Annotated in this window: 92 protein-coding genes, 1 pseudogene and 2 riboswitches (1 of these 95 running past the window's edge); of the genes and pseudogenes, 57 read left to right on the plus strand and 36 right to left on the minus strand. The window is 71.2% G+C overall.

Going from position 1 to position 115,343, the window contains the following annotated elements; translation table 11 throughout:
* Positions 1–712, minus strand: a 712-nt coding sequence (locus F7R91_RS24130) for a maltotransferase domain-containing protein (protein ID WP_150951206.1), incomplete at its 3' end; no start/stop codon positions are given.
* A gap of 209 nt (positions 713–921) precedes the next feature.
* Positions 922–2,127: a S8 family peptidase gene (locus tag F7R91_RS24135; RefSeq protein ID WP_150951207.1), complete on the minus strand. Its 1,206-nt coding sequence runs from the start codon at positions 2,125–2,127 to the stop codon at positions 922–924.
* A 279-nt stretch (positions 2,128–2,406) separates the two neighbouring features.
* Between F7R91_RS24135 and F7R91_RS24140 the strand changes: the two genes are divergently transcribed.
* Positions 2,407–5,025, plus strand: a complete 2,619-nt coding sequence (locus tag F7R91_RS24140) for a glycosyltransferase family 1 protein (protein WP_150951208.1) — start codon at positions 2,407–2,409, stop codon at positions 5,023–5,025.
* Between the two features lie 97 nt (positions 5,026–5,122).
* Here the strand turns inward: F7R91_RS24140 and F7R91_RS24145 are convergent, their stop codons facing one another.
* The 8 genes from F7R91_RS24145 to glgX form a co-directional block, all read right to left on the minus strand.
* Positions 5,123–5,641, minus strand: coding sequence for a DUF1990 domain-containing protein (locus F7R91_RS24145; RefSeq protein WP_150951209.1), 519 nt, complete (start codon positions 5,639–5,641; stop codon positions 5,123–5,125).
* Positions 5,642–5,712: 71 nt separating this feature from the next.
* Positions 5,713–7,380 carry a M4 family metallopeptidase gene (locus F7R91_RS24150; RefSeq protein ID WP_150951210.1) on the minus strand — a complete coding sequence of 556 codons (1,668 nt, stop codon included), beginning with the start codon at positions 7,378–7,380 and terminating at the stop codon, positions 5,713–5,715.
* Between the two features lie 306 nt (positions 7,381–7,686).
* Positions 7,687–9,726 carry a M4 family metallopeptidase gene (locus F7R91_RS24155; RefSeq protein WP_150951211.1) on the minus strand — a complete coding sequence of 680 codons (2,040 nt, stop codon included), beginning with the start codon at positions 9,724–9,726 and terminating at the stop codon, positions 7,687–7,689.
* Between the two features lie 290 nt (positions 9,727–10,016).
* On the minus strand, positions 10,017–11,783 hold the full coding sequence (locus F7R91_RS24160; RefSeq protein WP_150951212.1) for an ABC transporter ATP-binding protein: 1,767 nt from the start codon (positions 11,781–11,783) through the stop codon (positions 10,017–10,019).
* Positions 11,780–13,519, minus strand: a complete 1,740-nt coding sequence (locus F7R91_RS24165) for an ABC transporter ATP-binding protein (protein ID WP_150951213.1) — start codon at positions 13,517–13,519, stop codon at positions 11,780–11,782. Before F7R91_RS24165 ends, F7R91_RS24160 begins: the two co-directional genes overlap by 4 nt.
* A gap of 18 nt (positions 13,520–13,537) precedes the next feature.
* On the minus strand, positions 13,538–15,406 hold the full coding sequence (locus F7R91_RS24170; protein ID WP_150951214.1) for an ABC transporter ATP-binding protein: 1,869 nt from the start codon (positions 15,404–15,406) through the stop codon (positions 13,538–13,540).
* Positions 15,403–17,199: an ABC transporter ATP-binding protein gene (locus F7R91_RS24175; RefSeq protein ID WP_150951215.1), complete on the minus strand. Its 1,797-nt coding sequence runs from the start codon at positions 17,197–17,199 to the stop codon at positions 15,403–15,405. The genes F7R91_RS24170 and F7R91_RS24175 overlap by 4 nt, the downstream gene beginning before the upstream one ends.
* Before the next feature lie 52 nt (positions 17,200–17,251).
* Positions 17,252–19,504: a glycogen debranching protein GlgX gene (gene glgX, locus F7R91_RS24180; protein ID WP_150951216.1), complete on the minus strand. Its 2,253-nt coding sequence runs from the start codon at positions 19,502–19,504 to the stop codon at positions 17,252–17,254.
* A 151-nt stretch (positions 19,505–19,655) separates the two neighbouring features.
* Between glgX and F7R91_RS24185 the strand changes: the two genes are divergently transcribed.
* The 5 genes from F7R91_RS24185 (at position 19,656) to F7R91_RS24205 (ending at position 24,338) form a co-directional block, all read left to right on the plus strand.
* Entirely contained in the window at positions 19,656–20,882 is a 1,227-nt protein-coding gene (locus tag F7R91_RS24185; protein ID WP_150951217.1) for a L,D-transpeptidase, read from the plus strand.
* Positions 20,883–21,043: 161 nt separating this feature from the next.
* Positions 21,044–22,303, plus strand: coding sequence for a L,D-transpeptidase (locus tag F7R91_RS24190; protein WP_191971610.1), 1,260 nt, complete (start codon positions 21,044–21,046; stop codon positions 22,301–22,303).
* 76 nt (positions 22,304–22,379) lie between these two features.
* Positions 22,380–23,147, plus strand: coding sequence for an enoyl-CoA hydratase/isomerase family protein (locus F7R91_RS24195; protein ID WP_150951218.1), 768 nt, complete (start codon positions 22,380–22,382; stop codon positions 23,145–23,147).
* Positions 23,148–23,319: 172 nt separating this feature from the next.
* Positions 23,320–23,928 (plus strand): ATP-binding protein, encoded by a 609-nt coding sequence (locus tag F7R91_RS24200; protein WP_191971611.1) that lies wholly within the window; start codon positions 23,320–23,322, stop codon positions 23,926–23,928.
* 197 nt (positions 23,929–24,125) lie between these two features.
* Positions 24,126–24,338, plus strand: a complete 213-nt coding sequence (locus tag F7R91_RS24205; protein WP_150951220.1) for an EF-hand domain-containing protein — start codon at positions 24,126–24,128, stop codon at positions 24,336–24,338.
* Positions 24,339–24,414: 76 nt separating this feature from the next.
* Here F7R91_RS24205 and F7R91_RS24210 read toward each other — a convergent pair whose 3' ends face one another.
* From F7R91_RS24210 to gcvT, 11 genes are all read right to left on the minus strand, one after another.
* A complete protein-coding gene (locus tag F7R91_RS24210) occupies positions 24,415–24,972 on the minus strand; it encodes a glycoside hydrolase family 25 protein (RefSeq protein ID WP_150951221.1) in 558 nt (185 codons plus the stop codon).
* 141 nt (positions 24,973–25,113) lie between these two features.
* On the minus strand, positions 25,114–25,494 hold the full coding sequence (locus F7R91_RS24215) for an effector-associated constant component EACC1 (protein ID WP_150951222.1): 381 nt from the start codon (positions 25,492–25,494) through the stop codon (positions 25,114–25,116).
* 56 nt (positions 25,495–25,550) lie between these two features.
* On the minus strand, positions 25,551–30,149 hold the full coding sequence (locus F7R91_RS24220) for a WD40 repeat domain-containing protein (RefSeq protein ID WP_150951223.1): 4,599 nt from the start codon (positions 30,147–30,149) through the stop codon (positions 25,551–25,553).
* On the minus strand, positions 30,146–32,638 hold the full coding sequence (locus F7R91_RS24225) for a transglutaminase domain-containing protein (RefSeq protein WP_191971612.1): 2,493 nt from the start codon (positions 32,636–32,638) through the stop codon (positions 30,146–30,148). The genes F7R91_RS24220 and F7R91_RS24225 overlap by 4 nt, the downstream gene beginning before the upstream one ends.
* Positions 32,635–33,852: a DUF58 domain-containing protein gene (locus tag F7R91_RS24230; RefSeq protein WP_150951225.1), complete on the minus strand. Its 1,218-nt coding sequence runs from the start codon at positions 33,850–33,852 to the stop codon at positions 32,635–32,637. The genes F7R91_RS24225 and F7R91_RS24230 overlap by 4 nt, the downstream gene beginning before the upstream one ends.
* Positions 33,849–34,835 carry an AAA family ATPase gene (locus F7R91_RS24235; RefSeq protein ID WP_150951226.1) on the minus strand — a complete coding sequence of 329 codons (987 nt, stop codon included), beginning with the start codon at positions 34,833–34,835 and terminating at the stop codon, positions 33,849–33,851. Before F7R91_RS24235 ends, F7R91_RS24230 begins: the two co-directional genes overlap by 4 nt.
* Positions 34,836–34,854: 19 nt before the next feature.
* Positions 34,855–37,302 (minus strand): hypothetical protein, encoded by a 2,448-nt coding sequence (locus F7R91_RS24240; protein ID WP_150951227.1) that lies wholly within the window; start codon positions 37,300–37,302, stop codon positions 34,855–34,857.
* A gap of 147 nt (positions 37,303–37,449) precedes the next feature.
* On the minus strand, positions 37,450–38,817 hold the full coding sequence (locus tag F7R91_RS24245) for an L-serine ammonia-lyase (RefSeq protein ID WP_150951228.1): 1,368 nt from the start codon (positions 38,815–38,817) through the stop codon (positions 37,450–37,452).
* A gap of 82 nt (positions 38,818–38,899) precedes the next feature.
* Positions 38,900–40,189, minus strand: coding sequence for a serine hydroxymethyltransferase (glyA, locus tag F7R91_RS24250; RefSeq protein WP_150951229.1), 1,290 nt, complete (start codon positions 40,187–40,189; stop codon positions 38,900–38,902).
* Between the two features lie 16 nt (positions 40,190–40,205).
* Entirely contained in the window at positions 40,206–40,583 is a 378-nt protein-coding gene (gene gcvH, locus F7R91_RS24255; RefSeq protein WP_150951230.1) for a glycine cleavage system protein GcvH, read from the minus strand.
* A 125-nt stretch (positions 40,584–40,708) separates the two neighbouring features.
* Positions 40,709–41,842 (minus strand): glycine cleavage system aminomethyltransferase GcvT, encoded by a 1,134-nt coding sequence (gene gcvT / locus F7R91_RS24260; RefSeq protein ID WP_150951231.1) that lies wholly within the window; start codon positions 41,840–41,842, stop codon positions 40,709–40,711.
* 38 nt (positions 41,843–41,880) lie between these two features.
* Positions 41,881–41,997: riboswitch (glycine riboswitch) on the minus strand.
* Positions 41,998–42,110, minus strand: a riboswitch (glycine riboswitch).
* A gap of 178 nt (positions 42,111–42,288) precedes the next feature.
* Here gcvT and F7R91_RS24265 point away from each other — a divergent pair.
* The 9 genes from F7R91_RS24265 (at position 42,289) to F7R91_RS24305 (ending at position 52,164) form a co-directional block, all read left to right on the plus strand.
* Positions 42,289–42,957 carry an AAA family ATPase gene (locus F7R91_RS24265; protein ID WP_150951232.1) on the plus strand — a complete coding sequence of 223 codons (669 nt, stop codon included), beginning with the start codon at positions 42,289–42,291 and terminating at the stop codon, positions 42,955–42,957.
* Between the two features lie 68 nt (positions 42,958–43,025).
* A complete protein-coding gene (locus F7R91_RS24270; protein WP_150951233.1) occupies positions 43,026–43,817 on the plus strand; it encodes an enhanced serine sensitivity protein SseB in 792 nt (263 codons plus the stop codon).
* A 131-nt stretch (positions 43,818–43,948) separates the two neighbouring features.
* Positions 43,949–44,743 carry an enhanced serine sensitivity protein SseB C-terminal domain-containing protein gene (locus tag F7R91_RS24275; protein WP_150951234.1) on the plus strand — a complete coding sequence of 265 codons (795 nt, stop codon included), beginning with the start codon at positions 43,949–43,951 and terminating at the stop codon, positions 44,741–44,743.
* 355 nt (positions 44,744–45,098) lie between these two features.
* On the plus strand, positions 45,099–46,106 hold the full coding sequence (locus F7R91_RS24280) for an ABC transporter permease (RefSeq protein ID WP_150951235.1): 1,008 nt from the start codon (positions 45,099–45,101) through the stop codon (positions 46,104–46,106).
* A 68-nt stretch (positions 46,107–46,174) separates the two neighbouring features.
* Positions 46,175–47,971: an ABC transporter substrate-binding protein gene (locus F7R91_RS24285; protein ID WP_150951236.1), complete on the plus strand. Its 1,797-nt coding sequence runs from the start codon at positions 46,175–46,177 to the stop codon at positions 47,969–47,971.
* 111 nt (positions 47,972–48,082) lie between these two features.
* Positions 48,083–49,081, plus strand: coding sequence for an ABC transporter permease (locus F7R91_RS24290; protein ID WP_150951237.1), 999 nt, complete (start codon positions 48,083–48,085; stop codon positions 49,079–49,081).
* Positions 49,078–50,175 carry an ABC transporter ATP-binding protein gene (locus F7R91_RS24295; RefSeq protein WP_150951238.1) on the plus strand — a complete coding sequence of 366 codons (1,098 nt, stop codon included), beginning with the start codon at positions 49,078–49,080 and terminating at the stop codon, positions 50,173–50,175. Before F7R91_RS24290 ends, F7R91_RS24295 begins: the two co-directional genes overlap by 4 nt.
* On the plus strand, positions 50,172–51,443 hold the full coding sequence (locus F7R91_RS24300) for an ABC transporter ATP-binding protein (RefSeq protein ID WP_150951239.1): 1,272 nt from the start codon (positions 50,172–50,174) through the stop codon (positions 51,441–51,443). The genes F7R91_RS24295 and F7R91_RS24300 overlap by 4 nt, the downstream gene beginning before the upstream one ends.
* Before the next feature lie 64 nt (positions 51,444–51,507).
* Positions 51,508–52,164, plus strand: coding sequence for a trimeric intracellular cation channel family protein (locus F7R91_RS24305; RefSeq protein WP_150951240.1), 657 nt, complete (start codon positions 51,508–51,510; stop codon positions 52,162–52,164).
* Here F7R91_RS24305 and F7R91_RS24310 read toward each other — a convergent pair.
* Entirely contained in the window at positions 52,073–53,302 is a 1,230-nt protein-coding gene (locus F7R91_RS24310; RefSeq protein WP_150951241.1) for an alpha/beta hydrolase, read from the minus strand. The two genes, F7R91_RS24305 and F7R91_RS24310, sit on opposite strands and share 92 nt — an antisense overlap.
* Positions 53,303–53,425: 123 nt before the next feature.
* Between F7R91_RS24310 and F7R91_RS24315 the strand changes: the two genes are divergently transcribed.
* The gene (locus tag F7R91_RS24315) at positions 53,426–54,283 is read left to right on the plus strand and encodes a thioesterase family protein (protein WP_150951242.1); all 858 of its coding nucleotides are present in this window, start codon (positions 53,426–53,428) and stop codon (positions 54,281–54,283) included.
* Here F7R91_RS24315 and F7R91_RS24320 read toward each other — a convergent pair.
* Entirely contained in the window at positions 54,273–54,857 is a 585-nt protein-coding gene (locus F7R91_RS24320; protein ID WP_150951243.1) for a TIGR03086 family metal-binding protein, read from the minus strand. The genes F7R91_RS24315 and F7R91_RS24320 overlap by 11 nt on opposite strands.
* A 101-nt stretch (positions 54,858–54,958) precedes the next feature.
* Between F7R91_RS24320 and F7R91_RS24325 the strand changes: the two genes are divergently transcribed.
* On the plus strand, positions 54,959–55,939 hold the full coding sequence (locus tag F7R91_RS24325; RefSeq protein ID WP_150951244.1) for a helix-turn-helix transcriptional regulator: 981 nt from the start codon (positions 54,959–54,961) through the stop codon (positions 55,937–55,939).
* 220 nt (positions 55,940–56,159) lie between these two features.
* Here the strand turns inward: F7R91_RS24325 and F7R91_RS24330 are convergent, their stop codons facing one another.
* The gene (locus F7R91_RS24330; protein ID WP_150951245.1) at positions 56,160–56,786 is read right to left on the minus strand and encodes a TetR family transcriptional regulator; all 627 of its coding nucleotides are present in this window, start codon (positions 56,784–56,786) and stop codon (positions 56,160–56,162) included.
* A 122-nt stretch (positions 56,787–56,908) separates the two neighbouring features.
* Here F7R91_RS24330 and F7R91_RS24335 point away from each other — a divergent pair, with 122 nt between their 5' ends.
* From F7R91_RS24335 to F7R91_RS24345, 3 genes are all read left to right on the plus strand, one after another.
* On the plus strand, positions 56,909–57,076 hold the full coding sequence (locus F7R91_RS24335) for a hypothetical protein (RefSeq protein WP_150951246.1): 168 nt from the start codon (positions 56,909–56,911) through the stop codon (positions 57,074–57,076).
* Positions 57,077–57,095: 19 nt separating this feature from the next.
* Entirely contained in the window at positions 57,096–57,362 is a 267-nt protein-coding gene (locus F7R91_RS24340) for a DUF4190 domain-containing protein (protein WP_150951247.1), read from the plus strand.
* A 111-nt stretch (positions 57,363–57,473) separates the two neighbouring features.
* Positions 57,474–58,643 (plus strand): cysteine desulfurase family protein, encoded by a 1,170-nt coding sequence (locus F7R91_RS24345; protein WP_150951248.1) that lies wholly within the window; start codon positions 57,474–57,476, stop codon positions 58,641–58,643.
* 62 nt (positions 58,644–58,705) lie between these two features.
* Here F7R91_RS24345 and F7R91_RS24350 read toward each other — a convergent pair whose 3' ends face one another.
* The gene (locus F7R91_RS24350) at positions 58,706–59,365 is read right to left on the minus strand and encodes an N-acetylmuramoyl-L-alanine amidase (RefSeq protein WP_150951249.1); all 660 of its coding nucleotides are present in this window, start codon (positions 59,363–59,365) and stop codon (positions 58,706–58,708) included.
* A 106-nt stretch (positions 59,366–59,471) separates the two neighbouring features.
* Here F7R91_RS24350 and mnmA point away from each other — a divergent pair, with 106 nt between their 5' ends.
* Positions 59,472–60,602: a tRNA 2-thiouridine(34) synthase MnmA gene (gene mnmA / locus F7R91_RS24355; protein ID WP_150951250.1), complete on the plus strand. Its 1,131-nt coding sequence runs from the start codon at positions 59,472–59,474 to the stop codon at positions 60,600–60,602.
* Positions 60,603–60,808: 206 nt separating this feature from the next.
* Here mnmA and F7R91_RS24360 read toward each other — a convergent pair whose 3' ends face one another.
* Both F7R91_RS24360 and F7R91_RS24365 read right to left on the minus strand, forming a co-directional pair.
* Entirely contained in the window at positions 60,809–61,588 is a 780-nt protein-coding gene (locus tag F7R91_RS24360) for an alpha/beta fold hydrolase (RefSeq protein WP_150951251.1), read from the minus strand.
* 32 nt (positions 61,589–61,620) lie between these two features.
* On the minus strand, positions 61,621–61,944 hold the full coding sequence (locus F7R91_RS24365; RefSeq protein WP_150951252.1) for a DUF427 domain-containing protein: 324 nt from the start codon (positions 61,942–61,944) through the stop codon (positions 61,621–61,623).
* A gap of 51 nt (positions 61,945–61,995) precedes the next feature.
* On the opposite strand from F7R91_RS24365, the gene F7R91_RS24370 reads away from it, so the two are divergent.
* The 10 genes from F7R91_RS24370 to gatB all read left to right on the plus strand — a co-directional run bounded on the left by F7R91_RS24370 (position 61,996) and on the right by gatB (position 73,155).
* Entirely contained in the window at positions 61,996–62,535 is a 540-nt protein-coding gene (locus tag F7R91_RS24370; RefSeq protein ID WP_150951253.1) for an LOG family protein, read from the plus strand.
* Positions 62,536–62,557: 22 nt separating this feature from the next.
* Complete coding sequence (locus tag F7R91_RS24375; protein WP_150951254.1) at positions 62,558–63,256, plus strand: SDR family oxidoreductase; 699 nt, start codon at positions 62,558–62,560, stop codon at positions 63,254–63,256.
* Positions 63,257–63,386: 130 nt separating this feature from the next.
* Complete coding sequence (locus tag F7R91_RS24380) at positions 63,387–64,343, plus strand: methionine synthase (RefSeq protein WP_408056060.1); 957 nt, start codon at positions 63,387–63,389, stop codon at positions 64,341–64,343.
* Between the two features lie 15 nt (positions 64,344–64,358).
* Positions 64,359–66,551, plus strand: coding sequence for an NAD-dependent DNA ligase LigA (gene ligA / locus F7R91_RS24385; protein WP_150951256.1), 2,193 nt, complete (start codon positions 64,359–64,361; stop codon positions 66,549–66,551).
* A 257-nt stretch (positions 66,552–66,808) separates the two neighbouring features.
* Complete coding sequence (locus F7R91_RS24390; protein ID WP_150951257.1) at positions 66,809–69,055, plus strand: putative bifunctional diguanylate cyclase/phosphodiesterase; 2,247 nt, start codon at positions 66,809–66,811, stop codon at positions 69,053–69,055.
* A 187-nt stretch (positions 69,056–69,242) separates the two neighbouring features.
* On the plus strand, positions 69,243–69,389 hold the full coding sequence (locus tag F7R91_RS24395) for a hypothetical protein (protein ID WP_408056057.1): 147 nt from the start codon (positions 69,243–69,245) through the stop codon (positions 69,387–69,389).
* A gap of 196 nt (positions 69,390–69,585) precedes the next feature.
* The gene (gatC, locus tag F7R91_RS24400; RefSeq protein WP_018531282.1) at positions 69,586–69,882 is read left to right on the plus strand and encodes an Asp-tRNA(Asn)/Glu-tRNA(Gln) amidotransferase subunit GatC; all 297 of its coding nucleotides are present in this window, start codon (positions 69,586–69,588) and stop codon (positions 69,880–69,882) included.
* Positions 69,883–69,886: 4 nt separating this feature from the next.
* Positions 69,887–71,389, plus strand: a complete 1,503-nt coding sequence (gatA, locus tag F7R91_RS24405) for an Asp-tRNA(Asn)/Glu-tRNA(Gln) amidotransferase subunit GatA (protein WP_150951258.1) — start codon at positions 69,887–69,889, stop codon at positions 71,387–71,389.
* Entirely contained in the window at positions 71,386–71,625 is a 240-nt protein-coding gene (locus F7R91_RS24410; RefSeq protein ID WP_150951259.1) for a hypothetical protein, read from the plus strand. Before gatA ends, F7R91_RS24410 begins: the two co-directional genes overlap by 4 nt.
* Positions 71,626–71,640: 15 nt before the next feature.
* The gene (gene gatB / locus F7R91_RS24415; RefSeq protein WP_150951260.1) at positions 71,641–73,155 is read left to right on the plus strand and encodes an Asp-tRNA(Asn)/Glu-tRNA(Gln) amidotransferase subunit GatB; all 1,515 of its coding nucleotides are present in this window, start codon (positions 71,641–71,643) and stop codon (positions 73,153–73,155) included.
* 48 nt (positions 73,156–73,203) lie between these two features.
* On the opposite strand, the pseudogene F7R91_RS24420 reads toward gatB, so the two are convergent.
* Positions 73,204–73,742 (minus strand): annotated as a pseudogene (locus F7R91_RS24420) (SAM-dependent methyltransferase).
* 186 nt (positions 73,743–73,928) lie between these two features.
* Between F7R91_RS24420 and F7R91_RS24425 the strand changes: the two are divergent.
* The 7 genes from F7R91_RS24425 to F7R91_RS24455 all read left to right on the plus strand — a co-directional run bounded on the left by F7R91_RS24425 (position 73,929) and on the right by F7R91_RS24455 (position 81,712).
* Complete coding sequence (locus F7R91_RS24425; protein WP_150951261.1) at positions 73,929–74,222, plus strand: hypothetical protein; 294 nt, start codon at positions 73,929–73,931, stop codon at positions 74,220–74,222.
* 201 nt (positions 74,223–74,423) lie between these two features.
* A complete protein-coding gene (locus F7R91_RS24430) occupies positions 74,424–76,670 on the plus strand; it encodes an MMPL family transporter (protein WP_150951262.1) in 2,247 nt (748 codons plus the stop codon).
* The gene (locus F7R91_RS24435; RefSeq protein ID WP_150951263.1) at positions 76,648–77,223 is read left to right on the plus strand and encodes a GNAT family N-acetyltransferase; all 576 of its coding nucleotides are present in this window, start codon (positions 76,648–76,650) and stop codon (positions 77,221–77,223) included. Before F7R91_RS24430 ends, F7R91_RS24435 begins: the two co-directional genes overlap by 23 nt.
* A 35-nt stretch (positions 77,224–77,258) precedes the next feature.
* Positions 77,259–77,861 carry a hypothetical protein gene (locus tag F7R91_RS24440; protein WP_150951264.1) on the plus strand — a complete coding sequence of 201 codons (603 nt, stop codon included), beginning with the start codon at positions 77,259–77,261 and terminating at the stop codon, positions 77,859–77,861.
* 145 nt (positions 77,862–78,006) lie between these two features.
* Positions 78,007–78,255, plus strand: coding sequence for a hypothetical protein (locus tag F7R91_RS24445; RefSeq protein ID WP_408056058.1), 249 nt, complete (start codon positions 78,007–78,009; stop codon positions 78,253–78,255).
* Positions 78,256–78,380: 125 nt separating this feature from the next.
* Positions 78,381–81,437: a helix-turn-helix transcriptional regulator gene (locus tag F7R91_RS24450; RefSeq protein WP_191971615.1), complete on the plus strand. Its 3,057-nt coding sequence runs from the start codon at positions 78,381–78,383 to the stop codon at positions 81,435–81,437.
* Positions 81,438–81,472: 35 nt separating this feature from the next.
* The gene (locus tag F7R91_RS24455; protein WP_150951266.1) at positions 81,473–81,712 is read left to right on the plus strand and encodes a DUF6191 domain-containing protein; all 240 of its coding nucleotides are present in this window, start codon (positions 81,473–81,475) and stop codon (positions 81,710–81,712) included.
* 1 nt (position 81,713) lies between these two features.
* Here F7R91_RS24455 and F7R91_RS24460 read toward each other — a convergent pair whose 3' ends face one another.
* Positions 81,714–82,919: a PQQ-dependent sugar dehydrogenase gene (locus tag F7R91_RS24460; RefSeq protein WP_150951267.1), complete on the minus strand. Its 1,206-nt coding sequence runs from the start codon at positions 82,917–82,919 to the stop codon at positions 81,714–81,716.
* A 109-nt stretch (positions 82,920–83,028) separates the two neighbouring features.
* A complete protein-coding gene (locus F7R91_RS24465; protein WP_150951268.1) occupies positions 83,029–84,027 on the minus strand; it encodes an aldo/keto reductase in 999 nt (332 codons plus the stop codon).
* A gap of 99 nt (positions 84,028–84,126) precedes the next feature.
* Between F7R91_RS24465 and F7R91_RS24470 the strand changes: the two genes are divergently transcribed.
* From F7R91_RS24470 to serA, 6 genes are all read left to right on the plus strand, one after another.
* Positions 84,127–85,101 (plus strand): 2-hydroxyacid dehydrogenase, encoded by a 975-nt coding sequence (locus F7R91_RS24470; protein WP_150951269.1) that lies wholly within the window; start codon positions 84,127–84,129, stop codon positions 85,099–85,101.
* Between the two features lie 426 nt (positions 85,102–85,527).
* Positions 85,528–88,509 carry a putative bifunctional diguanylate cyclase/phosphodiesterase gene (locus F7R91_RS24475; protein WP_191971613.1) on the plus strand — a complete coding sequence of 994 codons (2,982 nt, stop codon included), beginning with the start codon at positions 85,528–85,530 and terminating at the stop codon, positions 88,507–88,509.
* A gap of 237 nt (positions 88,510–88,746) precedes the next feature.
* On the plus strand, positions 88,747–90,603 hold the full coding sequence (locus tag F7R91_RS24480) for an acetolactate synthase large subunit (protein WP_150951271.1): 1,857 nt from the start codon (positions 88,747–88,749) through the stop codon (positions 90,601–90,603).
* Between the two features lie 20 nt (positions 90,604–90,623).
* A complete protein-coding gene (gene ilvN, locus F7R91_RS24485; protein ID WP_150951272.1) occupies positions 90,624–91,148 on the plus strand; it encodes an acetolactate synthase small subunit in 525 nt (174 codons plus the stop codon).
* A 110-nt stretch (positions 91,149–91,258) separates the two neighbouring features.
* Entirely contained in the window at positions 91,259–92,260 is a 1,002-nt protein-coding gene (gene ilvC, locus F7R91_RS24490; RefSeq protein WP_150951273.1) for a ketol-acid reductoisomerase, read from the plus strand.
* A gap of 282 nt (positions 92,261–92,542) precedes the next feature.
* Complete coding sequence (gene serA / locus F7R91_RS24495; protein ID WP_150951274.1) at positions 92,543–94,132, plus strand: phosphoglycerate dehydrogenase; 1,590 nt, start codon at positions 92,543–92,545, stop codon at positions 94,130–94,132.
* Between the two features lie 64 nt (positions 94,133–94,196).
* On the opposite strand, the gene F7R91_RS24500 is transcribed toward serA, so the two are convergent.
* Positions 94,197–95,714 (minus strand): MFS transporter, encoded by a 1,518-nt coding sequence (locus tag F7R91_RS24500; RefSeq protein WP_150951275.1) that lies wholly within the window; start codon positions 95,712–95,714, stop codon positions 94,197–94,199.
* A 99-nt stretch (positions 95,715–95,813) separates the two neighbouring features.
* Between F7R91_RS24500 and F7R91_RS24505 the strand changes: the two genes are divergently transcribed.
* A complete protein-coding gene (locus tag F7R91_RS24505; RefSeq protein ID WP_150951276.1) occupies positions 95,814–96,398 on the plus strand; it encodes a TetR/AcrR family transcriptional regulator in 585 nt (194 codons plus the stop codon).
* A 22-nt stretch (positions 96,399–96,420) separates the two neighbouring features.
* On the opposite strand, the gene F7R91_RS24510 is transcribed toward F7R91_RS24505, so the two are convergent.
* The gene (locus F7R91_RS24510; protein ID WP_150951277.1) at positions 96,421–97,689 is read right to left on the minus strand and encodes a PucR family transcriptional regulator; all 1,269 of its coding nucleotides are present in this window, start codon (positions 97,687–97,689) and stop codon (positions 96,421–96,423) included.
* 171 nt (positions 97,690–97,860) lie between these two features.
* Between F7R91_RS24510 and F7R91_RS24515 the strand changes: the two genes are divergently transcribed.
* From F7R91_RS24515 to F7R91_RS24525, 3 genes are all read left to right on the plus strand, one after another.
* Positions 97,861–98,787, plus strand: a complete 927-nt coding sequence (locus F7R91_RS24515; RefSeq protein WP_150951278.1) for a proline dehydrogenase family protein — start codon at positions 97,861–97,863, stop codon at positions 98,785–98,787.
* 32 nt (positions 98,788–98,819) lie between these two features.
* Entirely contained in the window at positions 98,820–100,451 is a 1,632-nt protein-coding gene (pruA, locus tag F7R91_RS24520; RefSeq protein ID WP_150951279.1) for an L-glutamate gamma-semialdehyde dehydrogenase, read from the plus strand.
* Between the two features lie 73 nt (positions 100,452–100,524).
* Complete coding sequence (locus F7R91_RS24525) at positions 100,525–101,388, plus strand: alpha/beta fold hydrolase (protein ID WP_150951280.1); 864 nt, start codon at positions 100,525–100,527, stop codon at positions 101,386–101,388.
* A 21-nt stretch (positions 101,389–101,409) separates the two neighbouring features.
* On the opposite strand, the gene F7R91_RS24530 is transcribed toward F7R91_RS24525, so the two are convergent.
* Positions 101,410–101,616, minus strand: a complete 207-nt coding sequence (locus tag F7R91_RS24530) for a DUF5988 family protein (protein ID WP_150951281.1) — start codon at positions 101,614–101,616, stop codon at positions 101,410–101,412.
* 70 nt (positions 101,617–101,686) lie between these two features.
* Positions 101,687–102,631: an NADP-dependent oxidoreductase gene (locus F7R91_RS24535; protein ID WP_150951282.1), complete on the minus strand. Its 945-nt coding sequence runs from the start codon at positions 102,629–102,631 to the stop codon at positions 101,687–101,689.
* A gap of 337 nt (positions 102,632–102,968) precedes the next feature.
* Between F7R91_RS24535 and F7R91_RS43840 the strand changes: the two genes are divergently transcribed.
* Positions 102,969–103,100 (plus strand): hypothetical protein, encoded by a 132-nt coding sequence (locus tag F7R91_RS43840; RefSeq protein ID WP_150951283.1) that lies wholly within the window; start codon positions 102,969–102,971, stop codon positions 103,098–103,100.
* 60 nt (positions 103,101–103,160) lie between these two features.
* On the opposite strand, the gene F7R91_RS24545 is transcribed toward F7R91_RS43840, so the two are convergent.
* Entirely contained in the window at positions 103,161–104,732 is a 1,572-nt protein-coding gene (locus F7R91_RS24545; protein ID WP_150951284.1) for a purple acid phosphatase family protein, read from the minus strand.
* Between the two features lie 143 nt (positions 104,733–104,875).
* Here F7R91_RS24545 and F7R91_RS24550 point away from each other — a divergent pair, with 143 nt between their 5' ends.
* The 8 genes from F7R91_RS24550 to cimA all read left to right on the plus strand — a co-directional run bounded on the left by F7R91_RS24550 (position 104,876) and on the right by cimA (position 113,887).
* On the plus strand, positions 104,876–105,919 hold the full coding sequence (locus F7R91_RS24550; RefSeq protein ID WP_150951285.1) for a 3-isopropylmalate dehydrogenase: 1,044 nt from the start codon (positions 104,876–104,878) through the stop codon (positions 105,917–105,919).
* Positions 105,920–106,169: 250 nt separating this feature from the next.
* A complete protein-coding gene (locus tag F7R91_RS24555) occupies positions 106,170–107,261 on the plus strand; it encodes a branched-chain amino acid aminotransferase (protein WP_150951286.1) in 1,092 nt (363 codons plus the stop codon).
* A 309-nt stretch (positions 107,262–107,570) separates the two neighbouring features.
* Positions 107,571–108,251 (plus strand): urease subunit gamma, encoded by a 681-nt coding sequence (gene ureA / locus F7R91_RS24560; protein ID WP_150951287.1) that lies wholly within the window; start codon positions 107,571–107,573, stop codon positions 108,249–108,251.
* Positions 108,248–109,918 (plus strand): urease subunit alpha, encoded by a 1,671-nt coding sequence (locus F7R91_RS24565; protein WP_150951288.1) that lies wholly within the window; start codon positions 108,248–108,250, stop codon positions 109,916–109,918. Before ureA ends, F7R91_RS24565 begins: the two co-directional genes overlap by 4 nt.
* An 11-nt stretch (positions 109,919–109,929) precedes the next feature.
* On the plus strand, positions 109,930–110,979 hold the full coding sequence (locus F7R91_RS24570; RefSeq protein WP_150951289.1) for an agmatine deiminase family protein: 1,050 nt from the start codon (positions 109,930–109,932) through the stop codon (positions 110,977–110,979).
* Between the two features lie 9 nt (positions 110,980–110,988).
* Positions 110,989–111,402, plus strand: coding sequence for a hypothetical protein (locus F7R91_RS24575; protein WP_150951290.1), 414 nt, complete (start codon positions 110,989–110,991; stop codon positions 111,400–111,402).
* The gene (locus F7R91_RS24580; RefSeq protein ID WP_150951291.1) at positions 111,399–111,998 is read left to right on the plus strand and encodes a TetR/AcrR family transcriptional regulator; all 600 of its coding nucleotides are present in this window, start codon (positions 111,399–111,401) and stop codon (positions 111,996–111,998) included. The genes F7R91_RS24575 and F7R91_RS24580 overlap by 4 nt, the downstream gene beginning before the upstream one ends.
* 284 nt (positions 111,999–112,282) lie before the next feature.
* Entirely contained in the window at positions 112,283–113,887 is a 1,605-nt protein-coding gene (gene cimA, locus F7R91_RS24585; RefSeq protein WP_150951292.1) for a citramalate synthase, read from the plus strand.
* A 166-nt stretch (positions 113,888–114,053) separates the two neighbouring features.
* On the opposite strand, the gene F7R91_RS24590 is transcribed toward cimA, so the two are convergent.
* Positions 114,054–115,343, minus strand: the 3' portion of a protein-coding gene (locus tag F7R91_RS24590; RefSeq protein ID WP_150951293.1) for a lectin. 588 nt of this gene lie beyond the right edge of the window; 1,290 of the gene's 1,878 nt are visible here — the last part of the coding sequence; the start codon falls outside the window, past its right edge — the gene reads right to left on this strand; its stop codon occupies positions 114,054–114,056.

Below are 115,343 nucleotides of genomic sequence, written 5' to 3' on the forward strand. Positions count from 1 at the left end.
AGGCGCCGTACAGCGCCCGCTCCCGCTCCACCAGCAGCTCCAGCGTCGGCGACGCGGTCACCAGCTCCCGCAGCGGATACCGGGCCAGCACCGCATCCACCTCCGGCGTCAACGCCGCCGCAAGGCGCGCCGCCGCCGGGCGGGTCTCGTCCCGGAGGGCGTCGACCGCTGCCCCGAGCACATCCCGTGCGCCCCCGTCCTTGGGAGCACCGGCGGCCGCCCGCTCGTACAGCCGCGCGCCCTCCTCCAGGACGAGATCCGTGTCCAGTCCCGCCGGGATCTTGATCTCGGCGTGGTGGCGCCAGGTGGTGACCGGGTCGCCCCAGGCCTCCACGGCGTACGTCCAGCGGCCCGGTTCGCCGACGGTGACGTCGGCTCCCCAGCGGTCGGTGCCGGGGGCGAGCTCCCGCATCGGGGTCCAGGGGCCGGTCCGGCCCCGGGGATCCGTCAGCACGACGTTGGCGGCGACGGCGTCGTGCCCCTCACGGAACACGGTGGCCGAGATCTCGAACGTCTCGCCGGTGACCGCCTTGGCCGGCCTGCGCCCGTGATGGACGACCGGCCGGACGTCGAGAACGGGTATGCGCCCGATGCCCGCGGGGCCGCCCGCGGAGGGTGGCTCCGGGGCCGGTGAGCCTGCGGGGACCTGGCGCACGGAGGGCGCCTCGGCGCTGGATGTCGGGGGTGCTGACGAGTGGTGCGTGGCGGGCATGACCGCTCCTGTCCGCGTCAACGTGGGTGGGCGGATGGCTATGGGGAGGTGGGTCCTGCGTGGTGTTGTGAAGTACCTGGGGGGTGATACGGGGGAGCCTTCCCACCCTATTCGGGTGGGCAATCCGGCACTTTGTTAACTACTCGCGCGTATGTCTACACACAAGATGGGCCCCGTTCGGGAGGAACGGGGCCGATCCTCGCACTCCATCATGACGAGCTCGTGACCTGCAGAAGTTTGTTCGGTGATCCGAGCCCCCGTCCGGACACCCTGCCGGTTGCCGCCCCGGCGACCAGCGCCCGGGAAACCTGGGCGGGTGTCGCCCTCGGGTGGCCGGCCAGGTAGAGCGCGGCCGCGCCCGCCGCGTGCGGCGTCGCCATCGACGTACCGGAGTAGGTCGCCCGGCCGGTGTCGCTCGCGTGGGACGCCGAGGTGATCGAGACGCCCGGGGCGAACAGATCGAGGGCCGAGCCGAAATTGGAGAAGCCCGCCCTGGCGTCCTTGCGGTCGGTGGCGCCGACGGTGATCGCCTCCCTCACGTCCGCGGGGGAGGAGAGGCCTGCCGGCAGCCCGTCATTGCCCGCGGCGACCGTGTAGGTGACACCGGACGCGATCGAGCTGCGTACGGCGGCGTCCAGCTGCGCGTTGTAGGAGCCGCCCAGACTGAGGTTGGCGACCGCCGGCTTCCTCGCATGCCGGGTGACCCAGTCGATGCCCGCGATGACCTGCGCGACCGTGCCCGCGCCCGCGGTGTCGAGGACGCGTACGGAGACCACCCTCGCCTTCTTGGCGACGCCGTACTTCGTGCCGGCGACGGTGCCGGCGACATGTGTGCCGTGGCCGTTGCCGTCCCCCGCCGATCTGTCGTTTCCGACGAAGTCCCAGCCGTGGCTCGCCCGGCCGCCGAAGTCCTTGTGGCTGATCCGGATGCCGGTGTCGATCACATACACCGTGACCCCGGCGCCCCCGGAGTCCGGCCAGGTGTACCTGCCGTTCAGCGGCAGCCTCGGCTGGTCGACACGGTCCAGGCCCCAGGACGGCGGGTTCTTCTGCGTGTGGTCCAGGCTCACGCGGGTGTCCTGGACGACCGAGGCGACCCGGGAGTCCGCCGCGAGCAGCCTCGCCTGTCTCGCGCCGGCCCTGACCGCGTAGCCGTTGAGCACCGTGCCGTAGGTGTGGCTGATGCGTGCCCCGTACTTCTCGGCGAGGCTCTTCCCGGCCGCCGAGGGAGCCTGCGTAGCCCCCTTCAGGGTCACCAGGTAACTTCCGCCGACGGAACCGGGCCGTCCGGCGCCGAACACCCGCCCCTCCGGTGCGGCCTGCGCGGGCAGGGCGATGGCCGACAGCGCCGCGGCACAGACCACCGCGGTCAGGCCCCCCGCCCGGCGCAGACGCCGTGTTCGCGTCCGTGCCATGGTGTGAGATCCCCTCCTCAGCTCGGCACACGCCGGCCGCGGTCCCCGTGCACTCGGCACGGCCGGATGCCTCTGTGCAGCCTCTCGTGTGCTGTGAGTCACCACAAGAACGCGTACGGGGTGGAATCGGCCGTATCGGATCAGTAGGCGTGGGTCGACACCGCCGGGCACCCGCCGCAACGCGCCGTGGTTCCCGGGCTCCCGCACCGATACCGTCGAAGGAGACGACGAGACGCACAGTGCGGTGCGTCCTCTTCCGCACGCCTGGAGAGGTGGCAAGTGAAGGCGATCCGTCGATTCACCGTCCGTCCTGTTCTCCCCGAACCGCTCAGGCCGCTCAGTGAGCTGGCCCGCAATCTGCGCTGGTCCTGGCACGCGGAGACCCGTGACCTCTTCCAGTCCGTCGACCCCGAGCTCTGGTCCGCCTGTGACGGCGATCCCGTGCGTCTCCTGGGCGGCGTACCGCCCCAGCGGCTCGCGGAGCTGGCCGAGGACCACCGCTTCCTGCGCCGCCTCACCGCGGTCGTCGACGACCTGAACGACTATGTGACGGGCGACCGCTGGTACCAGGACCAGACCTCCGAGCTGCCCGCGGCCGTCGCCTACTTCTCGCCCGAGTTCGGCATCGCGGCCGCCCTGCCCCAGTACTCCGGCGGCCTCGGCATCCTCGCCGGCGACCATCTCAAGGCGGCCAGCGATCTCGGTGTGCCGCTGATCGGCGTGGGGCTCCTGTACCGGCACGGCTACTTCCGCCAGACCCTGTCCCGGGACGGCTGGCAGCAGGAGCACTATCCGGTCCTCGACCCCAATGAACTGCCCGTCGCCCTGCTGAAGGAGCCCGACGGCACCCCGGCCCAGGTCTCCCTCGCCCTGCCCGGCGGCACAGGGCTGCACGCCCGGATCTGGCTGGCCCAGGTCGGCCGGGTTCCGCTGCTGATGCTGGACTCGGACGTCGAGGAGAACGACCTCGGCGAACGCGGGGTCACCGACCGGCTCTACGGCGGCGGCAGCGAGCACCGGCTGCTGCAGGAGATGCTGCTCGGCATAGGAGGAGTCCGTGCCGTGCGCACGTACTGCCGGCTCACCGGCCATGCCGAACCCGAGGTCTTCCACACCAACGAAGGACACGCCGGCTTCCTCGGTCTGGAACGCATCGCCGAACTGTGCGACCAGGGGCTGGACTTCGACTCCGCCCTGGAGGCGGTGCGCGCAGGCACCGTCTTCACCACGCACACCCCCGTCCCCGCCGGGATCGACCGCTTCGACCGCGAGCTCGTCGCCCGCCACTTCGGCCCCGACGCCGAACTCCCGCGCATCGACCTCGGACGCATCCTGAACCTGGGCATGGAGACCTACCCGGGCGGCGAACCCAACCTGTTCAACATGGCCGTGATGGGTCTGCGCCTCGGCCAGCGCGCCAACGGAGTCTCCCTGCTGCACGGCCACGTCAGCCGGGAGATGTTCTCGGGCCTGTGGCCGGGATTCGACCCCGACGAGGTGCCCATCACCTCCGTGACCAACGGGGTGCACGCCCCGACCTGGGTCGCGCCGGAGGTCTTCCGGCTCGGTGCCCGGCAGATCGGGGCCCAGCGCACCGAGGACGCCATGAGCGTGGGCGGCTCGGACCGCTGGGACGCGGTCGCGGAGATCCCCGACCCGGACATCTGGGAGCTGCGCCGCAACCTGCGCGAGCAACTGGTGACGGAGGTGCGCGAGCGGCTGCGCGCCTCCTGGCGGCAGCGCGGCGCCGGCACCGCCGAGCTGGGCTGGATCGACTCGGTGCTCGACCCCGACGTCCTCACCATCGGATTCGCGCGGCGTGTGCCGTCGTACAAGCGACTGACGCTGATGCTGCGCGACCGCGACCGGCTGATGGAGCTGCTGCTGCACCCGGAGCGGCCGGTCCAGATCGTCGTGGCGGGCAAGGCGCACCCCGCGGACGACGGCGGCAAGCGGCTCGTGCAGGAGCTGGTGCGCTTCGCCGACGACCCACGGGTCCGCCACCGGATCGTGTTCCTGCCCGACTACGGCATGGCGATGGCGCAGAAGCTCTACCCGGGCTGTGACATCTGGCTGAACAACCCGCTGCGGCCGCTGGAGGCCTGCGGCACGTCCGGCATGAAGGCGGCCCTCAACGGCTGCCTCAACCTCTCCGTACTGGACGGCTGGTGGGACGAGTGGTTCCAGCCGGACTTCGGCTGGGCGATCCCCACGGCCGACGGCTCCGGCACGGACGCCGACCACCGCGACGACCTGGAGGCCGCCGCCCTCTACGACCTCCTGGAACAGCGGGTGACCCCCCGCTTCTACGAGCACGGCCAGGGCGGTCTGCCCGACCGCTGGATCGAGATGGTCCGCCAGACCCTCACCCTGCTCGGTCCCAAGCTGCTGGCCGGCCGTATGGTCCGGGAGTACGTCGAGCGCCTCTACACGCCGGCCGCTCTCGCCCATCGCTCGATGGACATCGACTCGGCGCGCGAAGTCGCCGCCTGGAAGGCCAAGGTGCGCTCGGCCTGGCCCGGGGTGAGCGTCGACCACGTCGAGACGTCCGCGGCGACGGCCACCGCGGAACTCGGCACGACGCTGTCGCTGCGGGTGCTCGTGGCCCTCGGCGCGCTCCACCCCGACGACGTCGAGGTCCAGGTGGTCTCGGGCCGCGTCGATCCGGAGGACCGCATCGCCGACGCGTCGACCGTCCCGCTGAAACCGGCGGGCGGCCCCGACCACGAGGGGCGGTGGCTGTACGAGGGCCCGCTCTCCCTGGAACGCACCGGCCCGTACGGCTACACGGTCCGCATCCTCCCCGCCCACCGCCTGCTGGCATCGGGCGCGGAGATGGGCCTGGTGGCGGTGCCGTCGGAGGAGCTGGTGGAGGGGGCGGGAGTGCTGATGCGGTGAGCTGATGCGGAGCTGATGCCGCGGGGCCCGGCCGCATTCCGGACGGCCGGGCTCAGAGCGTGTGTCATGTCCCCGGCCCGGGACGCGACACACGCTCTCAGATCTTCTCGACGGGTGCGATCAGCTTGCGCAGTACGGTCCCGCACCGCCGTGCGTAGGCATGTTGCAGCCCCCGTGTCGCCGGGCCGCCCGCCCTGGCGTACCACTTCGCTGCTCGGCTGAACGCGTTCACGGTCAGCCAGACCGTGCCGTCGCCCGTGCGGTCCACGACGAACGACTCCTCGCCGCACTCCGGGTGTCCGGTCAGCGTGCCGTACGCCCATCCGGCGCGACGGGATTCCTCGACCGTCCACACCACCCGGCAGGGCGCCCTGATCACGCCGGCCAGGGTGACGGTGACATCCACGTCCACGGCCGCGCGGTCCGCGCTCGCGTCGATCCCGACGCCCATCGCGCGATGCATCTCCCAGGTGAGAACGGCCTCGGCGGCACGCCGGAAGACATCCCGGCCCTCGCCGATACGGGTGCGCACATGCAGGGGGTGGAAGCCCGGCGGGCAGAAGGCGCTGTCGCGGGTCGCGCCGACGTCGTCGTATGTGAAGGACGGCAAAGACATGGCACCCAAGGGTAGGGCGGCCCCCGGGAATGCCGTCGTCCCGGGGGCCGCCGTGTCAACGATGGTGACCGTCAGCCGACGTTGACCGCCGACCAGGCCGCCGCCACCGCCTTGTACTCCGTGCTGCCGGAGCCGTACAGGGCGGCCGCCGCGCTCAGCGTGCCGGTGCGGGCCGCCTTGTAGTTGGTCGTCGACGTGAAGTAGGTCGTCAGCGCCTTGTACCAGATCTGCAGCGCCTTGGCGCGGCCGATGCCGGTGACCGTGGAGCCGTTGGACGTCGGGGAGTTGTAGCTGACCCCGTTGATCGTCTTGGCGCCGCTGCCCTCCGCGAGGAGGTAGAAGAAGTGGTTCGCGACGCCGGACGAGTAGTGGACGTCCAGGTTGCCGACGGAGGAGGACCAGTTGTCCGCCGAGCCGCCGTCCTTGCTGGGCTTGTCCATGTAGCGCAGCGGGGTGCCGTCGCCGTTGATGTCGATCTCCTCGCCGATGAGGTAGTCACCGACGTCGTTGGAGTTGTTCGCGTAGAACTCCACGCCCGTACCGAAGATGTCGGAGGTCGCCTCGTTGAGACCGCCGGACTCGCCCGAGTACTCCAGGCCCGCGGTGTTGGAGGTGACACCGTGGCTCATCTCGTGGCCGGCCACGTCCAGCGAGGTCAGCGGGTTGACGTTGCCCTCGCCGTCGCCGTACGTCATGCAGAAGCAGTCGTCGTCCCAGAACGCGTTGACGTACGCGTTGCCGTAGTGGACGCGGGAGTAGGCCGCCACGCCGTTGTTCTTGATGCCGCTGCGCCCGAAGGCGGACTTGTAGAAGTCCCAGGTGGTCGCCGCGCCGTAGGCGGCGTCGACGGCCGCGGTCTGGTCGGCGGTCGAGCTGGAGGCCGCGCCGGTGCCCCAGACGTCGTCCGCGTCGGTGAACAGGGTGCCCGCGGAGGAACTGCTGCTGTGCTTCTTGTTGTACGTCTTGTGGCCGCCGCGCGTGGTGTCGTACAGCTGGTACGTCGAGCCCGACTTGGTGGTGTTGAGGCCGACCGTGCCCGAGTAGAGGCTCTTGCCGGTGCCGGTCTCGATGCCCTGGTACTCGTAGAGCTTCTTGCCGGTGGCGGCATCCGTGATGACGTGGAGCTCGTTCGGGGTGCCGTCGTCCTGGAGCCCGCCGACGACCGTCTCGTAGGCCAGGGTCGGCTTGCCGTCGCCCGCCCAGATCACCTTGCGCGGGGCCCGGTCGGCGGCGGGCTGCTCGGAGCCGGCGCTCTTCGCGGCGGTGAGCGCCTGCTTCTCGGCCTTGGCGGCGGCGATCTGCGGTGTCACGGAGGCGACCTTGATGGTGGCCTTGACCGCCTTCGTCACGCTTCTGGTCGCGCCGGACGCGGACTGGTGGACGATCAGGTCGCCGCCGAGGACGGGGAGACCGGCGTAGGTGCGCTCGTAGCGGGTGTGGACGGCGCCGTCGGCGTCCTTGACGACATCCTTGACGACCAGCTTCTCCTTGACGCCGAGGCCTATCTCCTGGGCCGTGCCTGCCGCGCCGGCCTGCTGCTGCTCGATGAGCGAGGTGCGGGCTGCCGCGGAGAGCTGCACCGGTGCGCCGGCGAGGGCGGCCGCCTTGCCGGCCGAGTCCGCCGGGACCTGGGCGGTGGCCGCGGTGGCGGTCAGTCCGGTGGTGAGCAGGGCTCCGGCGGCGACGACGGTCGCGATGGCCGTCGTGGTGCGCTTGTGACGCGCGTAGAGGTGGCTCACGCAAGCTCCTTATGTGGGGGAGTCCGCAGGGCGTGGGGTTGCCCGCGGAGATGGTGAAGTTGCTCAAGCGGCGTGAGGGAAGACTGACACTGGGGACGCGTACATGTCAGGACCCCGAAGTGATGTTGGCTCAAAGTCGACTACCGGGTGAAGATTGCCGGAATGTAAACGGGGCGGACCTCCGCAAAGCGCAGGTCAAGCGGCAACCAGACCCAGGCATGACCATGGCAAAAAGGCGCCGCCCCGGAGAGCCGTGTCTCCGGAGCGGCGCCCTGTCGGAGGTCTGGAACCCTCGGGCCGTACGGCCTACGGGAAGGTGAGCTTCCAGCTGTTGATGTAGCCGGTGTCCAGGGCCGCCTGGTCCTGGACCCTCAACTTCCAGGTGCCGTTGGCGACTTCGGAGGACGCGTTGACGGTGTACGTCTCGGTGACGTTGTCCGCGGAGTCCGAGCCGCTGAAGTTCTTCAGGCGGTACGCGGTCCCGTCCGGGGCCAGCAGATCGATGACGAGGTCACCGCGCCAGGTGTGCACGATGTCGACCCCGACCTGAAGGTTCGAGGGCGCGTTGCCGGTCCGTCCGGAGACGGTGACCGACGAGGTGACCGCCGCACCATTGTCCGGAATCGATACGTCGGCGGTGTTCTCGAAGGAGGTGCCGCCGCCACCGCCGCCGGGACGGGATCCGACCGCCACGCCGGCCCACGCGTGCTGCACCGCCGTGTACTCGGCGGACGTGGTGCCGTACAGCTCACCGGCCGCCGCCAGGGTGCCGGTGCGGGCGCCCGCGTAGTTGGTGTTCGAGGTGAACTTCGTGCTCAGCGCGCGGAACCAGATCTTCTCCGCCTTGGCCCGGCCGATGCCGGTCACCGGAAGCCCGTCCGAGGTGGGCGAGTTGTAGGTGACACCGTTGATCACCTTGGTGCCGCTGCCCTCGCTGAGCAGGTAGAAGAAGTGGTTCGCCGGACCCGAGGAGTAGTGCACGTCGATCGACCCGATGCCGGAGTACCAGCTGTCCTTGGACGCGCCGTCCTTGCTGGGCTTGTCCATGTAGCGCAGCGGCGTGCCGTCGCCGTTGATGTCGATCTCCTCGCCGATGAGGTAGTCACCGATGTCGGAGGAGTTGTTGGCGTAGAACTCGACGGTCGAGCCGAAGATGTCGGAGGTGGCTTCGTTCAGACCGCCGGACTCGCCGCTGTAGACGAGGCGCGCGGTGTTGGCCGTGACACCGTGGGTCATCTCGTGACCGGCCACGTCGATGGACGTGAGCGGATGGGTGTTGCCCGAGCCGTCGCCGTACGTCATGCAGAAGCAGCTGTCGGACCAGAAGGCGTTGACGTAGTTGTTGCCGTAGTGCACGCGGGAGTAGGCGCCGACGCCGTCACCCCGGATGCCCGAACGCCCGTGCACGTTCTTGTAGTAGTCCCAGGTGAGCGCGGCACCGTAGTGCGCGTCCGCGCCCGCGGTCTCCGCGTTGGACGGGTTGCCGTTGCCCCACACGTCGTCGGAGCCGGAGAAGAGCGTGCCGGTGCCGGAGGTGCCGCGGTTGAGGTTGTACGTCTTGTGGGCGCCGCGCGCGCCGTCGGTCAGGTTGTACGTCGACCCGGACTGCGTGGTGCCCAGCGTCACCGTGCCGCTGTACATGGTGTTGCCGGTGCCGGTCTCGATGCCCTGGTACTCGTAGAGCTTCTTGCCGGTGGCGGCGTCGGTGACGACGTGGAGCTCGTTCGGTGTGCCGTCCTTCTGGAGGCCGCCGACGACCGTCTCGTACGCGAGGGTCGGCTTGCCGTTCGCCGCCCAGATCACCTTGCGCGGCGCGCGGTCGGCGTCGGGCGACTTGGCGCCCGCGGCCTTCGCGGCGGACAGGGCCTGCTTCTCGGCCTTGGCGGCGGGCAGCGCGGCCGAGGTGGTGGCGGGCTTGATGGCGGCGCGGGTGGCCTTGCGGACGGCCTCGGTCCGGCCCGACTTGGCGGTGTCGACGATCAGGTCGCCACCCAGGACGGGCAGACCGGCATAGGTGCGCTCGTAGCGCGTGTGGAGGGTGCCGTTCGCGTCCTTGACGACGTCACGGACGACGAGCTTCTCCTTGGCGCCCAGGCCCAGGTCCTTGGCGGTGTCCGCCTTGGCGGCGTCGGCCTCGCGGATCAGCGCGGCGCGCTGGGCGGGGGAGAGCCTGACCGACTCCGACCCGGACACCGCCTTGCCCGACGGTGCCTGAGCCGGTGCGGCGGTGGCGGCTCCGGACTGGACGGCCGCGGCGATCAGGGCGGAGACGCCGACGAGGGCGACGGCCGCTGAGGTGCGGTACGGGGCGTGGGAGGTGCGTCTGCGAGAGGAACTGCTTCTCAACACTGACTCCTTCTGCGTGGCCGCGGGTCGCGCGGCCAGGGGAGACCGGTCGGCGGGTTCGGGCCGTCCGGGCAGAACGGGGTGTTGCGCGGAACCAGGTGCGACGGTGCAACCGCGGCACGGCAGTGGGAAGAGCTGTGGGGTTGCCGTGGGGCGGCCGTGGGAAGCGTGGCAGTAGACGGCGCTACCTGTCAGGAGCGCGTCAGAAAATTGGCCAGAAATGGTTCGTTGACCGGATGTTCATGTTCGATAAACGGACCATTCGGGGTGTCGTGACCTGCGGAAGCGGCTCAGCCGGAGGCCGGCCGCTCCCCGTGCCAGGAGTGCCACAGCGCCGCATACGCGCCGCCCGCCGCCACCAGCTCCTCGTGCGTGCCGAGTTCGGACAGCACCCCGTTCTCCATCACGGCCACACGGTCCGCGTCATGCGCGGTGTGCAGCCGGTGGGCGATGGCGATGACGGTACGGCCCTCGAGCACGGCGGCCAGCGCCCGCTCGGTGTGACGCGCCGTCGCCGGGTCCAGCAGGGCGGTGGCCTCGTCGAGGATCAGGGTGTGCGGGTCTGCCAGCACCACGCGGGCGAGGGCGAGTTGCTGGGCCTGCGGGCCGTCGGTACGCCGGCCTCCGTCCCCCAGCCCGGTGTCGAGACCCTCGGGCAGCTCCCGCACCCAGTCGGCGGCGCCGACCGCGTCCAGGGCGGCCCACAACGCCTCGTCCGTGGCGGCGGGTTCGGCGATCAGCAGATTGTCGCGCAGTGTGCCGACGAAGACGTGATGTTCCTGGGTGACCAGAACCACCTGACGGCGCAGCTGCTCGGGACCGAGACCGACGACGGGTACCCCGCCCACCGTCACCGTGCCCGCGGTCGGCGCGTCGACGCCCGCCAGCAGCCGGCTCAGCGTGGTCTTCCCGGCGCCGGACGGGCCGACGACCGCCAGCCGCTCCCCGGGCCGCACGGTCAGGTCGACCCCGTGCAGCACCTCGCCCCCACGGCCGTAGGTGTAGCGCACGCCGGTCACGTCGATCAGGTCGTCCGCCGGAGCGGGGGAGCCGCCGGTCCCGGCCCGCGGTGCCCTGGCCAGCCCCTCCACGCGGGCGAAGGAGGCGCCGCTGCTCTGCAGTTGCTCCACCCGGATCAGGATCTGGTCGAGGGGTTCGCTCAGCTGCCGCAGATACAGGGCCGCCGCCACGACCGCGCCCAGGCTCATCGCGTCCCGCGCGTGCAGCACCCCGCCGACCACCAGCACCGCCGCCACCGGGACGATGTACGACACCTCCACCACCGGGAAGAACACCGAGCGCAGGAACAGGGTGTGCAACCGGGTGCGCCGGGATGTCTCCAGGGCGTCCCGGCTCGCGGCGACGCGGCGGTCCGCGAGCCGCAGCGCCTCGACCGTGCGGGCGCCGGACGCGGTGGCCGCGACGATCTCGGCGACGTCCGAAGTGGCCGCGCCCTCGGCGAGATAGCCGTCCCGCGCGCGGCGAAGGTACCAGCGCAGCACGCACCAGATCGGCGTCAGACCCAGCACCCCGACGACGCCGAGCAGCGGGTCCAGCACGAAGACCGCGACGAGTGCGAACAGCAACTGCACGGTGTTGATGAGCAGTTCGGGCCCGGCGTCGCGCAGGGTGGTCCCGACCGTTGCCACATCGGCGGTGCCGCGCGCCGTCAGATCGCCGGTGCCCGCCCGCTCCACCACCGACGCGGGCAGCGCCAGCGTCCGGTCGACGAACTCCTCGCGCACCCGCGCCAGCGTCCGCTCCCCGAACCGGTGACCCACGTACCGGGCCCAGCGCGCCAGCAGCAGTTGCGCCAGCGAGCACAGCAGGATCCACAGCGCCAGCCGGTCCACGGCCCGTACCCCGCCCCCGCCGCGGACGTCGTCGATGATGCTCCCCAGCAGCCAGGGCCCGGCCAGCCCGGCAGCGGCGGCCAGCGCGTTGAGCGCGAGCACGACGCCGAACGCCCGCCGGTCGGCACGCACCAGCCGGAAGGCCGCCTTCCGTACGTCGGCCGGTCCGGCGACGGGCAGTTGGCCGGAAGTGTGTGTGCTCACCGTACGGTCTCCTCCGTCGCCTCGGCGGCCTCCGCCGCCTCCTCCTCGACGTCGCGCGCCACCAGCGCCCGGTATCCGGGCTCCCCAGCCAGCAGCTCGCGGTGGGTGCCGGTGGCGGCCACCTTGCCGTCGACGAGGTACTGGACGGTGTCCGCGCGGTCCAGCACGAGGGGGGACGTGGTGGTGACGACGGTCGTACGGCCGCTGCGCGCGGCCCGCAGCCGTTCGGCGACCAGCGCCTCGGTGTGGGCGTCGAGCGCCGAGGCCGGCTCCACCGCCAGCAGCACCTCCGGGTCCGCCAGCAGCGCCCGGACCAGCCGTACGCGCTGACGCTGCCCGCCGGAGAGATTGCGGCCCTGCGCGTCCACCTGGGAGTCGAGGCCGTCCGGCAGGCCCCGCACGATGTCCTCGGCGACAGCCGTGTGCACGGCCCGTGCCAGTTCCGCCGCCTCGCGCTCCCGCCGCCCGCCCGCCAGCTCGCGCAGAGTGCCCGCGAACAGGTCGGCCTCGTGGTCGGCGACCAGGACGCGCTCCCGGATCTGCGGCAGCGCGATCTCGTCCAGCGGCACCCCGCCCCAGGTCGCCGCCGACGGGACGTACCGGCCGAGCCGGTCGACGACGGCCGCGGAGTCGGCGGGGCGGGCCGCGGCCAGCGCGGTCAGCCGCCCCGGCAGCACCCTTACGCCGGACTCCGGGTCGTGCAGCACGGCCGGCTCCGCGGGCGCGTCCCGGCTCCCGCGGTCCTCCATCGGCTCCAGGCGCAGAAACCGTACGACGCGCCGCGCGGAGACCAGACCGCGGCTGATCTGGTAGCCGCACTCGACCCAGAACGCCACCGGCATCACCAGGACCGCGACATAGCCGTACACCGACACCAACTCGCCCACGGAGATGTCCCCCTGGGCGGCCAGCCGGGCCGCGAGCCAGGTCACCACCGCGAGGAACAGCGTCGGCAGCCCCACCCCGAGGGCCTGGACCCAGCTGGTCACCGCCCCGACCCGGTACCCCTGCGCCCGGAGCCGCTGCGAGTCCCGCCGGAAGGCCTCGCCGAACAGCGCCTTGCCGCCCAGGCCGTTGAGGACCCGCAGCCCGCCCGCGAGGTCGGCGATGCGCGCCGTCAGCACGCCCTGCCGCTCCCGGTACTCCGTCTCGGCGCCCTGAAGGCGTGCGAGCAGCGGCCCGACGAGCACCACGATCAGCGGTATCCCGAGCAGGACGACGGCGGCGATCAGAGGCGAGACCGACACCAGCAGCCCGGCGACCACCAGATAGGCGATGACCGCGCCGACCCCGGGGCCGACGACGGTCAGCGACTGGGCGATCGTCTGCACATCGCCCACCCCGATCGTGACGACCTCCCCGGCCCCCACCCGGCGCGGCAGCGCGGCACCCAGCCGGACCGCCTGCCCGACGACCACCTTGACCGTGCGGAAGTTGGCGTCCATCCGCACCCGGGTCATGGTGCGGTGCCGCATGATGCTCAGCCAGGCGTTGAACGACCCCACCGCCAGCAGCGCGAGGCACCAGCCCGCGAGCGCCCCGAGGTCACCGGGCTCCAGCCCCTCGTCGATGGCCCGGGCCATCAGATACGGCGTCGCCGCCAGCAGCACCATCCAGCTGCTGCCCAGCAGCGCTCCCGCGGCACAGCGGCCGGGCTGGCGCTTGACGAGCCACCACAGATACCGCGCGCCGCCGCGACAGTCGGGTGTCCCCGGATCCTCGTAGGCGTCGATCATTCGTCCCCCCGTGCGGTCTCACGCCAGGCTGTCCCGCCAGGCCCGGTGCAGATCCGCGAACCGGCCGGTGCCCGCGATCAGTTCGGCCGGGCTGCCGTCCTCCACGATCCGTCCGTGCTCCATCACCAGGACCCGGTCCGCGATCTCGACGGTGGACAGCCGGTGCGCGATCACGACCGCCGTGCGCCCGCGCAGCACCGTCGTCATCGCCCGCTGCACGGCCCGCTCGCCCGGGATGTCGAGCGAGCTGGTCGCCTCGTCGAGGATCAGCACGGCAGGATCGGCGAGCAACGCCCGCGCGAACGCCACCAGCTGGCGCTGACCGGCCGAGATACGGCCGCCCCGCTTGCGTACGTCCGTGTCGTAGCCGTCGGGCAGCGCGCTGATGAAGTCGTGCGCGCCGATCGCCTTCGCGGCCCGCTCGATCTCCTCCCGGGTCGCGTCCGGGCGGCCGATCGCGATGTTCTCGGCGACCGTGCCGGAGAACAGGAACGCCTCCTGCGTCACCATGACCACCCCGCGCCGCAGTTCGGGCACGGCGAGCTCGCGCAGATCGACTCCGTCGAGCAGGACCCGGCCGTCGGAGGCGTCGTAGAACCGGGCGAGCAGCTTGGCCAGCGTCGACTTGCCGGCGCCGGTCGAGCCGACGACCGCGACGGTCTGCCCGGCCGGGATCGTCAGGTCGAAGCGGGGCAGGACCTCGCCGCCGGTGCGGTAGGCGAACCGCACCCCGTCGAAGACGACCTCGCGGCCGGGGTGCTCCGACGCCGGCGGCGGAAGCTCCCGGGGAGCGGACGGCTCGGGCACGGACGGCGTCTGGGCCAGCAGCCCGGCGATCTTCTCCAGCGAGGCCGCCGCCGACTGGTACGAGTTGAGGAACATGCCGAGCCGGTCGATGGGGTCGTACAGCCGGCGCAGATACAGCACCGCGGCCGCCAGCACGCCCAGCTCCAGCGTGCCGCCCGCCACCCGCTGGGCGCCCCACAGCACGATCACCGCGACGGCCGTGTTGGCGACCAGCCGGGAGCCGGTGACATAGCGGGCCATCTCCAGGAGCGCATCGCCGTTGGTCCGCTCGTGCCGCCGGTTCAGGACCCGGAAGCCGGCGTCGTTGACGGCCTCGCGGCGGAACGTGCGCACCGGGCGGATGCCGTTCATCGTCTCCACGAACTTGACGATGACGGCCGCGATGGCGGTCGACCGCACCCGGTACACCCGCCCCGCCCGCCGCTGGTAGACCCGGACCAGGAGGTGCAGCGGAACGAACGACGCCACCGCGACCGCGCCGAGCCCGAGGTCCAGCCAGAGCAGCATCGCCGAGATGTAGACGAAGGACACGACGACCGAGACGAGCTCCTGGAGCCCTTCCTCGAGCAGCTCGCGCAGTGACTCCACGTCCGTCGTGGAACGGGAGATGAGCCGGCCCGAGGTGTAGCGCTCGTGGAAGTCGACGCTGAGCGCCTGGGCATGCCGGAAGATCCGGCCGCGCAGATCCAGCAGCACGTCCTGGTTGACGCGGGCGGAGGCGAGGATGAACGCGTACTGCAGCGCCCCGGAGGCCACCGCGCACAGCAGATAGCCCACGGCCACCGCGATCAGCGGCCCGTGGTCGGCTCGGCGGAACGCCGGTACGGCGGTGTCGATGGCGTACGCCACCAGCAGCGGGCCCGCCTGCACGGCCGCCTGCTGGAGCAGCAGCAGGAGCGTGGTGACGGCCACCCGGGCCTTCATCGGGGCGAGCAGGGACCGCAGCAGAGCACCGGTGGCGCCCGGTGCCGTGGGCAGGGCGTCCCGGTCGAAGGGATCGCCTGCGGCAGGCTCCTCGGGGCGCGGGAGGTCCTGCTCGTCGTCGGGGGCGGTGGCGGAGGTTGTGGTGGGCGCGGTCATCGCTCGTCCTCCTGCTTCCCGGACTCCTCGCCGGACATGAGATGGGCGTACTCGGCGTTGGTGCGCAGCAGTTCGTGATGGGTGCCGACGGCGGTGACGCGGCCTCCGGAGAGCAGGGCGACGCGGTCGGCCAGCAGCACGGTCGACGGGCGGTGCGCCACGATCAGGGCCGTGGTGTCCGCGAGGACGTCCCGCAGCGCGGCCTCGACGGCCGCCTCCGTGTGCACGTCCAGCGCGGACAGCGGGTCGTCGAGCACGAGGAACCTCGGTCTGCCGACGACGGCTCTGGCCAGCGCGAGACGCTGCCGCTGCCCGCCGGACAGGCTCAGGCCCTGCTCGCCGACCTGGGTGTCGGTGCCCTGCGGAAGGGCGTACGCGAAGTCCGCCTGGGCCACCGCCAGCGCGCGGTGCAGCTCCGCCTCGCCCGCGCCCTCCCCGGCGCCCATGAGCACGTTGTCGCCGACTCCGGCCGAGAAGAGGGTGGGTTCCTCGAAGGCGACGGCCACCTGGGAGCGCAGCTCCTCGCGGGACATGGCGGTGATGTCCCGCCCGTCCAGCGTGATCCGGCCCGACGTCACCTCGTGCAGCCGGGGGATCAGGGCGGTGAGCGTGGTCTTGCCGCTGCCGGTCGCGCCGACGAGGGCCATCGACTCGCCCGGCCGGATGTGCAGGTCGATGCGGTCGAGGACGGGCCGGGAACCGGCGGGGGCGTCCGGGTAGCGGAAGGTGACCCCGCACAGGCGCAGCCCGCTGTCCCGCTCGGCCTCGGACGCCGCGGAACGCGCCGGCGTCTCCGGCTCGGCGTCCATCACCTCGAAGTACCGTTCCGTGGCCGTCGCCGCCTCCTGGCTCATCGCCAGCAGGAAGCCGATCGAGTCCACCGGCCAGCGCAGCGCGAGCGCCGTGGACAGGAACGCCACCAGCGTCCCCGTCGACAGCTCGCCGTCGGCCACTTGAACGGCTCCCAGGACCAGCGCGGCCCCGATCGCCACCTCCGGAAACGCGACGATGACGCCCCAGATGGCCGCCAGCAGTCGCGCCTTGCGCAGCTCCGTCCCGCGCAGCGTCCGGGACAGCTCCCAAAACGCCCGCGCCTGGCTGCGGTGCCGCCCGAAGCCCTTGATGATCCGGACCCCCAGCACGCTCTCCTCGACGACCGTGGTCAGATCGCCCACCTGGTCCTGAGCGAGCCGCGCCACCTCGGCGTACCGCCGCTCGAAGATCACACAGGTGACGATCACGGGGAGGGCCGGACCTAGGATCACCAGCCCGAGCGTCCAGTCCTGCAGCAGCATGATGATCACGCCTGCGAGGATGGTCACCCCGTTGACCAGCAGGAACGTCAGCGGAAAGGCAAGGAACATCCGCACCAGCATCAGGTCCGTGGTCGCCCGGGACAGCAACTGCCCCGAGGCCCACCGGTCGTGGAAGGCGACCGGCAGCCGCTGGAGATGCCCGTACAGGTCCGCCCGCATCTCCGCCTCGACATGCGACAGCGGCCGTGCCACCAGCCAGCGCCGCAGCCCGAACAGCAGCGCCTCCGCGAACCCGAGCAGCAGCAGATACAGGGCGCCCAGCCACACCCCGGCCGGATCACGGTCGGCGACCGGCCCGTCCACCATCCACTTCAGGACGAGCGGGATCACCAGCCCGAGACACGACGCGACGATCGCGACGAAGGCCGCGGTGAACAGCCGCACCCGCACGGGCCGGACGTACGGCCACAGGCGCAGCAGCGTGCGTACGGCGGAACGGCGGGCCTGGTCCTTGGTGGTTGCACGTGTCGAGGGCATCACGAGCGAGCCTACGGATTGCCACTGACAACGCCCACTGAGTTTTGGCCTCTCAGCCCACCCGGAGCAGCAGCACCGCCCGCGCCGGAACCGTGATCGCCGCCCCCGCCCGGTGGACGACATCCGGTGCCTCCGCCTGCTCCTCGCGCGAGGTGTCGACGACCACCTCGTACCGTTCCGCCCAGGGCGGCCCCGGCAGCACGAAGCTCGCCGGACGGTCCCCGGCGTGCAGGACGGCGAGGAAGCTGTCGTCCACGATCGGCGCGCCCCGCTCGTCGCGGCCCGGGATGTCCCGCCCGGACAGATACATCCCGAGCGTGGCCGCGGGCGCGTACCAGTCCCGTTCCGTCATCTCGGTGCCCCGCGCGGTGAACCAGGCCAGGTCCCGCAGCCCGTCCGCCGAGTGCGCCCGCCCGGAGAAGAAGGCCCGGCGGCGCAGGACCGGGTGCCGGTGGCGCAGCGCGATCAGCCGGGAGGTCAGGTCGAACAGCGCCTTCCAGCCCGGCTCCTCCAGCAGTCCCCAGTCCAGCCAGCTGATCTCGTTGTCCTGGCAGTACGCGTTGTTGTTGCCGCGCTGCGTGCGCCCCAGCTCGTCGCCGGCCACCAGCATCGGCACGCCCGTCGACAGCAGCAGCGTGGTCAGCAGGTTCCTCAGCTGGCGGCGCCTGAGCGCCCGTACCCGCTCGTCGTCCGTCTCGCCCTCGGCCCCGCAGTTCCACGCGCGGTTGTCGTCCGAGCCGTCCCGGTTGCCCTCGCCGTTGGCCTCGTTGTGCTTGCGTTCGTACGACACCAGGTCGCGGAGGGTGAAACCGTCGTGCGCGGTGACGAAGTTGACCGAGGCATAGGGCCGGCGGCCGCCCCAGGCGTACAGGTCGCTCGACCCCGACAGGCGGTAGCCGAGATCCCGTACGTCCGGCAGGGCGCCCCGCCAGAAGTCCCGGACGGCGTTGCGGTAGCGGTCGTTCCACTCCGTCCACAGCGGTGGAAACGCGCCGACCTGGTAGCCCCCGGAGCCCACGTCCCACGGCTCGGCGATCAGCTTCACCCGGCGCAGCACCGGGTCCTGCGCGATCACCGCGAGGAACGGGGACAGCATGTCGACGTCGTGCATGGAGCGGGCCAGCGCGGCGGCCAGGTCGAAGCGGAAGCCGTCCACGCCCATCTCCGTCACCCAGTACCGCAGCGAGTCCGTGATGAGCCGCAGCACATGCGGCTGCACGACGTGCAGGGTGTTCCCGCAGCCCGTGTAGTCCGCGTACCGCCGCGCGTCCGACTGGAGCCGGTAGTACCCCCGGTTGTCGATGCCCTTCAGGGACAGCGTGGGGCCCAGTTCGCCCGCCTCCGCCGTGTGGTTGTAGACCACGTCGAGGATGACCTCGATCCCGGCCGCGTGCAGCGCGCCGACCATGCGCTTGAACTCGCCGACCTGCTGGCCGGTGGTCCCGGAGGCCGCGTAGGCGGCGTGCGGGGCGAAATAGCCGATCGAGTTGTAGCCCCAGTAGTTCTTCAGCCCCTTGCGCAACAGATGGTCCTCGTGGGCGAACTGGTGCACCGGCAGCAGTTCCACGGCCGTCGCGCCCAGCTTCACCAGGTGCTCGATCGCCGCCGGGTGGGCCAGGCCCGCGTAGGTGCCCCGGAGCTCCTCGGGAATTCCCGGGTGGAGCCTGGTGAAGCCCCGGACGTGCAGCTCGTAGATCACCGAGTCCGCCCACGGCGTCTTCGGCCGGCGGTCGTCCGTCCACTCGTCCTCGGGCGCGTCGTCATGGACGACGACGCCCTTCGGGACGTACGGCGCCGAGTCCCGGTCGTCGCGCACGGTGTCCGCCACCTGCTGCTGGGGCCAGTCGCGCACATGCCCGTACACCTCCGGCGGCAGGCTGAAGTCGCCGTCCACCGCGCGTGCGTACGGGTCGAGGAGCAGCTTCGCCGGGTTCCAGCGGCCGCCCGTCCACGGGTCCCAGCGGCCCTGCACCCGGTAGCCGTACCGCTGTCCCGGCATCACGCCCGGCACGAAGCCGTGCCAGATCTCGTGCGTCAGCTCGGTCAGCCTCGCCCGGGTCTCCCGGCCGCTCTCGTCGAACAGGCACAGCTCCACCGACTCCGCCCCGCCCGCCCACAGCGCGAAGTTGGTGCCCGCCACCCCGTCCGGACCGACCCGGAAACGGGCGCCCAGCGGCATCGGCGCACCCGGCCACACCGGTACGCCCGGCGCCCTGTGCCGCACGCCGTTCACGACGGCGGCAGGGCGCCCCTCCCCGGCGGCGCGCCCCTCGGCCACCGCCTCCTGCTCGGCTGCGCTGGACACCGATCAGCCTCCCACGGCTCGTGGGGCGACCCGAAAAGGCGTGCACGGCATCCCGGCCGCGGCTCCCCGTCGCGTCGTCCTCCCCAGTGTTCTGCCCAGACCTTGGGTCGCACTCACGTTTCCCCAGGGGAGCCCGGTCGTTGGGCACCTCGTGAGGCATGCACAAGGGCGCGCACGGCGCGCGAGGGCCGCACTGGCCGTCGTACTGACATGGGCAGGACTGCTGGCCGGAGCCGCCGGCTGTACCTCGGACGGCACCGGCGGCTTTGACCGGCTGTTCGGTAAACCCCCGGCATCCGAGGACGCGATCCGCATCTCACCGCACGACGGCAGCAAGGGCGTCCCGTCCCGCCGGACCCTCCGGGTGGAGGTGCCCAGCGGGCGCCTGGAGTCGGTGAAGGTCGTCAAGTACCAGGACGCGCAGGAGTCCCCGGTGCCGGGGCACCTCTCCGAGGACGGCCTGAGCTGGGAGCCCGACCGGGCCGGGCTCGCGCCGGCCGCCGAGTACACGGTCGACGCGGTGGCCCTCGACGGCCACGGGCGGCGCTCCGCACGGCACACCACCTTCACGACACAGGTCCCCGACAAACGCTTCATCGCCTACGTCACCCCCGAGAACCGCTCCACGGTCGGCACCGGAATGATCGTGTCCCTGGTGTTCAACCGGGGGATCCGGAACCGTGCCGCGGTCGAGCGCGCCGTCCGTGTGACCGCGCAGCCGCCCGTCGAGATCCGCCCCCACTGGTTCGACCGGGCCCGCCTCGACTTCCGCCCCGAGCGGTACTGGAAGCCCGGCACCAAGGTCACCGTCTCCCTGCGGCTGAGGGACGTCGAGGGATCGCCCGGCGTCTACGGGCTCCAGTACCGGACGTACTCCTTCACCATCGGCCGCAGCCAGGTCTCGCTGGTCGACGCGGCCCGGCACACCATGCAGGTCCGGCGGGACGGCGCCCTGCTCGCCACCGTGCCGATCACCGCCGGCGCCCCCAAGACCACCACGTACAACGGCAGGATGGTCGTCACCGAGATGCTCGAGGTGACCCGGATGAACAGCCGCACGGTCGGCTTCGGCGGCGAGTACGACATCCCCGACGTCCCGCACGCCATGCGCCTGACCGATTCCGGCACCTTCCTGCACGGCAACTACTGGGCGCCGGACGCCCCCGGCAACGCCAATGTCAGCCACGGCTGTGTGGGGCTCAGGGACGAGAAGGGCGGCGGCTCGGACACGCCCGCGGGCTGGTTCTTCGACCGCAGCCTCATCGGCGATGTCGTCGAGGTCGTCCACAGCAAGGACAAAAGGGTCGCTCCCGACAACGGGCTCGGAGGGTGGAATATGAGCTGGAAGGAGTGGAAGGCGGGCAGTGCGGTGAAGTAACCCGACACAGGGGCGGGTTGTCCCCACTTTCCGTTGAAGTTGGGACTGAACGGTGACAATCATGAGGCTCCGACGCCCCTGGCCTTGTGGTTACTATGCGCCGAGCGCGCGGGAGACGCGCCGGGGTGCGGGCCTGACCAGGCCCGGCGAGGGGAGAAGAGTTGAACGTGCGGCCGATATCGGGGGCGTCGGTTGACGCGCGCGGGACCCAGAAGAAGGCGCGTAAGGGCAAGGCGTTGCTGGCGCCGGTGGTCGGTGTGCTGCTCCTTGCGGTCACCGCGTGCGGCGGGGGCGGTGGCTCGGACTCGGGGTCCGGTGGCCAGGGCAAGGGCAAGGATTCCGGTTCCGCGCAGAGCAAGCAGTCGGAGGCCGTCGTCTCCATCTCGCCCAAGGACGGCGCCAAGTCCGTCGAAACCAGCGGTGCGCTCAAGGTCGGTGCCGCCAAGGGCAAGCTGACCGAGGTCGTGGTCAAGGACGCCAAGGGCACGAAGATAGCCGGGCAGATCGCCGCAGACGGCGCGAGCTGGAAGCCGTCCACGCATCTGGCCGCCTCCACCAAGTACACGGTGCACGCGGTCGCCAAGGACTCCGAGGGCCGCACGGCGGCCGAGGACTCCAGCTTCACCACGCTGACCCCGCAGAACACCTTCATCGGCAACTTCACCCCCGAGGACGGCTCCAAGGTCGGCGTCGGCATGCCGTTCTCGGTCCGCTTCACCCGGGGCATCACCAGCCCCGACGCCGTCGAGAAGGCCATCACCGTCAAGACCGAGCCGGCCGTCGAGGTCGAGGGCCACTGGTTCGGCAACGACCGCCTCGACTTCCGTCCGGAGAAGTACTGGAAGGAAGGCACCAAGGTCACCGTCGAGCTCAACCTCGACGGCGTCGAGGGCCGCGACGGCGTCTACGGCGAGCAGACCAAGACCGTGTCCTTCACCATCGGCCGCAACCAGGTCTCGGTCGTCGACGCCGCCAAGCGCACGATGAAGGTCATGCAGGACGGCAAGGTCGTCAAGACCATCCCCGTCACCACCGGCAAGCCCGGCTACGACACCTGGAACGGCCAGATGGTCATGAGCGAGAAGCTCACGGTCACCCGGATGAACGGCGAGACGGTCGGTTACGGCGGCGAGTACGACATCAAGGACGTCCCGCACGCCATCCGCCTGACCACCTCCGGCACCTTCATCCACGGCAACTACTGGGGCGGCGACGCGTTCGGCAACTACAACGCCAGCCACGGCTGCGTCGGCCTGCGCGATGTGCGCGGCGGCTACGACAGCGGGGTGCCCGCCGCGTGGTTCTTCAACCACTCGATGATCGGTGACGTCGTCGTCGTGAAGAACTCCAACGACCGGACGGTCGACCCGGACAACGGCTTCAACGGCTGGAACATGTCCTGGGAGAAGTGGAAGGCGTAGCCCTTCGCAGGCGTACGGGCCCGGTGTGACGGAGCGCACCGGGCCCGTTGTCGTTAGTGCCCGTTAACCTGCCTGCATGACCGTGAATCTGGAAGTCGCCGAAGGCGTCGGCGTCCTGCGCCTCGACCGCCCGCCCATGAACGCGCTGGACGTCGCCACGCAGGACAGGCTCAAGGAGCTCGCCGAGGAGGCGGGCCGGCGTGACGACGTACGCGCCGTGGTGATCTACGGCGGGGAGAAGGTGTTCGCGGCGGGCGCGGACATCAAGGAGATGCAGGCCATGGACCACACGGCGATGGTCCTGCGCGCCCGCGCCCTGCAGGACTCGTTCACGGCGGTGGCCCGTATCCCCAAGCCGGTGGTGGCCGCCGTCACGGGGTACGCGCTGGGCGGCGGCTGCGAGCTGGCGCTGTGCGCGGACTTCCGGATCGCCGCGGAGGGCGCGAAGCTGGGCCAGCCGGAGATCCTGCTGGGCCTGATCCCGGGGGCGGGCGGCACGCAGCGCCTGTCCCGGCTGATCGGTCCCTCGAAGGCGAAGGACCTGATCTTCACGGGCCGGATGGTGAAGGCCGACGAGGCGCTCGCGCTGGGTCTGGTGGACCGGGTCGTCCCGGCCGAGGAGGTGTACGCGCAGGCGCACGCGTGGGCGGCGAAGCTGGCGCAGGGCCCGGCGCTCGCGCTGCGCGCGGCGAAGGAGTCGATCGACACCGGGCTGGAGACGGACATCGACACCGGGCTCGCGGTGGAACGGAACTGGTTCGCGGGCCTGTTCGCGACGGAGGACCGGGAGCGCGGGATGCGGAGCTTCGTGGAGGAGGGTCCGGGCAAGGCGAAGTTCCTCTGAGCGCATGGCACTTGACGCGGTGTCCGTCTGCTCCGTGTCTGATCGGGGTCCCTCGATAGGGCGGTTTATGGGAGCCTTAAGCCAGTCTTAAGCCTGCCTTGTCGAGGGAGCCGGTCGATTGCCTCCAAGTGACTCTTCCTTGCAGGTCAGATGGGCTGTCGAGGGCTCCGATGTGCCGTTGGCATATGCCGGTCGAATCGTGCGGAATTATGTATTCCGGGGGGCGTATTCCGGAGGAACGCCCCCGGAGGTCCCGGTGGGCGGCCATCATGGGGGCATGGCGGGGCTGGAGGGTATCGAACAGCCGCGGGGGCAGGGCCGTCCGACCGGGGCGCGCTGGTCGCCTGCGGTCGAGGACGAACACGGTCTGAAGGCACTCGAGTTGTTCGGCAATCCCACGGAGGCGGAGGTGCCGCTGCCGTCCCGCCCCGAATCGGCCGCCACGGCCCGCCGGCTGACCCAGGTGGTGGTCCTGCGCCAGTGGGGCCTCACCCCGAAGATGACGGAAGACGCCGTCCTCCTGGTCTCGGAACTCGTCGGCAACGCCGTACGCCACACCGGCGCCCGAGTCTTCGGCCTCCGCATGCGCCGCCGCCGCGGCTGGATCCGCATCGAGGTCCGCGACCCCTCCCGCGGCCTGCCCTGCCTGATGCCGGTCCAGGACATGGACATCAGCGGCCGCGGCCTGTTCCTGGTCGACAAACTCTCCGACCGCTGGGGCGTCGACCTCCTCCCCCGAGGCAAGACGACCTGGTTCGAAATGAGGGTGGCAGACCGCTGAGCCCGCCTCCGGCGGTGGGGCGAGTTCGGTGGGGCGCGGCATCCGGGGGTGTTGCGGTTGCGGTGGGTCGGGGTCCTGCTCCCGTCGCCCGAGTCCGGCTGGGTGGTCGCCGCACTGGGCGTTTTGACGGGCGGTTAATCTGACCTGCGTCAGTGCGACAGCACAGTATGGGAAACACGAGTAAAAGGGGCGGATCGGTGGCGGACATCGACGAGGCACGCAAGCAGTTCCAGCGGATCGATACGGACGGTGACGGCTTCATCACCGCGGCCGAGTTCAAGACCGCCCTGGCCCAGTCGGGCGACTGGAACGTCACCGAGTCGGTGGCCGAGGCGATCATCAAGACCCGTGACCTCAACGGCGACAAGGTCCTGTCGTTCGACGAGTTCTGGACGTACCTGAACAGCTGACGCGCACGCCAGGGGCGCCGGTCCGGCAGCGGACGGGCGCCCCTTCGTCGTACGCCTCCCGGCACGCGCCGGTCGGTCACGCGCCCTCGGCCCAGGTCCGCAGCGCGGCTCTGCTCGGGAAGTCGGCGACGTTCTTGTCGTGCGGGTCGTCGGTGTGCTGGTGGAAGCGCCACCTCGCCTGGATGCGGGGCTCGCCGGCCGTGACGTAGTCGGCGATCCAGAGACCGTCGCCGGCGTAGGACGTGGTGTCGACGTTCAGCCAGTAATGGCGGTTGCAGTACAGGACCACCCGGTGGTTCGGCCGGAGTTCCTTCACCTTCCTGATGAAGCGGTCCTTCTCCGCATTGCTCGCATGGGTTCCCTCACCGGTCGTCTCCCAGTCGACGGCGAGGACGTCGCCCGCCTTCTCGGGCGCGTGCTTGACGAAGTACTCCGCCTGGGCCGTGAGGTTGCCCGGCCAGAGGAAGTGGTAGAAGCCGACGGCGAGTCCGGCCTCGCGCGCCGTCTTCGTCTGGGCGGCGAGTTTCGGGTTGACGTACGAACGGCCCTCCGTCGCCTTGATGAAGACGAAGGAGATGCCGCCCGTGTCGTAGTCGGAAGGCTGGTACGCGCTCACATCGATGCCGCGCAGCATGGAATCTCTCCCTGAAGTGCTCGTGGGGGGACGGGATTTGGGCGTTGTTGAAGGTGTTGCCCACCCTGGCACGGGGCGATCCGCCCTTGACGCGCACTGTGACGCGGAAGAGTGCCGACTGCCGGACCCGGGGCGCCTGGTTCACCGCTGACCGGCCCGCTCCATGGCCTCGACGAGCGTCCGCCCGAACGTCTCCGCGTCGAAGCCGACGACCTGGGCCTCCACGACGACCTCGGATTCCTGGTCGCCGTGCGGCCGTCGCACCGACACCTTCACGGGAACCGCCCGAACCCGGATCCAGGCGCGCAACACCGAAGCGAGGGCGGTCACCGCGCTGCTGGTCATGATGATCTCCAGGGCCGTCAGGGCCCCGCCCAGGGTGCCGGGCGCCGCCGGGTCCTCACACAGCCGTACACCGTCGATCTCCGGTTCCTCGCCGAGCCTTCGGAAGAGGTCCCGCAGGTCGTCGTCCGCTGCCGGATGTCCATCGGGGGCGGTGACGGTGAGGGTCAACTGGTCCATGTTCTCTCCTGTGCCGGTCGGGTTCGGGGTTCGGGGCGGTGGTCGGTCGTCGGACGTCAGTCGTCGGCCGTGGGGCACACGTCTGCCAGCGGTACGTCCTTCGCGTACCGGGTCCACGTCGTGGTGATCGAGTCGGGCGGTGCCGTCGCGCAGACCCGGGACATCAGAAACGCGGGGGCGAGGCGGGAGACGGTGACCGTGGTGTCCGCGTAGCCCACGGCCAGGGTGTCCTGCGGGCCGAACGCCAGTGAGGTGACCGCGCTCGCGCGTGCGTAGTCGGTCAGTGGACGGAGCTCGGCGTCCCCGCCGGTGCTCCACAGACGGACGCGTCCGGTGTCGTCGCCGGTGGCCAGGAGGGTCCCGTTCCGGCTGAAGGCCAGGTGGGTGAGGTGCGCGGCCACGGAGGTCTGCGTGGCGGGCTCGCCCGTGCCGTCCAGGCGATAGGTCGACAGGGTGCCGCCACGGGCCGTCGCGAGCACGCTCCCGTCCGGGGACAGCGCGATCCGGGGCCAGGGGTCGAACCGCTCGTACGACGACACGGCACCCCACTCCGGGTTCGGAAGCTCACGGGCACGGGCTCCCTCGGGTTTGCCGATGCCGTACAGCGACGGCGCGGACACGTCCTGCAGGAGCAGCCGGTTGCCCCGGGAACTGAGGGCCGGGTCCGCGGTGCTCGCCCGGCCCTGCGCCCGGAGGCCGGGCAGCTGTCGCGGGCCGGAACCGGCCGAGAGATCCCACAGGCGGTGCCCCCCGCCCGGGTCGGAGGTCAGCAGAACGTCGGACGAGGGCGCGTACTCCACCGCCGTCCCGGCCGCAGGGCCCGGCAGGTTCTCGCGGTGGAGTCCGCCGGTGCCGACTGCCCACAGTTCGGTGGTCCGCGGTCGTCCGACGAGGAGGGTGCGGCCGTGGGGCCGGAACGCCAGGAGACCAACGGGCCCCGATACGGAGCCTGTTGACGGTACGGGGGCCAGTGCCCGGGCAGGCCGCCCCGGTCCGCCCAGCGCGTACCGGCGCACGGTCCCGTCGCGCAGCCCGACCGCGACCTCGCGCGCGTCGGGGGACAGCGCGACGGCGGACGGACTTCCGGGCAGGCGCAGGGTCGTCAGATGCCCGGGGCTCAACAGGGAGCCCACGTCCCACAGCCGGGTCTGCTCGCCCGTCACGGCGAGCAGGGATGTCCGCCCGCCGAAGACGACCTTCCCGACCGGTTCCGGGAGCCGGACCTTGGGCGAGTCCACCCCCCGGTCCACCGTTCCGGCGAAGCGCGGCGGCCCGTCGTCGCTCACGTCCCAGAGGTTCACGGCGTCGGCGGCGACGGCAAGGCTGCGGCTGTCGGGGGAGAATCCGAGGCTGTGCACCGTTCCCGTACCCAGCTGGAACCCGTCGGACGGGGACGTCAGCCGGGCGGAACTCCCGTCGGCGCGCACGCTCCACAGGGCGACCCGGCCGCCGCCGCGGCCCTCGGCCAGCAGGCGGCCGTCGGGACTGAAGGACAGCGGCAGCGCACGGACGTCGGCCTGCCGGTCGGCCGGAAGACGCTCCCGCAACGTCCTGCCGTCGCCCTGGCCACGGCCGAGCAGCAGACGCCCGTCGTCGTGGCGTTCCGCGAGCGTTTCGCCGTACGGGCCGAAGACCGCGTAGGTGTGCCGCAGGGTGCCCGCGTCGGTCAGCTCGCCGCCGCCGGTCACCCGCCACAGCCTGGTGTCGCTGCGGTCCCGGGCGCCGGACAGTCCGAAGACCTGGGCCGCCGCCAGCATCCCGCCGTCGGCGCGGAAGGTGATCTCGACGGAGTCGGCCACCTCGCCCGGTTCCCCGGACAGCACCACCGGTGCCCGGTGCGGCGGTCCGGGGCCGGTCCGCCAGCCCAGCAGGCGGCCGCTGGAGTCCATGCCGACCAGCAGATCGATACGGGGGCTGTACCCGAGCGCCAGCAGGGGCCGGCCGTCGGGCAGGTCGAGGGTGTCGGTGGTCCGGTGCCGGCCGGTGTCCCACAGCAACACCTCGGCGCCCGCCTGGACGGCGAGGTGACTGCCGCCGGGCGCGAAGGCCACGGCCTCGGCCGATGGCAGCAGGGTGGACGAGCCCTGTGATTCGCGTGCGGGCATCGCGGCGGCGGCACTGGCGTACAGGCTCGCACGGGCCTGTGCGGTCGGCGCGCTGCGGAACGCGGCCACCGCAAGTCGGCCCGCCAGCACCGGATCCACGGCCCGCAGCACGTCCGACCGAGCCGCCAGGGAGCGTGACAGATGCTCCTTCTGACGTACCGTCAAAGTCTCTTCCCGGTCCGCCCAGCGCACCCCGCCGGCGGCCATGAGGAGGACGAGGCACGCCACCGCCGCGGAGAGCAGACGGACGGTACGGTGCATGATCCTCAGGGATCGGGCGGACCGCCGCTCACGCTGCGCCGAAGCCCGCAGGAAGCGCCAGCCCAGACCGCCCAGATCGTCCTTCGGCCGGGTCTCTGCCGCGGCCCAGGCCTCGTCCAGCATTCTGCCGGTGTACAGCACCGACTCGTCGTCCTCCGCCTCGTGCCAGGCGTGGGCGGCCTGAAGGATCTGCTGCCGACGGGCGAGCCAGTCGCGGTCCTGCTCCAGCCAGTTGCGCATCGTGGGCCAGGCGGGCAGCAGCGCCTCGTGGACGAGCTGGACCGTTTCACGGCCCGGCACCGCATCGGAGTCGAGGGCCACCAGACGGGCCGCACGCAGACGCTCCAGAACCCGCTGTGTGCGTTCGGGGTCGCCGAGCTCGCGCAGCAGCCGGTCGCGCGTCGCCCTCCTGCGGGTCGGGGGCCGGCCCTCGACGGACTGGACCAGCCTCGTCAGCAACAGCCGTGCGGTACGCCGGTCTTCGGCGTCGAGGCTCTGATAGGCCTTGTCGGCCTCGCTCGCGACGACCGAGGCGATGCCTCCGGAGGCACGGTAGGCGGCCCGGGTGAGAAGACCGTTCCGCCGGCTCTGCCAGGTGACCAGCAGAGCCTGGGCGAGATGGGGCAGCATGCTCGCGTCGTATCCGGCCTGCTCGGCCGGGCTCCCGGCGGCGTCGAAGTCGCCGGGCGGGACACCGAGATCGCCGACGATGACTTCGACGAGCCCCTCCTCCACCTCCAGACCCTCCGCGTGGGCCGGACCGAGCACGGCCTCGCGCACCTCGTCGTGGGTGAGCGGGCTGACGACGACCTGATGGCCGTGCAGGGCCTCCAGCAGCGGAGGGTGGGACGCGAGAACGCCCAGGAAGTCGGCCCGGGTCGCCAGCAGGACATGGGCCGCGAGCGGAGCCCCGCCCGCACCCGGGACCGGGGCCGGGGCCGTGGCCCGCGCCGCCGCGCACAGTGCCTCGACGAAGACCGTCGTCCCGGCCGGGTCCTCGCAGAGCGTGAAGGCTTCCTCGAACTGGTCGACGACGATCACGGGTCCGGCGACGAGTTCGCCGGGTGCGGCACCGTCCTCGGGCGGGGCGGCCGGTCCTGGGAACGGCCCGGTGTCCTGCCGGGCGGCCACCTCGCGCACCCAGGCCGTCATCGTCCCGGCGCCCTGGTCCAGTTCGGCGCGCAGCACCTCGCGCGGCCTGCCCAGCGGGGCGGAGAAGGCCTCCGCGAGGGCGTCCAGAGGCCGGTCCGTGGGGGTCAGGACGATACGGGGACGTCGTTCGCTGCCCGCCACGGTCCGTGCCCGGGCCAGATCGCCGAGCAGCCCCGCGTGGATGAGGGAGGACTTTCCGCTGCCCGAGGCGCCGAGGAGCATCACCGGCAGCGGCGGCCCGAACGGCGCGGTGAGCGCCACCGCCAGCCGGCTGGTGAGCCGGTCACGGCCGCGGAACCAGCGGGCGGTGCCGGCGTCGAAGGGGCGCAGACCGGGATACGGGCACACCCCGCTGTCCCGGCGCAGCCCCGCACTCCGCTGGGCCCGGTCGGCCAGCGCCTCGGGATGAACATTGCGGCCGAGGCAGAGCACTTCGGCGCTGCCCCGTGACTGCACCATCGGCGTCGGCGTCAGGTTCTCCCTCAGATGGGACGCCACGTCGTGGAGGGTGAGGTCCGCGGGCAGTCCGGGGGCGCCCCGCTCCAGCAGCCCGATCAGCCGGCCGGTCATCGCGGTGTGCCGTTCCCCGAGCGGGGCCAGCGCCTGCTCGTGCGGGGAGGAGGCGGTGAGCAGGTAACTCCTCCGCAGCGGGCCGAGGTTCACCGACAGGGCCCGGCCCGCGTAGCAGCAGTCCAGTACGACGATCACGCTCTGCGGCCGCGGGCTCGCCGAGGAGACGGTCTGGACGAGGTGGGCGAAGTCGAGCGAGGAGTAGTGCATGGCCGCGCCGCGCGCCCCGGTACGGCCCGTGCTCAGCCGGAGTTCGTTGTGCTCGCCGATCTCCGAGTGGCCCACGAAGTACAGCAGAAGCACGTCAGGGGCGCGCGCGAGCACGTCGGTCACGGCACCGATGACATCCTCGGGCCCCGCGGGGTCGACGACGCGCGTGAGCCGGCCGGGGGCCAGTCCGCAGCGTTCGACCAGCAGCCGGGCCAGGTCGTCGAGGGAGTGGGCGGCGGCCGGGACGGGCGGGAACCGTGCGTCGTCGGCGGTGCGCACGGTGGCCACGAGCACCGCCGCCGCGCCCGCGGTGGCGAGAAGCGGGGCGGCGGCGCGAGGCTGGACGGTCTCGGTCATGCCGGGTCCGCCGTGCGGGGCGTGTCGTGGTCGCTGGGGCCGTGTGTGCCGTGGGGCGTGTCGTAGTCGGTGGGGCCGTGCGTGCCGTGGGACGTGTCGTGGTCGCTGGGGCCGTGCGTGCCGCGGGACATGCCCGGGTCGCCGGAGCCGCGCGCTTCGCGGAGGGTGTCCCGCTCGACCACCCCCTGCGACGTCGGCCGTACCGCACGGTTCTCACGTGACGCGGCCCGTGCGCGGCGCCAGGCCAGGAGCAGCGGACCGGGAACGAGGAGGAGCCAGCACGACGGACCGGCGATGCCCGACCGTCGGCGCAGTGCTCGGGCCAGCCGGTCGCAGCGGTCCCAGGCGCGGTCCGCCTCCTCCGCCGTGACGCACGAAGCCCTCCCGGCCTCCGGGCCGGGATCGCCGTACAGCGCCCGTTGGGCGGCGTGCGCCAACCCCGTGGCGGCGGGCCCGGCATCCGGTCCGGCCGCGCCGGCCAGGAGACGGCCCACGTCGGTGACGCTCGCCGACGGCGGCACCGGCACCCCGGCGTCGGCGAGCCGGCGCACGGCCGCGTGCCAGGCACCGCGCACACGGTCCGCGGGCGTGGCCGCCCGTCGGGAACCCCGTTCACGGAGCACGGGCAGGACGACGAGCCGCAGTGCCCGCGCCGCGAACAGCAGTCCCGCCAGCGACAGGCACAGGGGCAGGAGCCAGTCGTCCGGGTCGACTGGTGCCGTGCGCGGAGTCGCCCGCGCGGTGGCGGGGGCGGCCTCGGGCGTGCGGGACGGGCGGGGTGCGGTGCTCGACGACGTGGGTGACGGGGTCGGCTTCTGGGCGGTGGCGGACGGCCGTGCGTCGACCGAGTGGGCCCGTCCCGGTCGCGGCACGGGGTCGAACGGCAGCCAGCCGACGCCGTCGAAGTACACCTCGCCCCAGACCTTGGCGTCGCGCCCCGCAACGGTCACCGTGCGGCCGTCGTGCGCGGCATCCTCGGCGGCTCGCGGCACGAAGCCGACCACAAGCCGTGCGGGCAGCCCGCTGAGCCGGGCCGCCAGGGTGAAGGCGGCACCGAACACCACGGCCGGTCCCTGCCGCTCCTCCAGAAACCGGGCGACACCGCCGTACGTCGCGACTCCCGGCGCGTCCGGCACATGGGTGTACTCCTCGCGCAGCCGCTTCGCGATCCCGGCCGCACGGGCATACGGGGTGTCGGCCCGCGCGGTCGACGTGCCCGCGAGTTCCGTCAGGGCGCCGGGTACTCCGGGAGGCAGGTCACGGGCGGCGGAGCCGGCGCCTGCGGACCGCAGTCCCGGCATGTCCACCGGCGCGGGCCTGATCACCGGGACCGAATCCACGGTGTAGGCGGTGCCGCGGCCGGGCCGTTGGACGGCCAGCACCGTTGCGTCGCGCGGGCTGACCGCCACCGCGGGCCCGGCGATGCGCACCGGTTCGGCGGGGACGGGAAGGAAGGCGCCGTCGAGGCCCGAGAGCACAACTCGGTGATGTACAGACCTTCTTGCCGCCACGGTCTTCGCCGAGCGTGTCCGCCCGGCCGGGCCGGCCGCCGGCACGACGCCACCGGTCGGCACGAACGTCCCCTCCGGCGCCCAGCGCCGCCCGTCGAACGCGGTCAGCGCACACAGCCGCCAGCGGTCCCCGGCAGGTCCCGTCACCGTGAACAGGGGTGTGCCGGAGGCCCGGTGCCATCGCGCGAGCTGCGCCAGCGGATCGACGGCGGTGTCCGTCCGTACCGGTGCCGTCACCCGGTCGCGCAGGTCGTACCCCGTGTTCTGGGCGGGCCAGGGCAGCGTCCAGGTGATCGTGGCGGCTGTCGCGACCAGGGCAGTCGTCCAGACGTATCCGGTCACCCTGCCCCGTGACCGTCGCGGCCCCTGCCCGGGCCCACCACGTGGCCGCCGGCCACCGGAGCGCACGCGGAGCAGCGCGCCCGCGCACAGGGTGACGGCGGTCGCCTCCGGCACCGCCGAACCGTCCCCCGGCACGCACCACATCACGCCCACGACGAGCAGGATCACCGCCGGCAGAGAGGCGAGGCCGCGGGCCCGCAGGCGCAGGGCCGCTTCCGCACCGAGCAGGGAGGCCAGCCAGGTCAAGAGGAAGGGAAAACACAGGAGTTCGGGTGTGGGGGCCGCCGGCAGTCCGGTGCCGAGCAGCCGGATCCAGCCCCGAGGTGCCGCTTCGGCGGCGGCCCGCACGGCGGACCAGGGGTATGAGCCGGTTCCGCTGTCGGAGAACAGGAGCAGGGCACAGACGACCGGCCCGAGGACCAGGAGGGCCGGCAGGGTGCACTCCACCGGCGGCAGTCTGCGGCGCAGCGCGAGCGCCGGCAGGGTCAGCGCCGGTGCGAGCGCCGCCACCGTGAGTGGCAGCAGCAGGGGCCCGTATCCGAAGGCCCGGTGGAAGACGAGTCCTGCGCTCCAGGCGGCCCCGCCCGCCCACAGCGGTGCGAGGAGCCCGCCCCGCACGGACGGCCGCCCGGTCATCGGTACCCCCGCGGGCCTGTCCGGCGGATCGCCGCCGACCACAGGGCCAGGCCATGGACGGCGTCGGCGGCCGTCCGCACGGTCGCCCGCCCGGAGCCCGCGCCGACGGCCGCAGGCCGCTCGTACGACGGACCGGAGTCCGCCGGGGCCAGGCGCAGTACGACGACCCGTGACCGTCTGCCGCGCAACTGCCGTGGGAGGGACGGCCATTCGGGCCGGGCACCCCCGGTGACAACGGTCAGCGGGGCCTGGTCCGACGGCACACGGTGCGGTGCCCGCCGCCCCCGTCCCGCCGTATCCCGCTCGCCCGGACCCCCGTCCGCGCCGGACCGCGCCTGCACACGGGTCAGTTCGGTGAGGACCTGGGCGACGCCCGTGAACTCCGTGCAGCCCGGACCCGTGTCGCCCGGCGGGAGGATCCACAGCCGTGCGGCCGCCCCGTTGCGTACGGCGGCCACGAGCAGCGAGGCCGTCAGGTCGACGGCCTCCTCGAACAGCGCGGGGCCGGCATAGGCCGAGGCGTCCAGGTCCAGCGCCACCGGGAAGCGCGTCACGACGGGTTCGGCGGACCGGCGTACCAGCAACTGCCCGCTGCGGGCGCTGCTGAGCCAGTGGATGTGACGCGGGTCGTCCCCGGGGTCGTAGGCCCGCAGGGTGAAGAAGTCCGCGTCGAGCGAGGGCGCGGCCCGGTGCCCGCCGCCCGAGTCCGCCGGGCCCCGGGCGAGGTCACGCAGGGACAGGGCCGTCACGGCGGGGTGCACCTCCACCCGGTGCGCGGGGGTCAGTTCCGTGTCGCGCCGGAAGAGGCCCAGCGGGTCTTCCTGCCGCAGCACGACGGGCCCGATCCGGAGCAGTCCCCGTCGCGGGGCGGGCACGGACAGCCTCAGCGGCGAGGCGTCGGACGGGCCGGGAAGGGGGAGGGAGACCGGTGCTTCGTGCGGGCCCCGGTGGCACAGGCGCAGGTGTGCGCAGCGGGGCAGCCGTCCGCCGGGCCGGATCTCCACCCGGACGTTCCGGCCGCGGGGGAGCGAGGGCGTCGCCACCTGCAGTGCGGCGCGTGTCCCGGTCGCCGGACGGGTCACCGCGCAGGCGGCGCCCAGCGCCAGCAGACCGGCGACGGCCGGCAGGGCGAGGGCGGGGGAGGCGAACACCACGGACAGGACGGTCAGCAGGGCGCAGACGGCGAGCGCGCACAGGCCCGTACGTGTGATCAACGGGGAACCTTCAGCCGGCCGAGCAGCTCGGTGATCAGGTTCTCCGCGTCCGACCGCGCGAAGTCGGCCTCGGACGTGAGCAGCAGACGGTGTGCCAGCACCGGTCCCGCCAGCTCCCTGATGTCCTCGGGCACGACGAAGTGGCGGTGGTCGGCCGCCGCCCACACCCGCGCGGCACGCAGCAGCGCGAGCGACGCACGGGGACTGGCCCCCAGCCGGATCCGGGGGTCGGCAGTGCGGGTGGCGGTGACCAGGGACACGATGTACCGGTGCACGGGGTCGCTGACCACGATCCGGGTCGCGGCGTGGGCGAGCCGCCCGATCTCGTCGACGTTCATCACCGGGCTCAGGGCCTCCGGGGTGAGGCCGCGGCCCTCCGATCTGAGCAGGCCGAACTCGGCCTCCTCACTGGGGTAGCCGAGACGCACCCGCATGAGGAACCGGTCGAGCTGGGCCTCGGGGAGCGGGTAGGTGCCGTCGAAGTCCACCGGGTTCTGGGTGGCCACCACCAGGAACGGAGGGGGCACCGGGTGGGAGGTGCCCGCGACGGTGACCTGGCGTTCCTCCATGACCTCCAGAAGGGCGGACTGGGTCTTCGGAGAGGCCCGGTTGACCTCGTCGCACAGGACGACGTTGGCGAAGACCGGACCGGGCAGGAAGCGGAAGTCTCCCCGACGTGCCGCGTCCAGGCCCGGTGGGAAGGACACCCCGGTGATGTCGGAGGGGAGGAGGTCCGGGGTGAACTGGATACGGCGGCACTCACCGCCGATGGACGCGGCGATGGCCCGGGCCAGTGACGTCTTGCCGACTCCGGGTACGTCCTCCAGCAGCAGATGCCCCTCGGCGAGCAGGGTCGTGAGGGCCAGCCGCACCGCGTGAGTCTTCCCGCTGATGACCTGCTCGACGTTCTTGAGGAGGCTGTGGAAGCCCTCCGCGATACGGCCCCCGTCGCCCGGCGACGGCTGCGGCGGGAACTGGGTCATGGTGTGGATCCTTCTGTCGTCATGGAATGCGCCACAGCTCGGTGCCGGTGCCACCGGAGACGGCGAGGAGTGTTCCGGTCGGGTCGAGGGCGAGAGAGGCTCCGTCGGGTGCGGGCATCTGATGGAGCAGCCGGGGACGTTCCGGACGGGACACGTCCCAGATCTGTGCGGTCGCCGTCCCGGGGGTTCCGGCGCCGCCCAGCAGCGTGAGCCGTCTGCCGTCCCGGCTGAAGTGGAACTCCGTGACGCCCTCGAGGCCGGTCTCCCGGGCGATGGTGCGAGGGTTCGTCGGATCGGTGAGGCTGAGGATCACCCAGCCGCCGCCCTCGTCCTGAGCGACGAGCAGCCGCCCTCGGGGCGCGAAGGTCGCCTCCCCGAGGGCCGGCGTCAGGCTCAGCTGGGTCGCGGGGCCGGGCGGGTTCTCCTCGTCGCCCGGTTCGGGGTGGGAGACGTCGAGCACGGCCACGTCATGGTTCAGGGAGGCGGCGACGAGTGTTCCGTCGGCGCTGATCGAGGTGTGCCACACGGGGCTCTCCACCTGGATGCCGCCGCCCGTGATCACGCGGGGGGATCCGGGATCCGAGACGTCCATCAGGTCGTAGGAGCCGCTCCTGCCGAGCAGGTCGGAGGTGCCGGAGGCGAGTTTCCGGCCGTCGACCGAGAGCGCGAGACCGCTGCTGGGGTGCGCGGATCCCCACCCGGCCAAGTGCTGGGGGGCCGTGGGGTCCTGGACGTCGTAGGCGTAGGTCTCGTAACGTCCGCGGGCGAAGACCGTCGTTCCGTCCGGGGTGAAGACCGGGCTGGTCAGGTAGAGGGCGGCCTGCAGGTGGTTGTAGGGCAGGGCGCCGATGCGGCGCACCCGGGCGGGATCGCTCACGTCCCAGAGTTCGTCGCTGAGGGCGAGGACGGCGCCGTCCGGCCGGAATCCGGCGGACCCTGTGGCGGGGAGCGTGGCAAGGCGTTCGGGCCGGCCGCCGATCCCCGGACTGTCGGACGGTTCGCCGGACGGTCCCGTGGGGCCGCCCGTCGGGGTGGGCCGACCGCCGCCGGGGCCGTCCGTGGGGGTGGGCCGAGTGCCGTCACCGGGGCCGGGCGCAGGGTCCCCGGCGCCGGTACCGGGGTCGTTGCCCGGTGGCCGGCCGGAAGCGCCGGGATGCGGGCTGGGCCGCGCGGACGGGGAAGCCGCCGGAAATGTGGCGGAGGCGGTCGGCGTGGGCGTGCTCGTGGGGGGCCGGTCCGAGGCGGCGGTGGGCGAGGCGGACGGTGAGGGCTCGGCGTCGGCACCGCCGTGCCTGCCGGTGGGCGGCTGGTCCGTGTCGTACTTCCGGAAGGCACGTGCCCGCCCTTCGCGCACCATGACCCCTTCCGGACCACGGGGGTTGTGGATCCACACCGCGCCCGCGTCTTCCACGAGTTGCAGCGAAGCGGCGGCGGAGGTGACCCGGACGGGCGCCTGGACATGGCCCGTGCGCATGTCGACGACCAGCACACGGCCCTTGTTCTCCTGCGGCAGGTGCACCAGGTCGCCCGCTTCCACGAAGTCCCGGCCGGCCTTGCGGTTCCCGGGCACCCCGGTCCTGACGGTGGCCACTTCAGCACCGGTGCGTGGATCGACGGACACGAGCGTTCCCGACCTGAGGAGCAGGACGAGATGACGGGCGGACGACGAGGGGGCCCCGACGCCCACCACCGGGTCGCGGGGGGACACGGAGTCGGGGAGCGGCACCTGCGCGTGCGGTCCGTCGCCCGTCAGCGCGACGAAGAACGCTCCGTCGGTGTCGACGGCGAACACGTCTTTGCCCGCCGTGGCGAGCCACACCTGGTCCCCGGGTGCGCCGACGGTCGTACGGTGGACGCGCCCCTTCCCGGAGCCGCCGCGCAGCGCGGCCACGGCCCCGCTCGACGGCAGCCCCACCCATAAGGTGCCGTGGCGGTCCCGGGCCAACTGGCCGAGCCGGCCGCCGAGTCGGACCCGCTGCTCCCATGCGGGCTCCGCCCCCGGGCGTACGTCGACGAGATCGCCGTGTGCGGAGTCGACGCAGTACACCCGGGTCCCGACCGCGGTGTACGCACAGGTGCCGGACCCGGTGAACGGCCCGTCCACCCGCAGACCGACCGGGTCCACCAGGGAGTACGAGGACTCGTCGCCGGTGTGGCCGGGGGAGCCCGTGACCACGAGGGAACCCGCGACGGTCACCCGTTCCTGTCCCCGCAGCTCCGGCATGGGCAGCTGGAACTGGGGCGACAGCGCGACCCCGTTCATCTGGGTCAGCAGTCCGGGGCCGGTGCTCGGGAGCCAGACCGAGCCATCCCGCAGGTCCGGGCGGACCCGTTCGTCCGGCGAGCCGAAGACCGTCAGCGAGGCGAACGCGGTGAGTCCGGCAAGGGCCAGCACAAGGGCGGGGCGGCGCCGGCGCGACGCCCCCGTGACCCCCCTGTGCGGATAGTCGAGCCGCTCCGCCGTCATCCGTTCCCGCGCTCCGGTTCTCCGAGACCCCCTGAGCGTTCAGTCAACAGAGCCGCGCCGGGAATGGACGGCTTTTCCTCCCGGGTTCACTCCAACGGGTGGCTTGTCGCACTTGTGACCGTATTGCGGGATCGGCTGTGGGCCGGGTCAGCACTCGATGATGTTGACCGCCAGCCCGCCCCGAGCCGTCTCCTTGTACTTCACCGACATGTCCGCGCCGGTGTCCTTCATCGTCTTGATGACCTTGTCCAGGGACACCTTGTGCGAGCCGTCGCCGCGCATCGCCATCCGCGCGGCCGTGACGGCCTTGACCGCGGCCATGCCGTTGCGTTCGATGCACGGGATCTGGACGAGGCCGCCGACCGGGTCGCAGGTCAGGCCGAGGTTGTGCTCCATGCCGATCTCGGCGGCGTTCTCGACCTGTTCGGGGCTGCCGCCCAGCACCTCCGCGAGGGCTCCGGCGGCCATGGAGCAGGCCGAGCCGACCTCGCCCTGGCAGCCGACCTCGGCACCGGAGATGGAGGCGTTCTCCTTGAAGAGCATGCCGATGGCGCCGGCGGCGAGGAGGAAGCGGACCACCCCGTCCTCGTCCGCGCCCGGCACGAAGTCGATGTAGTAGTGGAGTACGGCGGGGATGATGCCCGCGGCTCCGTTCGTCGGTGCCGTCACCACGCGTCCGCCGGCCGCGTTCTCCTCGTTGACCGCCATCGCGTAGAGCGTGATCCACTCCATGGCGTGCGCCAACGGGTCGCCCTCGGCGCGCAGTTGGCGGGCCGACACGGCGGCCCTGCGCCGTACCTTCAGACCGCCCGGCAGGATGCCCTCACGGGCCATGCCACGCGATACGCACCCCTGCATCACCCGCCAGATCTCCAGCAGACCGGTGCGGATCTCCTCCTCCGTGCGCCAGGCCCGTTCGTTCTCCAGCATCAGCGAGGAGATGGACAGGCCCGTCTCCCGCGTCAGCCGCAGCAACTCGTCGCCCGTGCGGAAGGGGTACTTGAGGACGGTGTCGTCCAGCTTGATGCGGTCCGCGCCGACCGCCTCCTCGTCGACGACGAAGCCGCCGCCCACCGAGTAGTACGTCTTCGACAGCAGTTCGGCCCCGGAGGCGTCGTGCGCCCACAGGGTCATGCCGTTGGCGTGGTAGGGGAGGGCCTTGCGGCGGTGCAGGACCAGGTCGTCGTCGAAGGAGAAGGGGATCTCGTGCTTGTCGAGGAGGCGGATACGGCCCTGTGCCCTGATGTCCTCCACCCGCTGGTCGGCCGTCTCCACGTCCACCGTCCGCGGTGAGGCGCCCTCCAGGCCGAGCAGCACCGCCTTGGGCGTGCCATGGCCGTGTCCGGTCGCGCCGAGCGAGCCGTACAGTTCGGCCCGGACCGAGGCGGTCGAGTCCAGCAGGCCCTCGTTGCGCAGCCGGCGGGCGAACATGCGCGCCGCGCGCATCGGGCCGACCGTGTGGGAGCTGGACGGGCCGATGCCGATCGAGAACAGGTCGAAGACCGAGATGGCCACGGTGACTCCTCAGGACGGGGGCGGTGCGGGGGTCGGGTGCCCCGCCCACTGTCGAGTGTGCGGGGCACCCCACAAAAAGGAACTACTTGTTCAGACCGGGGTACAGCGGGTGCTTGTCGGCCAGGGCCTCGACCCTGGCCTTCAGGGCCTTGGCGTCGGCCTCCCCGAAGGGAGAAGGCGCCTTCAGGGTCTCCGCGATGACATCCGCGACCTCGGCGAAGTCCTCGGTCGTGAAACCGCGGGTGGCAAGCGCGGGCGTGCCGATCCGCAGACCGGACGTCACCATCGGCGGACGCGGGTCGTTCGGGACCGCGTTGCGGTTGACGGTGATGCCGACCTCGTGCAGCCGGTCCTCGGCCTGCCGGCCGTCCAGCTCGGACTCGCGCAGGTCGACGAGGATCAGGTGCACGTCCGTACCGCCGGACAGGACGTTGATCCCGGCCTCGCGGGCGTCGGCGGCCGTCAGGCGCTCGGCGAGGATCCTCGCGCCGTCGACCGTACGGCGCTGGCGCTCCTTGAACTCCTCGCTCGCCGCGACCTTGAAGGAGACCGCCTTCGCCGCGATCACATGCTCCAGCGGACCGCCCTGGAAGCCCGGGAAGACCGACGAGTTGAGCTTCTTCGCGAAGTCCTGCTTGGCGAGGATGATGCCGCCGCGCGGGCCGCCCAGCGTCTTGTGGGTGGTGGAGGTGACCACGTCCGCGTGCTCCACCGGGTTGGGGTGGAGGCCGGCCGCGACCAGACCCGCGAAGTGCGCCATGTCGACCCACAGATACGCCTCGACCTCGTCGGCGATCCGGCGGAACTCGGCGAAGTCCAGCTGCCGCGGGTAAGCGGACCAGCCGGCGATGATCACCTTCGGCCGGTGCTCCTTGGCGAGCCGCTCGACCTCGGCCATGTCGACGAGACCGGAGTCGTCCACGTGGTAGGGGACCACGGTGAACTGCTTGCCGGAGAAGTTGAGCCGCATGCCATGGGTCAGATGACCGCCGTGGGCCAGGTCGAGCCCGAGGATGGTGTCGCCGGGCTGGGCCAGCGCGAACAGGGCCGCCTGGTTGGCGGAGGCGCCCGAGTGGGGCTGCACATTGGCGTACTCGGCGCCGAACAGCTCCTTGACCCGGTCGATGGCGATCTGCTCGGCGACGTCGACGTGCTCGCAGCCGCCGTAGTAGCGACGGCCGGGGTAGCCCTCGGCGTACTTGTTGGTGAGGACCGAGCCCTGGGCCTCCATGACCGCGGCCGGGGCGAAGTTCTCCGAGGCGATCATCTCGAGCGTGGACTGCTGGCGCAGCAGCTCGGCGTCGACCGCGGCGGCGACGTCCGGGTCGAGCTCGTGCAGGGGCGTGTTGAGAAGCGACGTGTGGTCGGACATAGGGGGCTACGACTCCTCAGCCTGCGGAAAAGGCGGTGTACTCGTCGGCGGAGAGCAGGTCGGCCGGCTCCTCGGCGACACGTACCCTGAACAGCCACCCGCCCTCGAAGGGGGCGGAGTTCACCAGCGACGGGTCGTTGACGACGTCCTCATTGACCTCGGTGACCTCACCCGTCACAGGGGAGTACAGGTCGCTGACCGACTTGGTGGACTCCAGCTCGCCGCAGGTCTCGCCCGCGGACACCGAGTCACCGACCTCCGGGAGCTGGACGAAGACCACGTCGCCGAGCGCGTTGGCCGCGTGCTCCGTGATGCCGACCGCCGAGACGCCGTCCTCGGCGGGCGACAGCCACTCGTGCTCCTTGCTGTACCGCAGCTCTTTGGGGTTGCTCATGGCCTGAATTCTCCTCTACGAGGGAAACCGCTGATGAATGGGGGAGTGCTGGGAGCGGGCGTGAGCAGGCACGATGTGCCCGACGTCACGCAGATGTGCCAAAGACCGTGACGACTACGAGGGTGTCACTTCTGTCGCTTGTAGAACGGCAGAGCCACGACCTCGTACGGTTCATGGGTGCCCCGGATGTTCACACCGACCCCGGGAGTGCCCGGCGCCGCGTGCGCCGCGTCGACGTACGCCATCGCGATCGGCTTGCCCAGCGTGGGGGACGGGGCGCCGGAGGTGACCTCGCCGATCACCTCGCCGCCGGCGACCACGGGGTACCCGGCGCGCGGGACGCGGCGGCCCTCGGCGATCAGGCCGACGAGGACGCGCGGAGGGTTCGCCTCGGAGCGGGCGGCGGCCTCCTGGAGCGCCTCGCGCCCCACGAAGTCGCCCTCCTTCTCGAACTTGACCACCCGGCCGAGCCCGGCGTCGAACGGGGTGAGCGAGGTCGACAGCTCGTGCCCGTACAGCGGCATGCCCGCCTCCAGGCGCAGCGTGTCCCGGCAGGACAGGCCGCAGGGGACCAGTCCGACGCCCTCGCCGGCCTTGGTCAGCGCCTGCCACAGCTCCACGGCGTGCTCCGGCTTCACGAACAGCTCGAAGCCGTCCTCGCCGGTGTAGCCGGTGCGGGCGATCAGCGCCGGGACGCCGGCGACCGTGCCGGGCAGGCCCGCGTAGTACTTGAGGCCGTCCAGGTCGGCGTCGGTGAGGGACTTCAGGATGCCCGGGGACTCGGGGCCCTGCACGGCGATGAGCGCGTAGGCGTCCCGGTCGTCGCGGACCTCGGCGTCGAAGCCGGCCGAACGCTCCACCAGCGCGTCCAGCACCACCTGGGCGTTGGAGGCGTTGGCGACGACCATGAAGTGAGAAGACCCGGCCTCGGTCTCGGCGAGCCGGTAGACGATCAGGTCGTCGAGGATGCCGCCGTCGGCCCGGCAGATCATGGTGTAGCGGGCGCGGCCGACACCGACGGAGGCGATGTTGCCGACCAGGGCGTGGTTCAGGAGCTGGGCGGCCTGCGGGCCGGTCACCGTGATCTCGCCCATGTGCGAGAGGTCGAAGAGACCGGCCTTGGTGCGCACGGCGTTGTGCTCGTCGCGTTCGGAGCCGTAGCGCAGGGGCATGTCCCAGCCGGCGAAGTCGGTCATCGTCGCGCCGAGCGAACGATGCAGGGCATCGAGCGCGGTGCGACGGGGTGCGGTGCTGCTCATCGGTCGGTCGTCTCCCAGGGCAGGACGGGCGAGGTCTTTCCTCCCCATCTGTCATCGGAACCTGAGAGGTTCGCCATGACCATCCCGGGTACGGATGACCATGGCTTGCACCTTGGGTGGAGCCACTGTGACAGCGGCCCGCTTTTCAGATGTGCCTCGCCCGCGCGGTAACGGGGCCTGAGAGATTCAAGGGAGGGACTTGCTCCTTCGGCGCCCCGGGCAGGACGCTTCGGCGAAGCGCTGCCGGGGACTCTCCCGCGCGGATTCAAACGGCCGGTATGCAGTTGGCGCGGACATCATTGCACGCATCGCGCGAACACGGCAGTCCACCTCTGTAACCGGCTTGTGGCAGTACGAACACGAAAACGCGAGACACCCGGAATTACCTTCTCTTTACACTCGGAGGGGAGGGAACTCGTGACCCACCCCAGGGGAGGACGATCACGGTGAACAGGACCACGGCGTACGCCACGACCTCGGCCGTCGCGGTGCCCGAGCAGCAGGCGGCTCCGGCCCGCGGGGCGTGCGGCGCCCGCCCGGCACCACTCCTCCGCGACCTGCGCGAGCGCGGCGGCCACACCCCGCACGCCCTGCTCTTCGGACCCCGCGACCTCGTCGTGATCACCGGTCTGCCCGGCAGCGGCAAGTCCACGCTCATGCGGCGCACCGTGCGCGGCACCCGCATCGACTCCCAGGACACCCGCGACCGCTGGGCGGCGCGGATGCCTCGCTTCCTGCCGTACGCGGTCTACCGCCCGCTCGTCCGCCTCGCCCACTACGCGGGACTGCGCCGCGCCCTCGCCGCCGGCAAGGGAGTCGTCGTGCACGACTGCGGCACCCAGTCCTGGGTGCGCGGCTGGCTGGCCCGGGCGGCCCGCCGCCGGGGCGGCACCCTGCATGTGCTGCTGCTCGACGTCGCTCCGGACACCGCGCTCGAGGGCCAGCGCGAGCGCGGCAGGGGCGTCTCGCGCTACGCCTTTCTGCGCCATCGCACGGCGGCCGCCCGCCTGCTGCGCTCCGTGGAGGGCGGCGACCTGCCCGAGGGCAGCGGCTCCGCGGTGCTGCTGGACCGGGACGCGGCGAACGTCCTGCGCCGCATCGGCTTCACGGGCTGATCCCGCCGACGCCGTGACCCGCTAGCCTTTCCAGCCACAGCAGTGGTTCTCAGCAGGCGGTCATTCAGATGGACTTCCCAGCGGATCTCCCCGCGGACTTCCCGGCACAGGCGCACCCCCATTCCCACGGCGGGTGGCCCGGCAACGAGTTGGAGGAGGTGCTCTCCGCCTCCCTCGGCATCCCCTCGGCCGGGGGACGGATCCTCGAGGTCCTCGGCCGCAGCTTCCTCTGGGTGCCGCTGCCCAGCGGCGGCGGCCCCCACAGCGGCCCGCTGGACCTGCCGACGACGGAGATCGAGGGCCAGTCGTACGTGCCGGTCTTCAGCTCCGAGGAGCAGCTGCGCCATGTCGCCGGCCCGCACATGTCGTACACCGTCGCGCCCGCGGTGGAGTTCGCCCGCGGTCTGCCGCCGCAGGTCGGGATCGCCGTCAACCCCGAGGGCGTGGTCGGCGTTCCGCTGCCGCCGGCGGCCGTGGCCGAACTGTGCCGGGCCGGACGGACCCCGCTGCACGGGCCGGCGAGCGGCGGCCGGGTCCGGCTCTTCGAGCCCGACTGGCAGGACGACCCGATGGACTTCCTGGCCGCGGCCTCGGCGGAGTTCGCCGGGACCGGAGTCGTCCGCACGGCCCGCCGCTGCCTCGCCGCCATCGAGACGGCGGACCCGGTGATGTTCATCGGCGTCGAACTCGCCCACCTGGAGGGCGACCTGCGCGCCGGCCCCCTGGACGCCCTCGGCCGAGCCCTGGGCCGGGCCCCCGTCCCGTGGCCGGTCAACCTGCTCCTCCTGGACACGGCGGACGACCCGATATGCCACTGGATGCGGGAAAAGGTCCGCCCCTTCTACACGGGGGAGTACTAGGGGCGCCGGAAACTCCGCCACCCGCTGCCGCCAACGCACCACAAGACCGGGGCTCGTGGGCGTCGGCTGTTGCCCGTGGAGCAACTTAAGCTGGTTCCATATCCGGGGCACTTTTCGAAGGGGCGGTACAGGTGAGCGCCAGCGGCACCGCGACCGGGCAGGTCGAGCACATGCTGCGCCAAGTCACGCCGGGGCGTTACGACGCCTACGAGGCGCTGCTTCGCGCGCTCGCGACCCCTTCCTCCGGCCAGATCTGGATGCTGCTGTGGCACGGCCAGGCCGGTTCCCCCGACGCCCAGTACGGAAACATGGAGGTCGACGGCCACGGCTACGCCCCGTGCGTCACCTCCGCCCAGGAACTCTCGGCCAGCGGCTGGAACCGTTCGTACGAGGTCGTCGACGGAGTCGATGTGGCCCGCACCCTCTACCCGGACCACTACGGCCTCTGGCTGAACCCGCACGCCCCCGGCGGCGGTGTCGGCATCCCCTGGCTCGACCTGCGCCGCATCGCGACCGGTCTGGAGCGTCAGCCCGCCGGCCCGCTCAGATTGTCCGAACCGGGTATCGAGATCCCTCAGTTCTATGCCCTGCTCTCGCAGAACGCCCATCGCACCCCGGCCGTCCGCTCGCTGCGCCGCGCCTGGGTGCAGCCCGCGCTCGGTGCGCCGTATCTCGCCATCGGTCTGGATGTGTACGACACCAGCCCGCCCGCGGTGGACTCGGTACGCGCGATGATGCAGCAGTCCATCGGCGCCGTCCCGGACGGTCTGCCGGTGTCGACGGTGGCGATGTCCGACGAGTTCGACCCGGTTGCGATGTGGATGCGGGCGAACGCCCGCCCCTTCTACGACCGGGAGGCGCACGCGGCCCCGGCCCAGGCTCCCGCAGCCGGTTACGGCTACCCGCCGGTCCACGGCGGGTACTGACCCACCGGCCCCGTCGTCCCTCGGGGGACCAAGATCTGAACGGGGGTCAAGATCTGCGCGCGTAGAGACGAGTGGAATATTACTATCTGCACCATGTGTCCATTTTCTCCCCGTCCGACCGCCGTTACCAACTGTCCGGATAACGGAACCCCCAGGACAGCATCACGTTTACGCATCCTTTCCTCGCCAAGTCTGGCAACAGATCGCCAAAGCGTTGAAGACTCCCGCACCAGGGGTGTTTCGCCCCTGTGTACGACTGTGTACGAGCACGTACGGCTGCGTACTACGGACTGATCACGCCGCCACAGCGGCTAGCGCGGGCCGGCTACCGCCGGTTGAGAGGGGTCCCTGCCAGATGACGGCACCATTGCACGAGCCGACCGCGGAAGCGGCCCCGAGCGCGGCCGAGGAAGCGGCGGTAATCAGCGCCGGCGCGAAGGCCGTACAGGGACGTTCCCTGGGCCGGATCGCCTGGGAGCGCCTGAAGAGGGACAAGCTCGCTCTCTCGGGCGGCATCGTCGTGCTGTTCCTCATCGTCGTCGCGGTGCTCGCGCCCTTCATCGCCGACCTGGTGGGCCAGGACCCCTACGCCCACAACGAGGAGCTGATCGACCCTCTGTTCGGCACCCCCAAGGGCGCCTTCGGCGGGATCAGCAGCGACCACCTGCTGGGCGTCGAGCCGGTCAACGGACGCGACATCTTCGCCCGCATCCTCTACGGCGCCCGGATCTCGCTCCTCGTCGGCTTCCTGTCCGCCATCGTCGCCGTCATCCTGGGCACCGTCCTGGGCATCCTGGCCGGCTTCTTCGGCGGCTGGGTCGACTCGGTCATCAGCCGCATCATGGACGGCCTGCTGGCCTTCCCGCAGCTGCTCTTCATCATCGCTCTGGTCTCCGTCATGCCGAACCAGATGCTGGGACTGACCGGCACGGGTGTACGCCTGTTCGTGATGATCCTGGTCATCGGCTTCTTCGGCTGGCCCTACATCGGACGCGTGGTACGCGGCCAGACGCTCTCGCTGCGCGAGCGCGAATACGTCGAGGCGGCCAGATCGCTCGGCGCCGGGCGGCTCTACATCCTCTTCAAGGAGCTGCTGCCCAACCTGGTCGCACCGATCATCGTCTACACGACGATGATGATCCCCACCAACATCCTCACCGAGGCGGCGCTCAGCTTCCTGGGCGTGGGCGTCAAACCGCCCACGGCCTCCTGGGGGCAGATGCTCTCGAACGCGATCGACTACTACAAGTCGGACCCCACGTACATGGTGATCCCGGGTGTAGCGATCTTCATCACCGTTCTTGCCTTCAACCTCTTCGGCGACGGCGTGCGAGACGCGCTGGACCCGAAGGGCTCTCGCTGAACTGCCGTAACCAAGCGTCCCGTGGCACCCACACGGGGTCTCTCATCACAACCGGAGGATCCGAGATCGTGACTACCCAACGCACCTCAGGGCGGCGGAAGCAGGCCGCAGCCGCTGTCGCCGCGGTCGCCGCGCTGCTGACCACGGCGGCGTGCGGCGGCGGTGGCGGCGACGAGAACGGTGGTTCGAAGACCGGTGCCGCCGGCTTCGACGCCGCGAACAACAAGGTCGCCCAGGCCGACCTGGCCACCAAGGGCGGCGAGCTGAAGTTCGCCGGTGCCCAGGACGCCGACTCGTGGGACACCACGCGTGGCTACTACGGCTTCATGTGGAACTTCGCCCGCTACTACAGCCGTCAGCTCGTCACGAGCGCCACGCAGCCGGGCGCGAAGGGCGCGGAGCTCACCCCGGACCTCGCCACCGACATGGCCAAGGTCTCCGACGACGGCAAGACCTACACGTACACCCTGCGTGACGGCATCACGTGGGAGGACGGCAAGCCGATCACGTCCAAGGACATCAAGTACGGCATCGAGCGCGTCTGGGCGCAGGACGTGCTGTCCGGCGGTCCGGTCTACCTGAAGGACGTCCTCGACCCGAAGGGCGAGTACAAGGGCCCGTACAAGGACAAGGCCGCGGACAAGCTCGGTCTGAAGGCGATCGACACGCCCGACGACAAGACCATCGTCTTCCACCTGCCCGAGGCCAACGCCGACTTCGAGGAGATCCTCGCCCTGGTCTCGGCGTCCCCGGTCCGCCAGGACATGGACACCAAGTCCAAGTACGGTCTGCACCCGTTCTCCTCGGGTCCGTACAAGTTCGCGTCGTACAACCCGGGCAAGGACCTGACCCTGGTCCGCAACACCGAGTGGAAGCAGGCCTCGGACCCGGTCCGCAAGGCGTACCCGGACAAGATCTCGATCAAGTTCTTCTCCAACGCCAACGACCTGGACGCCCGTCTGATCGCCGGTGACTACGACCTGGACATCAACCAGACCGGTCTGTCCCCGCAGGGCCGCACCACCGCCCTCCAGGAGCACAAGGCCAACCTGGACAACCCGGTCTCCGGCTACATCCGTTACGCGGTCTTCCCGCAGAGCGTGAAGCCGTTCGACAACATCCACTGCCGCAAGGCCGTGATCTACGGCGCCGACCACGTCTCGCTGCAGACCGCGCGCGGTGGCCCGGTCGCCGGTGGTGACATCGGCACCAACATGCTTCCGCCGACCGTCCCGGGCTCCGAGGGACAGAAGTACGACCCGTACGAGCTCAACGGCGCCAACAAGAGCGGCAACGCCGCCAAGGCCAAGGAAGAGCTGAAGGCCTGCGGTCAGCCGAACGGCTTCAAGACCACCATCGCCGTCCGTAACAACAAGCCGGTCGAGGTGGCCACCGCCGAGTCCCTCCAGGCCTCGCTGAAGAAGGTCGGCATCACCGTCGACATCGACCAGTACGACGGTTCGCAGACCAGCGGCATCATCGGCAGCCCCTCGAACGTGAAGAAGAAGGGCTACGGCATCATCATCATGGGCTGGGGCGCGGACTTCGGTTCCGTCCAGGGCTTCGGTCTGCCGCTGTGGGACGGCAAGTACATCCTCGAGAGCGGCAACAACAATTTCGCCCTGATCGACGACAAGAAGATCAACGGCATGTTCGACACCTACGTCAAGACGCAGGACGACGCGGGCAAGCTCCAGATCGCCAAGGACATCAACCACGCGGTGATGGACGGCGGGTACTACCTGCCCTTCGTCTTCGAGAAGTTCGTGAACTGGCGCGGCAACCGCCTGGCGAACGTCTACACGTCCGACGCCTTCAGCGGTATGTACGACTTCGTCAACCTCGGTCTGAAGTCCTCGAAGTAAACCCGGCACACCCGCCGTACGGCACGAAAGGCAGGTGAAGGCCGGCGCAGCGTGATCGCGGGCCACCGGAAGACCTCCGGTGGCCCGCGGTCCCGCGGCGGGCCGAGAGCTGTGCTCGCTTACCTCATCAGGCGGCTGTTCGCCGCCGCAGTGATGCTCGTGGTCATCATCATGGTGGTCTTCGGCATCTTCTTCCTCGTCCCCAAGTGGGCGGGCGTCGACGTGGCCACGAGCTTCGTGGGCAAGCAGGCCGACCCCGCGGCCGTCGAGGCCGTGCGGGTGAAGCTCGGCCTGGGCGATCCGATCTACGTCCAGGTCTGGGAATTCTTCAAGGGCATCTTCGCGGGCCGCACCTACGCGGCCGGCGGTGACGTCACGAACTGCGCAGCGCCGTGCTTCGGCTACTCCTTCCGCAGCGAGCAGGCCGTCTGGCCGGTGCTCACCGACCGCTTCCCGGTGACCCTGGGACTGGCGCTCGGTGCCGCCGTGCTGTGGCTGCTGTTCGGTGTCTCGGCGGGTGTGCTCTCCGCGCTCAAGCGGGGCACGCTGTGGGACCGCGGTGCGATGGTCATCGCCCTCGCGGGTGTCTCCCTCCCCATCTACTTCACCGGTCTGCTCAGCCTGGCGATCTTCTCCTACGGCCTGGGCTGGATCGACGGTGAGTACGTGCCGCTCGAGGAGAGCTTCACCGGCTGGCTCAGCGGCATGATCCTCCCCTGGATCACCCTCGCGTTCCTCTACGCGGCCATGTACGCCCGGATCACCCGCGCCACCATGATGGAGATCCTCGGCGAGGACTACATCCGCACGGCCCGTGCCAAGGGCCTCAAGGAACAGGTCGTCATCCGCAAGCACGCCATGCGCTCCACGATGACGCCCATCCTGACCATGCTCGGCATGGACCTCGGCGCCCTCATCGGCGGCGCGATCCTGACCGAGACGACGTTCAGCCTGCCCGGCCTCGGCCAGGCCGTGCTCAACGGCATCAAGAACCAGGATCTCCCCATCATCCTGGGCGTCACGCTGATCACTTCGGTCGCGGTGCTCATCGCCAACCTCGTGGTGGACGTGATGTACGCCGTGATCGACCCCCGAGTGAGGCTCGCATGACCGAACTCAGCAAGAGCGGAGCTGCCGTGGGCGAGCCCACCGGCACCTCGCCCGCCCCGAGCTCCTTCCTCGAAGTGCGCGACCTCAAGGTGCACTTCCCGACCGACGACGGCCTGGTCAAGTCCGTCGACGGGCTCAGCTTCAAGCTGGAGAAGGGCAAGACCCTCGGGATCGTGGGCGAGTCGGGCTCCGGCAAGTCGGTGACCTCGCTCGGCATCATGGGCCTGCACACCGCCGGCCAGTACGGCAAGCGCAAGGCGCAGATCTCCGGCGAGATCTGGCTGGACGGCACCGAGCTGCTGTCCGCGGACCCGGACCATGTGCGCAAGCTGCGCGGCCGGGAAGTCTCGATGATCTTCCAGGACCCGCTGTCCGCGCTGCACCCGTACTACACGATCGGCCAGCAGATCGTGGAGGCGTACCGGATCCACAACAACGTGGACAAGAAGACCGCCCGGCGCCGTGCCATCGAGATGCTCGACCGCGTCGGCATCCCGCAGCCGGACAAGCGGGTGGACAACTATCCGCACGAGTTCTCCGGCGGTATGCGCCAGCGTGCGATGATCGCGATGTCGCTGGTCAACAACCCCGAACTGCTCATCGCGGACGAGCCGACGACCGCCCTGGACGTGACCGTCCAGGCGCAGATCCTCGACCTGATCCGCGATCTGCAGAAGGAGTTCGGCTCCGCGGTCATCATCATCACCCACGACCTGGGCGTCGTCGCCGAGCTGGCCGACGACATCCTGGTGATGTACGGCGGCCGCTGTGTCGAGCGGGGGCCGGCCGAGAAGGTCTTCTACGAGCCCCGCCACCCCTACACCTGGGGTCTGCTCGGCTCGATGCCGCGCCTGGACCGCGAGCAGCAGGAGCGCCTCATCCCGGTCAAGGGCTCCCCGCCCTCCCTGATCAACGTCCCGTCCGGCTGCGCCTTCAACCCGCGCTGCCCGTACGCCGACGTCCCCAAGGACAACCTCACCCGCACGGTCCGCCCCGAGCTGACCGAGGTCGGCAGCCAGCACTGGGCCGCCTGCCATATGACGCAGGAACAGCGGGAGCGTATCTGGACCGAAGAGATTGCGCCGAGGCTGTGAGCGAGAACGCAGAGGACAAAGCAGTGGACATCCCTGCACAGACCGAGGACGCCACCACCCTCACCAAGGGCGTCGCCCCCGGCGAGACGCTCCTGAAGGTGACAGGGCTCCAGAAGCACTTCCCGATCAAGAAGGGCCTGCTCCAGCGGCAGGTCGGCGCGGTGCGCGCGGTCGACGGCATAGACTTCGAGGTCAGGTCCGGCGAAACCCTGGGCGTCGTGGGCGAGTCGGGCTGCGGCAAGTCGACGATGGGCCGGCTGATCACCCGGCTGCTCGAACCGACGGCCGGCAAGGTCGAGTTCGAGGGCAAGGACATCACACACCTCGGTGTGGGCGGGATGCGTCCGCTGCGCCGCGATGTGCAGATGATCTTCCAGGACCCGTACTCGTCGCTGAACCCGCGCCACACGATCGGCACGATCGTCGGCGCCCCCTTCAAGCTGCAGGGCGTCCAGCCCGAGGGCGGCATCAAGAAGGAGGTGCAGCGGCTGCTGTCGGTGGTCGGCCTCAACCCCGAGCACTACAACCGCTATCCGCACGAGTTCTCCGGCGGTCAGCGTCAGCGCATCGGCATCGCCCGCGCGCTCGCGCTGAACCCGAAGCTGGTCGTGGCCGACGAGCCGGTGTCCGCGCTGGACGTCTCCATCCAGGCGCAGGTCGTCAACCTTCTCGACGACCTCCAGCAGGAGCTGGGCCTGACGTATGTGATCATCGCGCACGACCTCTCGGTCGTCCGGCATGTCTCGGACCGGATCGCGGTGATGTACCTCGGCAAGATCGTCGAGCTCGCCGACCGCGATGCGCTGTACCGGGCCCCGATGCACCCGTACACCAAGGCGCTGATGTCGGCGGTGCCGATACCGGATCCGCGGCGCAAGTCGGCCAAGAGCGAGCGCATCCTGCTCCAGGGCGACGTGCCCTCGCCGATCTCGCCGCCGAGCGGCTGCCGCTTCCACACCCGGTGCTGGAAGGCGACGGAGATCTGCCGGACGACGGAGCCGAAGCTCGTGGAGCTCAAGCCCGGTCAGCAGGTCGCCTGCCACCACCCGGAGAACTTCGAGGACCAGGCTCCGCAGGACACCGTCCTGCTGACCGCCGCGAAGGAAGCGGCGGAGCTGGTGGCCGACGAGGTTCTCGCGGAGTCGGCGCAGACGTCGGCGGCCGTGGCGCAGGAGGTCGCGGCCGAGGCGCCCGCCGAGGACGACGGAGAGGCACCGTCCGAGGAAACCTCCGAGGAGACCTCTCAGGAGATCTCCAAGGACAAGTAGCCTCACCCGGAGCCCCCGCCTTGCTTTGTAAGGCGGGGGCTTTGTGATGGGTAAGAATGGAAGGGTGCTCCAGCAGATATTCAGCCCCTCCGTCCAGCACACGCTCGATCTCGTCGGGATCTTCGTGTTCGCCATCTCCGGCGCGCTGCTGGCCGTGCGCAAGAACTTCGACGTCTTCGGCATCGCCGTGCTCGCCGAGGTCACCGCACTGGGCGGAGGGGTCTTCCGCGACCTGGTCATCGGGGCCGTGCCGCCCGCCGCCTTCACGGACCTCGGGTACTTCCTCACGCCGCTGCTCGCGGCCCTTCTGGTCTTCTTCCTACACCCGCAGGTGGAGCGCATCCAGGTCGCGGTCAATGTCTTCGACGCGGCGGGCCTCGGCCTGTTCTGTGTCGCCGGGACGGTGAAGGCGTACGACTACGGGCTCGGCCTGACCGCATCGGCGGCCCTCGGACTCGGCACCGCGGTCGGCGGCGGAGTGCTGCGCGACATACTCGCCAACGAGGTGCCCTCGCTGCTGCGCTGGGACCGCGACCTGTACGCCGTCCCCGCGATCGTCGGCGCCACCCTGGTCGTCCTCTGCATCCGCTACGACACCCTCACGCCGTTCAGCAGCGGACTCGCGGTCGTCACCGCTTTCGTGCTGCGGCTGCTCGCGATGAGGTTCCACTGGCGAGCGCCGCGCGCGTGGAATCGCCGGTCGACGGTGCGGGAGGAGTAGCGTCCGGCGCGATGCGGCCCCGGCCCAGCTGAGCGGTCAACCACTGGAAGGCCGGGACCACTTGCGGCCGCCACAGCGCCATCGTGTGGCCGCCCGCGTTCCGCGGGATGTACACGACGTGCACGGTCGTCGGCGCCTTCGCCGCCTGTTCGAGGGCCACGGCGGCCTCGTAGCCGTCGTGCGGCTGGCCCGAGAGGTACAGGGCCACCCGGGGCGGGACGGGCGCCTTCCTGAGCAGCAGGCAGGGGTTGTTCCCGGTCCTCAGCGCCGGGTTCTGCGCGGTCAGCGACGTGCGTTCGCCGCTGGGGTCGTTGTAGCCGGACATGCTGACAGCGGCCCGGTAGCGGTCGGGATGGGCGACGGCCAGCTTCGCCGCGCAGTGCGCACCGGCCGAGTACCCGGCGACCGCCCAGCCCTCGGGCGCCGGCCGGGCCCGGAAGTTGTCCATGACCATCCTGGGCACATCGATGCTGAGCCAGCTGTCGGCGTTCACCGTTCCCGGGATGTTGGCGCAGCCGGTGTCCGCGCCGGCCAGCAGATGGGTGCGCGGCGCGACCAGGATGAACGGCGCGATCCGGCCCTCACGCATCAGCGGCAGCACCTGCTCGTGCGCCCTGAGCGACCCGAACCACGCCTTCGCCGAGCCGGGGTAGCCCGGCAGCAGCTCCACCACCGGGAACTTGTGGTGCCGGTAGGCGGGTTCGTCGTACTGGGGCGGCAGCCAGACGTAGACCTCGGCGTCGACGCCCGAGACCCGGCCCCTGAGCCGGGTGACCCGCACACCGCCGGCCTCGTGCATACCCGGGCCGCCGACCGGCTCGAACTGCTGCGTGACTCTGGGCAGCCGTTCCAGCGCTGTGCCGCCGGTGCCGTCCGGTCCCAGGTCGGGGGCGTGCCGGACATGGTCGCCCGTGCCGAGGACGTCGGCCCAGCTGTCGTACAGATTGTTCTCGTTGTTGACCAGCACCAGGACCAGGGCGACCGCTGTGACCTGGGCGAACAGCAGCATCAGCGCCCGCGCCGCGCCGCGCAGCAGCCGGGGTCCGCGCAGCCGCGACCAGAGGACGAACGGCAGCACGAGGGCGACGACGGTCAGCACGACGAGCGTGTAGAGGAACGTGGTCCCGGTGAGGCTCATGTCCCTAGAGAGGGAAAGCCGGGCGCTCGGGTTTACGGACGAGTGCGGACACTTACCGAGAAATTCCCCTCCCCCACCCGGAAAAAGCTACCGCTTAGTAGTTACCTGTTGTACCGTTCAGGCATGCCAGAAGCAGCCACCGCAGCGGCCGTACGGGCCACGATCGGCGACAGCGAGTTCGACCGCGACACCGCGCTCACCCGGCGCGAGCCCGGGGTCTACGACATCGACCTCTCCGCCGGCTGGACGATCATCAGCGCCGTCAACGGCGGTTATCTGCTGGCCGTCCTGGGCCGCGCCCTCGCGGACGCCCTGCCGCACGCCGACCCGTTCACGATCTCGGCGCACTACCTGACCGCGTCCCAGCCCGGCCCGGCCGTCGTCCGCACGGACGTCGTGCGCTCGGGTCGGTCCCTGTCGACCGGCCAGGCCTCCCTCTTCCAGTACGACGACGAGGGTCGCGAGGTCGAACGCATCCGCGTCCTCGCCTCCTACGGCGACCTGGACTCCCTTCCCGACGACGTCCGTACGACGGCCGAAGCGCCCGTGATCCCGCCCATGGACCAGTGCTTCGGCCCCGAGGACGGACCCGCCCCGGTCGACGGCAGCTCGGCCATCACCGACCGGCTGATGCTCAAGCTGGACCCGTCGACCCTGGGGTGGGCGCTCGGCGCACCGTCCGGCAAGGGGGAGATGCGCGCCTGGTTCGGGCTCGCCGACGGCCGCGACCACGACCCCCTCTCCCTGCTCCTCGCGGTGGACGCGCTGCCGCCGACCGCCTTCGAGATCGGCCTGTCCGGCTGGGTCCCCACGGTCGAGCTGACGGTCCACGTCCGCTCCCGCCCGGCCCCCGGCCCGCTGCGGGTCTCGATCACCACCCGCAACCTCGCCGGCGGCTTCCTGGAGGAGGACGCCGAGGTATGGGACGGCGCGGGCCGACTGGTCGCGCAGTCGCGGCAGCTCGCTCGGGTCAGGCTGTGAGCGGCTCACGCCCCAGCCAGGCCGCCAACTCCGCGTAGGCGCCGGCCCCTTCGGAGGCCGGCCGGGCGGAGTCGAAGGGGGTGTACTCGTCGCGTTCCGCGTCGGGCAGGGCGTGCCGGGCGGCGGCGAGCGAGAACTCGGCCAGTTCCGGGTCCAGTTCGAGCGGGCGGCCGAGGGCCTCGGAGAGGTCCCAGGTGTGCGCCACGATCTCCATGACGTACGCGGACAGGGCGTTGCGTCCGGACACCTCGCCCCAGGGCACATGCACCGTCGTCGCCATCCGGTCGTCGCCCTCCCAGGCCGCCAGAGCCCTCGCCCTGACCTCGTCGTAGGCCGCCGTCCAGCTGTCGTCCCCGACCTCGCCGGCGAACGGCCGTACCGCGAGCCCGTCTCCGCCCTCGCCGATCACCGCGATACGACGGGTGCCGCCGACGATGTGCGAGAGCAGGGTGCGCACGTCGAACTCCGTGCAGGGCGTGGGTCCGGCGAGCTGCTCGGGACGCACCGTCTTGATGACCGTGGCCGCCTGCTCGGTGGCACGGGCGTAGAGGGGGCGGGGGTCGATGGGGTTCATGGATCTGCCTCTCCGTGGTCCGGTACGCAGAGGCTCGCCGCATAACCTGACAGATTCCGTCAGCATTTGCTCCGGACTCCGGCGGGCGGGATTCTGAGGGCGTGAAGTCCGACCGCCTCCTGTCGATCCTGCTGCTCCTGCAGACCCGCGGCCGCGTCCCCGCACGCGAACTCGCCGACCGGCTGGAGGTGTCGGTCCGCACCATCTACCGCGACATCGAGGCCCTGTCGGCCTCCGGCGTCCCGGTCTACGCCGAACGCGGGCGGCACGGCGGCATCGAACTGCTCGCCGGATTCCGTACGGACGTCACGGGACTGACCGCCGACGAGTCCCGCGCGCTGTTCATCCTGGCCGCACAGGGCGCCCACGCCGCGCTCGGCCTGGACGCCGCACTCGGCTCGGCACTGCGCAAGGTGATGGCGGCGCTGCCCGCCCCGCACCGGCCCGCCGCCGAGCTGACCTCCCGCCGCGTCCTCGTCGACGCCACCCGCTGGAAGGGCGGACCGCGCAGGGTCGTCGACCTGGACGTGCTCCAGGACGCGGTCTTCGCCGACCGCCGGCTCCGGCTGCGCTACCGCCACAGCGGGGCGCCCGAGGCGCGGACGTACACCGTCGACCCGTACGGCCTCGTCTCCAAGGCGGGCATCTGGTACCTGGTCGCCGACCGGCGGGAGAAGCCGCAGCTCTTCCGCGCCGACCGGGTGAAGTCGGCGACCGTCCTGGACGAACCGGTCGAGCGGCGGCCGAGCGTGGAACTCACCGACGTCTGGGAGGTGTTGCGCCGCCAGGTGGAGGAGCGCCCCGGCGGCCTCGATGTCACCGTCCGCGTCCGCCGCGACCGCCTCGACATGTTCCTGCGCGTGCTCGCCTCCGCGCTGAGCGATCTTCCCGACGACGACGGCGAGAGCGAGTGGGTGAGCGCCCGGCTGTCGTACGGCGTCGTCCGCGAGACCCGCCAACTGCTGCCGTTCGCCGACGCGGTGGAGGTGCTCTCCCCGCCGCAGGTGCGCGAGGAACTGCGTGCGGCGGCGGCCTCCGTCACGGCCTTGTACCAGGGAGCAGACTCTGGGCCGGAGGAATAACACCTGGTCAGACCGTTGTCTTGGGTCGCGTTTGGCCCTGGTGGCCTGCGGCTCGGGCGACTCGTCGTCCTCGGACCGCGGAAACTCCGGGCAGCCCGGCGACGCCCCGAGCCGGCAGGCGACGGCATCGGCCGGGAAGAGCTGATTTCGGACAACGTACGACAGGGGCGGCAGCCCCGCTGAACGGGGGCCGTCCCTGTGCGTCGCCGGGTGTCCGGGCTCAGTCCAGCCAGTGCCGGCGGCCGACGCTGATCAGCCGCAACTGGCGGGCGGCGACCTGGGTGACGCGCTCCCGCTGCTCCTGTGGAGCCTCCAGCGCCTCCAGGAACAGCGAGGCCGTGATCAGCATCTGGTCGACATACAGATGGGCGAGCATGAGGAGGTCGTCGTCGTTCCAGCCCACGGACTCGGGGTCCTTGGCCAGCTCCGTCTTCACCTCCTCGGCGAACCGGGCGAGCTGGGCCTGGATGGCCTCGCGCACCGGCTGGACCCCGCCGTGCCGTTCGCGGGCGATGAAACGGACGTGAGCGGGGTACGCGTCCACATGGCGGGCGATCAACTCGATGGCGCGCGCGATGCGTTCACCGCTGTCGCCCGCCGTGGACACCGTCGTCCGGATCATGGGGTGCAGGCTGCCCAGCGCCTCCTCGACCAGGGCCACGCCGAGGTCGGCGGTGGAGCGGAAGTGCCGGTAGAAGGCCGTCGGGGCGACGCCGACGGCGCGCGTGACCTCGCGCAGGCCCAGGCTGCTCAGGCTCTGCTCCTCCAGCAGCGTCAACGCGGCGTCCAGGAGCGCCTGCCGGGTCTTCTGCTTCTGGGCCTGCCGGATGCCGAGGGTGTGACTCATACCATGCAGTTAACAACTGTTCTCTGGAATTTGAAAGCCATCGGACGCGCTAGTCTGGGTAGTCAGTGAACAAGTGTTACTACAACCGTTCACTGAAATGTAACCGGAGGGGGATTCCACTCATGCTGTTCCTGGTCGCCGCACTCCTGCTGCTCGGCGTGGTGCTGGGCACCGTGGCCCATGCACCGCTCACCTTCACCGTCGTCGCGGCCGCCGTCATCGCCGCCTGGCTCGGCATCTTCGCGCTCCGCGAGCGCCACGGCCGCCGTCACCACACGTCCATCCACTGACCGTCGGGAGCTGACCGTCATGCAACTCACCGCACCGGCCACGAGCCGCACCGGTACCCGCGACGCCGACGGCATGGCCGTCGCGTCCTTCATCCTCGGCCTTCTCGGCCTCCTCGTGCTCAATCTCTTCCTCGGCCCGATCGCCATCGTCCTTGCGAGCGTGGCGCTGTGGCGCGGCACGGCCCGCCGTGGACGCGCCTACCTCGGTCTCGGACTCGGCGTCGCGGACCTGGTGGTCCTGCTGGCCTTCATGCAGGCGGACAGCACGGTCTCGTGGAGTTTCTGAAGTCGCGGCCGACTCTCTGAGCCGCGCTCGGGGCCCCGAGGACGACGGGGCGCTCTCCCGGCCGACCTGTCACTGAGGCCGCCAACCCGGTCCCCGTAGAATCGGGTCACCATGGCATACCTCGACCACGCCGCGACCACCCCGATGCTGCCCGAGGCAGTCGAGGCGCTCACGGCGCACCTGAGCACCACCGGCAACGCGTCCTCGCTCCACGCATCCGGCCGGCTGGCCCGCCGTACGGTCGAGGAGGCTCGCGAAACCCTCGCGGAGGCGCTCGGCGCCCGTCCCAGCGAGGTCGTCTTCACCTCCGGCGGCACCGAGGCCGACAACCTGGCCGTCAAGGGCCTTTACTGGTCCCGCCGCGACGCCGATCCCGCCCGCACCCGGGTGCTGGCCAGCCCCGTCGAGCACCATGCCGTGCTGGATGCCGTGCACTGGCTCGGCGAACACGAGGGCGCCACCATCGAGTACCTCCCGGTCGACGCGTACGGCCGTGTCCACCCCGAGGCGTTGCGCGAGGCCATCGCCCGCAACCCCGACGATGTGGCCCTGGCGACCGTCATGTGGGCGAACAACGAGATCGGCACGGTCATGCCGGTCCGTGAACTCGCCGAAGTGACAGGGGAGTTCGACATCCCGCTGCATGCCGACGCCGTACAGGCCTTCGGCCAGGTCCCCGTCGACTTCGCCGGCTCCGGCCTCGCCGCGATCACGGTGTCGGGTCACAAGATCGGCGGCCCGTACGGCATCGGTGCGCTGATCCTCGGCCGGGAGCACACCCCCGTACCCGTTCTGCACGGCGGCGGCCAGGAGCGTCATGTCCGCTCCGGCACCCTCGACGTCCCCGCGGTCGCCTCGTTCGCGGTCGCGGGCCGGCTGGCCGCGGAGCAGCGCGAGTGGTTCGCGCGGGAGATCGGCGCCCTGCGCGACAGCCTCGTCGAGGCGGTCCGTACGGCGGTCCCCGACGCGATCCTCGGCGGCGACCCGTCGCCCGAAGGCCGCCTCCCGGCCAACGCCCACTTCACGTTCCCCGGCTGCGAGGGTGACTCCCTCCTGCTGCTGCTCGACGCGCAGGGCATCGAGTGCTCCACCGGCTCCGCCTGCACGGCGGGCGTTGCCCAGCCGAGCCACGTCCTGCTCGCCACCGGCACCGACCCCGACCTGGCCCGCGGCACGCTCCGCTTCTCCTTCGGCCACACCTCCACGGAGGCGGACGTCGAGGCGGTGGCCAAGTCGATCGGCCCGGCGGTGGAACGAGCGAGGGCTGCGGGCCTGACGTAGGGCGAGGGCCGCTCCCGGTACCAACATGCAGCGCTCGTGATGCGCGTCATGCCTGCCGCCCGCTATGCGGCCGCAGTCCGGGTCGCCCGCACCAGCTTCAGATACCGGTTCCAGTCCCAGTGCTCCCCGGGGTCGGTGTGGTCCGTCCCCGGGACCTCGACATGGCCGATGAGGTGCTCCCGGTCGACGGGTATGCCGTACCGCCGGCAGATCTCGGCCGTCAGACGGGCCGAGGCGGTGTACATCGCGTCCGTGAAGTCCTCCGGGCGGTCGACGAAGCCCTCGTGCTCGATGCCGATGCTGCGTTCGTTGTAGTCCCGGTTGCCCGCGTGGAACGCCACGTCCAGCTCGCGGATCATCTGGGTGACGCGCCCGTCCTTGCGGACGATGTAGTGGGCCGCGGCCCGGTGGTCCGGATCCTGGAAGACCTTGACCGCGCTCGCGTAACTGCCCTGGGTGACATGGATGACCACCCGGTCTATCGAGTAGTCGTCCGGCCGGTCCGCCCACCGGAAGTTCGCCGAGGAGGCCGCCAGCCAGCGCGCGCCCCGGAAGTCCACCGCGCCCTCGACCCGTGACTTCTCCACGCCCGGCAGCCGCCACCACAGGTGTGCCAGCTCCTCGCGCGCGAGCACGGCCGTGCCCACCGCGGCCGCGGCCCCGCCGACGAGCAGGGCGCGCCGCCCGATCCGCCGGTCGGAGTCGTTCTTCCTCGCCCCCATGTCCGCACCCCTCCTCGCCCCGTGTGCGCGCTCTTCTCCGCCCCTCGAGATCGACAACGGATAGTCGTGGGATGCGGTTCCCGCGCCCCCGTACTCTTGAAGGGTTATGACTGACACCTCGCAGCGCTCCCGTCCTCTCCGTGTCCTCGCCGCCATGTCCGGCGGGGTGGACTCCGCCGTCGCCGCAGCCCGCGCGGCGGAGGCCGGCCACGACGTCACCGGCGTCCACCTCGCGCTCTCCGCGAACCCGCAGTCGTTCCGCACGGGCGCGCGTGGCTGCTGCACCATCGAGGACTCGCGCGACGCCCGCCGGGCGGCGGACGTGATCGGCATCCCGTTCTATGTGTGGGACCTCGCCGACCGCTTCCGCGAGGACGTCGTCGAGGACTTCGTCGCCGAGTACGAGGCCGGGCGCACCCCGAACCCGTGCCTGCGCTGCAACGAGAAGATCAAGTTCGCCGCGCTGCTGGACAAGGCGCTCGCCCTCGGCTTCGACGCGGTGTGCACGGGCCACTACGCCAAGGTGATCGTGAACGAGGACGGCAGCCGTGAGCTGCATCGCGCCTCCGACATGGCGAAGGACCAGTCGTACGTCCTCGGCGTGCTGGACGAGCAGCAGCTCGCGCACGCCCTGTTCCCGCTGGGCGACACGGTGACGACCAAGGACGAGATCCGCGCGGAGGCCGAGCGGCGCGGCCTCGCGGTCGCCAAGAAGCCCGACTCGCACGACATCTGCTTCATCGCCGACGGCGACACCCAGGGCTTCCTCGCCTCCCGCCTCGGCAAGGCGGAGGGCGACATCGTCGACGAGTCCGGCACCAGGATCGGCACCCATGAGGGCGCGTACGGCTTCACCATCGGCCAGCGCAAAGGGCTGCGCATCGGGACCCCGGCCGCCGACGGCAAGCCGCGCTACGTCCTCGACATCTCACCGGTGAACAACACCGTGACGGTCGGCCCGGCCGCCGCCCTCGACGTGAGCGCGCTGACGGCGATCAAGCCGCGCTGGTGCGGTGCCGCGCCGACCGGCCCCGCCACCTACACGGCCCAGCTGCGCGCCCACGGCGGCGAGACCGAGGTCACCGCCGAACCGGTCGACGGCACGTTGGAGGTGTCGTTCACCGAGCCGGTCCGCGGCGTGGCCCCCGGCCAGGCGATCGTCCTGTACGACGGCACACGGGTGGTCGGCTCGGCAACGATCGCGTCGACCACGCGCGCGACGGCGGGCGTGGCCTGAGCCTCGCACGCCGGGCAAGCACTCGGCCGGGCACGGGTGTTGAGCGGGGTCCGGGGTGTGGTTGCCGGCCCGGCTGATGGTGGTGTGCGACGGCACGTGCGTGGTCGGGGGTGGATGCCGGCGAGGCGATTGCACGGGCGTGGCCGGTTCGGCGGCCTTTGTGTCGACTCACCCGCGCGACGGTGGGGTTGCCTGAGCCTCGCGCGTCAGGTGGTGAAGAACTCCGCCAGTACGGGTGCGAGGGCGCTCGGGTCCACCATGTGGGTCTGGCCGTCCAAGGCGCGGTACGTGCCCGTCGGTGCTGCCTGGGCAACTGCCTTCGTCGCCTCCCGCAGCCAGCGCGGGCTCAGGCCGCCCGCGACCGCCAGGACGGGCACCGTGATCGAGCCCAGCCGGTCGCGGGGCACCAGACCGTCGCCCATCACCGCGTTGTCGTAGGCCAGGCTCGGTGCGATCGCCTCCATGCCGGCCCACAGGGGCGACTGGCGGGCGCCCGCGATCATGTTCTCGGCGAGTCCGGTGAGCCTGAGGAACAGCTCGACCGCGTCCCCGCGCCGGCCCTGCGCCAGCGCCTCGGTCAGGTTCGCGGTGTACTCGGCGCGCTCCTCGGCCCCGCCCCCGAAGTCGGCGAACGGCGTCTCGTACACGGCGACCTGACGGACCGGCAGCCCGCTCGCCGCCGCCTCGAGCGCCAGCGCGCCGCCCGACGAGATGCCGTAGAGCGCCGCGTCACCGCCCGCCGCCTCGATGAGCGCCCCGATGTCCTCGACCTCACGGGCCACCGCGTACGGCGCCGTGTCGCCGCTTTCGCCGCGCCCCCGGCGGTCGTACGCGATGACGCTGAAGCGGTCCACGAGATGCGGGGCCAGGGGGGCCACCGTGGCGCCCGTGGACATCGCGCCGCTCACGAGGACGACCGTCGGGCCCTGTCCGGTGCGTCGGTACGCGATGGGCGTGCCGTCGCGCGAAATGGTCTGCTTGTCCATGTCTGGGGAGACTATCCCGCGCGATTCATCGGTCACGACACTTCCACGTCGTAGAAGCAGAGGCGGTCCTTGATCTCGGCGACGTCCGGCTTCGGGTCGAGGTACGCCCACACGAGATCCGGTGCGTCCGGCAGGGACCAGTAGGACGCGGTGCCCTTGAACGGGCAGTACGTGTGGGTGTCGGACGGGGTCAGCAGATCGAGGCGTACGTCCTCGGCGGGCAGGTAGTACCGCACGGGGCAGCCCGTCTCCCTGAGGACCAGGGGCCGGTCGCTCTCCGCCAGTACCCGGTCGTTGTGGACGACCCGTACGCGCTGCGCGCCCCGCTCGATGGTGATCGTGTGTCCTGTGGCCATACCCGCACAAGCGCTCGCGGGCCCCCAGTTCTTCCCGCGTACCGTGACTCCATGCGCATCTGTGTCTTCCTCTCCGCCGCCGACCTCGACGACCGCTACACACGCCCCGCCCAGCAGTTCGCGGAGCTGCTGGGCAAGGGCGGTCACACCCTTGTCTGGGGCGGCTCCGACGTCGGGCTCATGAAGGTGGTCGCCGACGGCGTGCAGGAGGCAGGCGGCCGGCTGCTGGGCGTGTCCGTGGACTTCCTCGCCGCCAAGGCCCGCACGGGCGCCCACGAGATGGTCGTCGCACGGGACCTGGCCGAGCGCAAGAAGCTGCTGCTGGAGAAGGCCGACGCGGTCGTGATCATGGTCGGCGGCACCGGGACGCTCGACGAGGCCACGGAGATCCTGGAACTGAAGAAGCACGGCCACACGGACAAGCCCGTGGTCCTGCTCAACACCGCCGGCTTCTACGACGGTCTGAAGGAACAGTTCCGGCGCATGGAGGACGAGGGGTTCCTGCCCCGCCCGCTCACCGACCTGGTGTTCTTCGCCGAGGAGCCGGTGGGGGCGCTGGCCTACCTGGAGGAGAGCATGGGCGTGGAGTGAGGGCCGCCCGCGCGATGCGAGCATGGCAGGCATGGCAACTCATGTGATCACCGGAGCGGGTTCCGGCATCGGCGCGGCCGTCACCCGCCGTCTGCACGCGCGCGGGGACGACCTCGTGCTGCACGCGCGCGACGCGGGCCGCGCGAAGGAACTGGCCGCCCGCTTCCCGGGCGCGCGGACCCTCGTCGGCGACCTCGCGGACCCCGACAAGCTGAGCTGGGCCTTCTCGCACCAGATGCTCCCGGACCGGGTGGACTCGCTGCTGCACATCGCGGGCGTCGTCGACCTGGGCCCGGTCGGCGAGCTGACCCCGAAGTCCTGGCGCCATCAGCTCAACGTCAACCTGATCGCCCCCGCCGAGCTGACCCGGCACTTCCTGCCCCAGCTCCGCGCCGCCCGCGGCCACGTGGTCTTCGTGAACTCGGGCGCGGGCCTGACCGCCCATGCCGACTGGTCCGCGTACGCCGCCTCGAAGCACGGTCTCAAGGCTCTCGCGGACTCGCTGCGGCACGAGGAGCACGGCAACGGCGTCCGCGTCACCTCCGTCTACCCCGGCCGCACCGCCAGCCCCATGCAGGCCAAGGTCCACCAGCAGGAGGGCAAGGACTACGACGCGTCGCAGTGGATCGACCCGGAGTCGGTCGCGACGACGATCCTGCTGGCGCTCGACCTGCCGAGGGACGCGGAGATCAACGACATGACGGTACGCCCCGGCCGCTGAGACGTGGGCAGAGCGGGGGTCCGGGGCGGAGCCCCCAGGGACGGGCTGCACCCCCCGGAGGGTTACGTACGCTTCGGGGGTGAGCAACAACACCCAGTTCCGCTACGGCGCAGCCACCGGCGTCGGTTCCATGCCCGGCGGCGACGCCCGCGAGGCCGCCAAGACCGTCACCGGCTCCTTCGAGGACTTCCCTTTCCTGCCCGAGCTGCCCGCCCGCGGCCCCGGCGCGGACATGATCGGACGCACCGCGGGGATGCTGGTCGAGCTGTACGCGCGCGTCGAGCCCAGCGGCTGGCGGATCGGGGACAGGCCGGGACGCGACACCAAGCGCGCCCGGTCCTGGCTCGGTGAGGACCTCGACGCGCTGGAGGAATTCACCCAGGACTACGAGGGCCCGCTCAAGGTGCAGGCGGTCGGCCCCTGGACGCTCGCCTCCGCGCTGGAGCTGAGGAACGGTGAGGTCGCCCTGTCCGACCCCGGCGCCTGCCGCGACCTCGCCGCCTCGCTCGCCGAGGGTCTGCGACTGCATCTCGAAGAGGTCCGGCGGCGCGTGCCCGGGGCGCAGCTCGTGCTCCAGCTGGACGAGCCCTCCCTGACCGCCGTACTGCGCGGGCAGGTGAAGACCGCCAGCGGCTACCGCACCCACCGCGCCGTCGACCGGCAGGCCGTCGAGGCCATGCTCCGGGACGTCGTCGGGGTTCACGGCCGCGGACCGGTCGTGGTCCACTCGTGCGCACCGGACGTCCCGTTCGCGCTGCTGCGCCGGACGGGCGTGACGGCGATCTCCTTCGACTTCTCGCTTCTCACCGAGCGTGACGACGACGCGATCGGCGAGGCGGTGGAAGGGGGCACCCGGCTCTTCGCAGGTGTCGTCCCCGGCACGGACGGCCCATTGTCGGACCCTGCCGGTAGCGTCATGGGTGTCAGGACGCTGTGGCGCAGGCTGGGGCTGCATCCGGGGCTTCTCACGGAGGCGGTCACGGTTACTCCGTCGTGCGGACTCGCGGGGGCCTCCCCGGAGTACGCGCGCAGGGCTCTCGCCCACTGTGTCCGGGCGGCGAGATCCCTCGCGGACAACCCAGAGTAACGGGAGGACAACACGGTGGCCGGCGACAGGCAAGCGGAGACGACGGTGCCTACCGAGGCACGGGAGCAGCACGCGCAGCTCGCTGAGCAGATCGAGGAGCACCGCTTCCGGTACTACGTGAAGGACGCTCCCGTCATCAGCGACGCGGAGTTCGACACCCTCCTGCGTTCCCTGGAGGCGCTGGAGGACGAGTATCCCGAGCTGCGGACGCCGGACTCGCCGACCCAGAAGGTCGCCGTGGAGTTCGAGACCGATCTCGCGGAGGTCGAGCACCGTCAGCGCATGCTCTCCCTCGACAACGTCTTCGACGACGCGGGGCTCGCCGCCTGGGCCGAGCGCGTGGCGAAGGACGTCGGCACGTCCGGCCACCACCTCCTGTGCGAGCTCAAGGTCGACGGTCTCGCGGTGAACCTGACGTACGAGAACGGCAGGCTGACCCGCGCGGCCACCCGGGGCACCGGCCGGATCGGTGAGGACATCACGCCCAACGTGATGACGATCGCGGAGATCCCGCACCGGCTGAAAGGTGATCGCGTCCCGCAGCTCGTCGAGATCCGCGGCGAGGTGTACTTCCCGATGGAGGCGTTCGAGGACCTCAACGCACGTCGTGTGGCGGCGGGGGAGAAGCCGTACGCCAACCCCCGCAACTCCGCCTCGGGTTCACTGCGCCAGAAGGACCCCAGGGTCACGGCGACGCTGCCGCTCCACATGGTCGTCCACGGCATCGGCGCCCTGGAGGGCTTCGAGGGCCTCACCCGCCTCTCCCAGGCGTACGACCTGCTGAAGAGCTGGGGCCTGCCGACCTCCCGGCACAACAAGGTGGTCGACGGTCTCGACGGCGTACGGGAGTTCATCGCGTACTACGGCGAGAACCGGCACTCCGTGGAGCACGAGATCGACGGAGTCGTCGTCAAGCTCGACGAGATCCCGTTGCAGGGCCGCCTCGGTTCCACCTCCCGCGCCCCGCGCTGGGCCATCGCCTACAAGTACGCGCCGGAGGAGGTCAACACCAAGCTGGTCAACATCCGCGTGGGCGTGGGCCGTACGGGCCGGGTCACGCCGTACGCCCAGGTCGAGCCGGTGACCGTGGCCGGCTCGGAGGTCGAGTTCGCCACGCTGCACAACCAGGACGTCGTCAAGGCCAAGGGTGTGCTGATCGGCGACACCGTGGTGCTGCGCAAGGCCGGCGACGTCATCCCGGAGATCCTCGGTCCCGTGGTCGACCTGCGCGACGGCAGCGAGCGCGAGTTCGTGATGCCGTCCGAGTGCCCCGAGTGCGGCACGCCGCTCGCGCCCGCCAAGGAGGGCGACGTCGATCTGCGCTGCCCCAACGCCCGCAGCTGCCCCGCCCAGTTGCGCGAACGTCTGTTCTATCTCGCCGGCCGCAAGTCGCTGGACATCGAGCACTTCGGCTATGTCGCCGCGGCCGCCCTCACCAAGCCGCTGGAGCCCACCGAGCCGCCCCTCGGGGACGAGGGCGATCTGTTCGACCTCACGATCGAGCAGCTGCTGCCCATCAAGGCGTACGTCCTCGACCAGGACAGCGGTCTGCCCAAGCGTGATCCGAAGACCGGCGAGGAGAAGGTCGCCACGGTCTTCGCGAACCAGCAGGGCGAGCCGAGGAAGAACGCGCTTGCCATGCTGGAGAACATCGCGGCGGCCAAGGAGCGCCCGCTCGCCCGCATCCTCACCGGCCTGTCGATCCGTCATGTCGGCCCGGTCGCCGCCGAGGCCCTGGCCCGTGCCTTCCGCTCGATCGACCGCATCGACCGGGCGAGCGAGGAGGAGCTGAAGGACACCGACGGCGTGGGCCCGATCGTCGCCGCGGCCGTCAAGCAGTGGTTCGCCGAGGACTGGCACCGCGAGATCATCCGCAAATGGAAAGCGGCCGGCGTCCGCATGGAGGACGAGGGCGCGGGCGAGGAAGAGGGTTCCCGTCCCCTCGAAGGCCTCACCGTCGTCGTCACCGGCACCCTCGAACATTTCACCCGTGACGGAGCAAAGGACGCCCTGCAGAGTCAGGGAGCGAAAGTCACCGGGTCGGTTTCGAAGAAGACCTCATTCGTCGTTGTGGGTGACAATCCTGGTTCGAAATATGACAAGGCGATGCAGCTCAAGGTGCCTGTTCTGAACGAGGACGGTTTCGGCGTCCTTCTGGAAGAAGGGCCGGAAGCCGCCGCCGAAGTCGCCCTTCCGGCCGGAGAGTAGCGGTTGAAGGCCACCCGATCGGCGCATATCAGATGCATACGGGTGGCAGGGGTGCATTCGGGCAACCGTCGACGACCGCTGCCCGTGGAAGCCTTCTGCGGCCTACTGTTGAGATGTGCGCCTGCCGTGCCCAGCTGCGGTTGGGGCATCTCCTTGCTCTTGCAGAGCAGGGGGAAGGGTTTTCCAACGCGGCCGTTGACGGTAGTCGGGCATCGGGCCGCATGGCGTGGGCACCGCCGGCTGTGAGAGGGACGGGAATGGAACCGACCGAGAGCGCCGCCCCGGACTCACGGCTGCGCCTGCGCCGGATGGCCGTGGCGTGGCGGGGCATCCGGTGGACCGGGCGGCCTTCGGGACCTGCGGACGCGGAGGGGCGCACCGCCGGACCGCAGCCCGTGGCGGACGTCCGAGGTGCCGCCCAGCTCACCGCCGAGCCCGCTCCCGCACTGCCGGGCGCCGACCACGACCGACATCTGTCCTGGCCCGCGCTGCCCGCGGCCGTCGTCGCGGCCGCCGGGTTCCTCCTCGGCGCCGGCTTCTACCGGGGCTTCAGCGGCGACCACGCGCTCTTCCCGTCCGGCACCGTCGGCTGGTCCCTGGCCGTGCTGACCGGCCTCATCGTCGGCCACCTGGTCGCGCTCGGCCGGGCCCGCTGGTGGGGCGGCACCGGGTCGGGCGCCGCCCTCACCCTCGCCGTCCTGCTGCTGTACGGCTGGATGCCCGCCGGGATGGTCAGCCTCACCGTCGTCGTCCTGGTCGGCATAGCCCGGCGCCACCGCTGGCGGCAGGGCGTGCTGCACGGGGCGGTGGACATCCTCGGCATCGGCGCCGGGGCCCTCGTGATGGCCGCCTTCGGCCGTGTCCCGTCCGTCGAGAACCCGTGGAACCCCGACACCTGGACGCCGTACACCGCACCGGAGGTGGTGCTGGTCGCGGTCGCCTACCTCGCGGTCACCCGCACCGTGCTCTGGTATCTGCACGCCCCGCGCGGCGGCCTGCCCACCGTCGCCCGCACCGCCCTGGTCCGACAGGGCCTCGTCGCGGTCGCGCTGCTCGGCATCGCGCCGCTGGTCTGCGTGGTCGCCATGGCCAAGCCCCTGCTGCTGCCGCTGTTCGCCATCCCCCTCATCGCCCTCGACTCGACCCTGTGGATCGCCCGGGCCCGGGCCGAGGAGCAGCTGCGCGATCCGCTGACCGGACTGCCGAACCGGCAGTGGCTGCTGGAACGCATCTGGACGGCGCTGGACGACGCCGAGCGCATCGGCGCCCGCGCCGCTCTGATGCTGATCGACCTGGACCGTTTCCGATCCGTCAATGACACGTTGGGGCATCTTGCCGGGGACCGGCTGCTTCTCCAGATAGCCGACCGGCTGCGCCTGGCGCTGCCGCGCGGGGCGGAGGCCGCGCGGCTCGGCGGCGACGAGTTCGCCGTGTTACTGCCGGTCGCCGATTCCACGACATCGGCGACCCGGCTCGCCCGGGGGCTGGTCGCCGCGCTCAGCTCCCCGCTCGACCTCGACGGTCTCACCCTCGTCCTGGAGGCCAGCGCGGGGGTCGCCGTCTTTCCCGACCACGCCCTCGACGCCGAAGGGCTGCTCAGGCGGGCGGACGTGGCGATGTACCAGGCGAAGAGGGACCGCACGGGCGTCGAGGTCTACGAGTCGAAGCGCGACTCGAACACCCCGGACCGGCTCGGACTGCTCGGCGATCTGCGACGGGCCCTCGACGCGCACGAGGTGCAGCTGCACTACCAGCCGAAGGTCCGCTTCGACGGACAGGTCGCGGGGCTGGAGGCACTGGTCCGGTGGGTGCACCCGGAGCGCGGGAAGGTGCCGCCGGACGAGTTCATAGCGATCGCCGAGTCCTCGGGGCTGATGCCCCATCTCACGGAGTACGTACTGGACACGGCGCTCGGCCAGGTCGCCGCCTGGCGGGCCCAGGGGCTGTATGTGCCGGTCGCGGTCAACGTCTCCCCGCGCGACGTCCACACACCGGGATTCGCCGGCTCCGTCGCGGCGCGGCTGGCCCGCCATGGAGTTCCGGCGGGGGCGCTGCAGCTGGAGATCACGGAGCATGTGCTGCTGGAGGATCCGCAGCGGGCCGCCGACACTCTCGCCGGGCTGACCGGGCACGGCGTGAAGATGTCCCTGGACGACTTCGGTACGGGGTACTCCTCGCTGGTGCACCTGCGGCGGCTGCCGGTCAGCGAGCTCAAGATCGACCGCTCGTTCGTGGCGCGGCTGGCTGTCGACACGGAGGATGCGGAGATCGTGCGCTGCACGGTCGACCTGGCTCATTCGCTGGGGCTCCTCGTGGTCGCCGAGGGCGTGGAGGACGACGAGACATGGGAGCGGCTGCGGGACCTGGGCTGTGATGCCGTACAGGGGTGGCTGGTCGCTGCGGCGATGCCTCCGGAGGAGACGACGGCGTGGCTGCGGGCGCGGGGGTCGCGGGGCTGGCAGCGGCCTCGGGCGGCGCTGCCCGCGGCGGCATCCGACGAGTGAATTCCCCACCCGCCCACCCATTCAGCCCGGACGACGGGGTGGCCGTCTCCCGCGGAGCGGCATCACCGTCGGCGGCAGCCCGCCCCTGAGGCTCCGCCCCCAGTCCCGGCGAACCCCCGGCGGGGACTGCGTCCCCCGTACGCCTGCCGCGGCCGGCCCGGGGCTCTGCCCCAACCCCTCAGGGACTGTGTTCTCTGCACGCCTGCGAGGGGCGAACCTCCGGCATCTGCAGCGCCTCCGCCTCGGCGAGGCCACCGTGGAGAGCGTGCTGGAAGTGCAGGAGCTGTACGACAACCACTTCCTGCAGAGCGAGGCCTGGGACGGCCGCCGGTGACCTCAGGGCGACCTCACCGGAGCAGGGCCCGGCAAACCGTTTCACGGGCACCGGGCCCCGCCCCATAGGATTAGGGCCTGTCGGCACGTTCCGTCTGCCGTGCGACGCCTGGCACGTCCGCCCACGGGCGGACGACGGGAACGTGCCGACAGGCCCTAGGCCCAAACCGCAAACACTCACCCCAGAGGATCGCTGCATGCCTGGCATCACGCGCGAGGAGGTCGCCCACCTCGCCCGGCTGGCGCGTCTGGAGCTGAAGCCCGAAGAGCTCGACCACTTCGCAGGCCAGCTGGACGACATCATCGGCGCGGTCGCCCGCGTCAGCGAGGTCGCCGACCAAGACGTACCGCCGACCTCGCACCCGCTGCCGCTGACGAACGTCATGCGCGCGGACGAGGTCCGTCCCTCGCTCACCCCCGAGCAGGCGCTTTCCGGCGCCCCGGCCCAGGAGCAGCAGCGTTTCAAGGTGCCGCAGATCCTGGGGGAGGACTGATCCCATGACGGACAACGTCAACATCATCAAGCTCACCGCCGCCGAGACGGCCGAGAAGATCGCCTCCGGTGAGCTGACGGCCGTCCAGGTCGCCGAGGCCCACCTCGCCCGTATCGAGGCCGTCGACGAGAAGGTGCACGCCTTCCTGCACGTCGACCGCGAGGGGGCGCTGGCCCAGGCTCGCGCCGTCGACGAGAAGCGGGAGCGCGGCGAGAAGCTCGGGCCGCTGGCCGGTGTTCCCCTCGCACTCAAGGACATCTTCACCACCGAGGGCGTCCCGACGACCGTCGGTTCGAAGATCCTCGAAGGCTGGATCCCACCGTACGACGCGACCCTCACCAAGCGGCTGAAGGCCGCCGACGTCGTCATCCTCGGCAAGACCAACATGGACGAGTTCGCCATGGGGTCCAGCACCGAGAACAGTGCCTTCGGGCCGACCGGCAACCCCTGGGACCTCACCAGGATCCCCGGCGGCTCCGGCGGTGGGTCGAGCGCCGCGCTCGCCTCCTTCCAGGCGCCCCTCGCCATCGGCACCGACACCGGCGGATCCATCCGCCAGCCGGCCGCCGTCACGGGCACGGTCGGTGTGAAGCCGACCTACGGCGCGGTCTCCCGCTTCGGCATGGTGGCCTTCTCCTCCTCGCTCGACCAGGGCGGTCCCTGCGCCCGTACGGTCCTGGACGCGGCCCTGCTGCACGAAGTCATCGCGGGCCACGACCCGCTCGACTCGACCTCGATCGACGAGCCGGTCCCGCAGGTGGTGGAGGCCGCCCGCAACGGCAGCGTCGCCGGGATGCGCATCGGTGTCGTCAAGCAGTTCCGCGGCGAGGGCTACCAGGCCGGTGTCATCCAGCGCTTCGACGAGTCCGTCGCGCTCCTGAAGGAGCTGGGCGCCGAGATCGTCGAGCTGGACTGCCCGTCCTTCGACCTGGCCCTGTCGGCGTACTACCTGATCGCGCCGTCCGAGTGCTCGTCCAACCTCGCCCGCTTCGACGGCCTGCGCTACGGCCTGCGGACCGGCGACGACGGCGGCCACTCGGCCGAGGAGGTCACCTCCCTCACCCGGGAGGCGGGCTTCGGCCCCGAGGTCAAGCGCCGCATCATGCTCGGCACGTACGCGCTCAGCTCCGGCTACTACGACGCGTACTACGGCAGCGCCCAGAAGGTCCGTACGCTCATCAAGCGGGAGTTCGACCGGTCGTTCGAGCAGGTCGACGTGATTGTCTCCCCGACGACCCCGACCACCGCCTTCGCGATCGGCGAGCGCGCCGACGACCCGATGGCGATGTACCTCGCCGACCTGTGCACCATCCCCACCAACCTGGCGGGCAACGCGGCCATGTCACTGCCCTGCGGCCTGGCGCCGGAGGACAACCTTCCGGTCGGCCTGCAGATCATCGCCCCGGTGATGAAGGACGACCGGCTTTACAAGGTCGGCGCCGCCGTCGAGGCCGCCTTCGTGGAAAAGTGGGGGCACCCGCTTCTCGAGGAGGCTCCGTCGCTGTGAGTGCACTGACCAAGGCCAAGGGCTTCAAGAAGTCCAAGTCCGGTACGTATCTGTCCATGGCCGGGACCGCGTTCGGCGCGATCGGTGTCGCCAAGCGGCTCAAGAAGGCCCGCGCCGAGAACGACACGCTGGTCCTCGTCGACGCCGCCGTGTCCGCCGTCGCCATCGTCACCGGCCTCGCCATTCTGTGCCGCGAGCTGAAGCGGCTGGGCGACGACGACGTCCTGCTGGGCTGAGAGGGAAGTTTCACCGTGACCACCACGACCGACCTGGTGTCGTACGAGGACGCGCTGGCGTCGTACGACCCCGTCATGGGCCTTGAGGTCCATGTCGAACTCGGCACCAAGACCAAGATGTTCTGCGGGTGTTCGACCGAGCTGGGCGCCGAGCCCAACTCGCAGACCTGCCCGACCTGCCTCGGCCTGCCCGGCTCGCTCCCGGTCGTCAACGCGACCGGAGTCGAGTCCGCCGTCAGGATCGGTCTCGCGCTGAACTGCGAGATCGCCGAATGGTGCCGCTTCGCCCGGAAGAACTACTTCTATCCGGACATGCCGAAGAACTTCCAGACCTCCCAGTACGACGAGCCGATCGCCTTCAACGGCTACCTCGATGTGCAGCTGGAGGACGGCGAGACCTTCCGCGTGGAGATCGAGCGCGCCCACATGGAGGAGGACACCGGCAAGTCGACGCACATCGGCGGCGCCACCGGCCGTATCCACGGCGCGCAGCACTCGCTGCTGGACTACAACCGTGCCGGCATCCCGCTCATCGAGATCGTCACCAAGCCGATCGTCGGCGCGGGCGAGCGCGCTCCCGAGGTGGCGAAGGCGTACGTCCGTGAGCTGCGCGAGCTCATCAAGGCGCTCGGCGTCTCCGAGGCCCGGATGGAGATGGGCCAGATGCGCTGCGACGTCAACCTGTCGCTGATGCCCAAGGGCGGCGACAGGTTCGGCACGCGCTCCGAGACGAAGAACGTCAACTCACTGCGCTCCGTCGAGCGTGCGGCCCGTTTCGAGATCCAGCGCCACGCCGCCGTGCTCGGCAGCGGCGGAACGATCGTCCAGGAGACCCGCCACTTCCATGAGGACACGGGGTCGACGACCTCGGGCCGGGTGAAGGAAGAGGCCGAGGACTACCGCTACTTCCCCGAGCCGGACCTGGTGCCGGTGGCCCCCTCGCGCGAGTGGGTCGAGGAACTGCGTGCCCGGCTGCCGGAGCTCCCTCTGGTCCGCCGCACCCGTCTGCTCGAGGAGTGGGGCATCAGCACCACCGACATGCAGGCGATCCTCAACGCCGGTGCCCTGGACCCGATCGTCACCACGATCGAAGCCGGCGCCGACGCGGCCTCCGCCCGCAAGTGGTGGATGGGCGAACTGGCCCGCAGCGCCAACGAGTCGGGCAAGGCCCTGGACGAGCTGGCCATCACGCCCGAGCAGGTCGCCCGGGTCACCGAGCTGGTCTCCTCCGGTGACCTGAACGACAAGCTGGCCCGGCAGGTCATCGAGGGCGTCCTCGCGGGCGAGGGCACCCCGGACGAGGTCGTCGACAAGCGCGGTCTGAAGGTCGTCTCCGACGAGGGCGCGCTGACCGCCGCCGTCGACGAGGCCATCGCCGGCAACCCGGGCATCGCGGACAAGATCCGCGGTGGCAAGGTGGCCGCGGCCGGCGCCCTGGTCGGCGCGGTCATGAAGGCCACCCGGGGTCAGGCGGACGCGGCACGCGTCAAGGAGCTGATCCTGGAGAAGCTGGGCGTCAGCGAGGGCTGAGCGCATGCGCCATGCGGCCCCGGAGGCGACGCCTCCGGGGCCGTACGCCTACCTACGGCGCCCCACGACACGTACGAAGCCCAGCGCGCGGCCCTCGTCCACGCGGAGCATCTCCGCGCACCGGCCCGCCATCCCGGGGGAGTGGAAGCACCAGAAGTCCGGCTCCCACCACGGCCGGAGATGCTCCGGCGGCTCCGTGCCCTCCGGCTCCTCCCGAAGTGCCGGTACGACGACCCCGATCCGCCCGCCGGGCTTCAGCAGCCGGGTCAGCGTGGGCAATACAGGTCGTTCGTGCCGAAGTACTGGTAGGCGTCGATGCTCACGATCGCGTCGAAGCCGCCGTACTCCCTGGCGAGGAACACGGATGTCATGGCGCGCCCGCAGCCGAGGTCGAGCACGCGCGCGCCGGGGCGCAGCCGGTCGAGGCCCAGGGCGGGGGCCAGCCACTCCAGCAGCCACAGTGCGTGCGGGCCCATCTGGTTCTCGACGGTCCAGCGGGCGTCGTAGCGGCCGCTGCGGGGGTAGCGGGGGTGGGGCAGGCGGTCAGTCGCGTCGCCGGTCGAGGTCCTGGAGGTGATGTCGGACATCGGTGAACGGGCTCCTTGAATCCTTCGTAGTGGAAAGAGATGCGTAGGAGCTCGGTCGGACCTTCACACAATGCACCTGCTTCGGTCGGCGGCGAGGCGCCGGAGACGGCGGACGCCGGGACGCCAGCAGCGCTCGGGCCTGCCCCGCACCAGGATTCGCGGACGGAGCCGCTACGCTCCCCGGCCATGAACGGACGCGGTGATTCCGAAATACCCGACGCCGGAGATCCGGCGGAGGACGCCCGGCGGGCCCGCTGGACCGCGGCCGGGACCGGGGCGCTGCTCGCCCTCGTCGGCCTGGCCGCCTCGGCGCTCCGCTTCGCCGGTTCCGCGCCGACCCTCGTCCCCGCCGCCTACGCCCTCGGAGCCGTGGTGTGCGCGCTCGCCTCCGTGCTGGGCTCCCGGGGGCGCACCCGGCGCGCCCTGTGGCTGCTGATCGCGGGAGCGATGGTGATGGCGATGGGAGACCAGATCGACTGAGACGGCGCAGACGACAGAGCGATCGGAACTGTCCTGTGAGTTGCCTCCCACTCCTGTGAAAAGGCCCACGAACGCGGCAAACGATCTTTTCCGCCTGTAAGAGTGTCTTCGCATTGCTCATGCGTTCTTTGCGGGCTGTTCAGTTCATGAACGACGGTTCCCGGCCAAAGATCCACAAATCCACCACCGGGAGCACGTCTCGTGGCAGCACTCGCACGCTGGTGTGTCCAGCGCCGCCTCGTCGCCGTACTGCTGTGGCTCCTCGCCTTCGGCGGGGTGACCGCCGCGGCGGCCGTCGCCGGCTCCGCGTACTCGAACGACTACGAGGTTCCCGGCACCGAGTCGGGCCGCGCCGCCCAGCTGCTCCAGGACGGCTTCCCGGACCTCGGCGGGGACAGCGACACCGTCGTCTGGCACACCACGTCCGGCAGCGTCCGGGCCGCCGACGTCGAGCAGACGATGACCCGCACCCTCCGGACGATCTCCGACCTACCCGGTGTGGCCGCCGTGACCAGCCCGTACGACAGCCAGGGCGCGGCGCAGATCAGCGGCAACGGCCGTACGGCCTACGCCACCGTCGTCTTCGACGACCGGGCCGAGAACCTAGGCCAGTCCGAGGCACAGGCCGTCGTCGACGCGGCCAAGGACGCCGAGAGCGACGGGCTCCAGGTGGAGCTGGGCGGCAGCGCCATCGCGCTCACCGAATCGTCCGGCGGCCATGTCGCCGAGGTCGTCGGGGTGATCGTCGCGGCGGTGGTCCTGTTCCTCGCCTTCGGCTCGCTCGCCGCCTCGCTGCTGCCCATCGCCACCGCGCTGGTCAGCGTCGGCACCGCATACGCGGCGACCGTGCTGCTCGGCCACGCGATGACCGTCGCCGACTTCGCGCCCATGCTCGGCATGCTGATCGGACTCGGCGTCGGCATCGACTACGCGCTGTTCATCGTCACCCGGCACCGGCGCGGGCTGAAACGCGGGCTCTCCGTCACCGAGGCGGTCACCAACGCCGTCGCCACCACCGGACGCGCGGTCGTCTTCGCAGGTGCCACCGTTTGCATCGCCCTGCTGGGGATGCTGATCCTGCGGCTGAACTTCCTCAACGGCGTCGCGATAGCCGCCTCCCTGACCGTGGTGCTGACCGTCGCGGCCTCCGTGACCCTGCTGCCCGCCCTGCTGTCGTTCATCGGCCACCGCGCGCTGAGCCGGCGCGAGCGGCGCAGGCTCGCCGAGCACGGGCCCCAGCCGGAGCTCCCGACGGGGCTCGCCGCCCGCTGGTCGGCGTTCGTGGAGCGTCACCCCAAGCTGCTCGGTGTGGTCGCCCTGGTCGTCATGACCGTCCTCGCCCTGCCCACCCTCTCCCTCCGCCTGGGCACCTCCGACCAGGGCAACGGGCCGACGTCCGCCACCACCCGCCAGTCCTACGACCTCCTGGCCGACGGCTTCGGGGCCGGCGTGAACGGCCCCCTCACCCTCGTCACCACCGTCGACGGCGCCGAGGACAAGCTCGCCCTCGGCAACCTGGACGCCACCATCCGCACCACCGATGGCGTCGCCTCGGTGACGCCGGTCACCTACAACACCGGCGGCGACACGGCGTACTTCACGATCGTCCCCGAGTCGGCCCCCCAGTCGCAGAAGACCACCGACCTCGTGGAGCGGCTGCGCACCGAGGTGCTGCCGCGCGCGGAGACCGGCACCTCGCTCGACATCCACGTCGGCGGCATGACGGCCGGCTACGACGACTTCGCCGACGTCATCGTCGGCAAGCTGCCCCTGTTCGTCGGCGTCGTCATCGGCCTGGGCTGTCTGCTGCTCCTGCTCGCCTTCCGGTCCGTCGGCATCCCGCTCAAGGCCGCCGCGATGAACGTCGCCGCCGTCGCCGCCGCCTTCGGTGTCGTCGTCGCGATCTTCCAATGGGGCTGGGGGAGCGAACTGCTGGGCCTGGGCCGCGCCGGGCCGATCGAGCCCTTCCTGCCCGTGATCATGGTGTCGGTGCTGTTCGGGCTCTCCATGGACTACCAGGTCTTCCTGGTCAGCCGGATGTACGAGGAGTGGCTGGAGACCGGCGACAACAGGCGTGCCGTCCGCGTCGGCCTCGCCGAGACCAGCCGGGTGATCAACTCCGCCGCGGTCATCATGATCTCGGTCTTCCTGGCCTTCGTGCTCAGCGGCGACCGTGTGATCGCCATGTTCGGCATCGCGCTCGCCTCCGCCGTCGCCCTGGACGCCTTCGTGCTCCGTACGCTGCTGGTGCCGGCCCTCATGCACATGCTCGGCGGCGCCAACTGGTGGCTGCCGCGCTGGCTCGACCGGCGCCTGCCGCGCATCAGCATCGAACCGCCCGAGTGCCGCGCCGCCCATGAGAGGCTGGCCGCCGCGACGGACGCCGAGGTGGCGGACGTCCTGGCGGAGGAGGAGCGGCAGCGGGATGTACGCGATATCTCTGGGTGACGACGGAGCCGAACTGCGCCCCCTGGAGCCATGGCACGCCGAGGAGTTCCTGGCGCATCTGGAACGGGGCAGGGAGTTCATCAACCGGTTCGTGCCGTTCGGGGAGAAGGCCACGGACGTGGCGTCCGCGCGCGACACCCTCCAGAGGTACGCCGACCTGCGCGCCGCCGACACCGCCTCCCTGCACGGCCTGTGGCTGGAGGGGAAACTCGTGGGCGGGGTGCTGTTCCTGAACTTCGACGCGGAGAACGCCAATTGCGAGGTCGGCTGCTGGCTGGAACCCGCGGGCACCGGGCGCGGGCTGGTCACCCGGGCGATGCGGGTGCTCATCGACTTCGCCGTCGAGCAGCGCGGCATCCACCGGGTCGAGTGGATCGCCTCCGCGGGCAACCGGCCGAGCCTGAACGTGGCCCGGCGGCTGGGGATGACCAAGGAAGGCGTACGACGGTCGAGCTACCCCCACCACGGCGTACGGCACGATCTCGAGGTGTGGTCGGTCCTGGCCCCCGATTGGCGTGCGGCCCGCGCGCGTGCCGTGCACAGCGATCATTAAGGAACCTCTCAGACTCCGTCCGTACGGTGCGCAGCATGGGAACCAAGACAGTGGACGAGACCGGGGCCGAGACCGGCGCCCGGGCGAAGACCGACGAGGAGAAGGCGGAGGTCACCAAGGCCGACGCGGCCGCGGAGACCGATGCCGCGACGGATGCCGGTACGGGATCCGTCGACGAGGGAGGCGACGCCGTCGATGCGGAGGACATCACCGAGGACGGGAGCCCGGCCGGCGTCGGCGGCGTCGGAGGCGTCGGCCAGGGCGCCGGAGCCGTGGTCTCCGCCGCGCTCGGCGTCGTCTCGCTCAGCGGCGGCTGGATCGCCTCCGTCGCCGCCGCGCGCGAGACCCTGGTGGGACAGCTCCAGACCTCGTCGGGCGCGAGCGTCGCCCAGCAGGTCAAGGAGGTGTACGGCGACGCCTGGCACACCACCGCGCTGTGGGGCGGCCTGTTCGCGCTGGCCGCGCTGATCATCGGCGTCGTCGTCCTGGCCCGTCCCGCGTTCGGGGCCCCGGGCCGGCCGCAGGCCGCCTGGATCAAGTCGGTCGCGTGGGGCGGTGTCTCGCTCGGCGTCATCGGCCTGCTTCTGGCCGTTCTCAAGTACACCGACGTCCTGCTCGGACTGCCGTCCACCGGCTGAAGCACCGCAGGTCCTGAGGGGCCTCAGGGCGGCCGTAAGTACCTCTTACGGAGCTCCTGAGGCCCCTCGCGCACACCTAAGGCCCCGCACGCCGCCGAAGATGCGGAACTCTCCCGATGTGGCGGACCCCCCTGGGAGACGAAGGTTGAGGCATCGCAGCGAACCGTCGCAGCGCAAGCCCGAACCGGACTCTCCCGAGGGACACACCATGTACGAGTACGAGATCCAGCAGTTGCGTGCCGCCGAACTGATCCGCCAGGCCGAGAACGAGCGGATGGCCCGCGAGATCGTCCGCGGCCGTCGCGCCGCCCGCCGTGAGGCAGCCCGCCGCGAGGCCGAGGGCGAGGTGCATACCGGCCGCCCCCGCCGGCACAGGTTCCCGCGCACCGCGTGAGCGCCGGGGCACGGCAGGACGGCCGCACGGCGCAGGTCCTTGCTCGGGCCACGCCGCTCCTCCCCGCGGCGGTCACCGCGGCCGTCCTCCCGAAAACGGGTGCGTCCCTGACCCGGCCGCATGCGATGCTCGGGCGGGTGGAGACCAGATCCGTCAGCCCGGTGTTCGTCGGCCGCACCGAGGAACTGCACACGCTGAAGGACGCGCTCGCCCGCGCTGCCGCGGGCGAGCCGCAGGCGTTGCTGCTCGGCGGCGAGGCCGGGGTCGGCAAGACCCGTCTCGTCGAGGAGTTCGCCACCGCGGCGTGCCGGGCGGGTGCCGTCGTCGCGCTCGGCGGCTGCGTCGAGATCGGCGCCGACGGACTGCCCTTCGCGCCCTTCTCCACCGCCCTTCGAGCCCTGCGCCGCGAACTCCCCGGTGAACTGGTCGCCGCAGCCGCCGGCCAGGAGGAGGAACTGGCCAGGCTGCTGCCCGAACTCGGCGAAGCGGCCACCGCCCGGGACGCACGCCGGCCCGACGAGGAGGGCATGGCCCGCCTCTTCGAACTCACCGCCCGGCTGCTGGAGCGTGTCGCGGCCGACCGCACGGTCGTCGTCGCCCTGGAGGACCTGCACTGGGCCGACGCCTCCACCCGCCACCTCCTCGCCTACCTGTTGCGCACCCTGCGCACCGGCCGCCTCGTCGTCCTCGCCACCTATCGCGCCGACGACATCCACCGCCGCCATCCGCTGCGCCCGCTGCTCGCCGAACTCGACCGGCTGCGCACGGTCCGCCGCATCGAACTCGGCCGCTTCAACCGCGCCGAGGTCGGCCGCCAGATCGCCGGAATCCTCGCCCGGGAACCCGAGCCCGATCAGGTCGACGACATCTTCGAACGCTCCGACGGCAACGCCTTCTTCGTCGAGGAACTCGCCGTCGCCGCCCACGAGGGCTGCTGCACCGGCCTCACCGACTCCCTGCGCGACCTGCTGCTGGTGCGCGTCGAGGGTCTGCCCGAAAGCGCCCAGCGGGTCTCCCGGATCGTCGCCGAGGGCGGCTCCACCGTCGAGTACCGGCTGCTCGCCGGCGTCGCCCGGCTCGCCGAGGACGACCTCATCGAGGCGCTGCGGGCCGCCGTGAACGCCAACATCCTGCTGGCCGCGCCCGGCGGCGACGGCTACCGGTTCCGGCACTCCCTGGTCCGCGAGGCCGTCAGCGACGACCTGCTGCCCGGCGAGCGCTCCCGCCTCAACCGCCGCTACGCCGAAGCCCTGGAAGCCGATCCCACCCTCGTCCCCGCCGACGAGCGTGTCATGCGCCTGGCCAGCTACTGGTACCACGCCCACGACGCCGCCAAGGCCCTGCCCGCCGTGCTGCACGCCTCGGTCGCCGCCCGCCGCCGCAACGCCTACAGCGAGCAACTGCGGCTCCTGGAACGGGCGATGGAGCTGTGGGACTCCACCCCGGAGGGACTGCGCGCGCGGCTGCGCCCCGTCGACTACACCGAGGTCTACGCGCCCTGCGGCTGCGACCCCACCACGACGCCCCTGCACTACCTCGACCTGATGGCCGAGGCGGCCGTCGCCGGCCGGCTGTGCGGAGAACGCGAACGCGCCTTGAAGATCACCAAGCGAGCGCTGCACCTCCTGGAGGACGAGGCGGACCCGCTGCGCTCCGCCTGGTTCTGGACCCAGCGCTCCCTGCTGGTCCAGGCACAGGCCCGCGGCGACGGCCGGCGCGAACTGGCCACCGCCCAGGACCTGGTGCGCGGCCTGCCTCCCTCCGAGGTCCACGCCGAGGTGCTCAGCAGCGTCGCCAGCTGGTCCATGCTCCATGAACCGGGCCCCGAGGCCCTGGCCGCGGCCGAGCGTGCCGTGGAGTACGCGCGCATGGTGAACGCCCGTGAGATCGAGCTGAACGCGCGGCTCACCCTCGCCGGCCTCAGGGTCAACTCGGGCGACATCGAGGCCGGGCTCGCTTCGATGTACGAGGTCAAGGAGCAGGCGCTCCACGAAGGTATCTCGTCCGTCGCGGGCCGCTCCTATGTGAACCTGCCCTCCGGACTCGAAGCGGTGGGCCGTTCTCAGGAGGCCGCCGCGATCCTGCGGGAAGGGACCGTCTACTCCCGCAAGCACGGCCTGCTGCACACCGAGGCCTGGGCGTGGGGCAACCTCTCCGACTCGATGTACTCGCTCGGCCGCTGGGACGAGGCCGTCGAGGCGGCCACCCGGGCGCAGCGCCGCGCGAACAGTGCGCGGCCCCAGGGCACGGGCGCCCTGCGGCTGGCTCTGGTGGCGCTCGGCCGGGGCGACGTGGCCGAAGCGGCCCGCCAACTGGCAGCCGCCCGCCACCACTTCGGCACACATGACCCCATGCCCCAGCAGTGGCTGTCCGTGGCCGCCATCGCCGTCGGCGTCGCAGCGGGCGAGGGCCGCATCCTCGACGTCCGCGCGGAGCTCGACCGCGCCCTGGACGCCGGTGTCCCGACCGGCACCCACCGCTACGGCTGGCCCCTGCTGCTGGCCGCCGTGACCGCCGAGGCCGACGCCCGCGCCCGGCCCGCCGCCCAACACGGCCGCGACAGGGCACTTGAACGCGTCGTCAACGCCGCGAAGTCCCTCACCACGGATGTCCCCCTCTGGGTCGCCCACGAAATATGGGTCCGCGCCGAACTCCAGCGCGCCGAGGACCGCGCGACCCCGGACACCTGGTCGGAGGTGGTCACCGCCTTCGAACGCCTGGAGCGGCCCTACGACCTCGCCCGCGTCCGCCACCGGCTGGCCGAGGCCCTGCTGACCTCCGGCGGCGAGGACGAACGCGACCGCGCCGCCGAACTGCTGCGCCTCGCCCATGCCGCCGCCCAGCACCTCGGCGCGCGCCCGCTCGCGGACGCGGTCACTCTGCTGGCCCAGCGCGCCCGGCTCGCCCTGACCTGCGCCCCCGCGGAGCGTGCGGCGCCCGCGGACCCGGTGGAGGCGCTCGGCCTGACCAGCCGGGAACGCGACGTCCTGCGTCTGGTGGCCGCGGGCCGCACCAACCGCCAGATCGCCGAGGAGCTGTTCATCTCTCCGAAGACGGCGAGCGTGCATGTGTCGAACATCCTGGGCAAGCTCGGAGTCTCGGGCAGAGGAGAGGCCGCGGCGACGGCACACCGGCTGGGGCTGTTCCCGCCCGACGCTCTCCAGACCTCGTCGGCGGGCTGAGGCGTACGCTGTTACGGACCGGTAGGGGAGGCGCCGTGTTCAACATGTTCGAAGAACTGTTCGCACCCGGCCGCAAGCACACCCGCGACGAGCGGAACCGGCTGGAGCTCACCCGGGTGGACGTCGGAGACGGCGATCCGGGGCGCGGCCCGATAGATCTCACATCCGGCAAGGTCGTGGTGCGGGCGCCGAGCCGGAACGAGGGGGCGGACGACGAGCCCGGGACCGAGCCGGACGACGAGCCGGGCCCGGCCGGAGAAAGCGAAAGGGCCTGAGCTAACTCACCTGCACCTCCAGGATCCGGTCGTCCCCGTCCTTCGGGCTGCCTCGGCCGTCCGTGTTGCTGGTCGTGATCCACAGCTTGTCGCCGCCCGCCGAGACCACCGTGCGCAGGCGGCCGTAGTCGTCGTTGAGGAAGGCCTGTGGGTCCGCCGAGGCCTCGGTGCCCTTCAGGGGGATGCGCCACAGGCGCTGGCCTCTGAGGCCGGCCATCCAGATGGAGCCCTCCGCGTAGGCGATGCCGCTGGGGGAGGCGTCGTCCGGGCGCCACTGGTCGATCGGGTTGTGGTACTCGGCATCGTCGGATCTTCCCTCGGCCTCCGGCCAGCCGTAGTTGTCGCCCGGCTTGATCGCGTTCAGCTCGTCCCAGGTGTCCTGGCCGAACTCCGAGGCGAACAGGCGCTGTTTGCGGTCCCAGGCGAGGCCCTGCACATTGCGGTGGCCGTACGAGTACACCGGGGAGTCGGGGAAGGGGTTGCCCGGGGCAGGCTCGCCCTCCGGGGTCATGCGGAGGATCTTGCCGCCCAGGGAATCCCTCTCCTGGGAAAGCCCTCGGTCACCGCTCTCGCCCGTCCCGGCGTACAGCATCTTGTCGGGGCCGAAGGCGATGCGGCCGCCGTTGTGGACGAAGCCCTTGGGGATGCCCCTGAGGATCGTGTCGGGTGCGCCGAGGCGCTCGCCGGGCGGCTTCTCCGCGTCGTACAGCATGCGGACGATGCGGTTGTCCGAGGCCGAGGTGAAGTAGGCGTAGATCATGTGGTCCGAGGCGTAGTCGGGGGAGAGCGCGATGCCCAGGAGGCCTCCCTCACCCTCCGGCGACACCCCCGGCACCTCGCCCACCTCGGTCTTCTTGCCTGTCTTCGGGTCGATCCGGGTGATCGTGCCGTCGTCCCTGGAGGAGACGAGGAGGTCTCCGTCGGGGAGCGGGGCGAGACCCCAGGGGGTGTTCAGGTCGTCGGCGACCGTGCGGAGCACCTTCACCGAGCCCTTCGCCGGAGGTGTCTCCTCGGCGGCCTGCGTCGAAGGCACGGACTGCCGGCTCGCGCCACCCGGCGACGCTCTCTCGGCGCCGCCCGGCGCTCCACTCCCTCCGTCGGCGGAGCAGCCGGCCGTGAGCAGAAGCGCGGCTGCGGCCAGGACGGCCGGCACAGCTCGACGATGCACGATCGTGGTCCCTTCCACGCGGCGGGTTCTCTTTGTCATACACCGCCCGACCCTCCCAGGTTCCCGATCACCGCTCCCCGAACCGACAAGGCGCCCGTTCGCACAGGCTCCAGCCCGTCCAGCCCGTCCAGCCCGTCCACCCCGGACCTCAGTCCCAGGACCCCCGTGCCCCCGGCAACCCCGCCAGTTCCGTCAGGTCCTCCGGCGTCAGGCGCAGTGACGCCGCAGCCGCGTTCTCCGTTGCCCAGCGCTCCTGTTTCGTGCCGGGGACCGGGATCACGCGGTGGCCCTGGGCCAGGGTCCAGGCCAGGGCGACCTGGGCCGGGGTGACGGTCTCGCCGTGGCGGGACGCCACCCGGCGCAGACCGGCGACGATCGGCTGGTTCGCGGCCATCATCTCCGCGGTGAAGCGGGGGTGGCGGGCGCGCACGTCGTCCGGCTCGAAGCCCTCGCCGGGTGTCAGCGTGCCGGTGAGGAAGCCGTTGCCGAGCGGCATCGCCGCCAGGAGGCCGACACCGCGCGCCTCGCACCAGGGCAGCAGTCCCTCCAGCGCCTCCGGTGACCACACCGACAGCTCCGCCTGCACCGCGCTCACCGGGAAGACCTGCTGCACCCGCTGCAACTGCCGGATCGTCGCGTCGTGCAGCCGTGTCCCGGCGCGGCGGCCGCCCCGCGCGCCCACCGCGCACAGCCCCAACGCCCGTACCTTTCCGGCCCGGACGAGCTCCGCCATCGCGCCCCAGGTCTCCTCGACCGGAACCTCCGGGTCCGCCCGGTGCAGCTGGTAGAGGTCGATCACGTCCGTCTGCAGGCGTCGCAGCGAGGCGTCGCACGCCCGCTTCACGTAGCCGGGGCGGCCGTTGGCCACCACATGCTGCTCACCCACCAGCAGGCCGACCTTGGTCGACACGAAGGCGTCCGCACGCCGCTCCTTCAACACCCGGCCCACCAGCAGCTCGTTGGTGAACGGGCCGTACATGTCGGCCGTGTCGAGGAGCGTGGAGCCCGCGTCCAGCGCCTTGTGCACAGCTCTGAGCGATTCCTCGCCTCGCTGCCGCGATCCGCTGTACGCCCAGCTCATCGGCATGCATCCGAGTCCGACGGCTCCCACCGCGAGCGCCGCCGCGCCGATCGTCCTGCGCTCCACCTGCCCGTGACCCTCCCTTGACTGGCCCCCCAACCTAACCTCTGCTCCGACGTGTGCATGACCTAGGGTGATCCGCCGGGCAGGGCCTAGCCTCCAACCATGACTGCTGATGTGTGGCTGCCCATCCCGCCGGACGAGATCGAAGGCCTTCCCGCGGGGCTGGGCTACCAATTCTGGGACGGGGAAGGGGACTTCCCGGCGGACCCGGCCGACTGCGTCTTCTATGTGGTGCCGTACATGAAGCCCTCCGAGGTCTCACAGCGGCCCCTGCCCGCGATGCGCTCCGTTCAGGTCGTGCAGACGCTGTCGGCCGGGACCGACCATGTGGAGGCGGGCCTGCGGCATCTGCGTCCGGGCGTGCGGTTGTGCAACGCGCGCGGGGTGCACGAGGCGTCCACCGCCGAACTCACCCTCACCCTGATCCTCGCCTCGCTGCGGGGCGTACCCGATTTCGTGCGGGCGCAGGACCGGGAGGAGTGGCTGGGCGGGTTCCGGCCCGCGCTGGCCGACAAGAACGTGCTCATCGTGGGGTACGGCGCGATCGGCTCGGCCATCGAGGACCGGCTCACTCCGTTTGAGCTCGCGCGGGTGTCCCGCGTCGCGCGCTCCCCCCGCACCACCGTGCGCGGCTCGGTGCACCCGCTCACCGAACTGCCTGCCCTGCTCCCGGAGGCGGACGTCGTCATCCTCTCCACACCGCTCAGCGAGACCACCCGTCACCTGGCCGACGCCGACTTCCTGGCCCGGATGAAGGACGGTGCGCTGCTGGTCAACGTGGCCCGCGGCCCGGTCGTCGACACCAAGGCACTGCTCGCCGAACTGGAGACCGGCCGTATCACCGCCGCCCTCGATGTCACCGACCCCGAACCGCTGCCCCCGGGCCACCCCCTGTGGCACGCTCCGGGCGTGCTCGTCAGCCCGCATGTCGGAGGCCCGACCTCCGCTTTTCTGCCGCGCGCCAAGCGGCTGCTGGTGGACCAGTTGAGCCGATTCGTGAACCGGGAGCCCCTGCGCAACGTGGTCCTTACGACGGGCGCCCCGAGCGCGCAGCCGGTGGACACAGCAGGCGCGTAATCCGTTTCCGGCACCCTCCGCAATCCTCCGGATGCGGTCCGTGCCCGCATTGCCGCTGGTCGTCACGGAGCGTAGAGGAACTATGTCCCTGAGTGACGAGACTGGTGTATCGTCCGGACAGGGGCTGCGCCGCGCATCGTTCGGCGCCGGGGACGGACACTTCAGACTGTGAGGGGGGCGACGGGCGATGCACGGCCTATGGACGAGCGATCCGACGCGGCGGGGCCGTCGGCGGCGACCGTGGCGCACGACCACGCGCAGACGCGGCCATCACAGCAGCCACGCCGGCCGCCACGGCGGCCGGCAGGACGGCCACGGCAGCCGGCACAGCCATCATCACCGGCGGCCCAGCGGCCGCAGGCGGCATGGGCACCCAGCGCACCGGAACCCCCGGGGCGGGGGGCCCACGCAAACCGGGAGGGTCCGGTGAGCTCGCCCCCGCCCCCCGTGAGCACCCTCGACGGAGCGCTGCGGGTGCGGCCCGCGTCGAGGACGCTGCTGCCCCGCCCGCCGGCCTCCGGCGGCGGTTCGGGCGTGGTCCGCCAACTGGTCCTGGTCATGGTGTGCGCGGGGTACGCCGTCGGCTCCGCGCTCGGCTGGGGATCCAGTGAACTGGCACTGGTCATGGGCGACTTCGGGCTGAGCGCCGCGGCCGGCACCGCCGCCGTGTCCTGCTGTGTCTACGCCCGGAACCGACGTATCCGCTTTCGACCCGCCTGGCTGCTGTTCGCCCTCTCCTCGGCGATGGCGGCCCTGGGCAACCTGGTCTGGGGGTGGTACGAGGTGGTGCTCGGGCAGCCCGTGCCCAGCCCCAGCTATGCCGACCTGTTCTTCCTGTGCTTCGCGCCGCCCGCCATCGTGGGCCTGCTGGTGCTCGCCAAGCGGCCCGTGACGAAGGCGGGCTGGGTCTGCCTCGCCCTGGACGCCTGGCTGATCGGCGGCTCGCTGCTCACGCTCGCGTGGAGCCTGGCGCTCGCGCAGGCGGCGCAGTCCGAGGAGGGGTCGAGCGTGGCGCACACCGCGCTGTCGCTGGCGTATCCGCTGCTGGACATCGCCCTGGTCAGCATGGTCCTAGCGCTGCACTTCCGGCGCTCGGCGGGCAACCGTACGGCGGTCAACACCGCCATCGGCGCCCTCGCGCTCACCGTGATGTGCGACGCCCTGTTCACTTCGCCGCTGCTGCACAACAACTACAGCTCCGGCCAACTGCTCGACGCGGGCTGGTTCGCCGGTTCGCTGCTTCTCGCGTACGCCCCCTGGGCCACCCCGCGGCACGGCGGGGCGCCCGACGACGGGCACACACGTGTGGTGCACGAGCACCTGCCGGGACAGCGTCCCGCCCCGCACCACCTCGCGCCCGCGCAGGGAGGTGATCACAGCCGTTACGCGGCGTCCCGGCCCATGACCGGCTCGCTGGCCGCCCTCACTCCGTACCTCGCGGCGGCGGTCTGCACGCTGAGCATCCTCTACAACGTGCTCAGCGGCCGCAGCCCGGACCGCGTGGTGCTCCTCACCGGCGGCACCGTCGTGCTCGCCCTCGTGGTGCGCCAGGGCATCATGCTGCTCGACAACATCACCCTCACCCAGGAACTGGCGCAGAAGGAGAACCACTTCCGCTCCCTGGTGCAGGGCTCCAGCGACGTCATCATGATCGCCGCGCCCAACGGCATCCTCCGCTATGTCTCCCCGGCCGCCGCCGGTGTCTACGGCCGCACCGCGGAGGACCTCGTCGGCACGGAACTGGCCGGCCTGATCCACCCGGAGGACCTGGGGTGCGTGGTGCACGAGGTGCGCCGCTTCCTCGCTGCCAGCCCGCTCGACGAACCGACTACGCGCATCGAGTGCCGCTTCCGCTCCGGAGACGGCGGCTGGCTCAATGTGGAGTCGACCGTCAACCGCCACCACGGCGGCCTCATCTTCAACAGCCGGGACGTCACCGAGAGAGTGCGGCTCCAGGCGCAGCTCCAGCACAACGCCGAGCACGACCCGCTGACCGACCTGCCCAACCGCGCCCTGTTCACCAAGCGCGTCCAGCAGGCCCTGTCCGGCCGCCGCTCCTCCGACCGCGGCACGGCCGTTCTGTTCATCGACCTGGACGGCTTCAAGGCCGTCAACGACACGATCGGGCACCAGGCCGGGGACGAGCTGCTCGTCCAGGCCGCCCGCAGACTGCAGGACGCGGTGCGGCATTCGGACACCGCCTCCCGGCTCGGCGGCGACGAGTTCGCGGCCCTGATCGTCGGGGACGGCACCCGCGACCGCACCGCCCGCGAAGGGCACATCCTGGAGCTCGCCGACCGCCTCAGGATCACGCTCTCGCTGCCGTACCTCATCGACGGCAACGATGTCCGGGTGGCCGCGTCCATCGGCGTCGCCTTCGCCGAACCGGGCCTCGGCGCGGGCGAGCTGCTGCGCAACGCCGACCTCGCCATGTACCGCGCCAAGGCGGCCGGCAAGGGCCGGGTCGAGCTGTACGCCCCGCAGATGCAGCAGGACGTCGTACGCAAGGCGGAGCTGGCCTCGCGTCTGCGGGCCGCCCTGCACGACGGCGAGTTCGCCCTGCTGCACCAGCCGGTGGTGTGTCTGGAGGACGGCCGGATCACATCGGTCGCGGCTCAGGCGCGCTGGCGTTCCTCGCAGGGAGTGCTCTTCACGCCCGCCGAGTTCCTGCGGGTGGCCGAGGACAGCGACAAGACCGCCGAGCTGGACCGCTGGATGCTGGAGGAGGCCGTCGAACAGGCCGCCGAGCGCGCCGGCACCGGCCTCGCCGTGCCCGTGGCCGTCCGGATGAGCGCCCGCCGGCTGCTCGACCGGTCCCTGCCGTTGGGCTCCGTGGAGGCCCTGCTGACCCGGCACGGGCTGCCGTCCGGGTCCCTGGTGATCGAGCTGTCCGACGCCGATCCACGGGTGTCCCTGGAGGAACTGGAACGCCGTCTGGGCGCCCTGCGCAGGCTCGGCGTCCGGATCGCCCTGGACGGCTTCGGCAGCGGATACGCGGCGATCACGGCCCTGCGCAGGCTCCCCGTCGACGTACTGAAACTGGACCGCGGTCTGGTGGAGGGCGTCGTGGAGTCGGCGCGGCTGCACAAGATCACCAGTGGGCTGCTGCGGATCGCGACCGATCTCGGACTGCAGTCCGTGGCCGACGGCGTGGATCTGCCCGAGCAGGTCGTGGCGCTGCGCGCGATGGGCTGCACCCATGGGCAGGGCATGGCGTTCTCGGGGCCGCTGGACGAGTACCGGCTGCGCCGGGCGCTCAATTCCGGCCATTATCCGGTGCCTCACGGACCGGCCGAGCCCGCCTTCGCAGGAGGGGGTTCGGGGGTGTACACCAGTGGTGTAGCCGCCGTTCTGGGAGGCGGAAGTGCCCTTCGTTCACATAATGAGACTCCCGTCCCACCCACTTGACACGTGGTGTGTGCCGGGGGGAGGGTCTGTGCCATGCGCACCCGAATTCTCGTACTTGGAAAGCGCGTCGGCTGAAGCTGGTGACGTCCGGGCGGACCCGGAACTCCCAGCGACCACTCCCGGCGCGCTCCCCTCGCTTGCCTCACGGCACGAGGGGTTTTTTGTTGCACAGGCACCTGCCGTGCAACAGCCGTACACCGCACAAACCTCGCAAAAACCCTCAGCATCGAGAAGAGAATGCCGATGACCGAGCAGGCCACCGGGGCCCATCATCCGCAGCCGCGGCCCCGATCCGGAGGACAGCAGTCCGCGCCCGAGCAAGTCACGGGAGCGCAGTCCCTCATCCGCTCTCTCGAGGAGGTCGGCGCCGACACGGTATTCGGCATTCCCGGCGGTGCGATCCTTCCGGCGTACGACCCGCTGATGGACTCCACCAAGGTGCGCCACGTCCTGGTCCGCCACGAGCAGGGTGCCGGCCACGCGGCCACCGGTTACGCGCAGGCCACCGGCAAGGTCGGCGTCTGCATGGCGACGTCGGGGCCGGGCGCCACCAACCTGGTCACCCCGATCGCCGACGCGCACATGGACTCCGTGCCGATGGTTGCGATCACCGGCCAGGTGGCGTCGAAGGCGATCGGCACGGACGCCTTCCAGGAGGCGGACATCGTCGGCATCACGATGCCGATCACCAAGCACAACTTCCTGGTGACCCACGCCGAGGACATCCCGCGGGTGATCGCGCAGGCGTTCCACATCGCCGCCACCGGCCGCCCCGGCCCGGTCCTGGTCGACATCGCCAAGGACGCCCTCCAAGCGCAGACGACCTTCTCCTGGCCGCCCACCATGGACCTGCCCGGCTACCGCCCGGTGACCAAGCCGCACGCCAAACAGATCCGTGAGGCCGCCAAGCTGATCACCTCCGCCAAGCGGCCCGTCCTCTACGTCGGCGGCGGTGTCATCAAGGCCAAGGCCACCGCCGAGCTGAAGGTCCTCGCCGAACTCACCGGAGCGCCCGTCACCACCACCCTGATGGCGCTCGGCGCGTTCCCCGACAGCCACCCGCTGCACGTGGGAATGCCGGGCATGCACGGTGCGGTCACCGCCGTCACCGCGCTGCAGAAGGCCGACCTGATCGTCGCCCTCGGAGCCCGCTTCGACGACCGTGTCACAGGCAAGCTGGACAGCTTCGCCCCGTACGCCAAGATCGTGCACGCCGACATCGACCCGGCGGAGATCGGCAAGAACCGCGCCGCCGACGTGCCGATCGTCGGTGACGCCCGCGAGGTCCTCGCCGATCTGGTCCAGGCGGTGCAGAAGGAGCACAGCGAGGGCCACCGGGGCGACTACAGCGCCTGGTGGAAGGACCTGTCGCGCTGGCGCGAGACCTACCCGCTGGGCTACGAGCAGCCCGACGACGGCTCGCTGTCGCCGCAGCAGGTCATCCAGCGCATCGGACAGCTCGCTCCCGAGGGCACGATCTTCGCCGCGGGCGTGGGCCAGCACCAGATGTGGGCCGCGCACTACATCGAGTACGAGAAGCCCGCGACGTGGCTGAACTCGGGCGGCGCCGGAACGATGGGCTACGCGGTCCCGGCCGCGATGGGCGCCAAGGCCGGAGTCCCGGAGCGGGCCGTCTGGGCGATCGACGGCGACGGCTGCTTCCAGATGACCAACCAGGAGCTCACCACCTGCGCCCTGAACAACATCCCGATCAAGGTCGCCATCATCAACAACGGTGCCCTCGGGATGGTCCGCCAGTGGCAGACCCTCTTCTACAACCAGCGGTACTCCAACACCGTGCTGCACAGCGGCCCCGAGGCCGACGGCAAGCAGCCGAGCGCGGGCACCCGGGTCCCCGACTTCGTGAAGCTGTCGGAGGCCATGGGCTGCTACTCGATCCGCTGCGAGGACCCGGCCGAGCTCGACAAGGTCATCGAAGAGGCGAACTCCGTCAACGACCGCCCGGTCGTCGTCGACTTCATCGTCCACGAGGACGCCATGGTGTGGCCGATGGTCGCCGCCGGCACCTCCAACGACGAGATCATGGCCGCCCGCGACGTCCGCCCCGACTTCGGCGACAACGAAGACGACTGAGCGAGAGAGACGAAAGAGAAATGTCCAAGCACACGCTCTCCGTCCTGGTGGAGAACACCCCGGGCATCCTGGCCCGGATCGCCGCCCTGTTCTCCCGCCGCGGCTTCAACATCGACTCGCTCGCCGTCGGAGTCACCGAGCACGCCGACATCTCCCGCATCACCATCGTGGTGAGCGTCGCCGACCTGCCGCTGGAGCAGGTCACCAAGCAGCTCAACAAGCTCGTCAACGTGCTGAAGATCGTCGAGCTGGAGCCGGGTGCTGCCGTTCAGCGGGAACTCGTTCTGGTGAAGGTGCGCGCCGACAACGAGACACGCTCGCAGATCATCGAGATCGTCCAGCTGTTCCGTGCCAAGACCGTCGACGTCTCCCCGGAGGCCGTCACCATCGAGGCCACCGGCTCCAGCGACAAGCTGGAAGCCATGCTCAAGATGCTGGAGCCCTTCGGCATCAAGGAGCTCGTGCAGTCGGGCACGATCGCGATCGGACGCGGAGCCCGTTCCATCACGGACCGTTCGCTGCGCGCGCTCGACCGATCCGCGTAAGGCTGGTGACGGGCGGTCCCGGCCGCCCGTATGCCGAGACCCCGAACCTTCCCTTCCGCCCGCCGTCATACGGTGGGACGCAACACCTGCACTCAAGGAGAGAACCCAAAGTGGCCGAGCTGTTCTACGACGCCGACGCCGACCTGTCCATCATCCAGGGCCGCAAGGTCGCGGTCATCGGTTACGGCAGCCAGGGCCACGCCCACGCCCTGTCGCTCCGTGACTCGGGTGTCGACGTCCGCGTGGGTCTGCCCGAGGGCTCCAGGTCCAAGGCGAAGGCCGAGGAGCAGGGGCTGCGCGTGGTGACCACGGCCGAGGCCGCCGCCGAGGCCGACGTGATCATGATCCTGGTGCCGGACCCGATCCAGTCCCAGGTCTACGAGGAGTCCATCGCCCCGAACCTGAAGGACGGCGACGCCCTGTTCTTCGGCCATGGCTTCAACATCCGCTTCGGCTTCATCAAGCCCCCGGCCGGTGTCGACGTCGCCATGGTCGCCCCGAAGGGCCCGGGCCACCTGGTGCGCCGCCAGTACGAGGAGGGCCGCGGCGTTCCCTGCATCGCGGCCGTCGAGCAGGACGCCTCGGGCAACGCCTTCGCGCTCGCCCTGTCGTATGCGAAGGGCATCGGCGGCACCCGCGCCGGCGTCATCAAGACGACCTTCACCGAGGAGACCGAGACCGACCTGTTCGGCGAGCAGGCCGTGCTGTGCGGTGGCACCGCGGCGCTGGTCAAGGCGGGCTTCGAGACGCTGACCGAGGCCGGCTACCAGCCGGAGATCGCGTACTTCGAGTGCCTGCACGAGCTGAAGCTGATCGTCGACCTCATGTACGAGGGCGGCCTGGAGAAGATGCGCTGGTCCGTCTCCGAGACCGCCGAGTGGGGCGACTACGTCACCGGCCCGCGCATCATCACCGACGCCACCAAGGCCGAGATGAAGCAGGTCCTCACGGAGATCCAGGACGGCACCTTCGCCCGGAACTGGATGGACGAGTACCACGGCGGTCTGAAGAAGTACAACGAGTACAAGACCGCGGACTCCGAGCACCTGCTGGAGACCACCGGCAAGGAGCTGCGCAAGCTGATGAGCTGGGTCAACGACGAAGAAGCCTGATCCTGAACCCGCGGCGGTACCCTCGATTCGGGGTACCGCCGCGGGGCTCCGCCCCGGACCGCGCTCCTCAAACGCCGGAGGGGCTGTCTTAGTTGGCCGCCGCGTCCACCTCGTCCGGGTGATCCTTCCGTAGCGGCGTAAGACGATCCGTGTCGCGCTACTACACTGCTGCACAACAAACGCGTCAGGCCCACAGCGTCGTGCGTCTTCCACGCGGCTAGCACCCCTCCACCGCATGCGGCCGTCGGGACGGCCGTCCGCATTGGACATGTGAGGACTCACGTGAGCTCGAAACCTGTCGTACTCATCGCTGAAGAGCTGTCGCCCGCGACCGTCGACGCGCTTGGCCCGGACTTCGAGATCCGGCACTGCAACGGCGCCGACCGGGCCGAGCTGCTGCCCGCCATCGCCGACGTCGACGCGATCCTGATCCGTTCCGCCACCAAGGTGGACGCCGAGGCGATCGCGGCCGCCAACAAGCTCAGGGTCGTCGCGCGAGCCGGCGTCGGCCTGGACAACGTCGACGTCTCCGCCGCCACCAAGGCCGGCGTGATGGTCGTCAACGCCCCCACCTCCAACATCGTGACCGCCGCCGAGCTGGCCTGCGGTCTCCTGCTCGCCAGCGCGCGCCACATCCCGCAGGCCAACACGGCGCTGAAGAACGGCGAGTGGAAGCGCAGCAAGTACACGGGTGTCGAGCTGGCGGAGAAGACACTCGGTGTCGTCGGCCTCGGCCGCATCGGCGCCCTCGTCGCCCAGCGCATGTCCGCCTTCGGCATGAAGGTCGTCGCGTACGACCCCTACGTCCAGCCCGCCCGCGCGGCCCAGATGGGCGTGAAGGTCCTCTCGCTGGACGAGCTGCTCGAGGTGTCCGACTTCATCACCGTGCACCTGCCCAAGACCCCCGAGACCCTCGGTCTCATCGGCCACGAGGCGCTCCACAAGGTCAAGCCGTCGGTGCGCATCGTCAACGCCGCGCGCGGCGGGATCGTCGACGAGGAGGCGCTGTACTCGGCGCTCAAGGAGGGCCGCGTCGCGGGCGCCGGCCTCGACGTGTACGCCAAGGAGCCCTGCACCGACTCGCCGCTGTTCGAGCTGGACCAGGTCGTGTGCACCCCGCACCTGGGCGCCTCCACGGACGAGGCACAGGAGAAGGCGGGCATCGCCGTCGCCCGCTCGGTGCGCCTCGCCCTCGCCGGTGAGCTGGTCCCGGACGCGGTGAACGTCCAGGGCGGTGTCATCGCCGAGGACGTCAAGCCGGGTCTGCCGCTCGCCGAGCGTCTCGGCCGCATCTTCACCGCCCTCGCGGGCGAGGTCGCGGTCCGCCTCGACGTCGAGGTGTACGGCGAGATCACCCAGCACGATGTGAAGGTGCTGGAGCTCAGTGCCCTCAAGGGTGTCTTCGAGGACGTCGTCGACGAGACCGTCTCGTACGTCAACGCCCCGCTGTTCGCGCAGGAGCGCGGCGTCGAGGTGCGGCTGACCACGAGCTCGGAGTCGGCCGACCACCGCAATGTCGTCACCGTGCGCGGCACGCTCGGCAGCGGCGAGGAGGTGGCCGTCTCCGGCACGCTGGCCGGTCCGAAGCACCTGCAGAAGATCGTCGGGGTCGGCGACTACGACGTGGACCTGGCGCTCGCCGACCACATGGTCGTCCTCAAGTACGAGGACCGTCCGGGCGTCGTCGGCACGGTGGGCCGTATCTTCGGCGAGGCCGGCATCAACATCGCCGGTATGCAGGTCGCTCGTGCGGCGGTGGGCGGCGAGGCCCTGGCCGTGCTGACTGTCGATGACACGGTCGGTCCCACCGTTCTGGCCGAGGTGGCCGAGGAGATCGGGGCGACGTCCGCGCGCTCGGTGAACCTGGTCTGACGCAACCACCCGAACGCCGGACGGGCCGGCAGGAAGCCGGCCCGTCCGGCGTTCTGCATGCCACCTACTTCTCGCCGACCCGGATCCTGCGCAGCGTCACCGCCGCCGCCCAGGCCGCCCCGGCCAGCAGCACGGCCCCCGCGATCGCCGCCCCCTGCATCCCGTCGGTGAACGCCTCCCGGGCCGCCGTGGCGAGCGCGTCGCCCGAGCGTCGCGGGAGCTGTCCGGCGACGGCCAGTGCGCCGCCCAGCGTCTCGTGGGCCGCGTCCGGGGCCGCGTCCGGGATGTCGTGCCGGTAGAGCGCCGTGCCGATGGAGCCGAGGACCGCCATCCCCAGCGCGCCGCCGAACTCCGAGCCGGTCTCCAGCAGGGAGGACGCGGAGCCGGCCCGCTCGGCCGGGGCCGCCCCCAGGGCCAGGTCCGTCATCTGGGAGATCACCATGACGATCCCGGAGGCGAGGACACCGCACGCGGCCAGCACGAGCCACATCGAGTCCGTACCGGCGAGGGCCAGCAGAGCATAGCCGCACGCGGCGACGACGAAGCCGGCGGTGACGACATGGGCTCGGTTCATGCCCTTCTGGACGAGTGCGGTCGCCAGCGGGGCCGTCATCCCGATCGGCACCGAGGGGAGCAGCGCCCACAGGGCCGCCTCCAGTGCGCTCTTGCCGAGCACCGACTGCAGATACTGCGTGGTGAAGAACGCCGAACCCATCATCCCGAACGCGGCGACGAGGTTGAGGACCACGGCGGCGGCGAAACCGTGCCCGCGGAACAGGGCCGGGGAGATCATCGGCGAGGCCGTGGTGCGCTGGCGGTGGACGAAGAGCGCGGCGAAGAGCAGGCCGACCGTGACCGAGACGACGTACCGGACGTTCCAGCCCTCGGAGGGGATCTCCTTCAGGCCGTAGACGACGGGCAGCACGGCGGCCATGGACAGCGGGACGCTCACCCGGTCGAAGGGGCCGGGCGCGGGGTCCTTCGACTCGGGCAGCAGGACCGGGCCGAGGACGAGCAGCAGCGCCATCGCGGGCAGGTTGACCAGGAAGACGGAGCCCCACCAGAAGTACTCGACCAGCACGCCGCTCATCACCGAGCCGAGGGCGATGCCGGCGGTCATCACACCGGACCACAGGCCGATGGCCTTCGCGCGCTGGGCGGGGTCGGTGAACATCGTGCGGATCAGCGCCATCGTCGACGGCATCAGGGTGGCGCCGCCTATGCCGAGGACCGCGCGGGCCGCGATCAGGGTCTCGGCGCTGTTCGCGTAGGCCGCCACCAGTGAGGCGGTGCCGAAGGCGGCCGCGCCGAGCAGCAGCAGCCTGCGGCGGCCGATGCGGTCGCCGAGCGAGCCCATCGTCATCAGCAGGCCGGCCAGCACGAACGCGTAGATGTCGAAGATCCACAGTTGCTGGGTGCCGCTGGGCTCCAGATCCGCGCTGATCGCCGGGATGGCGAAGTAGAGGACGGAGACATCCATCGAGACCAGGAGCAGCGGAAGCATCAGGACGCCGAGCGCGGTCCATTCACGGCGGCCGGCCCGTGTGGCCGGGGTCGGGGCGGTGCTCGTCGAGTTCGTCATGCCGGGAAATGTACGAGCGTCTTAAACGTTTGTCTAGAACGACTGTGTAATTCATGCGTCTAGGACAGATGTATGGATCGAGGGGTAGGGTGAGCCGGCATGGGACACCGTGAGGATCTGCTCGAAGGCGCCAAGCGCTGCCTTCTGGAGAAGGGCTTCGTGCGGACGACCGCGCGCGACATCGTCAAGGAGTCGGGGACCAACCTGGCGTCGATCGGCTACCACTACGGCTCGAAGGACGCGCTGCTCACCCAGGCGTTCGTGGAGCTGGTCCAGGAGTGGGGCGAGAAGTTCGACCCCGCCGAGGCGAGGAACGCCGAGCCCGGGGGCTCGCTGGACCGGTTCCGGGGCGTCTGGGCCCGGATGCTGGAGTCCATGGACGAGTTCCGCCCCATCTGGACGGCCAGTCTGGAGATCGCCACCCAGGGGGACCGCGTCCCCGAACTGCGCAAGCTGATGGCGAAGGCCCAGACCGAGGGACGCTCCGGCCTGGTCGCCCTGTTCACCGGGGCCGACGAGTCCACGCTCGACGAACGCACGGTCCGGACGCTGGGCGGCTTCTACCAGGCGCTGCTCAACGGCCTGATGGTGCAGTGGCTCTTCGACCCGGCCGGCGCGGCCACCGCGGACGATCTGACCGAGGGCCTGCGCCGGGTGCTGGAGGGCGTACGCGAGACGGAGTGAGACATGCCGGTCGGCGCCCGCGTCACAGCCGTGCCCCCTTCAGCGTCATGTGCAGCAGCAGCCGGTCCTCGCCGTCGTCCAGGTCCAGGCCCGTCAGCTGCTCCACGCGGGACAGGCGGTAGTACAGGGTCTGCCGGTGGATGCCGAGCTCGGCGGCCGTGCGGCCGGCCTGGCCCGCGCAGTCGAGGTAGACCTCGGCGGTGCGGGCGAGCTCCCGGTGGGCGGGGGAGAGGAGCGGGCGTACCGCGGGGTCGTGCGCGGCCTCCGGGGGGAGCGCGGTGAGCAGGCGGAACGGGCCGATGGACGCCCACTCGGCGACCGGCCCGAGCCGCGGCTCCGACAGGGCGGCCCGCGCCGCCGCCGACGCCTCCCGCCAGGCCGCCCCCAGCTCCGCGAGCCCGGCGCGGGGGGCCGCGATGCCGGCGGCGGGCCCGGGCGGTGCGCTCATGCCCGGTCCGGCCGGGGAGCCCGGCTGCGCGGACGCGGCACCGGACGCCGTGGGGCCTGTGCGCCCCCCGGCCGCCCGCTCCAGAAGCCGGCTCGCCGCCGACACTGCGGGCGTCAGGACGTCCGCCGACCTGAGGCGCAGCAGCAGCGCCAGCGACTGGCCCGTCGTCCCCCACGGCACCGTGCACAGCGCCGTCGCGCCCGGGACCGTACGGACCGACGGGGCGTCGTCCGGATCGGCCGAGGGCCAGGGGGACACACAGACCACCGTGTGAAGGCCGTCCGCGCGGGGGCCGAGGGCCGTGCGCAGTTCCGCCACCGCCATGTCCCGCTGCCAGTCGTGCTCCGCCGTGAGGACCGCCCGCAGTTCGCGGGTGAGGTCGGCCCCGTGCTGCGCCTCGTCCGCGAGCAGGGCGCCGATCCGGCCGGTGACCTCCATGGCCGCCGCCAGCTGCGCGTCCGACGGCCCCGGCTCGCCGTCGAGCAGCCACACATAGCCGAGCACGACACCCCGATGCCGTACGGGGAGACAGATCCGTCCCCGGTACACCCCCGCCTCCGGAGTGGGCGGGATACGGACCGGGCCCGTCGCCCGGGTGATGCCGAAGCCTTCGAACCAGGTCCGGACGGCCGCCGTGGAGCGGCGGGTCAGGATCGAGCGGGTGCGCACGGGGTCCAGCGCCGCGGCATCGAGGTCGTCCTCGCTGGCGTACGCGGCAAAGGCGATCAGCTCGAAGTCCCGGTTCTCCAGGGTCGCGGGGGCGCCGAGCAGCTCCGAGATCTCGTCGACCAGCTCCTGGTAGTCACCCACGTGTTCGGACGTCACCCGGGCATTCTCCCGCATCTCCCGGAGCCCTTCATACATCTGTCTGAGATCTGCGGCACGGATGCGTGACAGCTGTCGATGGCCGACGATCAGAGGGATCCTTAGGTTTCACGGTGGTTCTCCGTGCCGTACCCGAAACCTCACGCACCGGGTCTTCGGCCTTCTCTGCTCCTGTTGTGGAGGTGCCCCGTGCTGGGTCCCGTGATTCTCGCCGCGTCGCGCAGCGACCGGATGCGACGCCTGATCTCGGCGGCCCCGGTCACCAAGCAGGTGGTCGACCGGTTCATTCCCGGCGAGACCGTCGACGAGATCGTCCCGGTCGTCCGGGAGCTCACCGGCCGGGGGCTGGAGCTGACGATGGACGTCGTCGGCGAGGACATCACCCGTCCCGAGCAGGCGGCCGCCGCCCGTGACGCGTACCTGGAGCTCATCGACCGGCTCGAGAAACTGGAGCTGGGCACCCGGGCCGAGATGTCGGTCAAGCTGTCCATGTTCGGGCAGGCGCTGGAAGACGGCCACGAGCTGGCGCTGAAGAACGTGCGCCCGGTCGTCGAGGCCGCGGCCGCCATCGGTACGACGGTCACGCTCGACGCGGAGGACCACACCACCCTCGACTCGATGTTCGCCATCCACGAGGAGCTGCGGAAGGACCACCCGCAGACCGGCTGCGTGATCCAGGCCTACCTGTTCCGCACCGAGGCCGATGCCCGCCGCCTCGCCGCAGTCGGCAGCCGCGTACGGCTGGTGAAGGGCGCGTACAAGGAGCCCACCGAGGTCGCGTACCAGCAGAAACACGAGATCGACAAGGCGTACGTCCGGATCCTGAAGGTCCTGATGGAGGGCGACGGGTACCCGATGATCGGGTCCCACGACCCGCGTCTGATCTCCATCGCCCAGGAGCTCGCCCGGCGCGCCGGGCGCAAGCTGGACGAGTACGAGTTCCAGATGCTGTACGGCATCCGCAGCGACGAGCACCTGCGGCTGGCCGCCGAGGGCCACCGTATGCGCGTCTACACCGCGTACGGCACGGACTGGTACGGCTACTTCATGCGCAGGCTGGCCGAGAAGCCGGCGAACCTTCTCTTCTTCGCTCGCTCGACCCTCACCAAGGGCTGACCCACACCGCTCAGTAAGGAGTTACGGAACCCATGGACGCTGTGACCCAGGTCCCCACCCCCGTCAATGAGCCGGTGCACGGCTACGCCCCCGGCTCGCCGGAGCGCGCCCGTCTGGAGGCCAAGCTCAAGGAGCTCGCCGAGAACCCGATCGAGCTGCCGATGACGATCGGCGGCGAGAAGCGGCTGGGCGGCGGCGAGGAGTTCCAGGTCGTGCAGCCGCACAACCACAAGGCCGTGCTCGGCACCTACCGCAACGCCACACAGCAGGACGCCCAGGACGCCATCGACGCGGCCCTCGCCGCCGCGCCCGCCTGGCGCGCGATGTCCTTCGACGACCGCGCGGCGATCATCCTGCGCGCCGCCGAACTGCTGGCCGGCCCCTGGCGCGAGACGCTGGCCGCCTCCACCATGCTCGGCCAGTCCAAGACCGCCCAGCAGGCCGAGATCGACACCCCGTGCGAGCTGGTCGACTTCTGGCGCTTCAACGTGAAGTACGCCCGTGACCTGCTCGCCGAGCAGCCCCCGGCCAACTCCCCGGGCGTCTGGAACCGTCTCGACCACCGTCCGCTGGAGGGCTTCGTCTACGCGATCACGCCCTTCAACTTCACCGCGATCGCGGGCAACCTGCCCACCGCGCCCGCGCTGATGGGCAATGTCGTCGTCTGGAAGCCGTCCCCGACCCAGACCCACGCCGCGGTTCTGCTGATGCAGCTGCTGGAGGAGGCCGGGCTGCCCAAGGGCGTCATCAACCTCGTCACCGGCGACGGCATCGAGGTCTCCAAGGTGGCCTTGGAGCACCGGGACCTCGCCGGCATCCACTTCACCGGCTCGACCAGGACCTTCCAGTACCTGTGGAAGACGGTCGGCGCCAACATCGAGAAGTACCGTTCCTACCCGCGCCTGGTCGGCGAGACCGGCGGCAAGGACTTCGTCGTCGCCCACCCGAGCGCCGACCGCGCGGTGCTGAAGACCGCCCTGACCCGCGGTGCCTTCGAGTACCAGGGCCAGAAGTGCTCGGCGACCTCCCGGGCGTACGTCCCGGCCTCCATCTGGAACTCGGGCTTCAAGGAGGAGTTCGCGGCCGAGGTCGACTACCTCACCATGGGTGACGTCACCGATCTGTCGAACTTCATCGGCGCGGTCATCGACGAGCGCGCGTTCGCCAAGAACAAGGCGGCCATCGACCGCGCGACGTCGGACCCGTCGTGCACGATCGTCGCGGGCGGCTCCTACGACGACGCCGTCGGCTACTTCGTCCGCCCGACCGTCATCGAGTGCGACGACCCGGAGAACGAGGTCTTCACGACCGAGTACTTCGGCCCGATCCTCGCCGTGCACGTCTACGAGGACGACCGGTACGACGAGATGCTGACCCAGATGGAGTCGGTCTCCGACTACGCCCTCACCGGCTCGGTCGTCGCGGGCGACCGCGCGGCGGCGGCGTACACGATGGACAGGCTCCGCTACGCGGCCGGCAACTTCTACATCAACGACAAGTCGACCGGCGCCGTCGTCGGCCAGCAGCCCTTCGGCGGTGGCCGTGCCTCCGGCACCAACGACAAGGCCGGCGCGCCGCAGAACCTGATGCGCTGGACCCTGACCCGCTCCATCAAGGAGACGCTGGTCCCGCCGACCGACTACGCCTACCCGCACATGGGCTGACGCCCGGGTGCACACGGACGGGCCGGGAACGCCTCCCGGCCCGTCCGTGTTCCCGCCGGGCAGACTTGGCGCCATGGACGGGCCACGGGACGAGACGGTGACGGCGGACGACGGCGTACGGCTGTGGGCCACCCGGTCGGGCCGGGGCGAGCCGCTGGTGCTGTGCCACGGCGGGCCCGGCCTGTGGGACATGTTCACGGATGTGTCCGCCCTGCTCGCCGACCGGGCCACGGTCGTCCGCTGGGACCAGCGCGGCTGCGGGCGGTCCCAGCGGTGCGCCGGCCCCTGGACGCTCGAGCGCTTCGTGGCCGATCTGGATTCCGTACGACGCCACTTCGGGCTCCGCCGGACGGCGCTGCTCGGCCATTCCTGGGGTGCGCAGCTCGCCCTGAGCCATGCGCTGGCGCACCCGGAGCGGGTGAGCGCGCTGGTGTACGTGGCCGGGACCGGCATCGGCCCCGACGCGGACTGGCACCCGGCGTTTGCCGAGAACTTCCGCGAACGGCTCGGCGACAACCAGCAACGGCTCTCCCGCTGGCGGGAGTTGACGGACCGTCCGCGGCTGACGCAGGACGAGGAGCGGGAGCAGGCGGTCCTCGAATGGTCCGTGGAGTTCGAGGACCGCGGGCGGGCCCTGGAGCACGCCGGGCGCATGGCCGACCCCTGGCTCGGGATCAACGACGAGTGCCACAGGGCCCTCGACGAGGAGCGGAGTCGGACCTGGGGCACACCGGAGCTGTACGCCGCCTGCCGGGCTCTGGACCTGCCCGTGCTGATCGTCGACGGTGCGCGGGACATCCGGCCGCGCTCGGCGGTGGACTCGCTGGAGCGGGCTCTGCCGCGGGTGCGCCGGGTGGTACTGCCCGAGGCCGGTCATCTGCCGTGGGCCGAGGACCCGGAGGGGTTCCGGGAGGCGGTGACGGCGGTGCTGCGGTGAGAGCCCGCACCCGGCCCGGCACTACCCGGGCAGCTCCGTGCGCTCCCACCACTCGTACACGGGCAGCCTGCCCTCCGGGGTGTCCGCCTGCCGCGGGGTCGCCCTGAAGTGTTCGTAGCCACCGAGGAACGCGATCTTCACATCGTTTCCCGGGGGCGGGACCGGGACGATCCGCTCGGACAGAGCCTCCGGACCGCCCTCCAGCACTACCTTGACCTTGTCGTTCATGACCTCACCGTTCCCGTTGCCGTGAGCCGGCGACGCGCGCCGCGCGGAGGATCAGTCGTGTGGGCGAGAGTCAGGCCATCACCAGGACGAGCCCGCCCCTGCCGAGTCCCGTCTCGCCCAGCTCATGTGCCTTGGCCGCCTCCGTGAGTGGGACGGCCGCCTCGATGTGGACGCGGATGCGGTCGTTCACGAGCAGTGCGGCGATCTTCGTCAGGCGTTCGCCCGAGGGCGCCGCCCGGACCATCGCGAAGCGCATCCCGCGTGCCTCCACGTCCTCCGGGGACAGGCCGAGGTCGCCGGGGACCGCGGAGATCAACAGGCCGTTCGGACGCAGGGTGTTCAGGGTGCGGGGGCCGTGGTCGCCGCCGACCAGGTCGAGCGCGGCGTCGACGTCGTGCACGGCGGTGGCGAAGTCCGTGGCCGCCGGGTCGATCAGTTCGTCGGCGCCGAGGCCGCGCAGGAACGCGTGGTCGTCGGCGCGGGCCGTGGCGATGACGTACGCGCCCTCCGCCTTGGCGAGCTGGACCGCGACATGTCCCGGGCCGCTCGCCGCCGCATGGACCAGCACGCGGGTGCCCGGCCCGGCCGCGGCGATGTCGATCAGGGCCTCCCAGGCGATCAGCGCCGCCGTCGGGGCGGCGGCCGCGTGGACGTGGTCCAGCGTGGCCGGCTTGACGGCGAAGTGGGCGGCGGGAGCGGTGACATGCAAGGCGTGACCGCCGCCCTCGATCCGGCCGAACACCTCGTCGCCGGGGCGGAAGCGGGCCACGGCCGCGCCGGCCGCCTCCACCACGCCGGACACGTCCTGCCCCGGCGTGAACGGCGGCTCCCCGTACAGCGGGTCGGCGCCCGAACGGGCCAGCCAGTCCGCCGGGCCGACGCCCGCCGCGTGCACCCGGAGCAGGATCTCGTCCTCGGCGGGACGGGGACGCGGCCTCTGTTCGAGCTCCAGGACCTCCGGTCCGCCGAAGCGGTGCTGGGTCATCGCGAGGGTGCGGGACTGTTCCGTGGTCATCGGGTCTCCCTCCCGAGGATGGACCGGGAACGGCACACACGGCCGCTGCCGACCATCGTGGCGCGGCGGCTCTCCTTCGGCACCCCATCGGTCTGAAGTCGCAGGTCAGGGTGGTGTGACCCAATCCACCGTCTCAGATAGTAGGAAGTCCGAGTAATTGTGGAGACAGCGGCGGTCTCCTCCTTTAGCTTTGTAGGAGCCGAACGTCTCGCTCGACCAAGCGAATGGCGGTCGTGAGCCGGGCCCCGTGCAGGCAACCCCTGCGGCACCGCTCCCCGCCCCTTCCGGCGTCTCGTATCCCCGTTCGCCTTCCGGAATGCGAAGGAGTCGATTCCCCATGGCCGAGACGACCGTCCGCCGTCGAGTCCGTCACCTCTCCCGTACGACCGAGTCCGACCGCAAGAACGCGGCCGCCGCGCTCCAGCGCGCCCTGGACCGCCGGGACAACGGCGGCTCGACCGGTCACTGAGCCGCCCGACAGACGGGTACAAGAAGCCGGGAGCCGCACCCGCCGAGGTGCGGCGCGGCCTCATCCACCGCGCCGCACCTCGAAATGGTCGATGCGCTCGCCGCTCTGCGCGAGCGCCGACACCTTCAGCCTCGGGGCCGTACCGCTCACCGCCTCCACGGACAGGAACGAGAAGCCCCGGTAGCGCACCCGCGACCACTCCACCGTCTCCGGCTTGCTCGCCTGCGACTTGGTCCACCGGAAGGTCTCGACGGCCTCGCCGTGCGTGACATGGCCCTCGTAGCTCTCCTTCACGCCCGCCGGGAAGCCGTACAGGTCCTTGCCGCCCCCGCCCGCGGTGACGTACACGATGCCGTCCCGCGTGGGGTCCGTGCCGGCGCCGATGGGTACCGGCCTGCCGACCTCGCCGTTCTTGATGGCGTCGGTGCGTTCGTAGACATGGTTGTGTCCGTTGATCACCAGATCCACCTCGTGCCGGGCGAACAGCGGCACCCACTCGGCGCGTACACCGCCGTCGGAGGCGTGCGCGGAGGTCGAGTACGCACAGTGGTGGAAGAAGACGACGATGAAGTCGACCGCCTTGTCCGCCCGCAGCTCGCGCAGCTTCTGATCCAGCCACTTCGTCTGCCGACCGTCGGTGTGACCGAGGTTGGCGGGGATCTCGTACGAGACGTCGTTCGCGTCCAGCGCCACTACGGCGACGTTGCCGTAGGTGAACGCGTAGACGCCCGGCGCCGCTCGCGGGTCGAAACCGCTGTCCGGGAGGGAGAAGCGGGCCAGCTGGCCGCCGTAGCCGTCCGGGGAGTACCAGGCCTCCATGTCGTGGTTGCCGGTGGTCACCATCCACGGCACCGACTTCGACACATGCTCGTTCTGCTTCAGGAACAGGTCCCAGAAGGCGGGGTCGTAGCCGTCCGTCGTCCTGCCCTTGCCGTTGACGTCGGCGTAGCAGATGTCGCCCGCGTGGAGGTGGAAGGCCGGCTTCTGGCGCAGCAGGGCGTCGTCGTTGGCGGCGGCGGCCCGGTTCACGCCCTGGTCGCCGAAGGCGGTGAACACGAACCTCTCCGGGCTCGCGGGCGCCGTACGGAAGGAGGTGATCGTCGCTCTGCCCTGCGCCGAGGCCGGGTCGAAGCCGTCGTGGCCGACGCCGTAGTAGTACGTCGTGCCGGGGCGCAGGCCGTCGAGGGCGGCGTGCAGGTAGTACTGCTGAAGAGCCGCCCGCACGCCCGTGAGGCCCGGCGTGTGCAGGCCGCGCACCTCGGCCTCGATCCTGCGGCCGAGCTGGTCCGGCCGCAGGCCGATGCGTACGTACGGCTTCTTCACCGCCAGCGGCACCTGCCAGGAGACGCGCATCTGCGTCTTCGGGTCGGCGCCGAAGGCGAGATGGCGGCCGAAGGGGGCGACGGCGGAGCCGTGCACGGTGTCGAGGGGGGAGACGGAGGCCGTTCCGGTGGCGGTGGCCCTGCCCGCGGCTCCTGCGGTGGCGCATCCGGTCAGCAGTCCGCCCGCCATCGCGCCCGCGGTCACCAGCGTGCGGCGCCGGGTGAGCTTCGTGCGCAGGTACTCGTACTGCTCTGCCATGCTCATCCGGCGCGCGAGCTGCGGGGGAATGCCGAAGTCCGGTGTCTCCATGAGGGTGAACTTCCCAGCGAAGCCCAACACCGGCCCCACATAAGGGTGAACGGCAGTCGAAGGGCTGACGCCTTCCACCCATGTGGCTGTCCGTATCGCGGACACCCCATGTCATCCCATGGGACAAGGAGTACGGTGCCGACATGTCTCGCAGCCTCAATCTCGCAGTGATCCCCGGTGACGGCATCGGCCAGGAGGTCGTGGCCGAAGGCCTGAAGGTCCTCTCCGCCGTCCTTCCGCAGGATGTGAAGCTGGAGACCAAGGAGTACGACTTCGGCGCCCGGCGCTACCACGCCACCGGTGAGACCCTCACCGACGCCGACCTCGACTCCCTCAAGCAGCACGACGCCATCCTGCTCGGCGCGATCGGCGACCCGTCGGTGCCGTCCGGCGTCCTGGAGCGCGGCTTCCTGCTCAAGCTCCGCTTCGCCTTCGACCACCACGTCAACCTGCGTCCCTCGAAGCTCCTTCCGGGTGTTGCCACCCCGCTGGCCGGTGAGCCGCAGATCGACTTCGTCGTGGTCCGCGAGGGCACCGAGGGCCCGTACACCGGCAACGGCGGCACCATCCGCAAGGGCACCGAGCACGAGGTCGCCACCGAGGTCTCCGTCAACACCGCCTTCGGTGTGGAGCGTGTGGTCCGTGACGCCTTCGCCCGCGCGCAGGCCCGCCCGCGCAAGAAGCTCGCGCTGATCCACAAGAACAACGTGCTGACCTTCGCCGGTCACCTGTGGACGAACATCTTCAACCAGGTCGCCGCGGAGTTCCCCGAGGTCACCACCGAGTACATGCACGTGGACGCGGCGACCATCTACCTGGTCACGCAGCCCGAGCGCTTCGACGTGATCGTCACCGACAACCTCTTCGGCGACATCATCACCGACCTCGCCGCGGCCGTCTCCGGCGGCATCGGCGTCGCCGCGAGCGGGAACATCAACCCGTCCGGCGCGTTCCCCTCCATGTTCGAGCCCGTGCACGGCTCGGCCCCGGACATCGCAGGCCAGGGCAAGGCCGACCCCACCGCCACGGTCCTGTCCGTCGCCCTGCTCCTGCGCCACCTCGGCTACGACGCCGAGGCGACCCGTATCGAGGACGCCGTCTCCGCGGACCTCGCCGAGCGCACCGGCAAGCCGGCCCGCAGCACGTCCGGGATCGGCGACGCCCTCGCCGTACGAGTAGCCGGCTGACCCCGCCGCGCACGCGAATCCTTTCGAAGCCGCCGGGTCGCATCCGCACCCGGCGGCTTCCCCATGTCCCCGCCGGGTGCCACCATCTTCCCCTGGGCCGCATTCACGCCGTTTCTTCCACGGTCCCCGCCTTGCGATAATCGAACGCGGAGCCGCGGAATGAGGGAATGCTCGGACGTCCTAGCACTGGCCACTGGCAGTACGGGCGTGAGCGCGGCCCGTCACTACAACCGGTGAAGGACTACCACTCATGACGACGCCCACGACGATCGAGCTCAAGCCCTCCGCCAGCCCGCTCTCCGCCGCCGAGCGCGAGGCGATCCTGGCCGACCCCGGGTTCGGCCGCCACTTCACCGACCACATGGTGACGATCAAGTGGACGGAGGGCCGCGGCTGGCACGACGGCCAGCTCGTGCCCTACGGCCCGCTCTCCCTCGACCCCGCGAACATGACCCTGCACTACGCGCAGGAGATCTTCGAGGGCCTCAAGGCGTACCGTCAGCCCGACGGATCCGTCGCCACCTTCCGCCCCGAGAAGAACGCCCGGCGCTTCCAGTCCTCCGCCCGTCGGCTCGGCATGCCCGAACTGCCCGTCGAGACCTTCATCGAGGCGTGCGACGCGCTGGTGCGCCAGGATCGGGCCTGGGTCCCGGCACACGGCGGCGAGGAGTCCCTCTACCTCCGTCCGTTCATGATCGCGACCGAGGTCGGCCTGGGTGTGAAGCCCGCCAACGAGTACCTCTTCCTGGTCATCGCCTCCCCGGCCGGCGCGTACTTCCCCGGCGGCGTCAAGCCGGTGTCCATCTGGGTCTCCGAGGACCATGTCCGCGCCGTCCCCGGCGGCATGGGCGACGCGAAGACGGGCGGCAACTACGCCGCCTCGCTGCTCGCCCAGGCCGAGGCCGCCGCCAAGGGCTGCGCCCAGGTCTGCTACCTCGACGCGGTCGAGCGCAAGTGGGTCGAGGAACTCGGCGGCATGAACCTGTACTTCGTCTACGGCAACAAGATCATCACGCCGTCCCTGACCGGCTCCATCCTGGAGGGCGTCACTCGCGACTCGCTGCTCAGCGTCGCGGCCGACCTCGGCTACCAGGCCGAGGAGGGCCGGGTCTCCGTCGACCAGTGGCAGCGCGACTCGGAGAACGGCACGCTGACGGAGGTCTTCGCCTGCGGCACGGCGGCGGTCATCACCCCGGTCGGCACCGTCAAGCGCACCGGCGCCGAGTGGCAGCAGTCGGACGGTGAACCCGGCGAGGTCACGCTCAAGCTGCGTGAGTCCCTGCTGAACATCCAGCGGGGCACGGCCGAGGACAAGCACGGCTGGATGCACCAGCTGGGCTGAGCCCGCCCGAACTCGCCGCACACGAACGGCAGTGCCTGCGACGCGTATCGCCTCCCCCACGCGGGTGTCCACTGATCCCGCGGGGGAGCGCGCGTCCTCCCGTGGGCCCCGCACGGAGGGGGGCTGCCGGCGGCCTGCGGGCAGCTTCCTCCCGGCCTTTCTTCCCGGCCTTGAGGTGAGCTGACAGCGGCCGTCACGTTTTGAGTGGCGCTCAATGCAATCAGGCTGTTCATGCCCTATCGGTTCCCTTCTCGCCATTCCCTGTTTAGAGTGCTGCTCTAAAGGGCGAACGCAAGGAGGTGCCGCGTCATGAGACTTACCCCCACCGAACGTGACCGGCTGCTGCTCTTCGGGGCCGCCGAGCTGGCCCGTGCCCGCCGTGCCCGCGGACTGCGGCTCAATGTCCCGGAGGCTACCGCGGTGATCGCGGACACCGTGTGCGAGGCCGCCCGCGACGGCGCCAGACTCGCCGAGGCGATCGAGCGTGCCCGGTCCGTGCTCGGCCCCGACGACGTCCTGCCCGGCGTCGCGGACGTCGTCACCGAGGTGCACGTCGAAGCCGTCTTCGACGACGGCTCACGGCTCGCGGTGGTGACCGACCCGATCGGCGGGGGGCTCGGCGACCCCGCCCCCGGTGCGCTGCTGCCGGGGCCGGAGCACACCGAGCCCGAGGCGGTCGTCCGGCTGACGGTCACCAACAGCGCCACCGTGCCCGTCTCGGTCACCTCCCACTTCCATTTCTTCGAGGCCAACCCGCGCCTGGACTTCGTACGGGAGCAGGCCTACGGGATGCGGCTCGCCGTGCCCGCCGGGTCGTCCCTGCGGTTCGGTCCCGCCGAGAGCGTCGAGGTCGGGCTCGTCCCGATCGGCGGCGACCGGGTCGCGATCGGGTTCGCCGGGCTCGTCGACGGGGCGCTGGACGCGCCGGGGGCGAAGGAGGAGGCCCTGCGCAGGGCCGCCGCCTGCGGCTATCTCGGAGCCGAGTCGTGAATCCGTACGAGTACGCCGCCACGCACGGACCGCGGGCCGGCGACCGGATCCGCCTCGGTGACTCGGGGCTGGTCGTCCGCGTCGAGTCCGACTCCCAGCGCCACGGCGACGAGTTCCTCGCCGGCTTCGGCAAGACCGCCCGCGACGGACTGCACCTCAAGGCGGCGGCCGTGCGGGAGACCTGTGACGTCGTCGTCAGCAACGTCGTCGTGATCGATGCCGTGCAGGGGATCCGGAAGACGTCGATCGGGATCAGGGAGGGACGGATCCACTCCATCGGGCGGGCCGGAAACCCCGACACCCTCGACGGGGTCGACGTCGTGGTGGGCACCGGGACGTCGATCGTCTCCGGCGAGGGGCTCATCGCCACCGCCGGGGCCGTCGACACCCACGTCCACCTGCTGTCGCCGCGCATCATGGAGGCCTCGCTGGCGTCCGGCGTGACCACCGTCATCGGGCAGGAGTTCGGGCCGGCGTGGGGCGTGGGCGTCAACTCGCCCTGGGCGCTGCGGCACGCGTTCTCCGCCTTCGACGCCTGGCCGGTCAACATCGGCTTCCTGGGGCGGGGTTCGTCCTCGCACGCCGCGCCGCTGGTGGAGGCGCTCGCCGAGGGCGGCGCGTGCGGCTTCAAGGTGCACGAGGACATGGGCGCCCACACCCGGGCACTGGACACCGCGCTGCGCGTCGCCGAGGAGCACGACGTCCAGGTCGCGCTGCACAGCGACGGGCTGAACGAGTGCCTGTCGGTCGAGGACACCCTGCGGGTGCTGGAGGGCCGCACGATCCACGCCTTCCACATCGAGGGCTGCGGCGGCGGACATGTGCCCAACGTCCTGAAGATGGCGGGAGTCCCGAACGTCATCGGCTCCTCCACCAACCCGACCCTGCCCTTCGGCCGGGACGCGGTCGCCGAGCACTACGGCATGATCGTCTCCGTCCACGACCTGAAGACCGACCTGCCCGGCGACGCCGCCATGGCCCGCGACCGCATCCGCGCCGGCACCATGGGCGCCGAGGACGTGCTGCACGACCTGGGCGCGATCGGCATCACCTCGTCGGACGCGCAGGGCATGGGCCGGGCCGGAGAGACGGTACGCCGTACCTTCGCGATGGCCGGGAAGATGAAGGCGGAGTCCGGCGCCCCCGAGGACCACGACAACGAACGCGTCCTGCGCTACATCGCCAAGCTGACCGTCAACCCGGCCATCGCGCACGGGCTTTCGCACGAGGTCGGGTCCATAGAGACGGGCAAGCTCGCCGACATCGTGCTGTGGCGCCCCGAGTACTTCGGCGCCAAGCCACAGCTCGTGCTCAAGGCCGGATTTCCGGCGTACGGCGTGGTCGGCGACCCGGGAGCGGCGACCGACACCTGCGAACCGCTGGTGCTCGGGCCGCAGTTCGGTGCGTACGGCGCCACGCCCGCCGACCTCTCGGTCGCGTTCGTCGCCCAGGCGGCCCTCGACCAGGGCCACGACACGATGCCGACCCGCCGCCGCAGGGTCGCCGTCCGCGGCACCCGCGGTATCGGCCCCGCCGACCTGCGCCTCAACTCCCGTACCGGAGCGGTCGATGTGGACCAGCGCACCGGCCTGGTCACCCTCGACGGAGAACCGCTCCGCTCCGCACCCGCCGACTCGGTCTCCCTCAACCGCCTCTACTTCCTCTAAGGACCCGCGACATGAGCACCCCCGCAGCCGAGGGCTTCCGTATGCCCGCCGAGTGGACCCCGCACGAGCGCACCTGGATGGCGTGGCCGGGGCCTAACCCCACCTTCGACACCTCGGACGACCTCATCGCCGCCCGCATCGCCTGGGCGTCGGTGGCCCGCGCCGTCCTCCGCTTCGAACCGGTGACGGTCGTGTGCGGCCCCGGCCGGTCGGCGGACGCGCAGACCCTGCTCGGCCCGGGCGTCGACACGGTCGAGCGCGACCTCGATGACGCCTGGATGCGCGACATCGGCCCCACCTTCCTGACCCACACGAACGGTGAACTGGCCGCCGTCGACTGGACGTTCAACGGCTGGGGCGCCCAGCATTGGGCCCGCTGGGAGCACGACGCGAAGATCGCCTCGTACGTCTCCGACCTCGCGGGGGCGCGGACGTACGCTTCGAAGCTCGTCAACGAGGGCGGGGCGATCCATGTCGACGGCGAGGGGACGGTGCTGCTGACGGAGACGGTCCAGCTGGGCCCCGAACGCAATCCGCACTGGTCGCGCGAGGAGGTCGAGGCGGAGATCCACGCCCACCTCGGCACCCGGAAGGCGATCTGGCTGCCGCGCGGACTGACCGGCGACTACCCTCCCCATGGCTACGGCACCCTCGGCCATGTCGACATCGTCGCCGCCTTCGCCCGCCCCGGTGTGGTGGTCGCCCACCACCAGCCGGACCCGGCGCACCCCGACCACGAGATCACGAAGGAGATCATCGGCCTGCTGAGGTCGCAGACCGATGCGAGGGGCCGCCGTATCGAGGTCGTCGAGGTCCCCGCCCCGACCGTCCTGGAGGCCGACGGCCACTGGGCCGACTACTCCTACATCAACCACTACCTCTGCAACGGCGGAGTGGTCCTGTGCGGTTTCGACGACCCGCGCGACGAGATCGCGGCGGGCATCTTCCGCCGCCTGTTCCCGGAGCGGACGGTGACGCTGGTCGACGCCCGGACGATCTTCGCCGGCGGGGGCGGTATCCACTGCATCACTCAGCAGCAGCCGAAGACCGTCGTCAGGTAGAACGTACGGGTGAACGTACTGCGCTGCACGGCCTGCGGCCGCCGCCTCACCGAGCCGGTCCGGCTGCTCGACGAGATGCCCGGATTCCCTCCGGCCGACTGGCTCCCGGACCCGGGCGGAAACCGGCAGGGCCCGCCCAGCGTCCCGCGCGGCACCTATGTCGCCGACCCCCTGCCGCACGGCACGTACACCGCCGACTCGCTGCCGCACGGCACCTACGTCCTGCACCCGGACGACGTCGTGGACATCGCCCCCCACTCCGACGTGCAACGCCTCCTCGGCTGCTGCGGTCCGAGCGGGCACAACGGCATCAACCACGTCTGCCCCTGCGGAGCCGAGGTCGCCATCGTCACCGCCGACTGCTGCAGCCGCTACGAGACCCGGCTCGTCCGGGACGCCGTCCGCGCGGAGGCGGCCCCGTGACCGGCCGCCGGCGCAACACCGCTCCGCCCCGCGAGGACGTCCTCGCCGCCGCGATGGAGATGATCGCGGAGCGCGGTCTGGAGAAGCTCACCATGGCGGCGCTCGGACGTGAGGTCGGTATGAGCAGCGGTCACCTCCTCTACCACTTCCACTCCAAGGACGAACTGCTCCTGGAGACGCTGGAGTGGAGCGAGGGCCGGCTCGGCGCCGAGCGCGGCCGGCTGCTCATGCGCCCCGCCACGGCCCGCGAGCGTCTGGACGCGTACGTCGACCTGTACGTCCCCGACGGCCACCGCGACCCGCACTGGACCCTTTGGCTGGAGGTCTGGAACCGCTCGCAGAACGCCGACGACGGCGCCCGTGAACGCCAGGCCGCCATCGAGGGCGCCTGGCACCGCGACCTCGTGGCGCTGCTCGCGGAGGGGGTGTCCCGGGGCGAGTTCCGGCCCGTCGACGCCGACCGCTTCGCGACCCGGCTGCGGGCGCTGCTGGACGGCTTCTCGATCAATGTGGCGATCGGCCTGCAGGGGACGGACCGTGAGCAGGTTCTCGGCCACGTCCGGGAGTTCCTGGACGAGAGCCTGCTCGCATCCTGAGACAGGTGGCTCACGCACGGTCAGCCTGTGCCAGACTGCCCCCGTGCTCTCGTTCGCCATGATTATTGGCAGCAGGCGCGCCGGTCCGCAGTGACCGCCACGTACGACCAGGTACGGGCGGACACCGTCGTTCTCGACCCGCGCGCAGACCTCTCGCACCCGCGAGAGGTTTTTCGCATTTCTGGCCCACCCGGAGCCGGCAGCGCAGCGCGAGGGATCATTGGAGGACGGTGGAGCCGGTCATTCCGGTACAGACCGAGATCCAACACAGGAGCCTTGAGACCATGACGGAAACCAGCGAGCTCGACGACTCGTTCCACGTCTTCGACACCACCCTGCGCGACGGCGCCCAGCGCGAGGGCATCAACCTGACCGTCGCCGACAAGCTGGCCATCGCACGGCACCTGGACGACTTCGGCGTGGGCTTCATCGAGGGTGGCTGGCCCGGCGCCAACCCGCGCGACACCGAGTTCTTCGCCCGCGCCCAGCAGGAGATCCACTTCCGGCACGCCCAGCTGGTCGCGTTCGGTGCGACGCGCCGGGCGGGCGCGAGGGCGGCGCAGGACCCGCAGGTCAAGGCGCTCCTGGACTCGGGCGCCCCGGTGATCACCCTGGTCGCGAAGTCCCACGACCGGCATGTCGAGCTGGCGCTGCGCACCACGCTGGACGAGAACCTGGAGATGGTCCGCGACACGGTGTCCTTCCTGAGGGAGCAGGGCCGCCGCGTCTTCGTCGACTGCGAGCACTTCTTCGACGGCTACCGGGCCAACCCGGAGTACGCCAAGGCCGTCGTCCGTACGGCGTCCCAGGCAGGGGCGGACGTGGTGATCCTCTGCGACACCAACGGAGGCATGCTCCCCGCGCAGGTCCAGGCGGTCGTGTCCACGGTCCTCGCGGACACCGGCGCCCGGCTCGGCATCCACGCCCAGGACGACACGGGCTGCGCGGTGGCGAACACGCTGGCCGCGGTGGACGCGGGCGCGACCCACGTCCAGTGCACCGCGAACGGCTACGGCGAGCGCGTCGGCAACGCCAACCTCTTCCCGGTGGTCGCGGCCCTGGAGCTGAAGTACGGCAAGAAGGTGCTGCCCGAGGGCCACCTCCGCGAGATGACGCGCATCTCGCACGCCATCGCCGAGGTCGTCAACCTCACGCCCTCCACCCATCAGCCGTACGTAGGTGTCTCGGCCTTCGCCCACAAGGCCGGCCTGCATGCCTCCGCGATCAAGGTGGACCCGGACCTCTACCAGCACATCGACCCCGAGCAGGTCGGCAACACCATGCGGATGCTGGTCTCCGACATGGCGGGCCGGGCGTCCGTGGAGCTCAAGGGCAAGGAGCTCGGCGTCGACCTGGGCGGTGACCGTGAGCTGGTCGGGCGGGTCGTGGAGCGGGTGAAGGAGCGCGAGCTCGCGGGCTACTCCTACGAGGCCGCGGACGCGTCCTTCGAACTGCTGCTGCGTGCGGAGGTCGAGGGCAAGCCGCTGAAGTACTTCGAGGTCGAGTCCTGGCGTGCGATCGCCGAGGACCGGCCCGACGGCAGCCACGCCAACGAGGCCACGGTCAAGCTGTGGGCGAAGAGTGAGCGCATCGTGGCCACGGCGGAGGGCAACGGCCCGGTCAACGCGCTGGACCGCGCGCTGCGTGTGGCCCTCGAAAGGATCTACCCCCAGCTCGCCAAGCTGGACCTGGTCGACTACAAGGTCCGCATCCTGGAGGGCGTGCACGGCACCCAGTCCACGACCCGTGTCCTGATCTCCACGTCCGACGGCACGGGGGAGTGGTCGACGGTGGGCGTCGCCGACAATGTCATCGCGGCATCCTGGCAGGCCCTGGAGGACGCGTACACGTACGGTCTGCTCCGGGCGGGGGTGGAGCCGGCGGAGTAGGCATCGTGCGGGCGTCGGGTCTTTCAGCCCGTCCGGCGTTTGAGGACGAGGCCGTTCAGGCCGAAGGGGGGTCCAGGGGGCAGAGCCCCCTGGCGGGGTCGAAGGGGCGGAGCCCCTGGGGACGGGACGGGTAGGGGCGGCGGGGGCGAGGAAACCCGGCGTTACCTCACTGAAGCCGCCACTTCTGGTTCGCACCCCCCGTGCACGACCAGATCTGCGCCCGCGCCCCATTCGCCGCCGAGTTGTCCGTCACATCGAGGCACTTGTCCGCAGCAGCGTTCACGACATCACCCGTCGCGGAGTCGTACGACCACCGCTGCGCCCCGGTCCCATTGCAGCCGTACAGCTGCACCTTCGCCCCGTCCGCCACCGAACCCCCGCTCACGTCGAGGCACTTGCCCAGCGCCCGGACCGACCCGTCGGCCTGCACGGTCCACCTCTGCGCCGCCGTGCCGTTGCAGTCGTAGAGCTGCACGGCCGTCCCGTCGGTGCTCGAACCGCCCGCCACGTCCAGGCACTTGCCGGCGAGCCCGACGAACGCCCCCGACCGGTCACCCCCGCCCGACGGCGTCCCCGTCCAGGTGAACGTCGCCGACGTCTTCCCGGGCAGCGAGTACGTCGCGTGCTGTGATCCCCAGTTGATGGTGACGGTCCTCGCGGCCGCCCCGTCGTTGTACGCGATCAGCGCCTTGGAGCCGTCGGGGTTGCGCCACGCCACGTTCGGCACCGCAGAGGATGCCGTCGAGGCGATCCGTTGGGCGCCGGGGCGGACGAACTTCGTCAGGTGGCCCATCGTGTAGTACTCCACCGTGTAGTCGACGGTCCCGCTCGCCCCGTCCCCGTGGTGCACGGTGATCAGCCCGCTGCACGTCCCGCATCCGCCGTTGTGCGGCCCCCGGTTCTGGTCCACGGCCAGCGACCACTTCGTCACCGACTTCGCCCAGTTCCGTGTGTAGTCCACGATGTTGAGCATGTCCTCGCGCTGCTGGTTGCCGATCCAGGTCCCGCCCGAGTGCTCGGTGCCGAACGCGTCCAGCTGCGGGTACCGGTCGTGCACGGCCGTCTGCTTGCCGACGTCCCCGCCGTACCCGTGCCAGGCGATCCCCCCGAAGTTGGGGTGCGCCCGCACCGCCGCGTCGTCGACCGTCTGCGCCGCGTACGCGTCGTACACGTCCCAGTTCCAGTCGTGCGCCAGCACCTTCGTGGACAGCCCGGCCGCCGCCAGCTTCGGCAGCAGCTCGTTCTTGGTGAAGTACGCGAGTCCGCTCGCGTTCCAGCTCATCGACGGATAGCCCGCGCAGCAGGTCGGCTCGTTCTGCGCCGTCACGTACGACACCGGGATGCCCTGGTCCCGGTACGCCTGGAGGTACTTCACGAAGTACGAGGCGAACGCCCCGTAGTACTCCGCCTTCAGCCAGCCCCCGTTGAGCTGCCCGCTGTCCTTCATCCAGGCCGG

This window comes from Streptomyces luteolifulvus (assembly GCF_008806595.1).
Lineage (GTDB): Bacteria > Actinomycetota > Actinomycetes > Streptomycetales > Streptomycetaceae > Streptomyces > Streptomyces luteolifulvus.

Coding starts and splice junctions, on each gene's coding strand:
- F7R91_RS24220 (WP_150951223.1), bottom strand. CDS start 30,149: ATGACCGAGACCGTCCAGCCTCGCGCCGCCGCCCCGCTTCTCGCCACC.
- F7R91_RS24170 (WP_150951214.1), bottom strand. CDS start 15,406: ATGACCGCGCCCACCACAACCTCCGCCACCGCCCCCGACGACGAGCAG.
- F7R91_RS24550 (WP_150951285.1), top strand. CDS start 104,876: ATGTCTCGCAGCCTCAATCTCGCAGTGATCCCCGGTGACGGCATCGGC.
- F7R91_RS24280 (WP_150951235.1), top strand. CDS start 45,099: ATGACGGCACCATTGCACGAGCCGACCGCGGAAGCGGCCCCGAGCGCG.
- mnmA (WP_150951250.1), top strand. CDS start 59,472: ATGACTGACACCTCGCAGCGCTCCCGTCCTCTCCGTGTCCTCGCCGCC.
- cimA (WP_150951292.1), top strand. CDS start 112,283: ATGACGGAAACCAGCGAGCTCGACGACTCGTTCCACGTCTTCGACACC.
- F7R91_RS43840 (WP_150951283.1), top strand. CDS start 102,969: ATGGCCGAGACGACCGTCCGCCGTCGAGTCCGTCACCTCTCCCGTACG.
- F7R91_RS24240 (WP_150951227.1), bottom strand. CDS start 37,302: ATGACGGCGGAGCGGCTCGACTATCCGCACAGGGGGGTCACGGGGGCG.
- F7R91_RS24310 (WP_150951241.1), bottom strand. CDS start 53,302: ATGAGCCTCACCGGGACCACGTTCCTCTACACGCTCGTCGTGCTGACC.
- F7R91_RS24330 (WP_150951245.1), bottom strand. CDS start 56,786: ATGAGTCACACCCTCGGCATCCGGCAGGCCCAGAAGCAGAAGACCCGG.
- F7R91_RS24370 (WP_150951253.1), top strand. CDS start 61,996: ATGCGCATCTGTGTCTTCCTCTCCGCCGCCGACCTCGACGACCGCTAC.
- F7R91_RS24440 (WP_150951264.1), top strand. CDS start 77,259: ATGGGAACCAAGACAGTGGACGAGACCGGGGCCGAGACCGGCGCCCGG.
- F7R91_RS24225 (WP_191971612.1), bottom strand. CDS start 32,638: ATGACCGGGCGGCCGTCCGTGCGGGGCGGGCTCCTCGCACCGCTGTGG.
- F7R91_RS24175 (WP_150951215.1), bottom strand. CDS start 17,199: ATGCCCTCGACACGTGCAACCACCAAGGACCAGGCCCGCCGTTCCGCC.
- F7R91_RS24195 (WP_150951218.1), top strand. CDS start 22,380: ATGACCGTGAATCTGGAAGTCGCCGAAGGCGTCGGCGTCCTGCGCCTC.
- F7R91_RS24375 (WP_150951254.1), top strand. CDS start 62,558: ATGGCAGGCATGGCAACTCATGTGATCACCGGAGCGGGTTCCGGCATC.
- F7R91_RS24340 (WP_150951247.1), top strand. CDS start 57,096: ATGCAACTCACCGCACCGGCCACGAGCCGCACCGGTACCCGCGACGCC.
- F7R91_RS24270 (WP_150951233.1), top strand. CDS start 43,026: ATGGACTTCCCAGCGGATCTCCCCGCGGACTTCCCGGCACAGGCGCAC.
- ilvN (WP_150951272.1), top strand. CDS start 90,624: ATGTCCAAGCACACGCTCTCCGTCCTGGTGGAGAACACCCCGGGCATC.
- F7R91_RS24235 (WP_150951226.1), bottom strand. CDS start 34,835: ATGACCCAGTTCCCGCCGCAGCCGTCGCCGGGCGACGGGGGCCGTATC.
- F7R91_RS24435 (WP_150951263.1), top strand. CDS start 76,648: ATGTACGCGATATCTCTGGGTGACGACGGAGCCGAACTGCGCCCCCTG.
- F7R91_RS24210 (WP_150951221.1), bottom strand. CDS start 24,972: ATGCTGCGCGGCATCGATGTGAGCGCGTACCAGCCTTCCGACTACGAC.
- F7R91_RS24350 (WP_150951249.1), bottom strand. CDS start 59,365: ATGGGGGCGAGGAAGAACGACTCCGACCGGCGGATCGGGCGGCGCGCC.
- F7R91_RS24470 (WP_150951269.1), top strand. CDS start 84,127: ATGACTGCTGATGTGTGGCTGCCCATCCCGCCGGACGAGATCGAAGGC.
- F7R91_RS24345 (WP_150951248.1), top strand. CDS start 57,474: ATGGCATACCTCGACCACGCCGCGACCACCCCGATGCTGCCCGAGGCA.
- F7R91_RS24555 (WP_150951286.1), top strand. CDS start 106,170: ATGACGACGCCCACGACGATCGAGCTCAAGCCCTCCGCCAGCCCGCTC.
- F7R91_RS24165 (WP_150951213.1), bottom strand. CDS start 13,519: ATGATCGACGCCTACGAGGATCCGGGGACACCCGACTGTCGCGGCGGC.
- gatC (WP_018531282.1), top strand. CDS start 69,586: ATGCCTGGCATCACGCGCGAGGAGGTCGCCCACCTCGCCCGGCTGGCG.
- gatA (WP_150951258.1), top strand. CDS start 69,887: ATGACGGACAACGTCAACATCATCAAGCTCACCGCCGCCGAGACGGCC.
- F7R91_RS24535 (WP_150951282.1), bottom strand. CDS start 102,631: ATGACCACGGAACAGTCCCGCACCCTCGCGATGACCCAGCACCGCTTC.
- F7R91_RS24425 (WP_150951261.1), top strand. CDS start 73,929: ATGAACGGACGCGGTGATTCCGAAATACCCGACGCCGGAGATCCGGCG.
- F7R91_RS24505 (WP_150951276.1), top strand. CDS start 95,814: ATGGGACACCGTGAGGATCTGCTCGAAGGCGCCAAGCGCTGCCTTCTG.
- F7R91_RS24525 (WP_150951280.1), top strand. CDS start 100,525: ATGGACGGGCCACGGGACGAGACGGTGACGGCGGACGACGGCGTACGG.
- F7R91_RS24320 (WP_150951243.1), bottom strand. CDS start 54,857: ATGAACCCCATCGACCCCCGCCCCCTCTACGCCCGTGCCACCGAGCAG.
- F7R91_RS24390 (WP_150951257.1), top strand. CDS start 66,809: ATGGAACCGACCGAGAGCGCCGCCCCGGACTCACGGCTGCGCCTGCGC.
- F7R91_RS24480 (WP_150951271.1), top strand. CDS start 88,747: ATGCCGATGACCGAGCAGGCCACCGGGGCCCATCATCCGCAGCCGCGG.
- F7R91_RS24135 (WP_150951207.1), bottom strand. CDS start 2,127: ATGGCACGGACGCGAACACGGCGTCTGCGCCGGGCGGGGGGCCTGACC.
- F7R91_RS24315 (WP_150951242.1), top strand. CDS start 53,426: ATGCCAGAAGCAGCCACCGCAGCGGCCGTACGGGCCACGATCGGCGAC.
- F7R91_RS24570 (WP_150951289.1), top strand. CDS start 109,930: ATGAGCACCCCCGCAGCCGAGGGCTTCCGTATGCCCGCCGAGTGGACC.
- gcvT (WP_150951231.1), bottom strand. CDS start 41,842: ATGAGCAGCACCGCACCCCGTCGCACCGCGCTCGATGCCCTGCATCGT.
- F7R91_RS24295 (WP_150951238.1), top strand. CDS start 49,078: ATGACCGAACTCAGCAAGAGCGGAGCTGCCGTGGGCGAGCCCACCGGC.
- F7R91_RS24530 (WP_150951281.1), bottom strand. CDS start 101,616: ATGAACGACAAGGTCAAGGTAGTGCTGGAGGGCGGTCCGGAGGCTCTG.
- glyA (WP_150951229.1), bottom strand. CDS start 40,189: ATGTCCGACCACACGTCGCTTCTCAACACGCCCCTGCACGAGCTCGAC.
- F7R91_RS24460 (WP_150951267.1), bottom strand. CDS start 82,919: ATGACAAAGAGAACCCGCCGCGTGGAAGGGACCACGATCGTGCATCGT.
- F7R91_RS24360 (WP_150951251.1), bottom strand. CDS start 61,588: ATGGACAAGCAGACCATTTCGCGCGACGGCACGCCCATCGCGTACCGA.
- pruA (WP_150951279.1), top strand. CDS start 98,820: ATGGACGCTGTGACCCAGGTCCCCACCCCCGTCAATGAGCCGGTGCAC.
- F7R91_RS24545 (WP_150951284.1), bottom strand. CDS start 104,732: ATGGAGACACCGGACTTCGGCATTCCCCCGCAGCTCGCGCGCCGGATG.
- F7R91_RS24215 (WP_150951222.1), bottom strand. CDS start 25,494: ATGGACCAGTTGACCCTCACCGTCACCGCCCCCGATGGACATCCGGCA.
- gcvH (WP_150951230.1), bottom strand. CDS start 40,583: ATGAGCAACCCCAAAGAGCTGCGGTACAGCAAGGAGCACGAGTGGCTG.
- F7R91_RS24145 (WP_150951209.1), bottom strand. CDS start 5,641: ATGTCTTTGCCGTCCTTCACATACGACGACGTCGGCGCGACCCGCGAC.
- F7R91_RS24335 (WP_150951246.1), top strand. CDS start 56,909: ATGCTGTTCCTGGTCGCCGCACTCCTGCTGCTCGGCGTGGTGCTGGGC.
- F7R91_RS24380 (WP_408056060.1), top strand. CDS start 63,387: ATGCCCGGCGGCGACGCCCGCGAGGCCGCCAAGACCGTCACCGGCTCC.
- F7R91_RS24510 (WP_150951277.1), bottom strand. CDS start 97,689: ATGCGGGAGAATGCCCGGGTGACGTCCGAACACGTGGGTGACTACCAG.
- ureA (WP_150951287.1), top strand. CDS start 107,571: ATGAGACTTACCCCCACCGAACGTGACCGGCTGCTGCTCTTCGGGGCC.
- F7R91_RS24365 (WP_150951252.1), bottom strand. CDS start 61,944: ATGGCCACAGGACACACGATCACCATCGAGCGGGGCGCGCAGCGCGTA.
- F7R91_RS24450 (WP_191971615.1), top strand. CDS start 78,381: ATGCTCGGGCGGGTGGAGACCAGATCCGTCAGCCCGGTGTTCGTCGGC.
- F7R91_RS24500 (WP_150951275.1), bottom strand. CDS start 95,714: ATGACGAACTCGACGAGCACCGCCCCGACCCCGGCCACACGGGCCGGC.